This window comes from Bacillus sp. FSL W8-0640 (genome assembly GCF_038007725.1).
Taxonomy (GTDB): Bacteria; Bacillota; Bacilli; order Bacillales; family Bacillaceae_G; genus Bacillus_A; species Bacillus_A cereus.
Map to the genome: position 1 here is coordinate 3,263,084 of NZ_JBBOXT010000001.1, position 115,343 is coordinate 3,378,426.

Sequence of the window (115,343 nt, forward strand, 5' to 3'; positions counted from 1 at the left end):
TAAAGCTAACAGTGATTTGCGTAAGGCCCAAAACTGCACCTTGAAAAAGCAACGATCCCTTCTTTGGATCTTCAAATTGAGGTAAAAGTGATACATACAAAATAGCAATCTTTGGATTCAGAAGATTAGTCATGAGTCCCATTAAAAATAATTTCCGTGGCGGTTCATTAGAAATCGTACGAGGTTCCATAATAGATATAGCACCCGGTTTAATCGAATTCCAAGCTAGCCAGAGTAAGTAAGCAGCACCTGCCCACTTTACTGCTTCATATACAGCGGGAACCGCAAGGAATAGAACTGTAAGTCCAAACATAGTTGCGATTATATAGATTACAAATCCGAGCATGATGCCCAATAAAGAAATAAATCCCGCCATACGTCCCTGCGTAATGGAACGGGAAATGAGATAAATCATATTAGGCCCAGGTGAACAAACCATGCTAAGCGAAACAATTGCAAAAGCTATCAAGGTACTCAAGCTGACCATAAACCTTCCCCCTTTATGTTACATAAAATTTCCTATTATACATTTTATCATGATTGGGGAGAGAAAAAATTAATATAAACCGATGCAGCTAAGTAATATTATCGGATCGAATATAGTGTAATCACATATTTCTCATTCTCTTAAGTAAGGACTAAAAATAACCTATCCATAGAGCTACTAAAACCACTACGAATAAAGCAAAGCAACATGTAATATTTCGAATCCACTTTTGTATATTACCAAAATACCTTTCTATAAATATAGCGTTGATAGTAAGCATAAGAAATAAAACAATGTAAGTAAAAGCACCCAATTTATCGTTAAACTTCTCATTTGTAAATGTACTTACATGAAGGAATAGAAGAACAAACGTTACTATGAATAGCTCAAATAGCCTTTTTTTATTCACCCCACCACCACCTTACAGTAATTCCCTTTCATTCCATTTTATCAGAACATACTGTGTAGCAGCACATGAATATTATATTCATGTTAAAAAGGCCAACAATCCAAGATTGTTAGCCTCTACTTCCCATATTCGTATCTTTTATCACTTTACTTCCTTACAACTGGAATCCACATTTCACCAAACACTAAGCCGTTTCTTTTCCCCATCTCAACCGTCGTATTTGGTCCACCAACATAAGCAAACTCATTTGCATCTGGTAAAGCTTGACCGAAGGCGATGCCAGTCAACTTATTACTTAACTCTTCAGCTGTTTTGTCTTCCCCTTTTACTACTAAGTATTCTCCCCTCGGAAACTGAATCACTCTAGATTCTTCTTCTATTTGTGCTTCTGTCATGACACCCGCATAATACATCATTTTGTTATTCACCGCTTCGCTCACAGAAAAAATGTATTCATTTGTCGCTAAAGCTTTTAAAGTGTCCAGCCTTCCATCTTCTTTAACAGCCGACCAAAAGTCTTCCTTTTCTTTATTTATTCCAGCAAAGTCTGTGTACTCACTCTTAATTTCAGTTCCAATACCTAACACAATAAAGCTATCTTTTTCTTCTATAGTATAATTTTTCATATACAAAACCTGCCTCTTTTTTTATTAATCAAACGATTTATCTTTTCATCTGATACGTTTATAATATCTTTAAACCATGTCAAAAAATGATACTGTTTAGGAGACCAAAATGAAAAAAGTTGAACGGATCAATACAATTATGCGATATATTAACAACCGCTCTCACTTTACAATTTCTGAAATCATACGAGAATTTAACATATCACGATCGACAGCTATTAGAGACATTAGAGAAATTGAAGCTATGGGAATGCCACTTGTCGCTGAAGTTGGGAGAACGGGTGGATATTTTGTTATGCATAATTCTATCCTGCCCGTTGTTCGCTTTACTGATAATGAAGTGAAAGCTCTTTTTATTGCCTTTATGGCTACGAGGAATCAACAACTTCCCTACCTAAAGAGTCGTCAATCTTTAGCCGAAAAACTACTAGGACTCATCTCAGAAACCCAGCAGGATGACCTTGTTCTTTTAAATCAACTCTTGCTGTTCCAAGGAACTAATCCTCATAATCCCGATCTACTTGAGCTTTCTGATCTCCCCCATCCTATGTTAGAAAAACTCATTCAAATCCTTCTTTTGGATAACCATTTATTGATTACCATTAAAAAAGATGAAGAAATTAAGTCTTATCCAATTTATCTATTACACCTTTATCAAGAAAAAAGCCATTGGATTATTGAAGGATTTGACTTAAAAGAAGAAAAGAAGTTAATGTTTCCTGTCGATGATCTCATCAATATCGAACCATACACGACGAATAAAAGGCTCAATAAGAAAAAGATTTTAGAAAAACTAAGTAAGATGGCTGAAGCAATTAACCTTGTACTTGAACTTGGTCCGACAGCAATTGCCCAGTTCAAAAAATACCATCCTTTAAAAATTTCAATATCTTATACTAATCCTTACCAATCCACAGCCATTTTAAAAACTTTTATCAATGTTAACAATCCCGATGAAGTGACGGAAATAATAAATTGGCTGCTTTTTCTAGGGAAGGATATTACAATTAGGGAAATGCCTGAAGAAATATTAAAAGATTTACAAGAGCGATTATGTTTATATTCCCCATAAGCAGTGATCAGTTAAACCTCAAAATATTGAGTTTAAGCGCTCGCTACTGAACGAGGCTTCTATGAATAATACAATATAAAAGGTATGAACTAACTTTTAGTTCATACCTTTTATATTAGAGTTTTCTATAAACACATTAAATTGCTTGTTTAAGATTTGAATGTGGATTTGGTCCATACTTATTCTCACCTTCATCACTTTCAATGATACAAAACACAAGTAGAACCGCTCCTCCAAATGGCACCAAATTTAATAGCTGCCACCATCCTGTTTTTCCACTATCATGTAATCGACGAGCTTCCACTGCCAGAGTAGGAACGATAAAAATTGTTATATATAGCACGGTAATATTGGCTCTTAAGTAAAAGGCAGACGAAGAATAAGAGGCCAAATATATTAATGACCAAAACGTAACCTTATTAAATAAAGTAAAAATCCAGTACTCTTTTCTCGTAGCTCTCCCACTAAATTTCGCATAGTTTTTGAGAGTATATAAATACCATTTCATTTGAACCTCTCCCTTTTTCATCCCCTAAACGATTAATTTATACATTATATACCTTATAAGTATAAATATAACACATCACTACGATAACCTCTATATTTACACGGAATATTCTGTTTATTAACAAGTCATTTTAGTTAAGTGTTAACATACCATACAGGCATGTGTATTCAATTTATTATTCTCCTATTTACTTTAAAACTACTACAATTAAGCGAAGTATGAATGAATTATTAAAGCACGGAAAATCTTCCCGTGCTTTTTCAAAAAAATATATTATTCCGGATGATTTCATTCACTTACCCTAGCTGACGTTTAAATGCTTTACTAGCAAAGAAGCAAGCAATAACCATAATTCCGACGCACCAAGCGAGCGCAATCCAAATATCGTTTCCAACAGTTCCTTCATATAAAAGAGCACGAATCGCATTCACGATTGAAGTTACAGGCTGATTCTCCGCAAACACACGAACAATTTTTGGCATCGTTTCGGTAGGTACGAAGGCTGAACTAATAAATGGAAGAAAAACTAGTGGGTACGAGTAGGCTGTCGCCCCTTCCATAGACTTTGCCGTCAGCCCTGGAATGATAGCCAACCATGTTAGCGCTAACGTAAACATTCCTAGTATCCCAGCTACTGCAAGCCAATCTAGAATATTCGCACTGGAACGGAAACCCATTAAGAGCGCAACAAGAATAACTACAACGATAGTAAGTACATTAGCAACAAGAGAGGTTAAAACATGAGCCCACAATAACGATGAACGCTTAATAGGCATCGTAATGAAACGTGCCATCAGCCCACTCTTTACATCCGTAAAGAGTCGCACAGAAGTGTAAGCTACACCGGATGCGATAGCCATTAGCAAAATTCCCGGCAATAAATAATTGACGTAGTTATCTGTTCCTGTCTGTATAGCCCCACCAAATACGTATACAAACAATAGCATCATCATAATCGGTGTAATCGCTACCGTAATAATTGTATCTGGACTACGCATAATATTGCGCATTAAGCGCCCAAGTAATACCCTTGTTTTGCTTTTCATTTATATCCCCTCCTTTTTGCCAATGATCGCAAGGAATATTTCTTCCAATGTAGGCTGCTTCTCGATATACTCCACTTTTGCCGGTGGGAACATCTCTTTCAGTTCAGAAAGAGTACCTGTCGTAATAATTTTTCCACCATGCAAAATTGCGATACGATCAGCCAGTTGTTCTGCTTCCTCCAAGTACTGAGTCGTAAGCAAAATAGTTGTACCACTATCAGCAAGTTCCTTGACTGTATCCCACACTTCAATCCGCGCTTCAGGATCGAGTCCAGTCGTTGGTTCGTCAAGAAAAATAACTGCTGGCGCCCCAATCAAACTCATCGCGATATCAAGCCGGCGCTTCATCCCACCTGAATACTGATCTGCCCTTTGGTTTGCCGCATCAGTCAGGCTAAATCTTGCAAGTAGATTGTCAGCAACTTGAGCGGGATTGGAAACACCACGTAATTTGGCGATCATTATCAAGTTTTCCCTCCCTGTCAGCATACCGTCTAAAGCTGCGAACTGCCCTGTCAAACTGATACTTTGACGAACATGGTCTGGTTGACGCTGTACATCAAATCCGCAAATACTTACTTCACCGCTATCTTGCTTCATTAGCGTCGAAAGGATGTTAACCGTTGTCGTCTTTCCCGCTCCATTTGAGCCTAGCAGCGCGAAAATTTCTCCACGCTGCACCTCAAAATCTACCCCTTTTAAAACTTCCTTGTCTTTAAAGGATTTTTTCAAGCCTTTTATAGAAATCGCTGCATTACTCATACTTTTTTCCTCCCTATAAAAATGTTTTGCGGAGATAATTTATTTACCTCTATCTATTTAGTACCACTGATATTCTGTATCACTTATTACCAAGCTAAAAATATAACTGAATAGCTATGGTGGCAATTCATATGTGTAACCAGCTAATCAGTCGGTATTACTTATTCCATTTATTTTTTTCTCAATTTCTTCATAATACTTTCATTCAAATCTTCACGATACTTGGAGACGTAAGTTTTAGCATTTGCCACTAGTTCGTCAGCAAAGGAAGCCACGTCATCCCCAGTAATGTCAAGCACTTGTCTTCCTTCTGCTGCACCAGCTTCAAACAAATCGATTAATTCATACTGTATGTGTAACATATCCATCCCGTTACCCGCTGAGAAATTCCACATGTAGTTTTGAATTTTCTTAAATACAAATTGGTAGTCCTCTGGCAGAGCCTCAACTCGTGCCATCATCATTTTGTACTCTTTTTTATCACCAATTAACTTTTTAAACATTTCTAACATCTTATTTTCCTCCTTTTTTATAAAACCGAACAAGAAATTCCCAAAGTATCGGCCGGAACATTTTATCTTATGAACCTATTTTGACTTCAAGACGTTAATTTTTGACGATACAAAATCCCATTTTTTCCAAAACAATTCAAGCTCTTGGCGGCCCTCTTCATTTAATGAATAAAACTTACGAGGCGGTCCCATATCTGATGGTTTCTTTTCAATATTCACAAGCTTTTTCTTCTCTAATCGTACAAGGATGGTATACACCGTACCTTCCACAACTTCGGTAAACCCAAGATCATTCAGATGGCGGGTAATCTCATAGCCATACGTTTCACGGCGACTGATGATTTCCAGTACACACCCTTCCAGTGAACCTTTTAGCATTTCAGTTAAATTTTCCATGTCCTGATCCTCCTTTACCCCCTATTCTGTCTGACTTATATTCAGTATCACAGAGTACTAAGGCGAATTTTTTACTGAATAGCTTTTGAGTAAAGCCACACTATTCAGTATTACTTATTACAACTACATTGTATGACTAAGTAGTTGTGGATGTCAACTTTATTTTCAAAAAAATTAAAAATCCGCTTTACCCTAACCGGATACAGCCTCCTTTTTTGTTGTAAGGGCCATCAAACTAGTAAAACAGAGCTGATTCAAAGTGTAATTTAAATCAGCTCTGCTTTATTGTTTTCATACCGTTATATCTTGTTTTTTCACGATACAAATTGTTTCTCCCTACCATTCCCATTGCATATAAAGCATAAAGGCAAGTGCGGTCAGAGAAAATTTCCAGAGATTATCCGTACATGATACGAGCCCCAAAAATACAATTCTATTAGAAATCTGTTCTCTATATTCTCTTTTATTTTATTTCTGATAGTTGATTAGCAACACTATCTAAAAATTTTTCTACCTTTTCTTTTGATGTATCCGGCGCATGATAACCGATCGTAAATGTAAGCCTTCCATTATAAGAGCTTGCTCCCATTGAAAAGAATGGTGCATACATAATAGGTGATGTCATATACCCGTCCTCAGCTTGAATTTCACCAAACTGAATAGGTTCCTCAGCGATTACTCCCAAATTTGTCAGTAATGGCAACGCCATCCCCATCTGTACAGCCTGTTCATATTGCTGATTATACATTTCCTTCACTGTAGATAGCTTCATTTCTGCCAGTAACTCCATTCCTGCTGCTGAAGAAAGACCTGGATTTTGAGACTTTATTTTATCCATTGATTGTTTAACTCGAACAAGAGTCTGCTTAAATGTTTCATCGTCTTCCATTTTAATCACTGGCATTTCCATACCGGATAAGTTGCAAATAGCACCAGTTGTATTATTAGGCAGATATCGACGTAAATCAATTGTCAAGCCAATCATTTTTTCTGCAGTGCGAGGTTCTGCATACACAGTGAAATGTGATAAAGCTCGGAAGTATGCAGTCATGATTACATCATTCAAGGTAGCCTGTTGAGCTTTTGTCCATTGGGTTAAACGTAGAGTTTGCTCATGGCTCAATCGCCGTACGGACATTTGGGGAAATTTATTTTTGTTAGGTTGAGATGGAAAAGACCATAACGATGCCTGTTGTTCTTGGTTAGGACGATACGCACTTTTTATGTCCGATATTCCAGCGTATTTGAATACATGTGATTGATCTCGACAACTCTCATTTCCCTCATCAAATTCCTTTATAATTTGCTTCTTAGACCGTCCCAATGAAAGGTGAGTATATATCATTCCAAGCAATTTAATATATTCCTTGACTCCTGCACCATCTGAACATAGATGAGACAATTTCACAACTAACATATCTGTTGTAGTGCCCCGTAATAATTTCGTTTGAACCATAGGCCCCTGAATACGATCACCAGGTTCCTTAATAAAATCTATTGCCATTATTTCAAGTTCTTGATTATTTCCTTCTGCAAAAAAGCAAATAGATGAGTTAGTGTCAGATGAATGTTCCTCCCAGTAAGGAATATCATTTTCTACAAACCGGCTGTTCAAAACTGGTTGCAATTGCAACGTTATCCTTACTGATTCTTCAAGTATATCCTTTGATATACCTACAGGAAAATAAAGAACTGCATTAATTTGTTGATCTGCAGAATAAAGACCTAATACATAATTCATTCGATCTTGTGGTGTTACTGAATACTTTCTTTTCTCCATAATTCCGTCCCCCTTTAGGACTTTTTGTATAACCCTATTTTCCATATGCTTATAATTTTTCTAGTCATTTTTCTTCAAGAGCTAATAACGCTTATTTTTCGAATTTTTAACGAAATCATCTTCTCCGTATTGGTTTCATTCTTTTTGCAGGTGATATATTCATTATTTTATTGTTATTAACACTGCCTAACCTCACAATAAAACCAAACAAGAATAAATTAAGTTTACATATACGTAAACATTTTATTATAACGTCTATAAATTATCAATATAGCAAATAAATCATTTTTATGTCTGTCAATAAAAAATAATATATTCAAGGGCCACTTCATCATAAAAGATTGATGTGCATGTAAATGTACCCATATCACTTTCAAAATAAGAATGAGAATTTTTTCAACAAAATAAGCTGCAGTTATTGATTTTACAGTAAGAAAAGCCCCTCCATTTTGAAAATGCGCAATCAAAATGAGTAGGGCTATTTCCAATTTAAATTTTATAAAAGAATGATTATCATAAATAATATTTTACTTTTTAGTCTACCTTATTATTTTCAATCCATTTTCCTAATAAATGAATGGATTTTATTCATATAATTTGAGGTGGTATCGTTGGTTTTTAAAAATAGAAAGCTTATTTTCAAATCAAATGAAAAAGAGGTAAAATTATAGATATTCATGTAGAAATTTCGTTTTGGGGATACTTAAAATCTTAAGGTGATGGGCATGTGGTGTTACACTTTAAAAGCTTTATAAAATTTATAGATATAGCGATTTTCTTTATTAATAATCATTTGTATGTACGTTTACTCACACACATACAAATGATTTATAAAGCTACAATTAAGTGAAAACATCTTTTCCGTTACGATAACATCATAGCCATGTCTTCTGCTGCATTTGTAATTAGTTTTAAACCAAATGTTTCTTGTAATACATCAAGCACGCCAGGTGAAATAAATTCAGGAGCCTTTGGACCGATGCGAATATCTTGAATCCCAAGACTAAATAGCCCGAGTAAAATGGCAACCGCTTTTTGTTCAAACCATGATAGCACAATACTTACTGGCAATTCATTCACTTCACATTGGAAAGCATCAGCTAAAGCAGCCGCTATTTTCACTGTAGAAATTGAATTATTGCACTGTCCTAAATCAATGTAACGCGGAATTTCCGTACCAGGTACAACACCGTAATCCACATCATTAAAGCGGAATTTCCCGCAAGAAGTTGTTAAAATAACCGTTTCTGGCGGAAGTGACGTTGCTAATTCACGATAATATTCTCCGCCTTTTCCCGGTGCATCACAACCGGCGATAACAAAGAAACGCTTTATTTTCCCCTCTTTTACTGCATCAATAATTTCTGGAGCTAATGATAATACTGTATTATGATGAAACCCTGTCACTAACTGTTCATCCGACTCCATATGTACTTCTGGAAGTTCTAGTGCTTTTTGAATTAATGGTGTAAAATCATCATTTTCAATTTTTTGTACACCTTCTAAACCTGCAATGTCATATGAAAAGAATCGATCAGAGTACGAGCCTTTAATTGGCATAACACAGTTCGTTGTAGCTAATATGGCACCAGTAAATTTTTCAAAAAGGCGTCTTTGATCATACCATGCCTTACCGATGTTTCCTTTTAAATGTTTATATTTTTTCAGCTGCGGATATCCGTGTGCTGGTAGCATTTCAGAATGCGTATAAATATTAATGTCTTTTCCTTCTGTTTGCTTTAATAGTTCTTCTAGTGCAAATAAATTATGACCCGTAACTACAATTGCTTTACCTTCTACACGATTTTGTGTAATTTGTACAGGCTCTGGCACACCAAAATGATTCGTATGTGCCTCATCTAATAATTCCATCACCCGTAAAGCTGATTTCCCCACTTTCATAGCCATATCAATATGCTCTTGTTCGTTAAAGTTAGAATTTGTTAATGTCATATATAAAGCTTCTTGTGTTGTAGCATCTACAAATGCATCCGTATATCCTAGCTGAGCAGCATGTGTGCGATAAGCTGCAATTCCTTTTAGCCCAAACACAATCGTATCTTGTAAACTCGCAATCGTTTCATTCTTGCCGCACACACCCATTACTTTACATCCGCCTGCTGGCGTTTGTTCACATTGATAACAAAACATATCATCCCACCCTCTCCCAATCATTCATTACACCTTAAGCATAATACCCATTGAAAAAAAGTGATGTGATATCAATCACAATAATATATAAAGATTTGTGACAGTTCATATTGTTGACATAATATTTTTATTGACACTAAAAAATATGCATTAGTGTACACACATCTTTCGATACTTTTAAATAGCTAATTAATTTGGAGAAATATATACAACGAAAAAAATTTTTGAATCAAATGTACAAATAGTTGCAATTCATCACATATGAAAATAGACATAAAAATACGCTCTTCTTTCTATCATTCAATAGAAAGAAGAGCGTATTTGTCATTTTAAGGAACTATCATTTTTTATTAAAGTCTTTATTGTAAACCTTTTTATTTACAATACATTTACATTATCTTAACATTACTTACATTATTTATATGATATATTTATATAGAAGCTACTTAAGAAATTTCATATACATTTTATCTTTATGATCTCTTATCTAATCAATAAAAAGATCATGTTATATTTTTATAACAGGGGTGAATTACGATGACTGAAACTTTAAAAACACTTATAATGCTTGATGCTACTTATGTTGTTATAGCAATTATGACAGTACTAGTATTTGTATACTTGGAATTAAAATCTCAGTAATATATGCTGACGTAATCAACAGATTCAGCATTTAAATATAGTTAGAAGAAAGAGAGGAGAAAATTATTTCTCCTCTCTTTTGTATTTCTACAATTTCTTATTTTAATAAATCCAATGTATGTAAAAGTAATCCTTTGTTCCCTACTTCTCCATGACCAGGCACTACTACATTTATATTTCTATATCGCTTCAGCACATTCTCAATCGATGTAGACCATTCATTTACATAAGCATCCGCAACGTTTCCTAAATCTTTCGCGGACGTAGATTTCACTAAACAGCCTCCAACTAAAATATTGTATTGCGGTAACCATACGACAATATTATCTTCTGTATGCCCTTTCCCTGGATAAAATGTTTCTACTTTCATATTTCCAAACTTCAAATTTGTAACGGTTTGTAAATCTCCAAGCGGTTCTTCATATCCATTTTTCTTTGCTAGTTCTGCAGTTAATGCTGTACTATGCGCTTTAATGCCTCTTTCTTTCAACGTTTTTATTCCGCCAATTCGATCAGCGTGCGCATGTGTAATAATGACATCCGTTACGCGCTTCTGAAATTTCTTTTCTACCATTTCTATTAGTTCCTTCGTTAATTTGTCATCCCAAGAAGAATCCACAAGTACTAACCCTTTAGAAGTATTAAGAACTAGACCGTTCGAAGGAACTGCTTCTCCATTAAAAGAACCTAACTCCGTATGAACCCATACATTCTTGTTTAACTGAGATATTGAAATGGTTCCCGTCTCATTTTTTATTACTGTTTTCTCTACCTTTTGTGATGCTTGTACAGAAGAAATTGTGCTAACAAATTGAATTGTTCCTAGTAAACCTACACATAATCCTACTTTTAACAACGTATTCTTTTTCATGTTATCAACCCTTTCTTTCAAGCTAAATAGTTATTACCTATATTAGACAATTCATCTCAAATGTTTGTTCCATATAATTGGACACTTTATTATCGCCCCTTATGTAAATACACGCATGGCGCAGTGAAAAAGATCACCCAAATGGATGATCTTTTTTATAATTTATCAACATATTGCTTCGCTTCTAGTAAGGAAAAACCAAAAGCTTCTCTTACTCTCTTAACTGCTGTAACTTTTTTGCCTTCTTCTACAAGCTGGCGTAGTTCTTTATTAATTTCAGGTTCTCTTTCTACAATTCTCATTTCTTTCGTAATTAATTGTAATCTATCTTCAATTCTCTTTAAACGCGCATCATTTTTCTTTTCAATTGTAGCTAATTTTTCAGCGATATAAATGAAACCAAAGGCTAATATCAGTATAACCATCCAGAATTCCATGAATGTTCCCCCTTACTAACTTTCATTTATTTTATTTCACTAACTTATGTAAATTTTACCACAGGACACATTTACTGTATAATACCACTATATCAAACTGTTAATACAACCTATTATTTTAGGGGGACGCTTTATGAAAAGATTTTTAAATACGTTACTTCAATTTGTAGTTCTTTCAATCGTGCTACATTTATTATTTGATATAGTTGGTTGGCTTGTTCTCAATGCAACAATTAAAAACAAACAAATCATCATTTCTTTAATAACAATCTCATGGGTTATGTACATGTACCGAGACAAATTTTTTCAAAAGTTCACTTCAAACTAACTAAAAAAGAAAACACTTCATTGGTGAATTACGAAGTGTTTTCTTTTTTTTACTACTGTATAATAAAAATAATATTCTGTCTTTAAAGAAAGGAGTCACCATGAACTTAAAAATTAGCAATATATACGAGAAAATGAACCAATATTCCGTTGCAGGTTTAAGCCTCGCTGTTATACGTAATGGCAAACTAGATGAAGCGACTGCCTTTGGAACACTTGAAGCTGGAACAACTAGAGCTGTTACTACAAATTCTCTCTTTAATTCTTGCTCTATCAGCAAATTCATCACTACAATGCTCGTACTAACATTATCAGAGCAAGGTATCGTATATTTAGATGAAGACGTAAATGATAAACTCACATCTTGGAACATTCCTACCAATCTATTTACTTCACAAAAAAGTATCACTTTGAGAAACTTATTAAGCCATCAATCTGGACTCATTGATCCACCTAATAGTTTTGAACATTATACACCTGCAAAAGGATTACCTAATATGTCTGAACTCCTTTCCGGTAAAACACTATATTGCCCCGTACCTATAGAAGTAGCTTATAAACCAGAAAGTGAATTTCATTACTCGGACGCAAACTTTTGTATAATCGAGCTACTACTAGAAGATATTACAGGAAAATCATTTAATCAGTTATTAGAAGAACATATCTTCCAGCCACTACAAATGAAAAATAGTACACTTTTCTCTCCAAAAGACATAGATAAAACCGATGTTTTTGCTTGCGGACATAATAAAGATAGAACTGTAACAAATGAGAGATTTCCATTTTATCCATTCGCAGCTGCTTCAGGCATTTGGACAACACCAACTGACTTATCAGCTTTAGTCATTGAAATCATTCATTCCTTACAAGGAAAGGGCAAACTAAAACTTTCTCAAAAATTTGTACTAGACATGATTTCTCCTCAAGGTTGCTCAAAATGGACTGGATTAGGTGTTTTTCTAGATGATTCTAATGAAGAATTACAGATTTATTCACTCGGATGGGGCGTCGGATTTCAATGTATGATGGTTTGTTATCCATACTGCGGGAATGGTGCTGTTATTATGACCAATTCCGATTTAGGTGTTCATCAAATGGAAGGGATCATTGGTGAGGTTGTAAAAACGTTATCCTAATAATGAAAATAAAGAAGCTGTTCCTTCCAGCTTCTTTATCTATATAACATTTTTCGCAACAATTTTTATATGTTCTGGTGCGATAATCTCCGTTATACTTTCTTGGAAATCTTCCCGCAACATTTCTTCCAAATGTTCTAACTGCACTTCAACATGTGTGCATTCTAAATTATGTATATTTAACAGTGCATAATGATCTTTTTTCTTAATTACTAAATATTGATTTTCCTCTGTCACAAGTACAGAACCTAATCGGACTCCTAATAAGCGTTGATCATCAAACTTCATAATTACTTCTCCTTCCCTCATATAAACAAAACTAAAATGAAAATAATTACATTTATGGAAAAACACACTTATTTAGACTATATCATAATTTACTAAAATAGAAATATCTTTTTCTGTTTCAATAAAAATCCCTATTCTTTCATATATTTCGATACAAAAAACTTTCTCAACATTAAATTTGAATTTTCAGTTTTTAATTCCGTAAAAATCTATTATAATAAAGTTAATAAATGTTTGACCTCTCCTAATTCATGTACATATGGATGATCAGTAGTTATCGCTACTGATCTATTTTTTTGATTTCAGAAAGTACATACGCTGCATCCTTTCCTACACCACAAATAAGTGCGGAACCCCTTTGAGATTGCCATGGTAAACCGATATAATACAATCCTTTTACTGGACTGATTCCCTTTATATGATTAGGAAATCCTTTCTCATTCACTGCCTGTTCAATTTCAATCCAATTATAATTTTGAACAAAACCAGTTGACCATAAAGTAAACGCTCCTTCATTCTACCTCCCCAGTCTTTAGCGCCTGTGCCCAGTCATATCTTTCTTGTTGAACAGCCAATCTAGCAGCTTCTTCCCAATTATAAGGAACTGAAATTTGTTCAATTGTCCATTCTCCCAAAACCTTTTCTATCACTACATATTTTGCATGCGGAGTTCCTGATTCCATTTTATGCATAACAGGTAACTCATCTTTGTATGCTGGAAGTCCTACACTTCCTGGATTTATAATGATCTTTCCGTTCGCTAAATAAACAACTCTAGGAATATGTGTATGACCACATACTATTATTTTTTGTTCTATATTTTGGAGTTGATCCATTATATTTTTTTCATTCTTTAATATTGCACCATTCTCATTCATCTCTTCTAACAAATACACTTCATCTGAAGTTGGCGTACCGTGACAACATAACATATCGTCTACAATAAATTGTGAAGGATGTTGTTTTAACCAACCTATATGATAATTTGTTAATTGATTTTGAACAAAAGTTAGTGTAGCAGATTGCTCTTGTATAGGTTCCCAAAGCATGCGATCACAATTACCTTTAATATGTATCATCTCGCTACTCATTAATATTTCAATTGTCTCTAAAGGCTCTAACGGCCCATACACACTATCTCCTAGATTTATTATCATTTCGACCTTGCGACGTGTAATATCTTTTAATACCGATTTTAAAGCGTGACTATTTCCGTGGATATCTGAAATTATAGCTATTTTCATCTTAATCCCTACTTTAATATATTATTTATAAACATCTGCAGCCAATTCCCTCAAAACTTCTACATTCACTACTTCAAAACAACCATTGTTTTTCTTGATTATATTTTTATCACAAAAGAGATTCAAAGTACGTAATAAATGCCGATAACTCGTTCCTAACAACTCCGCTATTTCCGTTAAATTCCCACTAAACACAATTCTATTTTCATGCTGAACTGCTCGTTCTCCTGCTGCTAACATGTAACTCGCAAGTCTATTTTCAAGCGGATACAATAAATTAATTGTACTGTTTTTGGAAAGTCGGTTTAATTTATGTGCCAATGATCCGCAAATACATCTTAAAAATTTCGCATCATGAAATAGCTTATTTCTCACCTTTCCTAAAGGTAAACCCACACAATACGAATCTGCCATCACTTGTACGTTTGAAGTGATTCTTTGAGAATGAATTAACTCCACATCTCCAAGTAACTGCAAACTATCGTAAAAACATAATAATACCGATTTCCCGTTACTTAATGTGTTAAACGCTTTCGCTTTTCCTTCAACAAAGAAATATAAATAATCTATCTCTTCATTTTCTCTACAAATAAACTCATTCTTTTTAAAAAATATAAGTTCCATATATGGCTTCATATCATGACTAAAAAATGAATCAATATTATTTTGCTTTATATACTCTGCTAATTTAATAGAATTACATACTTTCTTCATAGTTCCCCACCTTTACAACTCATCCCCATTGTAATCAAAATTTTCTTCTTCCACTATGACATATGTCATAACAATACACAATTTCAGCATGATACAGTCATTACAAATATGAAATATAAAGGGGATATTACATTGTATAACTTTCTTTCTGTCTTTATTGGTGTGCTCATCGCCGTTATGCTTCCATTAAACGGAATTTTATCCGAGTTAATTGGAAAGTATACAGCAAGCGTTGTCATTCACCTTGTCGGTTTAATTGCAGTTATTTTCGTTTTAATCTTAAACAAACATAAAATTCATTTCGATAAAGGTATTCCGCTTTTTTTATATAGCGCTGGAGCGATTGGAGTATTCACTGTTCTTTTTAATAATATAAGTTTCTCCGTCCTTGGTGCCTCTATTACGATCGCATTAAGTTTACTCGGCCAATCCATTGCTTCCATCATTATCGATCATTTCGGCTTATTAGGAATGAAAGTTGCAAAGTTTGAAAAGAAAAAACTAATTGGATTATGTTTCATCTCTTCTGGAATTATAATCATGACAATTTATTAATGGGGGCAAGAAAATGTTATATATTACGATCGCTATTTTAGCTGGTGTTTCTATCGTTGTTGCTAGAATTATTAACGCGAATTTAGCAAAGGAAATTGGAAACTGGGAAGGCACGTTTTTCAATTATATTACTGGATTATTTTTCTCTATGTTATTTTTAATTTTCAGTTCAGATTCATTGTATATCCCTATTCATACGTTGCAATCTATTCCTATCGCCGTGTACTTAGGCGGATTAGTAGGCGTTATCGTTATTTCATTATCCAACTATATTACTCCTAAAATATCAGCCTTTTATTTAACATTACTCATCTTTATCGGACAATTATTTGCGGGGACTATTATTGATTTCTTCCTGACAAATGAACTCTCGATCGGGAAAGTTATCGGTGGCATTTTCGTATTAATTGGGCTCACTTACAATTTACTCATAGATCGCCCGATAAAAACTGTGAAGCATAACCAAGTTCAACTATAATACTTTACGCTTACCTATCATATATTAATAGAAAAGCTCTTCACACGAAGTAATAGAGAGGAGAAAATCCTATTAAAAAAATTATTTTATTGCTAGGCAGCGTATTGATTATTTGTGGAATTGTATGGTTTATAAACTCGGGAAAATCTATTCAAGATCTCTATACTGCAAACAAACCGAAAAAGAAAGCTACTATTATTTCAAGCTCGCGAGATCCAAATGAGCCCCCTGTTTTTTTAGGAAAGCAGGAAATAAAAGATATACATGTAGAATCAATTAAAACAAAAAAGGATATCTTTCTCACAAAAACAGATGAATTAAAAACATTTATTAACAGTATGAATACCGCAAAAAAAGGCAAATTAACATTGGATGAAGAAGGATCAGATTTAATAGATTGTGATATGTGGATTACTTTCGAGGATGGAACTTATAAAAAATATTTCATATGGATAGTTGATCATCACAGCAGCGAAGTGATGATTGCGCAGCAAGATACTCCTGATGATGTAAACCTTACGTACTATCAGTTAAACGAAGATAGTTCACAAAAAGTTTATAATTTATTTAAAAAAATTATTTAAACGAAAAAGTCATGAGCACGCGAACTCATGACTTTTTTGCACTATATATATTCCGGGAACACTCTACAACCCTTTTCCTGCTCTATATCATGACCAAAGAAAATAATTGGTTTCTCTTTTTTCACAACTTCTTTTAAACGTTTAATTGAAGATAAAGCTAATTCTGGATCAAATCCTGCGAACGGCACTTCATCTTCAAAATTATCTTTCGTGTATGATGCATCAATCGTTAATAAAACTGAACCAGATTGCTCCGTCTCAATGAATAGCGACTGATGGCCTGGAGAATGACCTGGCGTATACAATAATTGAACACCTGGTACCACTTCATAATCCCCTTCAATAATTTTGTAGTTCAAATGCGGTAATATACATTCTTTCATATATTCTTCTCTATGAAGTGCTGCCTCATATTCCGTTCGCTGCACAATAATCGGTGTATTTGTAAAAGCACCGTTTCCTCCTGCATGATCAAAATGTAAGTGAGAGCTAATAATATATAAAAGGTCGTCTGGCTCATACCCTACACGCTTTAATATAGTCACGATTCTATCTTCTTCAGTCATTTTCGGTAAAATCTGTCCTTCAACAAATGTACCGTTAAAAAGCCCTTCATTATTAACTGCACTTTCTGGCATACCTGTGTCTACTAAAATAGGACCTTCTTCCGTCTCCAAAAGATAACACCACACCGGCAAGTTTAATAGTTTTCCCGGTGTTAACGTACTGTTAACAGACGAATGATCCAACATGCAACGACCTGCTGGGATGAAATAAAGTTTCTTTACTGTCATTATGTATCCACCTTTACATTTAGTTTTGGATAAAGTAATACAGTAAAAAATTCTTCTTTTTAGAAATAAACTCCTTCTAGACTATCAGTACAGCTTGCATAAAAAAGAGGGTATTTTTTTACATAGTAGTATTTCACCATCTATAATATAGAAGTAAAGAATTCTTACTTTAAATGAAACATTAACACCGATTAACGCTGAAAACTTAAAAAAAGCACATGCACTACTTGAAAGCGGGCACACCATTGGGAAAATCGTATTAGAGAAATTTTAATCATGATAGTGATAGGTAGTATGTGAAATTATATTAACGATTTTTCGAATATATCTATCACAAATCAAATTATATCAACGATTCGACAAGGTATATCGATTTATCGACAAATAACAACAATAAGAAAAGGCTGTTCCAGATGAACAGCCTCTTCTTTATTTACTTGAAATCTCTTTATTATTTTGAACGTCTAACGGAGCTCGCTTTCCTATTCCGAAAGCATAGAAACTAATTGTAACGATAGCTAAGAAAATAATACCTACAACTAATGAAATGCGTGTATCATCGTTAAACCACATTCCGATTAATACCATAATTAAAAAGGCAATTGTTAAATAGTTTGTTACAGGAGCAAATGGCATTTTGAACGGATGATCTTTCATCTCTGCTCCCTTTTCTTTCCTAAAACGAATTTGACTAATTAAAATGACGAACCATGGTACCATACCAGGAAGTACACTCGCACTATATACATATACGAATAAGTTTTTCGGTGCGATATAACTTAAAACAACACCAACCGCTAAACCGATAATTACACCAACTGTACCGAATAAAGGTACACCATTTCCAGAAAGTTTCGTGAAATATTTCGGTGCTTGTCCATTTACACCTAACGTATACAGCATACGTCCAGCACTATAAATACCACTATTACAACCAGACATTGCTGCTGTAATAACAACGAAGTTAATAAGGCCAGCTGCTGCCGTAATACCAACCTTCGCAAAAGTTGCTACGAACGGGCTACCAATTGTACTTAATTGATCCCACGGATACACAGTTACAATAACGAAAATAGCACCGATGTAGAAAATTAAAATACGCCAAATTGTACTTTGAATCGCTCTTGTAAGTGTCTTCTTTGGATCCTTCGCTTCACCAGCAGTAATACCGATTAATTCCACACCTTGATACGCTCCAACTACAAGTGATAATGCAAAGAAGAATCCTGAAAAACCACCTGTAAAGAAACCGCCATTTGACCAAAGATTAGATATGCCAATCGCTTCTCCGCCGTTACCAATTCCGAAGAAAATAAGGCCAAATCCTGCAATAATCATTAATAGAATCGTAACGATTTTAATCATCGCAAACCAAAATTCAAATTCACCAAATGACTTAACAGAAATTAAGTTAGCTGCACCAAGAATAACCATTGCAATTATACCTGGTATCCAAGCTGGTAAATCCGGGAACCAATATTGCATATACGCTCCAACCGCGATAATTTCTGACATCCCAACGATAACCCACTGGAACCAGTTACTCCACGCTGTCATATAACCAGCTAGTGGATGAATATACTTATGACCGAATGTCGCAAATGAGCCTGTACTTGGCTCCATATACAACATTTCTCCCATGGCACGCATGATGAAGAAGATGAAAATACCTGCAATTGCATAAGCAAGCATTACTGACGGACCTGTCCATTTAATTGTGCTGGCTGATCCCATAAACAAACCAACACCAATCGTTCCGCCTAAAGCAATCATTTGAATATGACGTGCTTCTAAACCTCTTTTCAATTCTTTGTTTGCCACTTCACTTCCCCCTCTTAGATGATTCATAGCCGTATTTTAACACAAGATGCTTTCCCCTAATTCCTTTCGGCCCTGAAAATGATGAAGCAAACGTCATTTTACACTAGCTTTAAAGCTATCCTAAAATCGTTTTGTGCTCCTAATAAAATTCTCAAAACCTTTCATCTTCCAATATTCTATAAATCTTAAAATTACTTACCTTATATTAATTCATTAATCTGAAAAATTCAATTATTTTTTCAATAAATTATTATACATAAGTCTGATTAATTTTTAACTAAATTAACAATAAAATACATCTATTCAATATGATTCCGGCATGTATATTATTACAATATAAATAACCGAGGAGATGCTATCTTCCTCGGTTTCATATCTCAAATACTTCAACCTTTATAGTTGATAACGTAATTTCCCACACATTCGATTCATATACCAATAAGAAATTTAATATATTAATAAACTACTAACTTCTTTACCCCAGCCAAATTTTGAGGCAGAAACCTTTCTGCCTCAAAACAACGGGATAAAATATAAAAGAGTCTCATTAAAAAATGAGACTCTTTTACAATTTCATATTTAAATCGATTTCGAAGTTTGCTTACCAAAGATAAATACCCTAGTAAACACTGCCATTATAACTACAATAACTAGAAAATAAAGTGGCATCACCAGTAACGAGCCCGTATGCAATTGACTCATTCCCCAAATTGTCATCGTTACAATTACATAGTATCCTAAGCTAAACAACGCTCCAGCTGTACCAATGACATCTTGAAAATCTACTAACGCTAAACTTAAACAATTAGGTAACGCTACTCCAATTCCTAATAGCAATATAAACATCGCTATTAAAAATACAATCATATATATTATATTTGCATTTAATCCAACTGAAGTAATAATAGATAAAGCGACTGCTCCCCCTGTCATTACGAGACAACCGATATATATAATTTTCTCTGGTTTATAAGTAGCAAGTAAACGTTTTGAAATTTTCGCTCCAACAATAGAAGCAGACGCTACAACAATTCCTAGAAAGCCATACATACTAGGCGATAACTGAAAGTATTCAATAAAGATAAACGGCGCTTCTGCATAATAGCTAAATAAAACACCATTTGCTCCTCCAATTAACAGCCCATACGTTACCACTTTTGGATTTGTAATTAACCTCTTCAAGACTGAAAATACATTTATTTTATTCGTTACTGAGCCCGTTTTTGTTTCAGGAAGAGAAACAAACGTATACAGAAAAATACCGATACTCATAACTACTAAACTTAAAAATACTATTTTAAATCCAAACATTTGATCAAGAAAGCCACCAATTAACGGTCCTATCGCTGGTGTAAAAGCAATGACTGCCGAGATTTGAGCAAACATAACATGCCTCTTATGCCCTTCTACACTTTCACGAAGAATCGTTTGCGTCACAACTGATCCTGCACTTGCTCCAAACGCTTGAATAAAACGACTTACCAATAAAACTTCAATGGAATTTGCAATAAAGCACAAGAAACTCCCAGCGCCATATACGACAATTCCAAATAACATTGCTGGGCGACGGCCAATTATATCTGATAGCCATCCAATAAAAAATACACCTAAAGCAAATCCAGCAAAATACACACTAAGCGTTAACTGCACCTCATTATTACTTACATGTAACGCCTTTGAAATGTCAGGTAACGACGGTGTGTAAATCGTTTCACTAATTTGCGGAAATGCGACAAGAACAATCATTAACAAAAGTGATGGTACTGAGACTTTTTTCATTTTTCATACCCTCCTATAACTTTGAAAATCTCAGAAGTAAAAAGACTTTCCTAAGCTACGGAACAGGAGGGGCCATTATAGAAATCCGGTCATAAAACAACAAAGAAAACACCTCAATTACGTATGTTAATACTTATAGGAGGGTAATATTAACATCGATTTTTAAATATACTTTTTCAATTATATTACATATTGCGTTTCTTTTACTAGTGCTCAACCTTGGAGGATTGTTAAAAAGATAACTTGATGCATTCACCTTTTTATGGCATAATTAGAAATATTTTGAATTCATAAACTTAATTATTAAACGATAGACTAGCATATTTTAATGTCACAAGCTTACAAACAGGAGGACTTTCGTAATGATTGAAATTTTAAGGACAGTATTAAACTTTCTAATTTCTCTATTCTCAGGAGAATTACCAATTGTATATTATGTATGGATTATTAGCCTATTCCTAATTCAAATAACCCAATCTACTCTAAACTATAAACTCTTTAACAAGAAAGACAATTTGAGCACTTATATATCGGAAGGATTACTTGCTTTTATTATTTTATTGTTTGGAGGAATATTAGTATCTAAGTTACTTGCTTACATAATAGACGATCCTACTATTAGTATGACGAATTTAACACATTATTTTGTTTCTCTTATCATATTAACTATATTTGTTGTAATAACCTGTGTTAAAGACTTTATAGAAACATCTATAAAGAATAAAAATATCTCTCTTTTTAGCTTTTTGGTAATTTCCTTCATAACAAGTATACTTTCATTCAAGTTTTTATCACCTTTAATTGAAGGTTCTTTTTCTCTTTCTAAATCTTTTATAACTACTTTAATCATTCTAGTAACTATATCAATCCCTCTATTAATTTCCTTAGAGGATAAGTATGCAGACGAAAAGGAAACGGAAAATTTATAGTTTCTCATTTACATAAAGAAAGAGGGAGTTCCCCTCTTTCTTTTATATCGTCCTATTTCACAAGACTAAATCATTCCTTTTAATATTAATCCTAAAACTGACATTATTATCGCGCTAATAATAATTCGCAAAATCCAAGTAGTGTTTGTACTTATTTTTTCTAATTGCTTATTGATTGTTGCTATGTCTTTCTCATTAATAGTGGTACGCGTTTCTAAATTTCGAATGTCTCTCATAATTTCTTTTTGCTCCGCCTTGAGATTGTCAATTTTAGCGTAAACATCTTCCATATATTCACACCCTCTGTTCATCTTAATAGAAAAATCTATATATATTATGAGACAACCCTCTTACCTGTGAATACATTGCGTATATCCGCGTACCAAATTTTTTGTACAATCTAATTGAATTACTCACATGTTTCCATTCTTCTATTTATAAATTAGCGTTGAGATACATTAAAATTAGAAAAGGAATCCCTTGTTTATTTAACAACAAACAAGGTGCAATCCAACATTCGGGAGCACCTACGATAATTTCTATTGTTTTCATATTTACAACTCCATATAATCAGTATGATTTTCTGAAGAAGCCAATTTTTGAACTGCTTAAAGTATACTAATATGAATACGAAATAGCTGTATTGATAAACTCTCTAGAACAATAAATATACTGGCTGAAACGGATCTATATCCAATATTTTTTCCAGTAACATGAATGGTTATTTCTGATAAATGCGTTTGTACATCATTGTTTTCAAAAATTTCATCCTCAACCTTTACAATATCTGCTTCACAATCTACTTCTTTAAAAGTTTTCAATAATTTTGTTTCCAATAAACTACAATCAAAGCTCTCATCTTTTATTACGGCAAATTTAACCTTCATATCGATTTCCCCATTTTTAACAAACTAAAATCACTAAATCAATATAAATATATATTATTCTATTAAATAATTCAAAATATACGCTTCTTATATACATTATTAAAAATAGGTTCTAAAGAATTAAATGAAAAAAGAAATTACATATACAAATCCCCTCTTTCAACCAATCAATATAGAATTCCCTTATGCCCAATGATTAAAATCTTTTCATATTAAAGCCGTAGATTCTAAGGACTTTTTGTTTTTATATTGATAAGTCATTTCTTGAATTTTGTATCATCGGAATTAATAATATAGTAAAACAAATTAAATATTAGGCGTTCAACTAATCTTTCATATAATTCGTCTCTTAATTATTTTGCTCATTGCGCTTTTTTATTTTCCTCACTATTTCAACTAAACTTTGTGTAATAATACATATTTCAAATACATTATTTCCTTTCACTCATACTTTTATCATTGAGTTTTTATTCACAAATTCGTAACACATACATATGAGTTATCATGCTAAAATTAGTTTATTCACAAGAAGAAGTTCTTCTTAATAAATCAATCATTTTTAATACCCTGTTTAAAGCCTTGCCCCCCTGCAAGGTTTTTTCCTATTTAAATAGAGTAGTAGTTTTCGTTATGCTTCTCTCCCCCTTGTTCCTTACCCTACAAATAATACTTCATATTTATTTTAATTTTTCAGCATCCGTACTCGCTCTGTTCGAGAGCTCTTTACCAAATATTCAATCTAATGATAAGATTGACCAAATTAATATTTTCGTCCATAACTGTATCAAAAAGTACACTAAAGAAAAAATAGCACTCTCACAATTAAGTAAACGCGAGCTTTTTCTTCTATCTACTTACTATTTAAGGTTAATAGTGATATAACCAGATTTAAAAATTCGACTTAAATTCATTGATGAATGGAGAGGTTTATATGAAATTGAAAGACAAAGTAGCAATCATAACTGGTGGTGCAAGTGGAATTGGCGAATCTACTGTTCGTCTTTTTATCGAAGAAGGTGCAAAAGTAGTTATTGCTGACTTTTCTGAACGTGGAAAAGAACTATCAGATGAATTGAATGCACATGGATATAATACGTTATTTATTAAAACTGATGTAACAAAAGAGGCAGATATTAAACAGCTAATTCATGAGACAGTAAGTACATACGGTAAATTAGATATTATGTATGCCAATGCCGGCGTTGCTGATGATGCACCAGCAAACGAATTATCCTATGAAAAGTGGAAAAGAACTATTGATATTAATTTGTCTGGGGTATTCCTTTCTGATAAATATTCGATTGAACAATTCCTTAAACAAGGTACAGGTGGTGTCATCGTTAACGCTGGTTCAATTCATAGTTTTGTTTCATTACCTACCCCAACAGCATACTCCTCTGCAAAAGGTGGTGTGAAACTATTAACTCAAAATTTATGTACTGCCTACGCTAAATATGGAATACGTATTAATGCGGTGTGCCCCGGTTATATTGACACCCCTTTACTTGGTAGTGTTAATCCTGAACAGAAAGAATATTTAGCTTCACTTCATCCACAAGGCAGACTTGGAACACCAGAAGAAGTCGCTAAAGCTGTCTTATTTTTAGCAAGTGATGATGCTAGTTTTGTTAACGGTACAACACTTCTTGTTGATGGAGGCTATACTGCACGTTAATTTAAAAATTTTGAAGCACCCTAAGAAATATATAGTCTTCAACAAGAAAAAGCGCCATCACAAGTGACGGCGCTTTTTCTATGTAAGAGCAACTAGAAGGTATCCTTCTAGCCTACTCCCATTTATAAGTCCAAAACTGTTCAAGTTGCAGCCATTTTAATGTTGCTGCATCTTTGTTTTTTATTTTTGCATGCGTGTCTTCAAGCATTGCTTCTGTTTGTGAACGGTGCGCACCTAATGCAGTTAATTTATGATCAAATACTTCACTAATGTTATTTACAACATCCGGTTCTCCTAATACTGCTTCACGATTTTTCGTAATCGCAACAGCATGGATAACTGGGCGCTCTTCTTTTGGCATACGTGATACAGCGCGAACGACAGCGCGGCCAAATGCATTATGATCTGGATGTACACCGTGCTCTGGATAAAATGTAATAATTCGAGATGGATTTACTTCTTGAATAATTGCTTCAATTTTGTCAGCAACGAAATCAACATCTTCAAATTCTAACGTTTTATCATGGAAGCCAAGCATTCTTAAATCTTTAATACCCATCGCTTCACAAGCATCTTTCAATTCTTTCTTACGGATATGTGGAATCGTTTCACGGTTAGCGAATACGTTCTTACCCATGTTACGTCCCATTTGTCCTAGAGTACCACATGCATACGTTACAGGTACTCCTTGATCTGTTAATAAGCGAATTGTTCCTCCCGCAGCATATGCTTCATCATCTGGATGCGGAAATACAACAAGTACATGTCTCTCCATAAGTTTCCCTCCTTCTTACTTAAATGGTGTTAAGCTTAACTCAAGTGCAACTGCTAGACGACCTAAATTATCATGTCCAGCTAATAATAAACGCTCTTGATCGTCTACTTCCCAGTGCGTAATACCTTCAGCATATACCCAACCGTGATCCATTTTCAAACCAACTCGGTATGGATTTGTTCCAGTTATCTTCCCGCGTTCAAAACGGATAATCGCATTTCGAATGAAAGCACCAACTGTCATCATCTTTTCATTTATGTGTGATGCATACGCTCCGTTTGTCGTTTCTAAATGAATATATACATCTTTATTTACAAAACGTTCAATTTCATTTTGAATAAGAGAACTATCTTTTACTATTTCCATCGGAATTCACCTCTTTAAACCATTTTACGCAAAAATAATGTAAATTGCTATCTCTATATTAGAGGACAACGCTCACTTTTCCTAATAATTTGCACTGTGTTTTTTATATTTTTTATATGATATGTAAAAAATACATTTTTTCCTTCACTTTGTTAAATAGTTTTCTTTCTTTTTTGAATTTGCTACAATATATTTTATCCCGTATTATTGCAGCGAGATACATTTCGACAATTGAATACATAATTTAAAGAAGGTGACATGATTGGAACAGTCAGCACATGAAGTAGCAAATTGGCAATATTATTTTGCAATTGCCGTATTTTTAATCACGTACGGATTTATTATTTCTGAGAAATTGAATCGTGCTGTAATCGCACTATTCGGTGCTGCTATTATGATTATTTTTGGAGTTGTAGATTTACATACTGCTTTCACATCACATATTCAATGGGAAACGATTACCCTTTTAATTGGGATGATGATTCTCGTACATATTACGAGTCAATCAGGCGTCTTTGAATTTGTGGCCATTAAAGCGGCAAAAGCAGCTGGTGGAAAACCGATTCGCATTTTATTATTACTATCCCTATTAACTGCTTTCGGATCAGCATTTTTGGACAATGTAACGACTGTTTTATTAATCGTTCCTGTTACATTATCCATTACACGTATTTTAAAAGTAAATCCTGTGCCTTATTTGATTTCAGAAGTGCTGTTTTCAAATATAGGCGGAACAGCAACATTAATCGGTGATCCACCTAATATTATGATTGGATCAGCAAACAAGCATTTAGACTTTAACGCCTTTTTACTTAACTTAGCTCCAATCGTAATTATTATTTCTATCGTGACACTTGGCATCATTTACTTCATGTATCGTAACAAACTAAAAACAACACCTGAACAAATCGAAAAACTAATGGCATTAAACGAAAAAGATTACATTAAAGATCAAAGCCTCCTTTTAAAATCTATTTCGATTTTAGGACTAACTATTTTAGGCTTCGTACTTCATTCGATTATTCATGTAGACGCTGCTGTTATCGCGATGACAGGCGCTACACTTCTTATGTTAATCGGCGTGAAAGAACATGATATTGAAGATGTATTTGCCCATGTTGAATGGGTAACCATTTTCTTCTTCGCCGGATTATTTGTTCTCGTTGGCGGGTTAATTGATATCGGACTTATCTCTTCACTTGCAAGAGAAGTAATCGACGTAACAAACGGTGACATCGGATTCGCAGCTATACTTATTTTATGGGTATCTGGCATCGCATCTGCGACAATCGACAACATCCCATTTGTCGCAACGATGATTCCTCTTATTCAAGACTTAGCTACAGGACTCGGACTATCTGTCGATTCTCCGCAAATCGAAGTACTATGGTGGGCGTTATCTCTTGGAGCTTGCTTAGGAGGAAATGGAACACTAATCGGTGCATCTGCAAACGTAGTCGTTGCTGGTATTGCAAAACGTGAAGGACATGGCTTCTCTTATATGGACTTCTTAAAAATTGGTTTACCATTAACTATTGTTGCACTCTTGTTATCACATGCTTATATATATTTACGTTATTTAATGTAAAAGTTGTATTGCATGAAATTATATCGTCAAATACAAAAGGTTTGCAGCATCCGTGCTGCAAACCTTTTTTCATCACCAAAATATACCGATAATTGCTAAACCACCTAAAATCATACCACCAATTTGTCCGACAATTGTTGGTGATAATTGAACACCTTTTCTCACTTCAACAACTGGTCTTTCGTGCCTTAGTTGCTGCACTTCACTTTGAAGTTGGTGCACACTTCCGTGTAACTCTTTAATAAGTTCTTTTAATTCGGCGACCTCTTCATTTACTGGTTTTGCCTTTTCTAAATTCATTTTACATGACTCCTTATAAATTCAATCAACACACTGTAAATTTTCGCCAATTACCATTATATCTCCTGCATACTACATATATAATTTCGAATGTACTTTCTAACCTTGCAGCTCTATCCATTCATCCCGCAATATCCCCATAATCATACGGTCAAAACACTTCCCATCTCTTTGAACCGCTTCTCTCATACAGCCTTCCATTTGAAAACCCATCTTTTTATACAATGCAATGGCAGGTTTATTATACGAAATAACATCGAGACCGATGCGGTGTAAATTCAATTCATAGAAAGCATACTTTAGAATAAGATGTATTGCTTCTTTCCCATATCCTCTTCCTCTATCATTCGCATCTCCTATACCAATGGCTAATAAACCTGTTTTGTTATTCCACTCTATACCATGAATCGCCACAAAACCAATTAAGCGATCTTCTTGAACTGTCCTTACCATGAAAGAAACACTATTCGATCTCCGTCCTTTTAATAACTCATCACTTGCTATTTCTTGTAACGATTGCGGAAACGCTACATCTGTATCGACATTTCTTAAATACTCACTATCCTCTTGCCACATAACCATTACTACAGCATCTGATTCTCTAATAGCGGATAATTTTACAATTTTATTTTGAAAAAGATTCATCGTCATTTCAAACTCCCCCTTTTTTAATAACGGGGATACTTATTTTAGCCTATTTATCCCCTTGTTCCATAAACTGCTTTATAAACGGGATACTTACAATAAGCGCTGACATTGGCACATCTCCTCTACACGAAATTAATTTCATTGTATAATTTTTCGTTTATTCTAACAATAATAAAAAGCCCTCCAAATTTAGAGGGCCTTTCCTAATAGCAAAACTATATTATTTCGTAAACATTTTCTCTGCTTCATCCATTGCCATTTTGTTACCTAAAGCAGAATAGTCAAGCCATGGTTGGTCATTGATAATATATACATGCTTGCCTTTAACAGCTTTTAAGTCTTTCCAAATTGGTGTTTCTTGAAGTTGTTTAAATGCAGCTTTTGCTTTATCATCTCTATTTACAACAACGAAAATCGCATCTGCATCAAAGTCAGGTAATACTTCTTGTGAAATGACTTCGAAAGGACGTTTTCCATTGATTTTCTCTACACCATTTGCAGGTTGTAATCCTAAGTCTTGGAATAAAATTGGTCCCATCGGTCTTTTCGTACTAAATACACGTAATTCTTTTGCAGTAACGCGAATTGCCATTACTTTTTCGTTATTACCTAGCTCTTTATCTATTAAACCTTTTACTCGTTTTGATTGCTCTTCGTAATCTTGAATATATTGATCCGCTTCTTTCTCACGGTTTACAAGTTTACCAACTTGTTTTAAATGGTCTCTCCATGTACCTTCATCTAAATTGAAAGTATGCGTTTTTGCAATTTTTTCGTATTTCGCTACATCTTTACCAGCATATTTTTCATCAACATAAATGTCAGTTGGCTTTAATTGAAGTAACGCTTCCATATTCGGATCTGTTACAACACCAAGCTTCTTCGTATCTTTCAACTTCTCTTTAGCGTGCGGTAAGAAATCTTTTAAATCTCCACCAATAACAGAACCTACTGGTGTAATTCCTAATGCAAGTAAATCATTCGTTAAATGAATAGACATAGAGGCGATTTTTGGGTCATTACTTTTTTTCGTTTTTTTCGTTGCCTCTTCATTAGATTTCGTTTGACCACATGCTGCTAGTACTAAAATACACATGATGCTAAATAAAATAGTAAGTTTCTTTTTCATATGTTCTCCTCTTTGAAGTATTTATTTTGTTTTTGTAAGTAAATAAAGAAAATACGGCGCTCCTAAAGCTGCCACTACTACACCAGCTGGAATAGAGTTTGGCTCAAATATAGAACGACCTATCGTATCTGCTAGCACTAAAATAATCATTCCGATAATGCCAGCTAGTGGAAGGAAATGTTGATACGTAGTACCTACTAACTTTCTTGCAATATGCGGAGCAACTAAACCAATAAAACCAATCCCTCCTGCCATCGATACACTCGCGCAAGATAATCCAACCGCTGTAGCTAAAAGGAGTAACCGTTCTTTTTGAACAGAAACACCAAGTCCCGCTGCCACACTATCACCGAGTGACAATGCATTTAACGTTTTAGATTTTAGCCATGCATACGGAGTTAGTATGAAAATCCAAGGTAATAATGCAAGGACATGAATCCAATCCCTTCCCCACACGTTACCAACTAACCATCTAGAAGCGAATGTATATGTCTCATCATTTAACTTGAGAGAGAAAAATAACGAAATTGCACTAAAGCCAGCTGAAACCGCAATACCAACGAGAATAAGTCTAATGGGAAGTAAACCTTTTGATCGATCACTCGCAAGTAAAATAATAAGAAATGCAGCTAATACTCCTCCGCCAAATGTAAATAACGGTATTAATATCGATGCATTCTCATTAATAGAATGAAAGAAAGTAACGAATATAATTAGCCCGAAAGATGCACCTGAATGCAGTCCAAGAATACCAGGATCGGCCAACGCATTCCTTGATAACCCTTGCAAAATCGCACCGGAAATCCCAAGGCCAATACCAGCTAACATTGTGATTATAATTCTTGGCATACGATAATCGTACAGCACGGTTGCACTCTCAAAATCACCATGACCGAAAAGCGTTTGAATTACTTTGAGCGGTGCAATGCTAAGTGTCCCCGTATTTAAGCTAAGCAAAATGACAGCGATACTAATACAACCAAATATTGTAGTTATAGTAACGGCTCTCGTTTTATCTGTGTTTAAAATCTTCTTCACTTACAACTCCCTCCCAACTTTACGTGCTATATAGAGGAAGAACGGAACTCCAACAAGAGCCACCATAATTCCTATCGCCAGTTCTTTAGGAGGGTTTACTGTTCTTGCCCCTAGGTCAGCTAAAACTAATAACATAGCACCTAATAATGCTGACATAGGAATAATGAGTCGATAATTCACACCAACTAATTTTCTAGCAATATGCGGGATAACTAGTCCTACAAATCCAATAGAGCCAACAGCTGAAACAGATACACCTGCAAGAATGACTACTATAATCATCCCTAGTATTCTCGTTCGGTTCGTTTTTACTCCTAAATTCGTAGCGACATCATCCCCCATTGATATGAGTGAAATAGACCGCCCTAAAATTGTCGCAAAAACAATTGTTATGAGAATAATAGGAACTAAAAATTTCAAGTGTTCCCACTTAACCCCTGCAACACCACCAGCGTACCAAAAAGCTAAATCTTGACTTAAGTCATAATAAATCGCGACACCTGAACTTAACGAATGTAAAAGCGCAGCCATAACTGCCCCAGCGATCGTTAATCTCATCGGTGTTAATCCGCCTGATGTGGCCGATCCGATAATAAAAATGAGTACTGTACTTAAGACCGCTCCAATAAAGGAGACAATCATTAAATAGGAATACGGCATATGCGGAAAAAAGGCAAAACTAAGTGCTACTACAAACATCGCACCTGCATTTATGCCAAGTACACCTGCATCAGCTAAAGGATTTCGTGTTACTCCTTGCATAACAGCCCCAGCGACCGCAAAAGCCGCTCCTACAACTGCTGCGCCAATTACCCTTTGGAGCCTTAATTCGTAAATGATTTGATGCTGCGTTAATTTCGGATTGTAATCAAAAACCGCTGTCCACACCGTTTGCAAATGAATATCCTTTGCACCAAATGCGACGGCCAAAAATATAGATCCAATTAAACATATAATTGTTAAGCTCATAAAACATATGAACTTAATATGTATCCAGCGGTTATTGCCAGCATGTATAGTAGACTTATGTAACATGTTTCATTTCATCCTTTATATGCAGTTGTTTTTTATAATTATTTTTAATTTATAATCATTACTGATAATAATTATCATTTTCATTTAGATATTATATCCTCACTTTTTTTAAATAGCAAACTATTTTTTTACTTCGTTAAATATTAAAATAATTATTACAATTCCCTTCCAAAACTTACAAATACACGCAAAATAGAATACTAGCTTATTTTTAAAAGTGTAGTATACTTAATCATTATTTTGAGTTTTCAAATAAAAACATCCAAGGTGATGCAATGTTATATATAAAACAACTACTCTATTTTACTTATGAACAAGCATTATCCTGCTTATTCCCAGTCGTTATTTTCTTAACACTAGCCCTTTCAAAAATCGTTTCGATCCCAGGGTTATACCGCTACGATTTCATACTCATCGTATGCCTTCTTATGCAGTGGGTTATGTACAAGACTGGCCTTGAGACGAAAGACGAATTAAAAGTAATTACTGTCTTCCACCTCATCGGCCTTTTACTAGAAATATATAAAGTTCATTTCGGTTCATGGAGTTATCCGGAAGAGGCATATTCAAAGGTTTTTGGAGTTCCACTTTACAGCGGCTTTATGTATGCAAGTGTTGCCAGTTACATATGCCAAGCGTGGAGAAGATTGCATTTACAAATGCATCATTGGCCGAAAGCTATTTTTGTAATACCTCTAGGAGCACTGATTTACTTCAATTTTTTCACACATCATTTTCTATACGATTTTAGATGGTTCTTAACGTTACTTCTATTCATCGTTTTCTTTCGAACATTTGTGGAATTTTCATTACGAGGCGTTACATATAAAATGCCGCTCGTTCTCTCCTTTTTTCTTATCGGATTCTTTATTTGGATTGCAGAAAACATCGCAACATTTTTCGGTGCATGGCAATATCCAAACCAACGGGAAGCTTGGAATCTCGTTCACTTAAGTAAAATCAGCTCATGGTTTTTACTCGTTGTTATTAGCATTATGATTGTTACACAACTCAAACATTTGAAGCAGTTGAAAAGATAATACTGATTATATAAAAATAGTTAGCCCATCACTCATTAGAGGGTGATGGGCTTTTTTTAGTAATATTTTTTAAACCGTCCTTATCAAAGGAGTTATAATTTACAATAGCATAAGCAGTTGCACATTATGAACTACTACTAGCTGAAGATGTTGCTACAGATGAAGCGGCAATCGTTGCCATCATAGCTGCCTGTTGTGCTTGGATGAGGACTTCTATCATTGTTTGTAAACCTGTGTTGGTAGCTTTACTTTCCTCACCTTTCTGACTTACGAACAGTTGAATAGCAATAAGAATACTCGTATCTGTATGCCAACGGAACAATTTCTCCCCTTGCAATTTTTCAATCAACGCTTTAATAGAATGAATCTCTTTTTCACCATCCTCAAGTAACGCTAATAGTCCGATAGCTGGGTAATGCATCTGTTTCGCTTTTACCTTTTCTTGCTTTAACAAATTCCATATGTTTGTGCATGTTGCAACTAACATTTCTTCATGGACATCCTTCTTTAGTGAAAGAATATGACTTAGGAATTGAAGATCATTCCCTTTACGAAAACCAGCTTTCGCTAGTTTCTCATAAAGACGTTCCACTCGGTCCATAAGCGTTTCTACATTCTCTGATTGTCCTGCTAATAAAACCGCGAGCGGATAATCATTTGTACCTGTAAGAAAAAGATGATCCTCTTTCATACGTTTATATACTTGCATCGAACGCTGAATGTGCGTGCCATGTTGTTCATTATCTTCTGTTAAAAGCACAGCTGCTGCAAGATAAGTAAATATACTGCGGCTAAAGCCACCAGCGACCAATTGTTCATATAAATATAAAAACTCCCGAAAAGCTTTCTGGTAATCTGTAAAGTGAATATCTAATGTTGCGGCCACTACAAAACGATGATAAGACTTTAAGTATGAAAACATCCCTACCTGATTCTTAATATAACTACTAATTTCTAAAAAACGTCCGAGATCAAACAGTTTATCACTACCTGCATACATAGCAGCAATCATCATTCCTGTTCGAGAATCGCTCGTTTTCCATTTTAGTTCTCCCTTTAACTGTACATATGTATGTTTATATTGCTCCAACTTTTGCTCTAATGTAATCATAGTATTCACCCCTATTTCTAGTTCTTCTCTATCATTATACTTATATTCCATATTTAGGAATACTACAATTAATAATCACACCATAAAAATTATAAAATCCTCTTATCCTTCTTCATCAGCATCACGATGATAATCCCTAATCCTTCAAGAAGTTAAACAAAAAAGGTAGATAATAATTTATCTACCTTTTTTGTTTATATCATTTAACATTACACCTGTATTGCTTGTTATATGCAATTAAGACTAAAGAGCTTTAATAATACGTTCCATCGCCTTCATTTGTCCAATATGATCAGCTTCATGATAAAGCATCATACCGTAAAGCTCACCAACTGTTTCTAGTCCTAGGAACGGCTCTGGCAGTTTATTTTCAAATGCTTCTGCTGGAATTTCTTTAATACGTTTTGCTTGTTCTTTTAATTGGACCGTTAACACTTCTAATGATGGTCCTTCTGTTGTCCATTTAGATGGTCTTGATCCATATCCAAACATACCTGGATATTCAGTTGGTAATTGTTTGAATTCTTTTCCAAACATGAAAACTTCTGCTGCCGTTAATACATGACCGATATGCCAACGAATTGTATTGTTAAAACCCTCTGGCTGCGTATCCACAGTTTTATCATCTAGCGTCTCCATAAATTTAAGTAATGCCCCGCGCGTTATTTCAAATTGTTTTAGACCAATTATTCTATTCATTTTATCGTTCTCCTTCTTCATGTACATTTTATTATGAACTAAGAATGTTCAATTCATTAAAGTTTCACTTTGTTTAATCTATCAGAAACAATGAAGAAATACATCTAATATGCTTAGTAAAAATAATAAAAAGGTTCACCTCTCGTACATATAGAATTACTTATTACACAAATAGTTTAGTAAATAAAAGAGGAGTGTTAATTTCATGTTACATGTTTTAAAACAGCAATATAATCTTATTAGCTCTACAAGAGAAACTCTATTTTCGTTTTTGGAAGAAATCCCAGTAGAAAAATTACATAGCACAGTTCCTAATTTCGGGAGCGGTAGCATTATAAAGACTCATATTCATGTAGCCGATTGCTACCGATACTGGCTTGGATCATTCGCATTTAAACAAAAGCGAGTAGACTTTTCATTTGCTAGCGATTACGAAATTGAGCATGCAGATGTGAAAAAAGTTCGCGCTAGATTTAAGTTAGTAGACGAGACTGTACAACGGTTTTTAGATGAATACAATGACCGTTGGCTCGAAAATATTGCAAATGAAGTAAAGTGGCAAAAAGAGCCTTGGAGTACAACTCCGCTATGGCTTTTAACTCATACGGAAACGCATGAGTTTCATCATAAAGGACAAATTGTATCAATGGCTAGGCACCTTGGATATACTCCTCCTGATACAGACCTTAGTTAATACATTCATGTTCATTTCAAAGCGGAATGAGCAGCAAGAATAATAGTATGATCAAAAAACTCGTTGATACATTTTGTTGTGTATAAAACTTTTATTATTTGTTTTAGGTATACCATACCATTATAAAATTCATGTAACATCGAATTAAGGTTCATATTTTTTATGTAACTCATTGAAGAAAGTTTAAGTATTTATACATTCAATTACTAACTAAAGGAGAAAATTATAATGAGATTAGAGAGCGAAAGAATTTATTTAAGGCCTCTTTGCCAGCTAGATGCTCCTATTATATTAGAAAGTACAATGGATGATGAAATAAGATATATGACTGGAACTAAGTCCACTTTTTCATTGGAGCAAATTACGAAACATATAGATCATATAAATAATGATTCAAGTCGCTATGATTTCGCTATTTGTTTACAAAGTACTGAAGAGATGATTGGAGAGTTGTCGATTTTAGATATCGATGAGGAGAACAAAAGAGCAGGATTCAGAATATCAATGCTTTCAATAGCATTAACAGGACAAGGTTATGGAACTGAAGCTATTAAAATAGTTTTAAGATTTGTTTTTGAACAACTATCATTAAATCGTTTACAGTTAGAAGTATTTAGCCATAATTTACGCGGAATTAAAGCTTATGAAAAAGTTGGTTTTGCAAAAGAAGGAACCTTACGTCAATCTTTATTTTATAACGATACATACTCAGATGAAATTATTATGGCCATACTTAAAAGCGATTATATAGAGAGACCTTTGTAAATGAATGTACTTAATCTATTAAACAATTTTAAAGAACCTTACCACAATAAAATGCAGTAAGGCTCTTTCATTTTTATATCAAATAACAGCTCTTAAAACATGTATAATCGTATCAATACCAAATAGTCTCCGCATAATTATATGCATCACTATTCGGAATTGCATGTTTCCCCTGCGCTTGTGCTTTTCTTGGATCTAAATCATATACCATTGGCGTATAGCATGATGTTTGCCCTTTATTTACAACACCATTTCCTCCAGCACTTCCGCAAGTGTATGCCTTTCCATCTGTTTTTCTAACAATCCTTGCATCAGCTTCATTATTATAAACTGCCAGGCGAGTTACAGTAACTTTTGCCCACGCTGTTTTACACGTCGTGCTAAATTTTAATTCCACATAAGAATTTGAATCAATCCACTTCTTTTCTTTCGTTACTGCTGATTGATCACAACTATTGTAATACGGACTTTTCCCATCATACGAATGGTCTTCTGCAAATGCTTTATCATTATTGGTCGTACTAAACACACTAGTTACGACGAGCAATGCCAGACAAAGACATGCGCTTACCTTTTTAATAAGTTTCACAGGATTCCACTCCTTTATTAATAACGTCCAGTTTTCCCGTAACCATTATTAATCGTCACTGCTTCGGCATCAGCTGTATAACCAAAATCAGCAGTTAAATCAAACACCATTCCTGTATAAGTGCTCGTTTGCCCCGTTTTAATTGCTCCATTACCACTATTAGAATCTACTGATTTTTGGAATACACCATTTTTATATTTATTAATAACAGCGTAAGCATATACTCCTCCAGAAACAGAAGGTGCTGGTTGATCTAAAACAAGCTTAGACCATGCCGCATGACATGTATTACTGTAACGTAAATACACTGTTCCTACTTTTTTACTACCTTCATAAACTGCTGTAGACTTTGCATTAAATCCATCTGCATCACATGTTGTACTTCCCCCATATACTTTCGTTGTTGCTGGATTTTTTCCGTCATAATAGCTACTCAGATCAGTAGCTGCAAATGTACTTTCTTGAAAACTAAATAATACCCCTACACTCGCTACACTTAACACACATACTTTCATTAACTTTTTAAACATTTTTAATTCCCCCTCAAAATGATTATGTATACTAAACACAACCTATACTGCTGTGTCAGCCCTCCTTCCATGCTTCCTAGAGGCATCTTACAAAAACGAATTAACGTTGTAAATTCCCTTATGATTATTGGAATATACGAAGAACTTTACTTATCCTTGTAAGAAAAAAAGTTGAGAAATACACATTTTATAGCATCCTTTATTTAAAACATAAAAGAACCGATACTTGTTATATTCAAGCATCGGTTCTTTATACAAAATTGCCATTTTTTCTTTTATATAAAATAAATATTTCTCCACTTAATTTGTTGTAAAAAACTCCCTCGTTACATCAATAAATTGCTGCAGTGGTGCTGTCATCCATTTATCTTTATGCCAAGCAATTTGTGTATAAATTGGAGGTATTGTTTCGTTTAACATTAACTCCTTTAACGTCCCTTCCCGTATATCTTTTTCTACTACTATCGCTGGTAAAACGGCTATACCTAAATCTGCAATAACACATTGTTTAATTGCTTCCACACTAACAAACTCAATTTTATTTGCTGGATATAGATCTTCCCCGCGAAATAGCTCTTCAAATAAAGTTCTATATGAGCAGCCTAATTCTGTTAATAAAAGTGTTTCACTCTCTAAATCTTTTATAGAAACAGTAGTCTGTTCAAGTAAAATATGCCCTGGAGCAGCTACTACTTTTAATTCTTCTTTCATAAGTGGTTCCACATGTAAAACATCTTCTGTTTTACATTCGTCCAAAATAAATGCAAGATCTACTTTTCCCTCCATCAATTGTTCCTTCGCATCTTTATTGGAATGTGCTGGTTTAAATATAAGCTTTATTTTGGGGAATTGTATTTTAAACCTCTTTAATATAGAAGGCAGTCTGTATGTACATTGACTTTCTTGTGCACCAATTATTAACGTACCTGCTATTTCCTCATCATCTTTCACGGCCGTCTTTGCTTCGTTACTAAGTGCGATTATCTTGTCTGCATATAGTTGAAACTTTCTTCCTGCTTCAGTTAAGAAAAGACGTTTCCCTAATCTCTCAAATAGTGGTGTATCGAGCTCAGCCTCTAACGTTTTAATTTGTGCTGTAACGCTCGATTGAGCAAAGTTTAATTTCTTCGCAGTTTGTGTAAAGTTCAAAGTATCTGCTGCTACTTTAAATGTAATTAATTGTTTTATCTCCATTTATCATCCCTCTTTTTCAATCGATATTTCCGATTGATTTCATCGAAATAATCCTCTTTGTCTATTGATATTTATATTGTATGATAAAGAGCATCGACAAACAATAAAATGGAGGTATTCCATATGAAAGCACTTTGTTTCGAAACATTCGGAGATGCTGATGTACTTCAATATAAAGAAATCCCTGATCCAATCATTAATCCAAATGAAATTCTTATCCGCACGAAAGCAATCGGTCTAAATTTCGCAGATATTTATAGACGCCGTGGTGATTATCACCTCGCTGGTAACCCTCCTTATATATTAGGTTATGAAGGCGCTGGTATCGTTGAAGAAGTAGGTGCTAACGTTACTACTATCAATCCTGGAGACCGTATTGCATTTGCTGACGTTCCATTCGCAAATGCAGAATTAGTTGCCGTTCCAGCAGAAAAAGCAATCCCGCTTCCAGATTCAATTTCTTTTGAAACAGCCGCTTCTATCTTATTGCAAGGTCTAACGGCACATTATTTAACGAAAGATAGCTATCAAATAAAACAAGGTGATACAGCTTTAGTCCATGCTGCGGCTGGTGGCGTTGGTCAACTTCTTATTCAAATGATTAAACTACAGGGTGGAACAGTAATCGGTCTTACGTCATCAACCGAAAAAACCAAAGTAGCCACGTTAGTTGGGGCTGATCACGTATTTTTATATACTGAAAAATGGCATTCAAAAGTACTTGAAATAACAAATGGTACTGGAGTAAATGTTGTATATGAATCAGTAGGCTCTACACTAGAGAAAAGTTTTAACGCTACTAAAATCGGTGGTACTGTCGTATTTTACGGAATGGCCGGTGGTAATCCTGCGCCCATTGATCCACGTATGCTTATGGATACTTCGAAAACTTTAACTGGCGGAGACCTTTGGAACGTACTTACTACTTTTGAAGAACGTAAGCAGCGCTCTACTCAATTATTTGATTGGATCGCTACTGGAAAATTGAACATTGCAAGTCCTACTACATTCTCTTTACAAGACGGTGCCCGTGCACATGAATTATTAGAGAGCAGAAAAAGTACTGGGAAGATTTTATTGATCCCATAATTCATAAAATGAAAAGAAAGCTAGATTAAAATTTTGTGAAGACCTATAGTGAAAAAAATTGATAAATGAAAGGACATAACATATTTTATATAACTAATATGTTATGTCCTTACTTCTTCAAATAACGATCCCATGTATCACTCGAATAATTTTTGAGCTCTTTTCTCAATTAAAACTCCCTTTAATTGCATATGTTCTTTTATTTGTATATTGCTAGAAAATTATCATTTTTATTTATGAATAAGGCTACGTACCGATTTAAGCTAAAAACTAGATTTTGATCCTATAACAACAGTGGCATCTAATTCCTCATCTCTAGTCACTTTCGTGGTAAGCCCAGCACCAGCAAAGATTTCAAAAGTCTGAGTTGCCTGCATTTCACTCGTCTCTATTAAAAGATGCCCTCCCGATGCGAGCCAGAGAAATGCTTCTTTTGCTACTCTTCGCTGAATGTCGAGTCCATCCTCTCCTCCGTCTAGCGCCATTTTCGGTTCATGTAGACGGGCCTCCTGTGGAAGCAGCTTTATTGTCTCGGTAGGAACATAAGGTACGTTTGCAACTAGGGTATTCACATGGCCTTTAAGTGCGTGAGGCAAAGCTTTATACAAGTCACCTTCAAAAACATGGCCACCGAAATTTGTTACGTTGCGGCTAGCACATCGTACTGCGACAGGATCAATGTCAACAGAATACAATTCAATTCGTCCTAAAGCTGCCGCCAGAGCTACACCCACAGCACCTGAACCGCAACATAGATCAACGACGATATCACCAAAGCATAACAGAGCTTCTGCTTGGCGAACAAGAAACTCGGTACGTTGACGAGGTACGAAAACACCTCGGTCCACTTCTATCCGCAACCCACAAAATTCTGCGTATCCAACAACATATTCAAGTGGCAAACCATTGGCTCGCATTTCCACCATTCTCTTGAGCTCCTCTGGAGTTCGGGCTGCTGAAATAAGTAACCGGGTCTCTTCTTCTGCGAAAACACAACCCGCGCTCTGAAGTCTGTTAATTATACATTTTTCCGTTTTATTGTCCAAGAAGGAATTACATTCTTTTCCTATTTATCTCACCACTTTTTCTTATTTATAACCCTGTATTCGCTAAAAATTGGATGTATCCTTTTTAACAAAGTGGTCCTATTCAAAAAAATACGCCCTTATTCAATTAAATGACCCGATTGTTGAACAAAGAAACGTTCTACACAATAGAAAGTTTCATTATAATATCCCAATATAACCTTATAAATGATGCACTAAAAAATAAAAAGGAAGCTAGATTTTACTAACTTCCTTTTCTTATATCTATTTAAGATAGTATTATATTTCCACACTTTCTTTCCCTTTTGCAACATAACTCATATCTCCAACCGACTCCACTGTGTATGTTCCATCTTGATATACAATCTTCGTCACGCTAGCATTTTCCACTCCAAGTTTTGTTTTGCTACTGTCTAACATTTCTATTAAGGTAGTAATCAAAAGCCCATGAACGACAACTAAGACGTTACCGCCACCATTTCCAGCAGCTTCTTCACTAATTTTATCTATCTCTGTTTTTATACGAGTAGAAAACAATTCCCAATCTTCCGCCTGTTTTGTCGGATCTGCTACTCTAATAAGATTAATCACTTCTTGAATAGAAAGCTTCAAGAGTTCTTCTGGTGATGCAACGCCTGCAGCTTTTCCAACCACATCCCACATATTCTCAAGTTTTTCACCTTCAAAAATACCGAAATTTAATTCTCGCAAATCTTTTCTTTGCTCAAGTTTTAATTTTGATTGCTCACTATATTTTAATACTAAATTAGCAGTTTCAATTGCGCGGCCGCTATCACTACTATACGCATTCATAAAATGAATATCTTTTAATCCTGTTCCTAAATTTGTGGCAACTTCAACACCTCTTTCTACTAAAGGAGAATCTGCCCAACCTTGCGCGCGATGATTCGTATTTAATATTGTTTTACCGTGTCTTGTAACATATAACGTCACTACATTCTCATTGCTATGTGTTTCTCGCTTATTCATTTCATTCTCTCCCTTTACGTTTCTATATCAATTTTACCACCTCAATTATTCATTGAGCAAAATATACGTCAGTAGATCCGCTTAATAAAAAAAGCTATCTTTCTGTATATCCATACAAAAAGATAGCATCTTTTATGATTACATTTCTTAACCGGTACTCCTATTCAGCAAAAGCACTCGAATATTGTACAATTCCTTCTACACCTCGAAGAGAATTTTCTGTTAATTCCATTATCATAAATACCTCTTCAGGCACTTCAAACGGTGCTTTTACATTCCACTCACTTGCTTTCTTAAAACCAAATTTCGGGTAGTACTCTGGATGTCCTAATACTACAACTGATCCGTATCCAAGTTGTTTCGCTTTTTCTAAAGCAGCCGTAATCAGTTTTCCACCAATTCCTTTCTTCTGATGGCCCCTAGCAACTGAAACTGGTGCAAGTGCTAACGATTCTACAGAAGTTCCATCTTGTTCTATCGCAATTTTAGATAACATAATGTGACCGACTATTTCCTCATCTACTGCAACGATTGATAACTCTGGAATAAATGCGTCACACTCTCTAATACGTTTTACAAGTTCATGTTCCTTTTTATCACTAAACTCTTCATGTAAAAATGCTTCTTTTACAACTTCTTCTGTTTTTCTATAATCATTTTTTTGTTCTTGTCTAATCGTTACCATTTTAACTTATCCTCTATTCTTTCTTATTTCTTTTTGAATTTTACGAAGTGCTTTTTTCGATCCGCGCTCAATATCGTGTTGCATTTTCCTCTCTTTATAATCGACAAATAGTGTATTTAAATCGTATCCCTCTGGATATAACTCCTTCGCTGCTACCTCTAAAGTAATACGTTTTACATTTACTTCAACGAATTCACCGTTATAATATACAACGACGTTATAAAAATTATCTTTTTCCTTATAGATGATACCAAAATCATCATAATCTAATAAATTCACACGATCGCCGATTTTGTACTCATAATGAAATTCTCTTTTTTCTTGTACAAATTTCGGTTTTCTAATTTTACTTTCATTCACTTTTTCTAAAGCGTACTCTTTATTTCCCATGTACTCTTTCGCTCTTTTCAGCACATGTTCTTTTACGCTCATTTTATTCGCAATCCAAAGTGCATTACTTTCTCCTGATTTTCCGATAACTAATTTATAAAGCGGCTCTAGCGTTTCACTATTAAACTGCATCGCTGCATTCATAAAGTCATCGTGCATTTCTGAGAATCGTTTAATTTCTCCGTAATGCGTACTCGCAACGGTAATACATCCCGTAAGGTACAACTCTTCTAAAATAGATATTGCAAGTGCTGCACCTTCATTCGGTTCTGTACCGCTTCCTATTTCATCAAATAAAAGTAACGTATTATTATTTGACATCCTCATAATCTCAGAAAGATTTTTCATATGAGATGAAAATGTACTTAATGCGTTTTCGATACTTTGATTATCACCAATATCTACAAATACCTTTTCAAAAATAGCGATTTCTGTACCTTTATCTCCTGCAATATGAAGACCTGACATTGTAGCTAATGTTAACAATCCAATCGTTTTTAACACAATTGTCTTTCCGCCCGCATTCGGCCCTGTAATAATTAAACTACGATACTCTTGACCAATTTTAAAATTTAAGGGTACAACTTGCCCTGTTAAAAGCGGATGCTTACAATTCACTAAATGAATGTAGCCATGATCATTTAACTTCGGTTCTATTCCATCAATCGATTTACTAAACTTCGCTTTTGCAAATACCATATCATACTGACTAATTAGCTCCATATTAATCTTTATACTATAAATGTTTTCTAACACCATTCCTGATAAAGTCGCTAAAATTTGATATTCTTCAACCGCTTCTTCTGCTTTCAAACCCGCTAGTTCCGCATTCAATTTCGTAACCGTATGCGGTTCTATAAATACAGTAGAACCTTTTGCCGAGGCTTCAATAATACTTCCAGCAACTTGGTTTTTATAGGAAGATTTAATTGGAATCGTATAACGGTCATCCTTTTTACTAATAAAGAATTCCTGAATGAATTTCTTATTTGCACTACTATTTAAAAACTTCGTTAAACGTTCTTTTATTTTCCCATCTACAGAATCGATATTATTTCGAATTCGTTTTAACTCTTTACTTGCAGCTGCATCAATACTATTTCCTTTAATTGAAAAGTTAATTTCCTCTTCAATACTTTTATATTCAGTCATTGAATTTGCATAAGAAGCTAATACTGGTGCAAAAAATTCTTTATCTAACATAAACTTTTTAATCTTTCTACATCCGCGTAAAAAGTCTGAAACACTGACTAATTCTTCTGGATCTAAAATCATCCCTTTTTCTAATTTTTGAATTGTACTAGCAATATTAGAAATGCCGAAGAAAGGAACATGCCCTTCTGCATCTAATATAGCTCGTGCTTCTGTCGTTTCATTCAACCGATTTCTCACTACTTTTATACTCGTACTCGGCTCTAATTTGTTTAATAATTCCTTACCTAATCCACTTACACAATAAGATTTCACTATATCCTTTAATTCGTTATATTGTAGCTTTTCAAAAGTCATCGTATTCATTTTGTTTCTCCTCACTATGATTGATTTTTATCATAAATGAAGATACCTACTCATTAGATTCCAATGAGTCATATATAAAATTCCATAATTATACAATAAAAATATATACAAAAAAGCTGCGGGGATACCGCAGCTTTTACATTTACAAGGCATTTGTAATAACATATGAGGAAATAAGCCATAAAAAATAGATGGCAGTCCCTTATTACACGCTTTATAAAGTATTGTAGGTATCTTCATAGGTTTTGAAATAAATGCATGACAAAATTAGGGGTATGATGTACATAAAAATCCCCTGGTCTTATCCGATTTATTTCATTAAATTTTTCCTATTTAATACCTACCGCACTCACAAAAAGCACCTCTCATTAATTTATATTATAGTCATTGAAATCTAATTTATTGAAATCATCATACTATATGTTACGTGAGAAGTAAAGGTGTCATACTTTTATAACTATACAGAATGTAAAAAGGAAGAGGAAAACTTATATTTCAGTCTACCTCTTCTTTTTCATCACCAAATTACTGCTGAACATATATGGAAACTGATCCTCCACTTACTTGGAATTGTCCCCAACCATCCTTATTAATTGTTACAGTATTTGTTTGATTACCCGTAATATCGTACCATACTTCACCTGCGTTATTCTTCCCAACATCCATCCACTTTGACCCTCCTGGTCCATCAGAGATTAATGTTGCTAAACCAGAATTAGCATGTACACTATCACCTTCTCTTGTCCAGCCAATCACATCTGGATGATCAAAATAATCACGCTGCGTACCATATGCAAAGTTTTTTCGTGCCGTCAAAATCGGATCAATTTTATCCTTTAACGCTGGAATTTCATAGTTACTATTTCCTTTTGTACCATAGTAATCACCATAGAAAACAGAAGGATACCCCTCTGCACGCGTTAAAATAAATGCATATGCCAGCGGCTTGAACCAAGGGCTCACTACAGATTCCAATGACTGACCAGGCTGTGAATCATGATTTTCAACTAGAGTAACCGCAAGTGTAGGATGATTCGCAACTACCGTTCCTTTTAAAATGTTTCTCATATCATAATTTCCATTTCCTGTTGAAGCATAATGAAAATTATAATGAAGTGGTGCATCGAACACAGATTGATTATAATTAACCTTCGCTAAATAATTATTTAAAGTCTGGATATCATTTTGCCAATATTCAGCTACTGTAAACATTTCTTTCCCTGTTTGCTGTCTAACGTGATTTACCCAATCGCGCAAGTATTCATGATCAATATGTTTAACAGCATCTAAACGAAAACCATCTAAATTTAATTCATTCGCATACCACGTTCCCCATTTTTTCATTTCATTCGCAACATCTGGATGATCAAAATCAAGATCCGCATACATCAAATAATCATAATTCCCATTCTCGCTAGACACTTCCCAGTCCCATGCTTTACCTATGCCCCTAAATTTATAAATTCGGTTTAATTTCCTTCCTTCATCCCAATCCGTTCCATCAAAATGATACCATTTCCATTTGAAATTAGAATAAGAATCTCCACGCCCTGGAAAGTTAAATCCCGTCCACGCACTAATTTCATAATCACCTGATACTTCAATATTCCGATTGCTCGGGTCTACCTCAACTGCTGTGACAGTTTCTGTATAATCAGCCCCACCTTTATGATTCATAACTACATCACCGTATACATTGATGTTTTTCTTATGTAAAGCGTCAATTGCAGACTTCAATTGTGCTTTCGTCCCATATTTCGTCCGCACTGTTCCCTTTTGATTGAATTCCCCCAAATCATATAAATCATATGCTCCATATCCTACGTCATTTTGCGTAGTTCCTTTATATGCAGGTGGTATCCAAACAGATGTAATTCCTTTTTGCGCTAAATTTTCAGCATCAGTACGCAAACGATTCCAATGATCTCCATCATTCGGAGCATACCACTCAAAATACTGCATTAACGTTCCATTGTTAACTGTATCTGCATATGCTTTACTCCCCTCATATATACTAGGTAAAAACATAACAACTGACAATCCGACTATTGTTATTCTTTTAAACATCTGTACACCATCCCCTTCCAAGAAAGCGTTTGCATAGTTTATCAGAATTATTATAATATTCGTCCCACCGTTAGTAAAGTAGCAATCTCTCACTCTCTCATATTATTTTTAATCTAATTTCAAATATTCAACGTAGTTTTAATTTCACATCCTATTCAAGATTGTTTACAATTTACCTATAAAAGCATAACGGAGGGATTTCGATGACAGACTTTCAAAAACAATTTTTCGCACGATTACATATAGAAGAAAAAGACACAGTTTCATTTGAAGATTTATCTAACATTATGTACGCAATGGCACAAACTGTTCCTTTTGAAAACTTAAATATTCTCGAAAAGAATTTTAAAGAAATATCAAAAGAAAATTTGAAAGAGAAAATTTTAGTAAATAACCGTGGCGGTCTTTGTTATGAACTCAACCCTACTATGTATTACTTCCTGAAAGATTCTGGATTCGATGTTCATCTCGTTTCAGGAACAGTTTATAACGCTGCAAACTCCATATGGGCTGTTGATTCTGGCCATATCGCAACCGTTTTAACACATCATAATGAACTTTATTTAATTGAAGTAGGATTCGGATCATACTTACCTCTTGCCCCTGTCCCTTTCTCAGGTGAAGTCATTCACTCTATTACAGGAGATTATCGTATTCGTAAAGAAATGACCGAAAAGGGAAACTACATTTTAGAGATGCGGAAAAACAATGAGTTCTTGGATCAATCTTCTGCTGATGATTGGACGTTAGGCTATGCATTTTATATAGAAGAAGTGGATGAAGAAAAAGCAAATACAGCACAAAAAATTATCGTTGAACATGAAGGATCACCCTTTAATAAAGTACCTCTTATTGTAAAACTAACTGAAGATGGGCATGCCTCTTTAACGAAAGATAGCCTTACAGTGGCAAAAAATGGTAAAAAAACGAAAGAAACCGTTACAGACATGCAATATACAAACCTTTTACATTCAAAATTCGGAATTACACTATAAGTAAGTAAGCCTTGTTATTTTAGCAGGGCTTTTCAATTTTCAGCAGGGATTTTTTGCAATTTGTTGTATTTCATAGTTATATAGAAATATAACTACATGTTTAGAAAGGAAATGATTATGACAGAACTTAAAGATCGATTACAAGTAGCTGATATAGAAAAATGGGATTTAACAGACATTTACCATACAATTGAAGATTGGGAAAGTGATTTTCATAAAATTGAAGTATTAACGAAGGAATTACACGAGTTTAATGGAAATATTCACGATGGCAATAGTTTATTAGCTTATTTAACGAAGAGTGAAGAAGTTTCTAGCATAATATCTTTAATGTTCGCTTATGCACGATTACAATCTGACCTTGATACACGCGATACTGACGCGCAATCTCTTGTCGATAAAGTATCACAATTACACGTGAAAGTAAGTGCAGCGAAATCTTTCTTTTCCCCCTTCTTACTTAGCATAGACGAAAACACATTACATTCTTACATAGAAGAAACAGAAGGCTTACAATATTATAAAGAAGACTTATTTGAATTATACCGTTATAAAAAACACGTATTAAATAAGGACCAAGAAGAAATTTTATCACAAATGGGTGAAGCTCTTTCTTCTCCACAGCACACATTTGGTATGTTAAATAATGCAGATATATTATTTGGTGAAGTGACGACTGACGATGGAGAGAAAGTGAACTTAACACGCAGAATGTATGCAAAGTTAATAGAAGATACGAATCGTGAAAAGCGTAAAGAAGCTTATAAAGCATATTACAAACCATATGTTCAGTTAAAGAATTCCATCGCATCTACTTTATCCGCTGCTATTAAAAATAATGTTACTGTTTCGAAATTAAGAAACTATCCATCAGCGCTAGAGAAATCATTATTTGGCGATATGGTTCCGAAAGAAGTATATGAAAACCTAATTGATACAACGAAAAAAAACATTCAAACATTACATACATACAATGAAATTCGAAAAGAAAAATTAAACGTAGATGAACTAAGACAATACGACTTAGGCGTCGATTTAGTAGAAGGTGCAAAACAAGACATCCCATATAGTGAAGCATTTGACATTATGATTGCATCACTAGCTCCTTTAGGAGAAGAATATATTGAGACATTAAAAAGTTTTAAAGATAAAAGATATATAGACGTAAGAGAAACACCAGGGAAACGTTCTGGTGCTTATAACTTTGGTGTATACGGCGTTCATCCTTTCATTCTTTTAAATCATCACGATGATTTAAACAGCCTGTTCACTCTTACTCATGAATGCGGTCACGGTATGCATACGCACTATTCACATGGATACCAACCAAGAATTTCTGCACATTATTCTATCTTTGTCGCAGAAGTCGCTTCTACAGTAAATGAAGTGTTATTAATTCACTATTTATTAAAAGAAGCAAAAGATACGAACGTGCGTAACCATTTAGTTAACCATTTTATTGAGAAATTTAAAGGTACTTTCTTTACACAAATTATGTTTGCAGAATTTGAAAAAATCACACATGAAATGGCTGAACAAGGTAAACCATTACATGCACAAGTCTTCAGTGAAATTTATGAAAAGCTATTTAAAGAATATAACGGTGATTCACTTGTATTTGATGAAGAAGTAAAATACGGATGGGCTAGAATCCCTCATTTCTATCGCCCGTTTTACGTATACAAATATGCAACTGGATTCGCATCTGCCATTCAAATCGCTGATAAACTATTAAGCGGTGAGCCGAATGCTCAGAAAAATTATATTGAATTCCTTAAAGGCGGAAGTTCAGACTACCCATTAAACTTATTGAAAAAAGCTGGCGTCGATTTAACAACGCCAGAACCGATTGAAAGTGCATTGAAACAATTCACTCAACTTGTTGAGGAGTTTTCAGCTCTATAAAAAAGAGCCTCTCGCTAGAGGCTCTTTTTTATATTCCCTTTCCTTCTATTAAATCATTCGCCATTTTCCTAAATTCTTGATTAAATGCATCATTCATACCATTTTGGACGTTAGAAAATAATATGACAAACGTTCGTTTATCCCAGTTAAAATTATTAAAAGTGTTCCAGCCAGCTAATACACCGTGGTTATGATAATAATCTGGGTAAATATAGAAACTAAATCCATATTTTCTTGCAGGTGATGCAGAAAACATATCTGATACACTTTGTTTAGAAAGTAGTTTACCATCCATAATAGCTTCATCTAACTTTTTCATATCTTCAACAGTCGTATACATTTCACCACAACCATACAGCCAGTTCATTTTTAAGCGAGGTGTGGCTATTAACTTATTATCTTTTTTCGTATACCCTTCTGCTAAGAAAATATCTTCTGGGAGTGTTGCGCCCATTCCAGATTCATGCATTTCAACAGGATTCAAAATATTTTCTTTCACATATTCAGCAAGTGGTTTATTTGATATTTTTTCTACAATATATGCAAGCACCATATAATTATAATCTGTATATTTCCATCCTGTCCCTGCTGGAAATTGTAACGTTTGTGCCCCAATCCACGTTACTAATTTTAACCGTGATGCTGCGTCAACACTACCTTGTCCCTGTTCTGGTAATCCAGACGTATGTGTTAACAAGTTTCGTAACGTAATGTTTTTATCTGCTGGAAACGATGGGATATATTTATTTACATTGTCTTCAATGTTCAACTTCCCTTTTTCTTTTAGTTGCATAATAGATATTGCAACAACTGTTTTCGTAATAGAGCCAATGCGATATTTCGTTCTTGGCGTTGTTAGTACTTGATCTTTCACATTCGCATAACCGTAGCCTTTTCGTAAAATGACATGACCTTTACTTGCTACAAGAACACTCCCATTAAATCCTTTATCTTTTAAGTACTGATCTAGTTTTCCAGCTGCAATTTCATAACGCTTTTTCTCATTCGCATCAATTTCCTGCTTAACATCTTTTTGCTTACTATTTACATTAGAAAATGCCTTTGCATCATATTTTTTTCCTTTATTTGCATGTATTAGTGTAACAACACTTCCACAAAAAACAGCAAAAATAAAGAAAATGATTAACCATTTCTTTAACATACTAGGAGCCCTCTTTTATCTAGTTTCACTTAACGTACATCCATTCTATTTTATATCTTTTAATTATCAAGTATATTATAATATTATTTAATATTCACTCTGTTAAAACTAGATTCCTTTTTCTCACTTTCAATTTTGACTACTCTCTATTGTATTTCTTTCTTGCAAAATTTCCAACATACAATCGGATGCATTACAATATAATTTCAAATTCTTTTGTAACATTTGTTACATACTAAAAAGAATGGAGATGTAATATGAAAAACACCGATAAACGCAATCGTTTAGATGATAAGATGTTTCATTATCGGATAACAATTAATAACATGTTATTAATTGAATATTACGGAAAACAGATTATGGCATTAAAAGGAAATGATGCTGAAAAATTTTTAAATAAAATAAATCATGCAAATAACAATAAAGAAAAACAGCTAATTATGGCTAAAATTACAGGTAATTTCAAAAGAGGTAATGAACGAAAGTGAAAACGAATCTCATTTACATTTTGATTATACAACAAATAAAAAAAGAAATGTCGCTCATTCAACATTTCTTTAGACTTTCTTCATAAAAAATTTACATTGCTAACATTCCTTCATTTTCTATACTTCCTATATAAGCTAACCGCTGAAATAGTTAGTAATACAACTATGCATAACCACGCATACGTATATCCCTTCTTATCTACAATATAACCAAATAAAGCAGGCGCAGCAATAATAGCAATTTGATTTAATGTAAGTGCAAAACTCACTGTCATCCCTACCGATTCTTCACTTGCTGATTCCGCAACTTCAGTTATAAAAAGACTAAACCATCCAATTGAAAAGAACCCTAACAATGCACTTACACCATACAATACATTCGTTATTGTATGTATGCTCATTACTAATATTAGAATGAAGAAAATAGAAATACAAACAGTTATAAATAAGAGGGTACGCCGATTTCCCTTATAAAACAAATCACTAGTAGCTGCTAATATAACCCTACCAACCATTCCAGAAAAGAACATAACGGAAAATACTTTTCCAGCTAAAATTGGCGTGATTGATTGTTCCAATACTAAAAATTTTATAAAGTGTGCAACTAACACCATTTGCAATGAAATCATACAAATGCCAGTTATATAAATTGCATACAATTCTTTTTTACACATCACTTCTTTTAACTGCATCCAAAAAGAAAGTTTACTACGCTCTTGTTTAACTTTCTCTTGAATATATGGTTCCTTATAAAATATAAAAAATAAAAACCCTCCAATTATACAAATACATGCAATGCTATTTACCGCATAGGCCATATTATATTTTATTGTAAGAAACGGGATCAATACTCCCGCTAATGTACCACCAATCGGTATACCGGCTTGTCTAATCCCCATCGCTAACCCGCGATTTTCTTTTGAGAACCACTTCATTATCACCTTACTTCCTCCTGGCTGCGAAACACTATAAAACGTTCCTACTAATAAAAGTACAAAGAGTAACCCATTAAATCCATTGACCATATTAGTCAGTAAAAACGAACTTCCTAGTAAAAATGAACTTATCGAAATTAACAACTTTTCATTGTATTGATCAAGTAGCCGCCCGACAAAAAGCATACAAAATAGCGGTCCTATATTTACAACACTTACTAACAATCCAATCTCCGTATTCGTAAGTGCATATTCTTCTTTCCAAAATAAAGCAAACGCTCCAACACCATACGTTATAAGTGTCGCTGTTGTTTGAGCAACCGTCGCAAAAATTAACATAACCCACTTATAAGTACTATTCACCCTTTCTTCCATTAACACAATAATCCCTCCATCCCCTTCCATTGTATGAAAGTTCTGATATCATATAAAATAAAGATTTATCATGTAATCCATCAAAAAAAATGATACCTTTTCTGGAGGGATGATACTTGGATATAAAAGATTTAACTGTATTTTACGAAGTTGCGAAAGAAAAAAACATATCTCATGCAGCTAAAAATTTAAACTATGTACAGTCTGGCGTAACAATGCGTATGAAACAACTAGAAAACGAATTAGGTGTGCCTTTATTTTATCGAAACGGAAAAGGTGTAACTTTAACTTCTAACGGTGAGATTTTATTAACATACGCCAAACAAATTATCCACTTAATGGATCAATCTGTTAAAGCAGTTCAAAGTAATGGGATCGAACCAAGAGGCACTTTAAAAATTGGATGTACAGAATCTACAACCGCTGTAAGACTTCCATCTATATTAATGGCCTATTATGAGAAATACCCAAAAGTCGAATTAATTTTAGAATCAAATACGACGGAACAATTAATTAGGCTTGTACTAGAACGAAAACTGGACGGAGCGTTTATAGCTGGCTCTACTCAGCATGCCGAACTTCATACAAATATATTTCGTGAAGAAGAATTAGTTCTCATTAGCAAAAAGCCTTTATCTTCCTTTAAAGACATAGGAGACATGAATTTACTTGCATTTAGTCACGGGTGCTATTATAGAAATTTATTAGAAGATTGGCTTCAAGAAGAAGGAATTTCACCTAAGCGAGTATTTGAGTTTGGAACAATTGAAGCGATACTCGCATGTGTAAAATCAGGTATGGGCATAGCAATTATGATGAAGTCTATTTTAAATGGTCATAAACATGACATATCATTCAATCCTTTACCAAATAGCTTCCAAAAAGTTCCTACTACTTTTATTACTAGAAAAGATATATATCACTCTGCTGCATTACAAAAATTTATGGAGATGACTCACAATGCGTGAAAAGAAAATACGTGGTATGAAACGAAAAACAAACACTATGATAAAGCGAATTGAGGAACATACAAAAATGTTCCCTTCTACTTTCTATAACGATGAATACTGGAATATGCCTTTACCAGTTTCTCAAGCTTTTATCGATTCTTGTAAAACGCCTAGAAAAGTAAAACGATTATGTATTCAAACCTTATTAAATCAAGCAAATCATTTAATAAATATAAAACCTAGGGATACACATACATATCGAGTTGTTGTTTTGATTTCTATAAATAATTTATGGGATTCGCAAATCATTATATTTAAAAATGAGGACTACTTTCATAATTTCTTTAATAGAGATAGTGAATTTCAAAAATGGATTCTTCTTTCAAATGAAATTGATTTTTGGGAGACATGGGAAATTTCAGTTTGTCATTCCTTCAAAACGCTTCACTTTCAAGAAATTATTTATGATGCAGATGAATGCTATGAAAAAGAGATTACGTTTATCGGGGAGTTAAATTAAAAAGGGTATACCTAAAACACTGGTATACCCTTTTCCACTTATTTTTCCTTTAATACACTATGTAATCGATCCGGATAATTTGTAAACATTCCTGTAGCACCCCATTTGATTAACAGTCTCATATCGGGTTTCTCATTAATTGTATAAGGGTGAATTAACAGTCCATTTTTCCTAGCCATTTTCATATATGACTCATCAATAATTAGTTCTCCGTTATCATTACGTAAGTTTGGTCCAATACCAGCTGCATACTTTTTAATTTCTTGAAAATCATCATTTGTTACACTTTTCGGTTCATGTGTAATACCAGACCATTCAACAATTTCATTGTTTTCATTTGGATAATACCAAAGCAATTGAACTAACGGAATATTTTCATTCATACTATGAATCTTTTTCAAACTATCTTTACTAAATGATTGAATCATAACACGGCTAGAAGACATGTTTTGGCCTACTAAATTATATTTTTGTAACAACGCCAACAATTTCTCTTCCATTCCTGGATACACATCTGGTGATTTTGTTTCAATATAATACTTCATACTTCTTCCATACTTTTGGAAGATTTCTTCAAGAGTTGGAACCTTTTGCCCAACATACTCTTGCTTAGCCTTTTCTGGATACGCTTTATTAAACCATGATCCAGCATCTAAACTCTTTATTTCGCTTAACGTTTTATCTCGTACTTCGCCTGTTCCATTTGTAGTGCGATCAACTGCTGTATCATGCATTGCAATTAATTGGCCATCCTTTGTTAATTGAATATCTAACTCTAAATAATCCGCTTTCATTTTTTTCACTAGATCATAAGAAGCAAAAGTATGCTCAGGTGCATGTCCACTTGCTCCGCGATGTGCAATATTTAAAAACTTATTCGTATTCCATTCATGCTTTCCTTCTGCTTTCGCATGAACAGCTCCCCCAGCAAAGATGCTTCCTGTCATAAAGAAAATAACTAAAACGCTAATAATCTTTCTCATCCTTCAAACCCTTCCTACGTTGCAAATTTCAACAAGCTAATGAGATTTACACGAAATAGAAGACACACTTTCATTATTTTTATAAACCTATATTAAAATTCCAATCTTACAAATGTTTTCTATATTATTAATATAGAAAACTAGTATTATCCTATTTAATTTCTATAGCCCTCCTTTTCACATGTAACTCCCTATTTTGTACGGTTCATTCAATAAAAAAAGCCATAAATTATTTAGAATACACTCCTGTATCCCTAAATAAATTTATGGCTTTTCTCAAATATCTCCGGCCTCTATTAACTTGTCGAATTTAATCATATCAAACCTATTGAAATTTGTGAATATTTTTTTCAGTACAGTGAAGTACATAAAACAATATTTCTGTAGTTACTTAAAAATCACATAATAAATTTCTCATTACCTCTTCCAATACTATATCTGGATTTACTACCGTTTTTTCCGAACGCCATCCGATAAAGCCATCTGGTCTAATTAATACAGCACCTCCATTCTCTATACCATATAATTTGCTAAAAATATCTTCTGGAACAATAAAGTCTCCACTTAAGCCAACACGATACCCTTTTAGATGTATTCCTAATTTAGCTGAAACAGCATGTGCTGCCTCAGCCCAAGAACTATTTTCTACTCCTGTAAGTAATACAAAACTGTTACCGAATAAGTCTAATGTAGAAACTTTCTTCCCCTCATACGTTCCCCATAAATGTGGCGCTCGCGTTCCAGGTCTTCCGTTCAACTCTATGCTATCCATTCTATGCGGAGTGACTGAATCATCTATAATCGCCTCTGAACAATACTGATATCCAACTGTAACAGCTAAACCATCCATATTATTCAAACTGCCTTCCTCTCTATTCGCAGCACGAAACAGTAAACTACTTGCATAAGCTGTCGTTAATTTTGCAACAGAGTGTCTCTCCTCATGATATGTTTCTAACAATTTTGGTTTTGCCTTCCCTTTTATAACAGCCGCTAATTTCCAAGCTAGATTGTGCGCATCTTGTATTCCTGTATTTGAACCAAATCCTCCTGTTGGCGGCATAATATGTGCAGAATCGCCAACTAAAAAGGTTCGATTTCCTTGAAATTTCACCGCTGTACTTTCAGCGGCTTCCCACGGTAAAACACTTAATATTTTTGATTCAACATTTGTACTTCCAATTGCTATTTGAATAATTTGTTTACAACGTTCTATAGTGAAGTCCTCTAGCCCCTCTCCTTTTAATGGATCGTAGGCTACATGATAAATCCATTTTTTTACGTTATCAACCGGGATAAGTGCACCAAGAACCTCCGGATGAAGTACCATCGAAAAACCGAATGCATCTCCTTGTATAAACTCACTTAAATCAGCTTCAAAATAAATATTCATATAATAGCCACCAATGGTTCCACGACCCTCAGTTTTAATCCCTAACTGCTCACGTATTTTACTTTTCGCTCCATCCGCTGCAATTACATAGTCACAATGTATGACACTTTCTTTTTCTGTTTCACGATTTCGAATCGTTGCTTTTACCCCGTTTTCATTTTGTTCAAATGAAACTAATTCATGATAAAAAGATAGTTGCTCGCCTAATGTTTTCGCTTCTTGTAACATCATCTCTTCTAAAATAATTTGATAACACGCAGTTTGTTTTGATGGACTAATCTTTTCTATTTTTTGAAGTAACTCTTCATCGTTTCCGTATTGCGTCGCTCTCATTTGTTCCAATTCTTCTTTATTCGCCTCAGCTATTGTATGAACCGCTATTCTTCCTCTGCAGTTCTCTAATGCTTTACCTGCCAATTTAATTCTTTGTTCCAAGCCTAATTCTCGAAATAACTCCATTGTACGTAAAGTAAGACCGCCTGCTTTCGGATGAATGGCAGTAGACGGATGCCTTTCAATAAGTAAGTACTCAATGTTATGTTTTGCAAGAAATAACGCAGACGCTAACCCAGATAATCCCCCTCCAACAATTAAAACTGGTACATAATTCGATTTCATATATTTACCCTCCACATCATTGTTCTGAGCTCAGTGACATAAATATAATCCAAAAAAACATTAAAATATAGACTTATATTTCATTTTGAATTATCATATAGATAGATTACGCCCCAAAATTCCTTTTACCTTTTCATACATCTATAATCCACCTGAATTGTGTCTGTATGAAAGTGTAAAACAAAAGAATGTACTTTACGTTGAACCATGTTCTATCGTAAAAATCAAAAATAATACAAACATTATAAGCGGTCGTAACCTTATGGATTATACAAGGTTACGACCGCTTATTTTATTGTTACATCATTTTTTGTTTTTAAAACTTCATCTATTGTGTTATGTAATCCTTCCAATCCCTTTTCTATCTCCCTATAATTTTCAACAATAAAAAATTCATTCGTCTCGATTTTCTTTCCCAATATTGCAGCTTATACAACAATCATGTAGCATTACCGTATCGAAGTAATGGTTCATCATCTTAAACCTTTCGACTAATTACCTGGAGGCAAAGTGATTGAAATGAATAAACAAGAACAATTAAATATTATAAAAAAAGATTTTATTGATTCTCAAAAAGTATTATTGGCAATTGGTGATGAAACACGTCAAGCTATTTTATTAGTGCTAATGGAAACGGAATGTCAAACAGGATTACGTGTAGGAGAAATCACGAAGCAAACACACCTGTCCCGTCCAGCCGTATCACATCACCTTAAGATTTTACGAGAAGCTGGCATTATTTTAATGAGAAAAGAAGGTACAAAGAATTTTTATTATATTGATATACGTACAAAATTAGGTTTATTAAAAAATCTTGTATTAGATATTGAGAAGCTATTGCAAAACTTTTATTAAAACTTGGAGGTATAAGAAATGAAAGCAATGATAATTGATAGATATGGAAAAGTCCTAATGTGTATGGCAGAGGTACCTACTCCTGAAATTAATGAGTATGAAGTGCTCGCAGAAATTCATGCAGCTAGTATTAACCCAATTGATTTTAAAATACGCGACGGAAAAGTTAAAATGTTACTGAAATATGAAATGCCTCTAATCCTTGGGAATGACTTTTCCGGTGTCATCACGAAGGTTGGATCAAAAGTGACTCGTTTTAAAGTCGGTGATGAAATATATGCTCGTCCAAGAAAAAATAAGATTGGTACTTTCGCGGAGTATATAGCCATTCATGAAGATGATATTGCTTTAAAACCAAAAAATTTAAGTTTTGAGGAAGCGGCTTCGATTCCACTTGTTGGCTTAACATCATATCAAGCATTACATGACATCATGCAATTACAAAAAGGACAAAAGATTTTAATTCACGCTGGATCCGGTGGTGTTGGTACTTTCGCAATTCAGTTAGCAAAAATAATGGGTGCTACTGTTACAACGACTGCTAGTGAAGCTGGTGCAAATTTAGTAACGTCTCTTGGCGCAGATGAAATTATTAATTACAAAACAGAAAAATTTGAAGATATACTAAAAAATTATGATGCGGTATTTGATACAATCGGCGGTGCAACACTTGAAAAATCATTCAATATTATAAAAAGCGGAGGAAACATTGTTTCAGTTTCAGGTATGCCGAATGCTCGCTTCGGTAAAGAATTTGGTTCAGGATTCTTTAAAACTCTCTTATTTTCATTAGCCAGCAAAAAACTTACTGCACTTGAAAAAAAGCATAATGCTCAATATTCATTTTTATTTATGAAGCCAAGCGGGGATCAATTACGTACTATTGCAAACTATATTGAAGCCGGAAAAATCAAACCGGTAATTGATCGAGTCTTCCCTTTTGAAGATGCGCAAAAAGCAATGGAATATTCAGAGTCTGGAAGAGCAAAAGGAAAAATAATTGTAAAAATTAAATAATAATAAAACCTCCATTTTCTTAAAATGGAGGTTTTAAATTTGCTGTTAAATAGACATAGTGCAATGAAGTCCTTACAATAGATTGCAAGGGGAAATATTATATTATACTTTTAGTTAACTTTACAAAGAATACATACGTACAAATACATAACTTAAAATACAAAAAGGAGGAGATACAATGACTAAAAATAATGAAACAGGTTGGAATTTAGATAATAGTTATACGACTTTACCACAATCATTTTATACAGAAATCCCCCCTACTCCCGTAAGTTCACCGGAGTTAGTTAAACTAAACCATTCATTAGCGATATCTCTTGGCTTGACCCCTGAAGAACTGAAAAAGGAAGCTGAAATTGCTATTTTCGCTGGTAATGCACTCCCAGAAGGAGCTCATCCATTAGCTCAAGCATATGCTGGCCATCAATTCGGACATTTTAATATGTTAGGCGACGGTCGTGCTCTTTTAATTGGCGAACAAATTACTCCTTCAGGTGAGCGTTTCGATATTCAACTGAAAGGTTCTGGCCCTACTCCCTATTCACGCCGAGGAGATGGTCGTGCTGCACTCGGTCCGATGCTACGTGAATATATTATTAGCGAAGCAATGTATGCACTCGATATTCCAACTACCCGCAGTTTAGCAGTTGTCACAACCGGTGAACCAACCTATCGTGAAACAAAGTTACCTGGAGCAATTTTAACTAGAGTAGCTAGTAGCCATATTCGCGTCGGTACATTTCAATATGCTGCAGCTCGTGGCTCAATCGAGGATCTTCAATCGCTAGCTGACTATACGATAAAAAGGCATTATCCAGAAATTGAAGCTCATGAAAACCGATATACTGCATTACTACAAGAAGTCATTAAAAGACAAGCCAGTCTTATCGCAAAATGGCAACTTGTTGGATTTATTCACGGCGTAATGAACACTGACAATATAACGATCAGTGGCGAAACAATTGATTACGGTCCTTGTGCATTTATGGACAATTACGACCAAGGAACCGTATTTAGCTCTATTGACACACAAGGTCGTTATGCATATGGAAATCAACCATATATGGCCGCATGGGATCTCGCACGACTAGCTGAATCTTTAATACCAATTCTGCACGAAGATGAAGAAGAAGCATTAAAAATCGCTCAAGACGAAATTTCGAAATTTAGCGTACAGTATGAAAAACAGTGGTTCCTTGGAATGAAAAAGAAATTAGGACTATTTAGCAACGAAGAACAAGATCACTCACTTATTGAGCAACTTTTAAAAATGATGGAGAAATATAAAGCGGATTACACAAATACATTCCGTTCATTAACTCTTGATGCTATCGAAAATACAGCTCTATTTGAAAGTCCTGAATTTAAAGAATGGTACAAACTGTGGCAATCTCGATTAGAAAGACAAGAACAATCGAAAGAAAACGCCTACGAGATGATGAAAAATAATAACCCATCCATCATCCCGAGGAACCATCGTGTAGAAGAAGCACTAGAAGCAGCTGTTACAAATGGAGACTATAGCGTAATGGAGAAACTTCTTGAAGCTTTATCAAACCCTTATGCGTATTCGACAGATCAAGAAGAATACTGCATTCCGCCTGCACCGACGAATCGCCCTTATCGTACTTTTTGTGGGACTTGATTAAAAATTTGTTTTTATTTTAACCCAAAATTTATTAAGTTAACTATTAATCACAAACTTAAAAGTTGCTTTCAATATTGAAAGCAACACATTTAGTATCCAACCTTAAACAAGTCACAAATTATAATTTGTGACTTGTTTAATTACCCACGTTCAATAGAAGGTTTGTTTTGCAGGCATCGTTGTATCTTCAGAGACAGCATATGGATTTTCATTAGGTTTTATAATTATAAACGTTCCACCATATCCACTGTGAGCTAATTTATTGCAAAGACCTTCTACCATAAAACCCCATAACTCCAGCTGCTATTCCCATTATAGATAATCCAAGTTTTTTCTTTATTTTAATGCTTCTTTTTCAAATATTCTCTTTTTTATTTCATAACTCATAAAAAAATACTTTTCTGCTTTTTCTATATTACCTACTTTATGAAACTCTAATGCCAGACTTTCAGTATATTCGTGAATATACTCCGATAAATTTTTTCTTTCAAAGTAAGAAAAACCTTCAAGAATAATTTTTTCTATTTTTTCTACCTCTAAATGCTGACAAAATCCCTTTAGAATTAAAAAGTGATATCTATATTCATCATTTTTTAATTCCTCACAAACCTTCAATCCACTTTCAATTAATTCCTTCGCTTTTTCTATTTCACCTAATTTATAATATTCTCTTGCCTCTAAAAAGATTGCCTTATAATGAGTAGGCATTTTTTTAGAAACCTCAGATAAGTGTCTAATTGCTAAAACTGAAAGATTTTGACTCGCATACAATAAACCTAAATTATGTCTGATTCTTAATACTAACATTTCTGCATCATTTTTTTGTAAAATGTTTATTGCTGACGCAATATATTCCTCACCTTTATCATGCTGCTTTAATTCCGAAAAAGATAATCCTAATATATTTTCGCACAGCGCTATGTTCACTTCATACCCTGCTTGTTTAACAAAGATATCTCTTGCCTTTGAAGCGTATTCAATAGCTGAATATGCGTAATGCAAGTGGTATTTTAATATAGCAACTCTATAATTAAACTCTGCATATTCAATTTCATCTGAAATATGCTCTAATAACCCTTCAGCTTTTTCAAAATAGTTGCTAGCTTCACTATAATTAGTAAGAATTGTATAATGAATGGCTTTGAATAAATAATAATAATAATTAGAATATTCATCATTTGGTTTAGGCAATGCATCTATTTTATCAAAAGCTTTTTTCAAATTACCTAAACCATCTATTAGCACTTTATATCGAAATTCTAACAGATAATAGTGAAATGAAACCTTTATATCTGATTCGATAATATAAAGCTTTTTATCGATCTCTTCTTTTAATTTTTTTGCTTCACTTATACGTTGAGCTCTAATATCTCGATACCAATCATTCAGCATCTTATTAATTAATTCATTGCCAGTGATTTGTATATTCATCAAATCCACTCTCCTTCTTTTAATTATCATAAAAATAACATAATTCGATTATTTATATCTATCTATATATATATTTCTCAACAATTGAACGAAATTCATTCACTGAATTTTGCTCAATATTTTAATAGACCCGCTATAAATATGAATACTTTTTCTTATAACCTCTGAATATGAGTATCCTTAAAATCCGTCTCATATTTCAATCCATATCCAAACATTCGATCCATTCCAATATGTGCTGTCCATATTAAGCCAATCATTATAACGGTATCTATCTTAAAATAGACACCTATTAGAACAATTAATATGGATATGATATATGTGTGACATACATTATATATTTTCGCACCAACGTGATTATTAATCCCATATGCTAACATTGATAGATCCGGCGCTAAAAGGAATACAAAAAATATAATCCAACTAAACTCATATATTGAATACATATAAATCGTGGCTAAAAATACAACCATTCCTTCAAAATGTACAATACGTTTTTGCATTATTTATCATTCCTATTTTTCTATATTTATTGATACATTTTCATCGCTGAAAGTATTCTTTGTATTTTTTGACCAGATGGTTGCTAATATTGGCCCTGCAATGTTATGCCATACTGCCGCTAATACACTTGGGAGTGCAGCAGCCGGTCCACAATGCAATATACTTTCCAGCTATATTACTTATCGCTTCTAGTACTTTCATCCACTCAGCCCCTATCTTTTAATTGAAACACCTTTTTCGGATTCAAAATATTTTGCGGATCAAGAACTTTCTTTATTTTCTCCATTACAAATAATGCCGCCCCATGTTCTTCTTCTTGATACTTTCGTTTCCCGATTCCAACGCCATGTTCTCCTGTACACGTTCCTCCTCGTTTAAGAGCATACTGAACGATACTTTCATTTATTTCGTCTGCCTTCTTCACTTCCTCCTTATCATTTGTGTCAATCATTAAGAGTACATGGAAATTCCCATCCCCAACATGACCGAGAATACCGCCAATAAGCCCTACTTTATGTAATACCTCTTTCGCATGTTGAATCGCTCCAGCTAATTCCGAAATTGGTACACATACGTCTGTACTCATTAGCTTTTTACCAGGATAACTATGCACGTAAGAGTACGCTAAGTTATGTCTTGCATCCCACAGCTTATTTCTCGCTGCTGTTTCCGTCTCAAACGCAATTTCTATACATTTATGATCAAGAACGATTTCTTTCGTAAATTCAATATCTTGCTTTAACCCTGCTTCATTGCCGTGAAACTCTAAAAACAGTGTCGGTTCTTCTCTGTAACTTGTTTCATTGTAATAATTTACTTGTTTCATAGATAATTCATCAACGAGTTCAATTCTCGCGATTGGAATACCTGCTTGTAATATGTTAATTACAGCTTCTACTGCATCATTTATAGTTGGAAACGATGCCCTCGCAGCCATAACATGTTCTGGTATACCGTATACTTTTAAAGTTAACTCCGTGAAACATCCAAGTGTTCCTTCTGAGCCTACGAAAATACCATTTAAATGATAACCTGATGATGACTTCGCCGCTAAATTCCCGGTATGTATTACTCCTCCATCAGCAAGAACGACTTCTAAATCTCGAACTTGATCACGCATTACCCCATACTTTACCGCTGTCGTTCCGCTCGCATTTGTAGCAGCCATTCCTCCTAACGTTGCATCAGCTCCTGGGTCTACACTAAAAAATAATCCATACTTTTTCAATTCTTTATTAAGCTGAGAGCGCGTCACCCCTGGCTGTACTCTCACAAGAAAATCCTTTTCTCTTATTTCAAGTATTTTGTTCATAAGAGAAAAGTCCATTGTAATTCCTTTTTCGTAAGGAATTACATGTCCCTCTAAACTGGACCCTACTCCAAATGGAACGACAGCTGTTCCGTGCTGAATCGCTATTTTCATTATCGCGCTAACTTCTTCGGTCGTTTTTGGAAAAACAACTACATCAGGTAAACTACTACTATGGTAAGATTCATCTTTACTATGTAACTCTCGTACTGTCATATTTATTACTACTCGATCTTCAGGAAGTATGCCTTTTAATTCATTTACTACATGTTCAATTGTTATTTCCATAATCAACTCTCCTTTTTAATTTTAAAACAAGTATACCATCTTTATACAAAATAATTAGAAAAATAAGATTATTAAACCTGAACATACAAAAAAGAACCTGCAGCACACGCTACAAGTTCTTTTTCACTACATTTTAAACGATTTCTTTATTAACAACATAAACCAAATTAAAGTAACTGCCATCAACGAATGAGAAAATCCTACAATATAAGTTAACCCTTTAAAGTCAGCTCCATTTAACTGAAGAAGCCCTCTCGCTGCTAGCGAACCTAACATTAATGTTAATGCAATATTATGTAAAACAAACCACTTATTAAACCCTTGCACTTCATGAAACGCGAATACTTTTGCTAATCCTAAAGCAATTAAAAAGAAGAAAAAGCCAAGTACAAGTGTATGCGTATGCAAAAGATTTAACAAAGTAGACCCTAAAATCCCTTTATACTTACCATACTCCCTAGCGAAAATCCCTGATAATAAACCGATAATCAAATACGTAAACGATGCATTATATAATTTCTTCATTATGTACCTCCTTGAGTAGAATGTATAGTGTGTCATATTTAGTAATAATGATAGTTATATAGTAAAAACTCCTAGTCACCTAGGAGTCATTGTATAAGCATCTCACTCTTTACAATCAATCCTAATTATAAGATATCTCTCTATACAAAACAAACGAACTTTATGTGAACAAACACCCCCATTAAAATATGTTGCACTTTTGTTTTACACAATCCATACTAATTGTTATAACTTTTTAAAGGTGGTGTAATTATTGATAGTTCTTGAAACTGAACGTCTTAATCTTCGCTGGTTTGATATAAAAGACGCTCCTTTTATTCTTGAGTTAGTAAACGATCCTGCATGGATTCAGTTTATCGGTGACAAAGGAGTTAGTAACTTAGAAGATGCAAAAAATTATATTGTAAACGGTCCCATCGATATGTATAACAAACTTGGATTCGGCCTTTACTTAGTAGAACGAAAAAAAGATCTCACTCCACTTGGTATGTGTGGCCTTATTAAAAGAGATTCATTAGAAGACGTTGATATCGGGTTTGCCTTTTTAGAGACATTCCGTTCAAAAGGATATGGCTACGAGTCAGCTTCTGCGATAATCGAATACGGTGTACAAAAGCTCGGCATGAAACGAATTGTAGCAATTACTTCTGTAGATAACATCGCCTCAGGAAAGCTTTTAGAAAAAGTAGGATTACGATTTGAGAAAATCATTTCAGATTCAGGAGAAGATTTAAAATTATTTGGGTATAACGCATAGTAAAGAAGGTCGCCGTGAATGGTGACCTTTCTTTACTATTTTACTGATCTCGTCATAATACTTTTAGTTCCATTTATAGTTTTGCAGTAATTCTTGTGATTACTACTATGCCTTTCATATCACATTTTTTGGAAATTCATAGAAATAAAACTTTCACATTTAAATAAATTATATTAATATATCAAATAAAGGAAGTGAGAATAAATGGAACAACCGCTATTTTTATTAGTTCTTCAATTCATTGCATTCATATTAATCATTTGTATCGTATATGGAATGTTGTACAATACCGTATTAAATTTAAATATGCCTAAATGGACTGCACATATAGTAGCTACGGTCTTTTCCCTTGGTATTACCTATCAAGCTTTTATAAATTTTATTTGAAAAACTTTTGTAGCAATTACTTCTATTGTTGATGCAGTAAAGCTTTTAGAAAAAGCAGGATTGCAATTTGAGAGGGTTATTTCAAGATCAGAAAACGTAACCATTTTTTATAAAGTCTTTCCAGCGCAAAATAGTGAAGAAGTTAGTTCCGCTGAAAGTGTGTTTGCATAAAAAGAAATGAATTTAATTGATGCTACAAAAACTTTATTTTAATTCTGGTTCTATTGTTTGGAATCGTTCTAGGGTACCATTTGTGTGGACTTTAAAAATTTTCATTTGCGCACCAAAATGTTGCGTTAAGTAAAATGTATCACCAGTTATTAAATTTCCAATCTTCCAATCAGGTTGATATGTACTTTCCATGGAACTTTCTAAATCCCCAATCATTATTAAATTGATATATAATGAAGATGAACTACTCAACATTTTCGTTAAAGATAGTCTATCAACCTCTAACTACCTAATGAACTCAAGTAAACACATCTTCAGTCATTTTAAGAGGTACAAAAGGCACCCTTTCGGGTGATTTTTGTATAAAAATTCTATTTTTTTATATTCGATACCAACCACGAACCTTTTTAAAATAATAGTATCATTATGTCTCCTTTTTAGAGATTATTTTTAATTACCTTTAATTTTTTGCACCAGAACCGGAAAATCCCTGACTACTCGAAATATCAACTATCAGGTGCTAATATTCAATAACGCGTACTGAAAATGATTAAACATTTTTATAAACCCGTGGAACATTTAAGAAATCAATTTTTCTCTTATCGAAATTTAATTAGCTTACAGTAATACAGTGGTCATATATTTTTAAGAATAACGGAAGAATATATAGAAATTGCTACAGAAATGTGAAGTTTAATTAATTTAGGAGGAACAAACTTGTTTAATCAGCTTGTAAAAGTTATACCGAATTTATTTACGATTGGAAATTTATTGTGCGGTGTTTTCTCAATCACCTTGAATATGAGTGAATATTTAGGAGCAGCCTCCATTCTCATTTTCTTTTCAGCTGTTTTAGATTTTCTTGATGGAAGAATTGCAAGAAAATTAAAAGTGAACAGTGAGTTTGGCATAGAATTGGATTCCTTAGCTGATATTGTTAGTTTCGGCGTCGCTCCTGCGCTTTTATTTCATACGATAGCAACACCTTCTATTTTAACTTCTTTGGCATTTATCCTATTCCCAACAATGGGTGCTTTAAGATTAGCTAAATTTAGTATTAAACCAACTATTGGATATTTTAAGGGATTACCTATTCCAGCTGCAGGATTATCATTGGCTGGTATGGCATTGTTTTCATATAGTAATGCATGGATTACTTTAATCCTCGCCCTCTTAATGGTAAGTCCCATTAGGTTTAAAAAATTTTAATGAAGGTCACGCCCAACGCCATTAAGGAGCATTTTAAATGGATTTAACGCGTCAATAAGTATAAAAAAGCGGGACAATAATATTAAATTAGGTGCCCTTTGAAAAATTAAAACCTTGTATTTATGGCTATTGGGTTAATCCATCGATATGTTATTCTGAAACGTCAGTCCACTTTTAACAGGAGCTCCCTTTATCAAGAGAGCTCCTGTTCTTATTTCTTCTTCTTTTCTGTCGGTTGGCTTTGTTTAGCAAAATTAGATGAATCATCAAAATTCGGTTGCTTTTTACCAGCATTATTACTTCTACCTTTTCCCATATGTAATGCACCTCCCCTCCCCCTTACTATTCCCAATAAAAAAATTCTCTTGCATCCAAGAGAATTTTAAATTGGGTTCTTATTGATAATACCTAAGTACTTCCAACACTGCCATTCCATAAAAGATGGATCCAATGTTAAATTATTTAATGCTAAAACAAATATTACATTTTCATATTTAACTGGATAATCAATTAATAATCCTAATGTATTTCCTGAATCTGCGACAATTATGATTCCCTTTTCTAACACGTCATCTATAACTTCTTTTAATTATTCTTACCTAGTATATAATATTTTCCTACACATTGAGATTGCATGTTGTATAAGGAAGCCCTTCTTCTTTCCATGCAAGAAATCCTCCCTTTAAATTCACTACTTCCTTTATACCAGCTCTTTGTAAAATACTAGCTGCTATAGCGGAACGTAATCCGGTTCGACATTGCAAAACTATTGGAAAATCTTTCGGTATATAATCTAGTTGTTCAAATAGATTACCTAAAGTGATATGTATTGCATCATGAAGGTGTCCTTCCTCCCACTCTTTTTTACTACGCACATCGATAACCTTAACGCTTCCACCTTTTATATGCGGATATAATTCAATCGATGTTTTTTCTTTGTAACTTTCAAATCTATCAAGTCTTTGTATTACTTTTAAGGGTGCAAAAGCAATAATATTATCTAACCCAATAGATTCAAATTCTCTAATAACTGCCTCTACTTTAACTTTTTCCTCATCTAGAATTATTAAAGTTTCTTTTTTATAATCTAATAACCATCCACACCAAGTTGTGAAAGAATTGTTATAAGGTATGTTAATTGACTTCTCGATATGACCTGCAGCAAAACTCTCTACATCCCTTATATCAACTATTTGATAAACGCTCTTCAAAATTTCTTGAAGTTCTTCTACTGTATTAATAGCAGTACTTTTTCTCTTCTTACGAATTGGCGGACCATACTTATTTAAATTCTTCATTAATGAAAAATACTTTGGAGGCTCTGGCTGTCCCGTCAATAAAGTCGATATAAAATCACTTTCTTCATTACACCGAAATGCCCAATTGAACATCTTTTCATAACCTAATGTAGAAGTTGGAATTGCTCCTAATGCTTTTCCACATGCGCTTCCCGCACCATGTGATGGCCATATTTGTAAATAATCAGGAAGTATTTTTATTTTTTGTATAGAATTAAATAATTGTTTCGCTCCTATTTTTGCAGTATCCTTAATACCGACTGCAGTTTCTAATAAATCCGGTCTTCCTATATCTCCTACAAATATAAAATCACCTGTGAATATTCCTATCGGTTTATCATTCGTATAATTATTTTGACTTGTATCAGTTACTAAAAAAGAAATACTTTCAGGCGTATGCCCTGGGGTGTGTATTACATTAAATTTTATATGACCTACTTTAAACTCCGTGCCCTCTCTAACCAATTTGTATCGACCTTCGTTAAGATATTGATATTTCCAATCACAATCTCCTTCATCAGATACATATAAATTTGCATGGTAAAGAGTAGAAAGTTCTCTAGACCCAGAAAGAAAATCAGCATGAATATGAGTCTCAGCCGCAGCAATTACTTCCATCCCCTCTTTCTTAGCAAACTCTATATATTGTTCTATATAGCGACTGGGATCAATAACGATTGCTACGCCTTCTTTCTGACAACCGACTAAATAGGAAGCATGTGCTAATTTTTCATCATAAAAATATTTTAAAAGCATAGCTATTCCCTCCAATTAGTTATTTCAAATTGATTTTCAATTTTTGTAACCATTTTTTATCTTCTCCTATAGAATCCCTTTCAACATTAAATTCCAATACATATATGGCAACATATATCTTTTAAGTAAAAACATACTATACCTTTCTTTCGCTTGATTAAATGGAAACGTTTCTTGTGGCTCATGTTCATAGTTAAATTCAGCGAGTATAAGACTTTTATATCCTGTAACAATCGGACATGATGTATATCCATCATATTTAGCCTGTAAATCTCTTCCGCTAAGTACATCCATAATATTTTGTTTTAAGACGGGTATTTGTTTTCGAATTGCTGCTCCAGTTTTAGAGGTAGGTAAATTGGTACAATCTCCAAGTCCAAAAATATTTTTATATTGCACATGCTGCAAAGTATAAGGGCTTATATCTACCCATCCCTGATGATCACTTATCTCACTCTCTTTAATAAAATTAGGTGGCCCCATTGGTGGAACAACATGTATCATACTATATGGTACGGTTTCTCTTTTTAGTGTTTGCGTATCTTCAAAAATTGCCTCTCTCTTTTCGGCGATAATTTCCACTAAATTTTTATTATAATTCGTTATAATTTGCTTTCTTTCTAGTACTTGTTCTAAAGTATTTGCATATCGTGGAACCTGAAATATGTTATTGTTTGCAGAATAAAACATTACTTCACTTCTGTTTCTTACACCACTATTACAAAAATACTCCTCTGCTAAGTACATAATTTTTTGTGGAGCACCACCGCATTTAATAGGAGTATTAGGGTGGGTAAAAAGCGCATTTCCTCCTTTAAATTTTTCGATTTCTCTCCAAGTAGAATCAACAGATGTATAAGAATAATTGCTACATACCCCATTAGTGCCAATAGACTCTTTTAAGCCTTTAATACTGTCCCAATTTATTTGTATACCAGCTGCTACAATAAGAATTTCATACTCAAGTAGCAGTCCGTCATCTAAAAGTATCTTATTTTCAGATGGAAATAACTTAACAACACTTTTAGGGATCCACGTTGCCCCTTTTGGAATAAGCGATTCCTGATTACGCATCGTACTTTCCTTTGAAACAATTCCTCCCCCCACTAAACTCCATAGTGGCTGAAAGTAATGTTTTTTTGATGGATCAATAATTGCTATACTTTCTTTAAATAGGGGTACATTTCGTAATAAATGTGCAGTAGAAGATAGTCCTGCTGTCCCAGCACCAATTACAATAATTTTATAACTATCTCTGGTCTTCATTATCCTCTTCCTATCTAAAATTGATTTTTAAATTAACTAATTAGTAGCCATTTTTTCATCGTAGTAACATTATTATAAGTTAAAAACACCATAGTTTTATCTGATTTAAATGAAAATTTTGTTAATTTTACCATCAACATTACTATATGCGTAAATCCACTATGTTACTTCCATATTTTAGTTTTAATATCAAAACTATATATTGTTATATAAGATAATATATTAAAATACTTTTCATGAATCCGGATAAGTAATGTTTTAAAAACAACATCTGACATCTTAGATGTTACAATAAACAAATTCACATACTTCACAAATATGAAACGTATTAAATATCACTTAAATTTCGTTACCTTTTCTTCTGTATATATTGATAAAAAATTGTGAAATTTTATCGCATTATGCAAGACATTTAATATCAAATATATTACTGTCACTATGAACTAAATGGTTTATAGGAAATTTATAGATAAATAAAGTGCTAAATTGACTCTTATGCAGTAATTATCGTTTAATTTATCGAAAAATTAAAAAAATACGTGTAGATAGATATCATTTAAAATACATATATAATTAATTTTAATTTTCCGACACGTTTTTTCACATAGTTCTTAAACTAGTTTTTTGCGTGCATTATGAAAAAAATTGTACCGTGTCAATCTTAAAAAATTATATATCATAACTTTAAGAGAGGAAGGAAAACTATGAAGATGAAACGAAAAATCATTATGACAACAGCACTTGCAGCTACGTTAGCTACAGGTGCACTACCTACTACCTCGGTGTTTGCTGCAGAAAAGGAGGCTCCTATTCAACCAAAAGAGGCACAATTGAGTATTCAACCTTTTGCACAAAACAATTTGGAAACAGCCGTTCAAGCTGCCTTAAATGGTCCAGAAGTCAAAAAAATCAAAGTATTTGAACATGAATTTAATGTAAAAGAAATAGAAGTAGTAAATCTAGGTGCAGGAAAAAAATATGTTAAGGGGCAAATCTCTCACCATTTAAGTTTTCGTCCAGATGATCAATTTTATTATGAGTTTACAGTACAAGATGGAAAGGTACTAGATAAACCTGTATTTAATATTGATAGAGGTGGTTGGACACCATTTGCTGCTCCACTTTTATCAATTCTTGCTGCGTATAATGGAATTCCAGTTAATCCAAATGATTTAAATGCACTTGGTCAGCAGATTGGTAAAGTTATAGATGGAAGCTGGGAACATGCAGCCCAATCAATTGCAACTGTAGTTAGTCTAAGTTTTAATGAGTAGAATTTTTCAATTTTTATTAGCAGTGTAGAGATCCGCTTTTTGTAATCAGCCTTGTTATAAGAGATTCTAAAACAGCTATTAATAAATTTTTACCACTCAATCACATTATCTTGATTTGTTTACCACCTTATCATTCATTATATGTCACAAAATAGAAGTCTTTTTTAGGACTTCTGTTTTGTTTGTATTCAATACGATAAACAGTTGTTTTTTGGAGGCTATACTTCGAGTTTTCAAGAATCCGTTTGACTATTAGGGACAATTTATAATAAAAAATTATTAAAGTCTCAAATAACTTGCTCCCCCCTATTGTTAATTATTTTTAAATACAAAAATTTATTATCTTAAGAATGAAAAACAATAAATATAGTAAAAAATCATCTAACAATTGTTTAAAGGTCAGGAGAGAAAAAATGAACAAAATAAAAATGAGAAATTTCTTTAAAATTAGCATCCTTACTTGTATTACACTAGCAAGTTTAAGTAGACCATCTACTATTTTAGCTGATAGTCATCCAGGTTACTCCTATGAATCCAATATAGGGTATCAAAATCCATCGTGGATGTCCAAAATAGAAGATTCAACAAAAATAAGTGAAATATCTATTCCAGGGACTCACGGTACGATGGCTTTACATGGAGCGAGTTTTCTTGATGAAAATTTGACAAGAAATCAAACTATGAGTTTATCCCAACAATTAAATTCCGGAATTCGATATGTAGATATGCGTGTTAAACGTGTAAAAGATTCTTTTGCAATGTATCATGGCGTTGTAAATCAAAAAGCTGTGTTTGAAGATGTGTTAAAAGAGACCATTCAATTTTTAAAAGATCATCCAACAGAAACAATATTAATGCGCTTAAAAGAAGAAACTACTCCTGAAAGTGGATCTCTATCATTTGAGGAGATATTTTTAAAATATAAAAACGTTAATGCTTCATATTTTTGGGATCCTAATTCCGTACCAACTTCAGATAGAAATAACCCTACTTTAGGAGATACCCGCGGGAAAATTGTAATCTTACAAAACTTTACATCCGCTCAATTGTACGGGATTGATTACGAAGGTTTGAATATACAAGATAAATTTGAAATTGGAAGCGGACCAGACGAAATATATACAAAATGGATTGCGATAAAAAACCATCTACAAAATACAAATACTAATTTTAATAATGAAAAAATTTATCTCAACCATTTTAGTGGTACGGGAGGCGCAGCCGCATTTTTAAATAATGTATATCCTTGGTTTGTTGCAAGCGGAAAAGAGAGCAGAAATACTGACAGTAGTCCTAAATTGATTCAAACGAATTCCACTAATGCGTGGAGTGATTTCCCTCGCGATAGAAACGGACAAGTATACTATGGGGGGATGAATACACTTGGGACCGAACTCTTACAACAAGGCGCAATTAAACATTCTGGTATCATCGCAGCTGATTTTCCCGGTCCAGGTTTAATTGATAGTATCATTAAATTAAATGGTATACATTCAAATGAAAAAGAGATATTAATTTCACAAATATCATCTGAATCTAGTCCTTTATCAGGGCAACAAAATCGATCCAGCCAAAACTTTAAAATTGATAGTTTACCTGTAGGTACCAAAGAATTAAAATGGGTTATTGAGCCTTCAGAAAAAGATTATCCTTCTACTATTTCTTTCAATGTAATGATTGATGTTTCCCTAGGAATAGATTCTACTCGTTGGAAAAATATTTCACATGAATCTAGGACTGAAGCTTACACAAATACTAAATATTATATTGCAAGTCCAATTGGTGCCACTAGCAAATTCACAGTGAAAATATATGCTATTACAAATTAGAAAATAAAGAATCCAAATGGAATTCCTTTTTGATGGAATACCATTCGGATTCTTTTTTGATTTTAATTCGTTAACATTAGGATGATGATTAAATTTATTAATATACCATTTAAACCATTAGATAATTCATGCTTGGAACGACCCTTACTTTTTAAAGAGCAATCCAAAATTGTTAACTACCTTTTTCAGCTTATCATTTATTCAAAACTGGCTTCCAAAGCGATAAAGCAAAAATCCAATTTGAGTCGCCATTTCCTTGATGATTTTGAACCGCTTCGTACACTTTCCCCTCATGTACTACTCTATCACCTTTAGTATATGCTTTTCTTGCATCCCATTTTTCATATGCGGAATCCTCTAACTTTGTTGTTACATTCAAAACATCACTTCTACTAGATTCATTTCCAGCTAAATCAACCGCCGTCACTACATATTTATACGATGTATTAGCCTTCAAATCTTTATCCATAAAAGATGTATTAGCCGCCGTCCCAATTTTATTCATAACCCCAGCGCTTTCTCTATATACAATATAATGGTCAACACCTACATTATCTTCTGACGGACTCCACATTAAATCAACAGTTGTCGCTGTTGTACACATACTATGTAATCCTTTTGGTTGAGTTGGAGCCTCTATATCTGGGATTGTATGTGTTGTCTTAACCTTCAGTTTTTCACTTTCTTTTGATATGTTTCCAGCAGAGTCTAATGCCTTTATTGTATAAGTATATTCCGTATCTGCTTTTAATTTTTTATCAATAAAAGTTGTACCTGATACCGTATCAATTACTTCTCCATTACGTAACACTTGATATTCTTTTACACCTATATTATCAGTGGAGGCCTTCCATGTTATTTCAACACTATTGGCAGAAACTTTAGAGGCATTTAATTCAGTTGGTTGACTTGGAGCTACTGTATCAGGAGTTTCATTATTTACTAAATTTACATCAACTACATTATAAAAAGCGTTTGACGTATCTGCTACATCCCATACAGCTAAAATAACATGATAACCATTACGATCAGTTGGTACATTAATTGTATGTGTTAAATTATTTGATGCGGCCGAACCGTCATGTTTCACAGTTCCGATTGGTTCTAATTCAGCACGTGTTAATGGTTTGTTAGGATCCCATCCTTTTTTGGTAATGTAATAATGCCATTTACTTGTAGAATGTGGCGCTGTATATTTCCATGTAAATGTATTTACTCCACCTTTAATTGTGTTTTTGAACCAACGATTTGATGTTTGTTGGTCCAGAATACCTCCAAACAATCCTCCTGCCGAAGCAATTTCCCCATCAATCGGTCCATTATCTGGAAATCCTTTAGGTGCTTCTAGACTTTGAGGTTCGTACATTACATTTCCACAATTTAAATTTAATGCCCCATAATTCTGACTACATAAAGCAGCACGACTACTCGGCTTTTCAACAAACCCATGTGCATACGCACTTTGAGGAGTCATTGTGATTGCCGTCATGCCTGCAGCCAAAACACAAGCACCAATCCCCTTTTTACTTGTTCTTAATCTTTCCAATTTAGATGTTAATTTCAATTTCATTTTTGTCCCCCCAATATATTGCTTTCGCTAATATAATAGCAATATAGGGATAAACGAACAAATCGTCAATTAATATATTAATATCTCTCATAAATTGGTACATTTATTATTATTTTTAATCTCCTATAGAAATAAAGTAAATACAATTAAGTAATTTTGTAACATTATGTATTAAAAGAAGAATAAAAACTCCATTTAATTTCACAAAAAATTCAAATATTAAAACAAAAAAATCCTCATGTAGGAAAAATAAATTTTTTATATTACAAAAAGCAAAAAAGTCTGGAAGAAACCGATTATATCCGTTTCTTCCAGACTTCCGCTACTTTTATACCACTCACAAATCCTTTAACCTTAAACATATACACTTGAAGTTAAAACACATATAATACCCCTACTAATTCAAACTAACGCTTAATTACTTATAAAATAACTTAAGGTATCTAGCTTAACTGTATTTTCTTTATTAATAGCTATTTTCTATTCTGTATTTCCTTACTTTAAACAGATTATCAAGAAATTATTAACGTTTAAGAAAAGAGAAAATATTTAAAAATCCAATTTTAACTATCAAATTTTAATAATTTATTGTGTTATTTTTATCTAATAAGGCACAGAAATAAAGGATGAACTTCAGTGTGCTTGAGAAAAGTTTCTTAGGGTGAAACGTTTAAAGGGTATTTTAGTACTGGGTTTTTATTAAATGTTCCTGTATCTAATATTTAAATTAACGGATGTCAAAATATTTTACAATACGAGTATTAAACGTTACATATTTTTATATAAAATGATACATTTCATCAACACGCCTCTTCTAATCTTTATGATAAATATAGAAAATTCGGCTCTTTAGGATTTTATTTTAGAATTCTCATAAAAGTATATAATAGATTAGACACATAGTTGTCACAAATTAATGGTTTATCTACTTTATGATTACCTATGAAAACTTTATTACCACTTCAATATTTATCGATAAACTAAAGCACTCTATACTTACAATTTCTTAAAACCCTTTTAAATAATCTTTCAAAAGAGTCGCTAGTTTTATATTTTTTATTTTTTTATTGTACATTTGTACATTTGATGTTAGGATTATGCCTATTAAAATTGAATCCTAACGATTCTTCTTTATAATTTCCATGTTTTAATTGTTAAATAAAAATATAGATTCTGATATATATTTAAAATCAGAACGAAAATGTCGTTATTTTACAATGATTTCGTGGAATACCTTTAGAATGGAAAGATATATGCAACAACGTGTTAAGGGGTTACAGGGGGAACAAAAATGAGAGACTTTTTTGATGATAAGTATAAAAATATTGAATTAAAAAGGAGGTTAATAAATTTAATAAGTGAAATTAGCGAATTCAAAGGAAAATTAGCTGCTTATCAGGAACAAAACCCAGACATATTTAATAGCTTAGAAAAAACTATACCACTACATTACATAAAAAATTTCACAACTATTTATGAGGATATAAAAGTTCCTAATAAAAGATTAAAAGAACTTATTTTAGACGATATCGTACCTCAAAATATTTCGGAAGATGCTATTTTTTGCTATTATCAAACACTTTCTTTTGTACATAAAAACTCCTGTACTTTATTAATCAATCCAGCAACTATACAGGAATTACATTTTCAACTAATACATTACATTACCTCTGACAGTGCCAAATGGCGTGAAAAACCTTTTATCATTCCAGGAATTCCAAAACATGGAATGCACTTGAATAGTTACCGCATTCTTCCGCATGAACTTATTCCACAGTTTATGGAGCAATTATGTGATCAATACAACTCATTAAATACTAGTAAGAGGCTACATTCACTTTTATTAATAGCTCGTTTTATATTAAATTTTTATTGCATAGTCCCTTTCAATCAAGGTAATAACAGGCTGGCATTTATGTTAATGCAATTGCTGTTAATTAAGAGTGGACATACATTTGTAAAATATGTATGTTTGGATAAATATATTAAGAAACATGAATCTGATTATTACAATTCGCTTTATAAATCTTCGGTGAATTGGTACTGCGAGGAACATAATAATAGCTTTTGGTTAAAAACGTTTTTAACCATTATATTAGAGGCTTACAAAGATCTTCATAACACAGTTCTAGATTCTATATGTAAACATACTAAAGTTGAGAGAATTCAGGATTTTATACTTAAACAAAAACAACCCTTTACTAAGGAAAGTATTCGTAACACTTATCCAGACATTGCAGAGAGTACAATCAGTAAGGCTTTAAATTCCTTGCAACTGTTTGGCCATATTAAGCTAGTTACAAAAGGAAGAAACGCAAAGTGGATTAAAATTTGACCATACTTTCAAGATATCTGAGCTTCAAAAATTCAATAATAACTTTATCATTGAATTTCATTTTAATTTTAAGCTATTATTACTTTTTTAGTTATTTCTAATTCCAACAAAACAGTTTATAAGAAAAGGTCCGCTTCCCTCCGCCTTTTCCTATAATAAAATTAAATATAGACATAGAATAATTGTCGAAAAAAGTCGCATTTTAATATTTTTTCTTTATTTTCTAGTTGTAAACGTTTCACTTTCCCTTAGAAACATATAAACGTACGGTAATATCAAGAAAATAAGGCCAAAGAAATATTTGATACCTACCAAAATAATTAATAGGAATTTTGCGCATATTTTTTTCTGTTAATTCAGAAAAAACATTTTGTCCCTAAACAAAATTTGTTAGCGCGCAAACTTTAATTACACTAGAACACCCCAATAAATGTACTGTCTTTTTAATTGAGCATTAAGATATGAAAAAAAATTCTTCCTACAAAATTCAGCTGATGAACTTAAAGATATCTAAATTACTACCTTAAACGCCATCTATTGTTGACAATATATTTATCAACTATGAAAAAGAGCCTATCAAGGGTTCTTTTTTGTTATGATCATTCAAATTTCAATTCTATCTTGATACTTAGATTCCCCCACAAATCACCTCTACTTTTTTGCTCTCAATTATTAATTTCCGTTCCCAATTTAATTGAATTTGTGAATAAAATTCCATCTTATAAAAATAATAAATACAACTAATCGTTATATATTAAAGAGGTGTCAATTTTGTCTTTAAATGAAGAGATTTTAGAAACTAAAACAGATAAAAACATTGAAAAGATCCAAACAAATAACTTAAAACAACTTAAAAATAAACTAGATAATATCTTTGATATTAGTGCAGATTTAATTGAACATCCTTTGCAATTAAAAACAAACACAAATATTTTACTATATTATTTTGAAGGACTTACAGATAGTGTCGCATTAAAAAGCAATGTTGTTACACCATTATTACAAAAAGTGAATGAAGACAGTCAAATATTTAATTCTAATATTATTGCTACTCATACCAAAATAGTATATACATGGAATGAAATTAAAGAAGGATTACTTGAGGGGCAATGTGTACTATTTATGGAAGGAGAAAATCGGTCACTTCTAATAAATACAAAAGGCTGGGCAGAGAGAGCAATTCAAGAGCCAATTTCAGAAGTTACTATTAAAGGATCACATGATGGTTTCATTGAAAATGCCACAAAAAATATAGGCTTAATTCGTCGATATCTTCCTTCTGCAGAGTTAAAAATCAAAAAGTTGACGATTGGAGAACGGGCCACTTCTTTCGTATACTTAATTTACTTAGGTGATGTAGCAAACGCAGATGTAGTCCAAGAAATAGAAACCAGAATCTGTAAAATTAAAACAGATGCAATATTGAGCATTGGTGAACTATCTAATTTTACAAAGGATCAAAATTGGTCTCCTTTTCCACAGGCTTATTTAAGCGAACGCCCAGATGCTATTTCAAATCATATACTTGATGGAAAAGTAGCGGTGTTAATGGATAGATCCCCTGGCGCAATGATTGTTCCAATGAATTTAATTGGATTCTTTCAAACTCCAGATGATTATAATATTCATTGGCTCGTTGCATCATTTTTTCGCTTATTACGATTTGCAGGATTTATTATAGCTATTTTTTTACCAGCATTTTATATAGCTATAGTCTCTTTTCACTTTGAAATCATTCCTATAGATTTATACACTTCTATTGCAACGTCAAGAGTCAAAGTCCCTTTCTCTCCCTTATTGGAAGCTTTTATAATGGAAATCACACTAGAAATGCTACGTGAAGCTGGTATTCGCTTACCACAACCAATTGGACAAACCATTGGAATAGTTGGAGGAATTGTAATTGGACAAGCGGCTGTTCAAGCTGGTCTTGTGAGTAACGTTATGGTTATTATCGTATCTATTACAGCTATTGCTTCATTTATTGTTTCTAATTATGATTTATCAAGTTCTATACGCCTTATTCGTTTTCCAATGATGTTATTGGCTTACTTTTACGGCATTGTAGGTATTGTTAGTGGATTAATGCTCTTATTTGCTCATTTTGTTTCACTAACTTCATATGGTTCACCATATGGATTGCCAATCGCGCCATTTCGTCTCCAAGAGTTAAAAGATTCTTTTATAAGATTTCCTATTTCTATGCTTACCAGCCGTTCGAGTACAGGGCAGCCGAAACAAAGAAAGAAAAAAGAAGGTGGTTAACATGGGGAATCTTAAATTCAAAAATATAACTTTATTCGAATTTATTATTTTCATCCATTCGCTGCAACTTGCATCTGGTATGTTAATTATGCCAAGCCCACTTGCAACTACTGCTGGCACAGATGGCTGGATTTCAATCATTCTTGGATGGATGGTTACTTCTATAATCGGTGTATTTATTATATTAATGTTACAAAAAAATCCTAACAAAAATTTCTCACAAATCTTAAAAACATACTTTGGTAAATGGATAGGGACAATTCTTTTTCTTACATATGCCTTTTATCTATTTTTTGCTGGATTTAATACTTTATTAAAGGCAACTGATATTGTAAAAGTGTGGATATTCCCTTCCACTCCTGCTTATCAAATCACCATATTATTACTATTACCTTTTATTATTTTAGCCTTGAGTGGGTTAAGGGCTCTTACTAGTTATTCTATGCTTGTTTTCTTCTTCACTACTTGGATGCCACTATTTCTTCTTTTTTCACTAAAGAGTAACTACAATCCTTTACACCTACTACCTATTTTTAAAGAGGGATTATACCCTATTTTAAAGGCAACAAAAGAAACTATTACTCCTTATGCTGGCTTAGAAATTGCATATTATATATATCCGTTCTTACAAAAAAAACAAAAGGCCATAAAAGGACTACTAATAGCGAATACTGGAACCATGTTTTTCTATCTATATGTTACTATTCTTTCTTATATATACTTTAGTCCAGAGGGGATAAAAGACGTAATTTGGCCCGTATTTCATTTGTTACAAGGGGTTCGTTTTTCTTTCATGGAACGATTAGAAATTATTTATATCGCTTACTATTTAATTGTATTCTCCACTACTTTATATCCGTATTTATTTTTCAGTTTTGAATCTATGACCATATCACTTCAAAAAAACGCCCGAAATTGGGCGCTGCTTGGTTTTATGTTATTTATAGTTGGGCTATTTATTTTCCTAAATCCCGATGTGGATCAATATTTGTTTATATATTCTCTTATGGATATCTTAAACGTCATTTTCTTTATTCTATTACCAATCTTATTTTTCGCTTACAGTATTCTTTTTACTTGGATTACTAGGAGGAAACAACTTTGATTCGAAAATGGATATGGATTGTAATTTGTTGTGTGTATATAATTGGTTGTAGTCAGAGAATTCCTCTTGAGAAGGTTTCATTAATCCTTTTAATTGCCTTGGATAGAACCTCTAATGGAGACATAAAAGTTGGAACAAGCATACCACTCTTTCATCATAAGCAGCAAAAAAGTACTATAGAGCATTGGACACAAGCATCAACTGTATATAATGGATTCAGTAAGATAGATACGAAGTTAACGGGATATCTGACAGCTTCCAAAGCTGAAATCATTTTAATTGGGAAAAAATTAGCGCAAGAAGCAAATTGGTTGCAGGAGCTTGATTCTTCTTACCGTGATCCTTACGCTACCATTAATGCTAAAGTAGTACTTGTAGATGGGCCTGCAGAAGAAATTTTAAAAATTTATAAGCCTAGTAAACCATCACTATCATCTTATATAAATGGTGTAATCGAATCCTCAATTCAAAATAACCAATCCGTCTCTTCTACAATTCAGCAATTAATGAGAGAACAAAATGAAGATGGAATGACGCAAACTGTTCCAATTATCAAAAAAACAAAGAATGAAATCGACACAGTAGGAATTGCATTTTTAAATCGAAAAGGGAAATATTTAACTTATATCCCTAAAAAAGATGTTAAATTTTTCAATCTTATAAATAAGCCAAAAAGTAACGGGCGAATGATACTACACCTTGCACTTCCTCCTAAAAATTCCAACAAAAAAACCAATACTTCTATCTTCGTACAGAACGCGACAAGGAAGGTAGATGTTACTTTTCAAAACGGAAAGTTTGTATTTAATCTCGATATATATGCTAATGTAGCTTTAATAGAAAAAACCAATCCTAATTTAATTAAGGGGTACTATGATAATAAAAAAAATATAAATAATTTAAAAAGTGCTATTCAAAAAGAAATTAATAATAATTTACAAAATATGTTGTATGAAATACAGCAGAATAAAATTGATCCAATCGGATTATCCCTATATGCTAAAGCATTTCAATATAAAGAGTGGAAAAAAGTAAAAGGAGATTGGTCGCAAGCGTTAGCAGAGGCTAAAATAAATGTAAAGACACACGTCAAAATAAAAGATACTGGGACCATTAGAAATTAGTCTAATATTTAATAGCATTTCTTAATAGAATTTTCCCTCTTCAATAATTATTATGTAAAAGATACTAATTCAAAGAAAGATCTAATGGTTAAATGCTAACTACTAGATCTTTCTTTTTATCTAAGTATTTTTTTAAGGATTACAATTTTCCTATAGTAAACAAGCACAGGTTTCTAAATTAAGTTACTGGAGAATATATAACTCTGGCGCAATATCCCTACCAGCTTTCATTCCAATAATAACTCCATGATATAACGTCAAAGATGAAATCCCTCAACTTAGGTATTTGACTTTTTAAATTTATACAAATGTCTTAGCTCTATGTACTTTGATATATAGGTCCACATCAATATGTTATTGCATCATATACTGAACAGATAATTTAAATTACTTTTATAAAGGATGATGAGGATGAACCTAGAAGATATACAAAAATCCTATGGCGTAATTGTAAGTTTAGGAGGATTGTGTCAAGTCACCAACCAAATCAAAAGACACAATTTAAGAACATTTTCTGGACCTTTAGATTGGTTTTATTATCCATCACTTTCAGATGTAAACAGATTACTTCAAAATCGATTTAAAAAATTCATGAAGTTGGAAAATATGGTTATAGAAGGTTCCGAAAGTTACGGTCTTATTGAATCAGAATTTGATAATCAAATTAAATGGGCAGAACGAATTACCTACTGTATAAAGGACACTTATTATAATTGTTTTTCAATGCATGATTTTCCTATTAATTCAGAAAAGGATTTGAAATCAACCTATCCTTCTTTTAAAGCTAAATTAGACACTAGAATTAATCGATTCCTTGAAAAAATAAATAGTAGTGAATCCATTTTATTCATTAGAATTTGGGGAAATCGAGATGAAGCGGTTGAATTGCAAAACGTATTATCTAAAATTACAAATAAGGATTTTAATATCCTTATTGTTAATTTCAAGGAGGGTATATCTAATATTGTTGAACAAAATTGGGGAATATCGAGGGTTTGTTCAATTGAACTCCCACGTTATCAGGATAGATGGGAAGGTGATGATTCCGATTGGGATGTTATTTTAAACAAAATAACATTAACTTAATAATTTTTTTCTTACTTTTAACATGATTTGGCCCGTAAAATCAAATAGGTGTAGAGAAATAAAATTCCTGTCTAATTGATACACACTTAATTAACAAAACGTTCATATAATAATTCGTAAGTCCTTCTTTATTGAATAAATAGTTCTTTACAAAATTAGTTCCATCACTAGAGCACCTTTATGCGGTGCTCTTTTTTGAATTTATAAAATGTAAAAATAGTTGTTCCATTTTCCTTCAAATGACTAATTCCCTTTGTTATTCTTCTGTTGATTTCTGTATAATCATTTATGCGATCAGCATATTCTGCTTATGTAGTGCATTCACGACTACTTACTTCCATACTTTATCTTATATTTTGTCTTCTTGGATATTTCATTATAAGCTTCTTCAATTCCCTTGATTTCCTTCCCCTTCTTTTATCTTAAGAACAAGCAATTTCTTTCATTAATATTAAATAAACTAAAGCATAGATTTTAAAAGAACCTAATTTACATACAATTAATGATAAACTACAATGTGTATTCTCCACGTTTAATCAGCATCTGAATTATAAATCTAACATATTTTTTTTAGTTGATTGTCATTATGGTACAACCGTGTATACATTTACCAAACAAACTACATAGTTTAAATTAGTAAAATATATAGAGAGGAAGGAAATAAATCTATGAAAGTCATAATTTTGTGTGGCGGAAAAGGGCTTCGGATGCAAGGAATTTTAGAGGACATTCCCAAACCATTAGTTCGAGTTCAAGGAAAGCCTCTCCTCTTGCATATAATGAATTGGTATAGAAAATATGGACATTCTGATTTCATTTTGCCCTTAGGATATAAAGGTGAGAAAATTAAGGAATATTTTATGGACTTTAGCTGGAAAGAGAATGACTTTAGTTTGAATTTTAAAACCAGTCAATATACGCTACTTCAGAAATTAGAAAATTGGAATATACACTTTATAGATACAGGAATTGATACAATGACCGGGGCAAGACTAAAAAAACTTGAATCCTTTGTACAGGGTGAAACCTTTTTATTAACTTATGGTGACGGATTAGCCAATATAGATATTGATCAACTAATAGCATTCCATAAAGAAAAAGGAAAAATTGCTACATTAACTGGAATTAAAAAAATAGTCAATACGGCCTATTGGCGGTCGAAGATGGAATTGCTATTGATTTTAAAGAAAAACCATTACTTGATGAAGTAATTAATGGCGGTTTTTTTGTATTTAACAAAGAAATATTCGATTATTTAAGTAATAATGATGATTGTGTTCTAGAAGAAGATCCTCTTCGAAATTTAATAAAAGACAATGAGCTCGCAGTCTATGAACACAATGACTTTTGGGCTAGTGTCGATACACCTAAAGATTTAAAAACTGTAAATGAAAGTTGGAATCCAAATAAATTTTAGTGGAGAGGACTGAATAAGCATTGAACTCTAATGATAAAAAAATAAGTTTACCTCGATTGTATATCCCCTCTAATGAGAAAATAGTTAACCCACTTTCAACAGGAATTAAAGCTTCAAATCTCTCCAAAAAAAATACTCAAAAAAGAATTGATCCCCAATTCTATAATCAACAACATGATCTAAATAATCATTTCTGCGTCATTGTAGGTAGTGAGTATGTCTTGAAAATTATTGCTTTACAGCAATCATTAATGCAGTACTCAGAAAAATTCACATTGTGGATTTGTTGTATAGATCCTTTTGCATATTCACTATTAAAAGAAATGAGTTTAATTAATGTAAACCTTTTACAAGTTGAAGAATTGGAAGATCGTGAATTAAAAGCAATTAAGAGAAAAAGAAAAGTAAATGAATATTGTTGGACTTTAAAATCTGTCTTGATAGAATATTTATTGGTCAATTATGATTTACCATCTATTCTATATTGTGATGGTGATTTATGCTTTTTCTCTGACCCTAATATTATTTTTGAGGAATGGGGTGACCATTCTATTTTCCTAACCCCCAAAGAGATCGTGATTGGGTAGAAAAAATGTATGGAAAATATCAGGCTGGTCTAATTGGATTTAAGAATGATCTCTATGGACTAAAAAGTGTAAGATGGTGGAAAAATAAATGTATAGATTGGTGCAGTGCCGAGGCTGAGGAGGGAAAATTTGGCGACCAAAAGTATTTAGATTATATCCCTATATATTTTCCAAAAGTAAAAATTTCAAATAACTTAGGTATAAATGCTGCGCCTTGGAACTGTATATATAATAACGATTACAAAATTGACAAGACTAAAAACGATATATTTATTGAAAACGACAAACTAGTTGTTTACCATTTTGCATGTATTACTATCTTTACTGAAAATGATTTTGATCTTTGGTCTTTGGGAGAAATTTCAATACCCAATAATATATTAAACCATATTTACACTCCGTATTTAGAGAGAATTCAATTTGTTTTAAAGCAATTAAAGGATAAATTCAATAAAGATACTAAACAATTTTTAAGTAAAAAAGATATAAATAAAGCTCAAACTTTATATAAAGATTCACAATTAAGAAGAAAAATGAATCAATCCAATCATTTTATGAACTTTTCCATGATTATAAGTAAAGAGCGATTAATCCAAGGATTGACCTCTTATTATTCCTTAGAAAATTTCAACGCTAAATTTACTGTATGGATTTGTTGTATGGATGATTTAACGTATCAAATATTAGAAAAATTAAAATTAAAGCACGCCATACTAATTCCGGTAAAGGATATTGAAAATCATGAACTCCTCAGTATAAAAAATGATAGAAGTTTACAAGAATATTGTTGGACATTAAAAGCACCCCTATGTCTACATGTCCTTAGTCTTTATCCGGAAGTTGATCACATTATATATTGTGATGCTGATATGTATTTCTTTACAGCACCTAATATCATTCTTGATGAATGGTGGAAATACTCTGTATTCCTTTGCCCTCAAAGAAGCTCTACTGAAATTGAAAGCATACACGGTATATACCAAGCTGGTTTAGTAGGCTTCAAAAACGATCAAAATAGTAAAGAAATTTTAACATGGTGGAAAGATAAATGCCTAGAATATTGCAATAATCAATATGATGTTGAAATGAATAGATGGGGTGACCAAAAATATTTAAATCACATTCCTAACATCTTTTCTAATATAAAAATCATGACTCATAAAGGTATTGATGCAGCACCTTGGAATGTCATTTTAAATAGCAGTTCTATATCCAAAACAGATAATAAAGTTTTTATTGATCAAGATGAATTAATAGCTTTTCATTTTGGAAGTATGCAAATTATTAATCCAAATGAGTTCGATTTATGGAAACAAGAAGCTTTAGAATTACCTCCAGCAGTTTTAGATTATATATACATTCCTTATATTGAACAATTGAACAAGACATGTCATACCCTTCATAATACTTTTCAAAAATCTCCCTCCTCTTTATTTGCTGACCAAATTGATACAACAACAATAAAAAATTATTTTAAATACCCCTCCCCTCATCACAATTAAGACTGATACTTTCCTTATTTAAAAATAAATCTATTTATTTCAGCAACTAAAAATACATCTTAATAAAGGATAGATTATCACTATGATTGCTTCATTTAAAAATAAAACTTTCCTTATTACTGGTGGATACGGTTTTATTGGTTCTCACTTGGCACGAAGACTTTTAAATTTACAAGCAAAAATTGTTCTTTTCATAAGAACACCATCAAACTCTTGGAGACTAAAGGATATTCTAAAATATATTGAAACCTATGAAATAGATATACGAGATAAAAAACAAGTACAAGATGCAATTAAGAAAATTAATCCCGATTATATCTTTCACCTGGCAGCCTATGGTGTAAATTCTGCCCATACAGATTACATCCATGCTATAGAAACAAATGTTATAGGGACTTGTAACATTATTCAAGCAGCAAAATTGGTGAATTGTAAAAAAATCATCAATTTTGGGAGTAGTTCTGAATACGGTAACAAGATGGAACCTATTCATGAAAATATGTTACTAACTCCTGTGGACATCTATGGAAGTACCAAAGCTGCTGCTACTATACTCGCCCATCAAATTGCTAGCGAAAACAATATTAATCTTATAACATTAAGACCTTTTGGCATATTCGGAGAAGGCGAAGAGCCGCATAAAATTTTTAGCTATATAATCTTGCGAGTATTACAAAACAAAGATGTAAATTTAACTTTATGTAATCAATTAAGAGATTATTGTTATATAGAAAATGTAATAGATGCCTGTATCCTAGCAGTAGAAAATACTACTGTACAAAATGAAATCTTTAATATTGGGAGCGGCACTATTCACCCCTTGAAACATTATGTAGAATTATTATTCAAACATTTGAAAACCAATTCCAGACCAAATTACGGTGCAATTTCCTCTAGAACAAATGAAAGATGGGTTCCTGAAGCGGATGTGCAAAAAATAAAAAACTCTCTTTCCTGGGAACCTAGAATTAATATTGAAGAAGGAATTATAAAAACTGTTAATTGGTATAAAAATAATAAACATTTATACCTAACTCCCTAAAAATAGGGTACTAAAGGAGGTGGACTAATTGTTAAACCAAAACTTTAATAATGCTTTTTACGGAAAAAGAATTTTAATTACTGGACATACTGGTTTTAAAGGTTCTTGGTTATCCCTATGGTTGAATGAATTAGGTGCTGCTGTAATCGGATATTCATTAGATCCTAAAAATAAAAATGATAACTTTAACATTACTAACCTTCAAAATAATATAATTGATATTCGTGGAGACATTAGAGATTTTAATAAATTAAATAAGGTTTTTACAGATTATAAACCTGAAATTGTATTCCATTTAGCTGCCCAACCTCTAGTTAAGTATTCATATGAATATCCTAGAGAAACATACGAGGTAAACGTTGTAGGAACTATGAATGTACTAGAGGCAATTCGATTACATGAATCAGCTAAAATAGGAATTATGGTGACAAGTGACAAGTGCTATGAAAATAAAGAATGGCCTTGGGGTTATCGTGAAATTGACCCTATGGGCGGCCATGACATATATAGCTCAAGCAAAGGATGCTGCGAACTTTTAATTTCTTCCTATCGTAATTCTTACTTTTCAGAAGAAAAATTTTCTCAACACAAGAAAATAATTGCAAGTGTTCGAGCTGGTAATGTAATTGGTGGTGGTGATTGGTCAATAGATAGAATTATTCCCGATTGTATACGAGCATTAGAATCAAACAAAAAGATTATTATTAGAAATCCTACTGCTATTAGACCCTGGCAACATGTACTAGAACCTTTAAGCGGGTATTTACTCCTTACAGAAAAAATTATAAATAATGGTATCCTTTTTTCAGGAGCATGGAACTTCGGGCCATCCCTAAGCAATATTGTTTCAGTAGAAAAATTAGTGACCAGTTTACTAGATATTTGGGGCTGCGGGGATTGGACAGCAGAAAATATAGATCCAATAAATTTTCATGAAGCAAATTTACTAAACCTTGACATTAGCAAAGCAAAATTCAATCTTAATTGGCAGCCAAAATGGTCCCTACAACAGACTTTAGAAAATACAATAGAATGGTATAAACATTATAATTCTTACACCAGTTCTGAGATGAGAAATCTATGTATTAGCCAAATCAAACAATATTGCATGCTTTGAACTACTCCCACTTACCCATACTTGCTGTGAGTTCCTTATGGAGGGAGTCTTCTTGGTTAAAATAATAAAAGATACATTAATTTTTATAGTCTAAATTATAAACCTACTATACCTAAAATTATGTGATTGTCCATTAACAAAAATTTTATTTCTTCGGTTATTTCAAATCAACTATTGACATTATATTGAAGAATAAAGGAATCACGTATTTTTCTAGTGATTCCCTTGTTCTGAGAAAATAATGTCTTGCTTTAACGACAATACAGTATATGTGATTATTAATTTATTTGTTCTAGTTATGAAAAAATCTATTCCTGTCAAAAGAGCTTTCTTCAAAGAAAAACTTCCTTTTTTTCTACTTATCCTACTCGAAAAGTAAATAATGTTATTTTTCAGATGATTACATCTACTATTTATAGAATTACACTGAGCTTTAACAAGTTTATGCTTATATATTGATTCTCTTATTTATTATCACCAATGTTGATGAATTTATGCATAGCTTATTCTATACACAAATAGCTTTTTGAATTATCTTTTCAGAATAAATAAAGGAGACTTTCTCTTTTATGCACTTTCCCCTTACCATTCTTAAATTTCCCTTTAATCAACAATAAGAACAAATCTTCAATATAGTACATCTTCTATAAAATAAAACAAAACCATACGTAAGATAATTTTACTATTACAAATAATGACATAGTCTGTTTCACCTTTTACATTATCTAAAAAAGAACTTGTAGGAATTCTTACAAGTTCTTTTTTATTTCCTTTATTCTCTTCTTATTTACATACGCAAGATTTATACATTTGGTGGTGATACATACTATATTTATCCGATAAAATAATCTAAAAATTAACACATAATTGATCGTTTTAAGAAAAAGAAATTTCATAAATCTTCAATCACAGTTTCTTAGTTCACCTAATAGAACGTATAAAGACTCATATCATCTTTTGATTATTTTTGGATGTTTTATTCTACGTATATTCGACACGAATTGATTGTTTTTTATGAATTTTCTTGAAAAATATTGTAATATCACTCCATTTTTTCTTCTATTTTGTTATGATGTTTATAATTAAATTGGATTAGGATTTTTTTAGAAAATGGGGGCGTATATTATGAGTGTCTCAGTAAAAGGAAATGAGCAATTAACCTCTCTATTGAACGACTGGTATCGATCTATGCTATCTCAGCAAGTTATAAAAGCTACTAATCTAAAAAAGAAAATTGATGAAAAAATTAATAAGTTAAGCATTGAACCGAATCAAGAGCATCAGGATCAAAATTTGTTACTATACTATTCACTACTCGAATTTCGTTACAAGGTCTTAACAGATAGCCTTGGTATTCAACAAAATAGTTTTGATACTATTAGCGATTATGATATGCCTACAGATCAATTTCTACAATTCTATTATCATTTTTTCAAATCCATTCATTCCACTTTTATATCAAATTATACTGAGGCAGAGGAACATTATAAACTAGCAGAAAAAATATTGGTAGCTATACCAGATGAAATTGAACACGCCGAATTTTACTATAGAATTGCTACTTTCTATCACCATACCTATAACAATCTCGCTTCTATCGAATACGCAAATAAATCGAGAGCAATCTTTTCAAAGTACGAAGGTTATGAAGTAAAAACAGCCTTTTGTAATAGTTTGCTAGGTGGTTGCTGCATCTATTTAAAACAGTACGAACAAGCAGAAGAATATCTACATTGTGCAATTGATTTACTACAAAAAAATAGGGAAGAAGATTCCTTGTTATACGTAAAAAATACTATGGGGTGGCTGTATTCTGATCAAAGTATGTCTACTTTAGCTATTCGTCACCTTTCAGAAGTAACAGAGAAAATCCCTACACACTTCAAGGCCATCTTCCTACAAGCTAAGGAACATTATAAGTTAGGAGAACAATCAACGGCCAGCCAACTCATTGATAAGGGACTACAGATTTGCAGAGAGATTCATAACGAAGAATATACACACCACTTCTCTATTTTAAAAAAATCAAACGAAAATATTCCATTGGAAGAATTAGAAAAAATCATTCAAGAAGGAATCTTATACTTTGAGGAAGAAGAATTATGGGAATATGTTGTCGAATACGCCGAATTATTTGCCACAAAATGTAGACAATTAGAGAACCACCAAAAAGTAAGTGACTATTTCCATATTTGTTATCAAGCAAGACAAAAATCAATCGCAAAAGGAGTGTTAAAATAATGAAAAAAATTAGCTTATTATTATCAAGCATTGCTTTTATTGGGGTATTAACGGTGGGAATTTTTCAGTTTTCTAAAACAGATCAGCTTGCTACTCATGGGCATTATCCTGCTCCTTCATATAGTGTTGGCGATTATGGTGGTGCACCACCACAAATTTAATGTAAATGTATTTAAAAACCCTCCAAATGGAGGGTTTTTAAATGGCTTATCTGCCTGTTCAATACGCATAGAGAGTACATATTATACTTATTTACTATGTTATAAGATTTTTCATTTCCACTCTGTAACAAGATTCTAGCATTCTCTCCTAGAATCTCAACTTAAATCTTAAATCCACCAATTAACTCTTGAAGTTCTTCCGCCATCTGTGCTAATTGTATTGCTGAAGAATTTATCTCTTCCATAGAAGCATGTTGTTCCTCAGATGAACCAGCTATCGTTTGCATACTTGAAGAATTTTCTTTTACAGCCATAGCTATTTGATCAATCGATGTATCGACTTTCATTGCATCAGTAGTCATTGTATTAGATAGTTCCACCATACCATGCACTTTTGACACAATATCATTTGCAGATTTTGAAATCTCATAAAAACTTTGTTTTGTATCGTTAGCAACTTTAATTCCCGACTGTACTTCTACGCCTACTTCATTCATAGCTTTTACAGTCTCATGTACGTCTGCTTGTATTTCCTTAATTAAACTTCCAATTTCCATTGAAGATTCGGATGATTGCTCCGCCAACTTTCTAACTTCATCGGCAACAATTGCAAATCCTCTCCCCTGTTCCCCAGCTCTAGCTGCTTCAATCGCTGCATTTAATGCTAATAAATTTGTTTGTTCCGCAATATTTTGAATCGCTTCTAATATACTGCCAATTTGCTGTGATTTCTTATCTAATAATTTTATGACATTATCGGATTGAGAAACAGAGTGATGGATAGACTGCATTTGTGTTACAGTTTGTTCTACTAATTGTTCACCTTCATTGGCTTTTTGTTTAGTGTATATGGATGAAGCCGATACTTCAGAAGCATTCTCAGCTACGTATTGAATATTTCGTGTTACCTCACCAATTAATTCAGCTCCAGACTCAACTTCATTATTTTGAACCTCTGCACTGTTCGAGATTTCTTCCATCTCTTTTGTAATTTGTTCTGTCGCAACACTTGCTTGCTCTACACTAGCAGTTAGTTCCTCAGAAGATGCAGCTACATGTCCTGCAGATGTGTTAATTTGAGAAATAATATTACGTAACGACTCTGCCATTGTATTGAAACTACCACCTAATTGACCAAGTTCATCCTTTGAACCAATATCTATTTTCTCGGTTAAATCTCCTTGACTAATTCTTTGAGCTGAAATGACTAATTGTCTTAGTGGAGTAATTATAGATTTGAGTATGAATAGAATTACAATTCCACCTAACAATAATGAAGCACCTATTATAGTGAGCGTTTTATAAAAAATAGGATTGGTAGCTTCTTCAATTTCTTTCGTAGGCATTACGCCAGCTATTTTCCAACCTGTTTTTTTATTTGTCTTAAAGCTTATGTTTCGATCTTCACCATTGAGGCTATAAGTAATTACTCCATCTTCTGTCTTGTACAATTCATCCACTAAAGTTTTATCTAATTTCTCTCCAGGTTTTAGTGATGGATGAACAACTATAGTTTTATCTTGACTAACTATAGATACAAATCCTTGCTTCCCAATTTTTATCATTTTGGATGTTTTTACGATATCTTTAATATTCAAATCTACGCCAATGACACCACTTTTATCTGCATTCTGCTTTGCAATTGCAATTACCATATTTCCTGTAGACTTTGATTTATATGGAGATGAAACAATAATCTCTCCATCTGCTTTTACTGCATCCTTATACCAACTGCTTTCTAGCGGATTAAACCCTTCTGGTATTTTTCCAACAGGTGCATGAATAAATTGATTGTTACTGGATGCCGTATAAATCGTTTCTATCTCTGGATGTAACTGTATATATTGATCAAATTTATTCTGTACATTTTGCGATTGTTCAGGATTATAATCCCCTTGTGTGAGTACCTTTGCAAAATGAGTGATATCTGTATGCTTATTTTCTAATTCATCATCAACAATCTTATCTAAAATACTTATATTATCTTTTGCTGATTGTAGAATTGTTTCATTAAGATCTGTTTTTGCTTTATTATAAGATGATACTCCTACGATAAGGCTTGGTATAATTAATATTGCTATAAATGCCATAGACAACTTCGTTTTAAGCTTTATTTTCCCCAATCTTTCTTTTATATTAAACACTAGCTACTTCTCCTTTTCATTTTTACTACTTATATAGTTTATTTAAATTTTTCTCCTTTACTTTTCCACATTCATTTATGGTACCATTCGAAATGAAACCACAATTACATCCTATTATCCGTACTTTATAATTTAGAGATTTAATTTTCACAGACAGAGTTTTATCTGCCCTCCTTTCGAATATGTTATTTTTCTAGATTCAGCAATTATTAGACTACGAATTATTCCAAATAAACTTGATGCAACATATACTTCATTTAAAAAATAATTATTGGATTTGTTTGGATAAAAATCTAGTTTAGCGCTAATCCAATCGGATGAAATTCTTACCATAATACATTCACTAAACATAAATAAGTAAATTTATTTCTTTTAATACTTATATTTAACTGCCTTTTAACCATTCTAACTGTATTATTTCATCGTTTTATCTATTTATTACAACCACTTTTGTATTATTGAATCACTAAACTATAAATTCTAAATAGGAGAATAAAATAAATTAGAGAATTACATTGTAACACATATATATAAGTTGTTAATATTAAAATTTAAAACTTTACTATTTTTCATATGCAATATTACATGCGAAAAGCCATAATTTTTTTGTTATACTATGCATGTGGATTTTTCATCCAAAATCCACCCAAACGCATATTTATGTATATGCCACCCTAATTGATGAAAGTGAGAAGAGTGTTTATCATTTTTCTCACTTTTTTATTTAGGCTCTGTTAATATTGATTATTGATAAAAAGTATTAAATAAGGGAAGACACCTTAGAGTTGGTGCTTCCCTTATTTGTTGATTATTCAAATCTAAAATAGGTATTTTCTAAACCTATTCTTTGCTTTAATGTTCTGCCCAAAGCATAATTATTTGGTAATTCTTTTTCAATGACACAAATAATATAACCTGCTTTTCCTGTTGTTAAATTAGTTAGTTGTAAGTAGTTAGTGTTGTCGTAGATATAAGAAATAATATATTCATAGAAATTATTTTCTTTATCTTCTCTATTCATACCAACATTGTACACCCTAACTCTTGCTCCTACCCAAATTTCCTCATCATCATCAACATTACTTAAAGGCATCCATTTCGAGTTATCCAATATTTCACCCTTTTCTTAATTCATTCGTTTATACACGAATGTTGCTAGACACAAACTATCATAAGCATCCGTCATTTCATTGATTAGACGACCACCGACAGAGAAAAAAGACTCAACATAGCTTTTTACCCATTGAAACACTTGCTCTTTTAGTTATTTTTACATTTTGAATCTACGAAAATGAATTCCCTTATAAAAACTCTAACAGAGAATCTTCCTTCCAAATTTCACCTAGGGAATTATTTGTTTTCCAAAAAACCTACCAACATCTTTATCAACTCATTTTAGAATATTTAAACAATAATTCCATATACATTACCTGCATAAATTATTCATTTTCTTTTATATAAGACCTACCTTTTTACTTTTGATAGATTATTAGACATTGGATTATTATACATAAATCCCAAAAACATGCGGTATTTTGTAGAATTTTGTCTATCAATATGTATGTACACCCTTTTGTAGTGGATATAGACTGTGAGGTGTAAGGAGATACCTTACAAAATAATAAAAAGGAGATTATAGAATGAGTAGATTAACAAAATTCTCAAAGTTAGTATTTGCAACTTTAATCGCGGGAAGTAGTCTAAGCACCTTTGTTTCGTCACACAGTGTACAAGCTGACACCTTAGATCCTAATTACCAAGACAATATAAAATTCATACCACCTTCTAGTGCTAGGCCAAAATTGGAACAAAAAAACACTATTGTTCCAGAAGCAAAAGTTGTTAAAAACCATTATGTAAAGTACTCTAAAGCACATTTCCAAACTAAAGAAAGTATACCAAAAGAGATTTATTATTCTTCAGAAGGCTTTAAGGGCTATATACAGGCAAGTACCGTTTGGGATATGGGAGATCATTTCGCAACACTATATTCCGGAACCGTTATTCGATGTTAGACTTTTAATCCATTCTCCCCTAATGCTTAAAATGGTTAATAACTCACTGCCAATACTGTAATATCTATTGTTCATAAAATAAACCACAAAATCTTTCGATTTCATGGTTTATCAAATATAAAGATAATGCTAAACGAATACTCTAACATTACCTTCCCCAAAGTTAATTATAGAGTATTTTCAAAAAAAAGACACTCTTGTAGTGTCTTTTTTATAGTATTTTAAAAAGAATTCCACCTACTAACACCTTTTTGTTGCGCCTATTCGTTTATTTCAATATAATACTTTTCCATCTCGTATATGCAATAGACAATGATAGCTAAACTCCAACTGACACTATAATAATTATGTGTGTAGAAGTCATAGCCCGCTTTAATACCTTTCTCTATTACAACTAATGTAAATCCTAAAGCCACCCATCTGTTAATTTTCATCTTTATAAACGTTAAAGAGATAATTATTAAAAATAAAATATTTGTAAGATGATTTATCATTAGCTCATATTTTTGAATGTATACTGCCATTATACAAGCAACGATATTAGTCGCAATGCCAAAGGCAATCACCGCTCCCCAAACCCTGTCCGAAAGTCCCACTCCTGAGTCAGTCCCTTCCTAAACAAATATCCCTTTCTTTAATTCGTTCCTACACCCTATTCAAGATATGCTAAATTATCCTTGTCTGATGAATATCTATTTATCTTTTCATATAGAGCAAACAAAATCTTTACTCATAATTTTTTCTTTATTCTTGATATTAAGACTGCTTTTATGAGCATTTCGTATAAGTATGATGTAACTGATTAAAGCCATTTTCAAAGACGACATACCGGCGATAATTTATGTCTATTTTACATTGGTGTTAGCAAGTTCGTTTGCAAACTTGTTAGCACTTTTTTATTTAGATAATACACACACCTTCTTACATACTGATTATTTTCCCATTGAAGTACTTACGTTCTAAGGATATACCTTTATTTCATGTAATTACATTGGAGAAGTATAGTAAAGTGGAGGTCATTCGTTTCAATTCCGTAACAGTTCATTGGAAATAACGAGATTCTTAACTAATTAAATAAAGTTCCGAAATCACTAGTTACAGATGATACACAAGAACAACTTGAGCAAGAACTAATAGATTCAATGCAAATTTAAAAAGAAATATTGGTTTCACATTACCGTAATAACTGTATATCAATACGAATACATAAATACTATCCATATTGATATACAAATTTATCTTAGCTAGAGAGAGAAGCTCCTACATCACCAATCCCTTGAATCATTTCAATTTTTACGTTAATTTTGTTTGGTGATCCTATAAGATTATCTGTTGAATTGCTTTCTACTTTTATATTTGGTCCAATAATAGTAACTAGATCTTTGCTAATGTGTAGTATAAAACCTTTGATATGAATATCTTCTAAAAATAATATAATGTATAAATTGGTTAGTTGATAATCACATAGTAATTTTTTAATTTCAGTTGTTTTTATTTCAATATTATTAGATGTATCTATTTGGTAATGAGATTCTTTTTGACTATATAATAATTGTGAATTATCTTGCGATAGTATGAATTTTTTAGGGGTTGGTGGATTGTTAAAAATATCACTTAATCTTAATAAAACACGAGAGGATTTTGGGGTTTTTAATGGTTTTGCAGAAGCACCAGTGGATTCTTGAGGCCTTATTTGTTTTACAGAAGCATCAGTGGATTCTTGAGGTCTTATTGGTTTTACAGAAGTATCAGGTGATTCTTGAGGCCTTATTAGTTTTGCAGAAACACTAGCGGATTCTTGAGGCCTTATTGGTTCTGTTGAAGTATCAGGTGATTCTTGAGACCTTATTGGTTTTGTTGAAGTATCAGGTGATTCTTGAGACCTTATTGGTTTTGTTGAAGTATCAGGTGATTCTTGAGACCTTATTGGTTTTGTTGAAGTATCAGGTGATTCTTGAGACCTTATTGGTTTTGTTGAAGTATCAGGTGATTCTTGAGACCTTATTGGTTTTGTTGAAGTATCGGGTGATTCCTGCAGCTCCGATGAATATGCAAAAGTTTTTGGTGGAATAAAAAACGGGATAGGTTTTATATCAAATAATTTAAATTTAGTATTTTTTTGATTTGAACAGAACTTACACATATAATCCCCTCCTATAAAAGTTTGTATTATATTGTAAACATGACTTGTATAAAAGTGATAGTACAATTACCTAAAATATTGATATTACTTATATTTTAGGTAATTGTACTATCACTAGGCTTGTATGTAATTAAATTTTAATTCCTCATTTGATAAATCGTTTATTTTAATTTTATATAATATTAAAAAAATGCACTAGGATTACAAATACCTAGTGCATTTTTAAGCTTGCTAATTACGCTCCTTGATCATCACTAACTGATAAAATATCACTAATTTTCACACTAATTTGGTTAGGATTTTCAAGTGTATTTCCAGCATTATTACTTTCTACTTCTACGCCTTCTCCATTACCACGACGAAGCGTAACAAAAGTTTCTCCGATTCGAGTAATAAGACCTTCTACGTGGAATGAAGGTAAAAATAATACAACTCTTGCTCCTACTAATTGAAATGCGCGTAACAAAGTACGGATTTCATCTTCATGATGTTCTGCCATTTTCATCAACCTTTCCTTTGAAATTTATAAAGTAGTGAAGAAGTCTTTTTGAATCAAACCTACTTACTATATGAAATGAAAACTAGTAAAGTAAATCTCATCTTATTTTAGAACTGCCTCACTGCTTTATAAGATAGACTATGTTTTTGATTACAATTTGCTTAGACTTGATCACTATTGATATAAAAACAAACGTCCTCACTATTTATTCTGAAAATTCAGATAATAGTTTTAGAGGAATTTTCTATGAAAAATCTTGATAAATTCCTTACCAAAAATTACGATAATTTTCTATTTATTAAGTCAGATAAATTAGAATAGCAAACAAGAATATTCCTCCTTATAAAAGTGAATTTCTCTTTACTACACAGCAATTAACTTTGAATTTGCTATGATATAAAACATTTAGCCTTTAGAGTGTGTCGCACCATTGACATTTACTATTGCATTGATTTTGAATCCCAGTCCCACATCATATAAACTTTGTACAATACAGATACCTTTGGATTAAATACAGAATTTAAATTTAATGAATTGTTGTATAATAAACAATCCACTCTTTTAGATTCAATTAGAAAAACAATCTTACGATTACACTCTAAAATTATTATTATTTACCTAATCCAAGAGAGATGATGCGATGAAGTTTTTCCAGTCGATATTTAGAGGATTTCGCTTAATCAGTAGGATTGTTAATCCAATACTAAAGGCATTATCTAAAAGTAAATTTTAATTACATAGAACTAAAAAAAGGCCGCCCAACAGGACGGCTCTTACTTTTGTTAATCAAACTATTCTTTTGTAAAAAATCATTTTACATATACATAGGTCTCATTTTAAGTTACATAGAATGCTTTGTTTTTATTATTTTGTACTTTTTAAGAATTAAAAAATGACATACACACTTACAGTAAATGTATTTGCTCTGAATCACGTATTAGCTGAACAAAATTCATTATTCATTACCTCCAGTTTCTTCAGTCTCATAAACTTCTAATCTAAGAGCAAAAGCAAGTTTATAAAATACTCTAGCCTTAACACGTCGATAAGTACGCTCGCTCATGCCAATTTCGTTGTATACCATATAATTACATATATCTTCATCTTCTAAGTAACGCTTAATGATGATGTTTCTTTGATCCTTTCCTGCACGCCCATTACCCAAACAACTAAGAAACTGGTCAATACGAAATGATGTTTGCTTAATCCACGCTTCTCGTTTGCTTTGTTGTATATTAGCCATTGCAACATCTTCTAATGGCTTTCCTACATCATTTGTAGGTCCGTGATATCTAATTCCATAAGAAGGAGTGACTTTCATTTCTTCACGCATCATTCCAAACTGCCTATATAAACGTACACATTCCATGAACCGAGCAGTTCTGCTTTTTTTATTAAACGGATAAAATTCGATATTCTAACAATACTACTCATAATACAACTTGAGCAGTTAACTTTTGTTAGCTGCTCTTTATTTGTACAAGGTACTCAATTGACTAGCGCACATATAATATCCTGAGTTCCTTTCTTTATGAAATAGTCGTTATAAAATGAGACTCGTCACGAGAGCACTTTACTAAGTGCTCTTTTTATATTTCAACTTAATACAAAATGAAAGTTTGATTAAGCTTATTTTTACTACCGCATAACATGTTTAATTCTGCTTATAATATAGTTGTAACTTAAAGTTACATATCATTTACTTGTAGGGCCTAATTTTCTTTTGTACAACAAGCAGTTAGCTAATTAAGCTAACTGCTTTGTTGTGCAAAAAGAAGTTTTTATACGATTTTAAACACATTTAAAAATAAATTCATATGATATTACGTATTCCTCTCTTTTACAAAATGGATTTTGGTCAAAAGAGCACTTTTATGAAGTGCTCTTTTCTCATGGAATTAAAACTCTACAAAATAGCTTTTTTGTTTAGTTTCACTCTAAAAGTAAAATTTTCATTTTTTCATTCCACCGAGTTCATAACATATTCTTTTCCCCCGATAAAATAATGATTAGGTGTCCCATGCGCATTTTATCCACTGGAAATAATACTTTTCACGTACTTACGTATTAGAAATTTCATTTCTGCTTCTTCTGCAATAGCAATTTTGTTCACTTTTTTGATACATTTATGAAACATTCACATGTTATCTTCAATATGTTCTATTCTTTTTGAAAAACCATGTGGGAATACCAAAACAAGAAGCCCTAGAGCCCTAACTCTAAGGCTTCTTGTTTTCAAATAAGGATTTTGTATTAAATCTGCACAAAGATTAAGAAGCATACATACCATATCTTGTGCACCTTTTTTATATAAATCTTGTTCATTGGGCGCCTTTAAAAGCGCTCTTTTTTGTTGAAAAACTACACAAAGAACAAAAAACGCATACAATGTCACGTATTCTTTTTCATTGTAAGTTTGGGTGGAAGAGCGTCTTCCAGGACGCTCTTTATATTTGTTTATAAACAAATAATTTACTTAAAAATACTCACAGTTTGTATAAACCAAACATATATTTACATAGACAAGACATAGCTTTTTATTAAACATGCACAATTTTTGTGCATGTTTTTTATTTAACAAAAATTACATATTTTTTCAGTTCAGATTATGTTAAGATTTACTTCTTAGTCGAATTATGGTTTCGTATCTAATTCAGCAATATGTGAACTGTTTACCTAAAGAAAAGACACCCAAAAGGTGTCTTTTCTTCTTTTAATCTAAAAAACATTTCTCCTATTTAGTAAGATCCAATTAGCCCTCTAACCTAAGCCTCATAATTAAAGGCAATTTAATCATGGTACTCAAGAGTTTTCATCCATTTCAATATACCTATAGCTTAATTTAAAATCACATTTCCAGCACTATATTTGCTTTCCTACAGATTTTCTGTCTTGTTCTTAATTCTGTCAAAATCCTCATGTAGCTATACAAAGAATATATGCTACTATGATATTAAGAAACTATGCGTTCCCTTAACCCTGTATCCGGCCCTGTATTTATTACAGGGTCTTTGTTTATTTTATTTACTTTTATTGGCTTATAAAGGTTAATACACAACCAATTTCAATTAAAACCGTTTAAATGTTAGTTAGAATTTGAAAAAATATATCTATTAACTTTTTTAACAAATGTAATCTAATATTAAATTTCTAAATTTATACTGTACTATACACCAGTTAACACTATATAAATAGTATTAACTATCTTAATTGAATATTAGTAATAGTAAGTATAAACATTATCAATTTACTACATCTTACATTTATGTAAAAATAAATACATGTTAAGCTTTTTCAAAATCTTTCCCCTAATAAAGATTTGAAGTAGCATTTCATGATTCTCCTTACTGTTAATATGCCTTGAAAAAGAACCCTATAGGGTTCTTTTTCTTCTCATTATAACCTCAGTAAGTTCATGCAAAAAGGACTGCTAATTATTTGCAGCCCTTTTACACGTTAATATACACTTGTATTACATGCTTAAAACTTTATTGTATTAGGTATTTATACCAACTAAACATGCCATTATCATTTAGATATATAACACTTCAAAGTTTAGAAGTATACAATAACAAATCTTTCCCAGCTTCCAGCTACATAACTAGTAGCTGTTAATTCTCTACCACCATTTGCTGATATATATCTACCATTACTTAGTGCTTGTAATACATATATCCTATTGTCTCCACCATTATATAAGATAAACTTTTCCCATGCACCAATTGATGTACGATCTGCTACTACTCTACCATTTGGCTCAAACAAAACATACTTCCCATTACTTTTAGTTTTTAAAGCGTACGTATATAATTCCCCAGTCGGAATTAATTCGAATTTCTCCCATTCATTAACTGCATTACGATTTGCTATTATATTTCCCGAAGGCTCAGCCGAAACATATTGTAAATTTGCTGCCTGTATAGCAACTGTCCAACTTCCATTTTACTTTAAAGGTTTAAACAATTGTGACCACATTTGTTTAAACCTCCACAATTTTTTCTAAGCTATTCTCTAAAAATCTTATTTTTCGTTGTAAATAAACCTGATTGGTACCCTTTATGCAAAAGAAAAGATGGAACCTTTAATTCAACTCCACCTTTTTTCGAAATAAAAAGCATCTAATTCTATTTGAATTAGATGCTTATATTTAGTCCTTAAACCTAATATTCTAAACTATTTACACGTTTGTAAATCTTTTTTTATTACATCCCAGAGTGAATTATCTTGACGCATCGGTTTACCCTCTTCATCCCATTTTATTTTTTCTGTTCCCAATTCATAATTCATCCCTGTCCATGTGTCTTCACGGAATGCATAGAATGATTTATGCCATCCTTTTTGGTTAAAGATAGAAATAAGATCTTGCATGTATTGGGTAGCACCTGGAACAGTACGGTTAATTCCAAACTCCTCTGCAATAATTCGATTAGATGGTACATGATTTTTCTTAGACCATTGTTGAATTGGCTTCAAAAACTTCTCTAATCCCTGTCTATTCCACATTACAGGTTTCTCTAAATCCCCTACTTTTACTAATCCTGGATATTGATATTCCTTGTTTTGTTTTTCACCTTGGCTCGTTAATTCATATGGTTCATACATATGAAATGCGTATAGTGTTTTTTTATCCTCTACTGGTTTTAAATATTTAAAGGCCCATGGAGTAGCATATAAACCTGAATCTAAAATAATCGGTGTTTCTTTGTCCACTTCACGAATGGAGTTAATCACCTTTTCATAAAATCTGTTTAAATCAGCTGTCGTTCCTTTTACTTTTGCATACCATTTCTCGTAATCTTCCGTCCAAAAATCATTATATCTATTATTTTTAGCTGTTTCTGGATGTGGTTCATTTATAATATTATAACCAACCACCGCGGGGTGATCTTTTAGTTCCAGAGCGAGGTCCTTCCAAAATTGACTTGCTTGTTCTTGATACTTCTCTTCTTCCCATATTCTGTCGTCATTCTTATTATTATTAAATTGGCGCCATCGATCACCAGGTAAGGATAACATTGTAAGAACGACTTTCATTCCTTGTGATTGTGCGGCATCTAAATCCGCCTTTAATTTTTCTAGATCTTCCTTTACTAATCCCCGATAGTTATCTGCATTACCTATCAGAAAATCCTTTCCAGAAGTATCTGGTTTATCCTCAAATAGAAAATCTTTATCTTTTGCCCATTTATCAGGTGCTAAACGTACATATTCAATATTAGCTTCTTTTGCACTTTTATAGTTTTCAGGTAATGACGTACTATTCATGAAATTAGTACCCTTTCTTTTCGAATCCCAAAAACTAATTTTTGAATCGCCCTTGTGGTATGTATCAGCTCTTACATTCATTTCCTGTGCTCCAAAACTCATCATGCCTAATAACGCAACAATTGGCAAAACTTTTTTCACAACTTTTCCTTCTTTCTCTTTATATTTAACACACATAACATACCTTTGTTTTGTTACAGGAATATGGCAATTTTCCAAAAATACCTTTTAAATTTATACATTGGTAGTTCATTCATAAAAAAAGAAAGAGATAATTAGAACGTTGCTTCATTTTAAAAGAAACAAAAAAGGAATCCTTTACGGATTCCTTTTTGCAATGCACTCTTTTTCAAATGGTACATTTTGCACCTACTTTTAGTATAACTTATAATTCCCATAAAATAAATAAGATTAACTGAAATTTACTTCAAATTGTGATAAAAAACATAATTAAGAAGCGCAGATAACTAAATATCATCCCTTTATTAAATAAAAAAGATTAAATAATTCCCCCTCCAAACTAGGACCCCTTTACACTTTTTACAAATATTGTTATAATTAGATAAACTAAAGCATTATCCCATTAACAAAGGGACTCCATAATTGGAGTCCTTTTGTTAATTAGCTATTAAAAATGATAGCATGTGATTATTGTATAATTTCTTCCTTTTTTAGATCTGCATATTCTTCTACGAAATCCCATAAACCTTGCTTTTCGAAGTAAGAAATACTTTTTTCACTTCTTCTAAGAGTTTAATTGCTTCATCTTCATTAAGAGAACGTAAAATATTGAAATGATATACATACTCTTCATTTCCTAATTCCATACAAACTGCTAATCCTTTTTCAATAAGTTCTTTTACAATATTTGTTTTTCTTAGCTTATAGTGTTCACGCGCTTGTAAGAACACTGCTTTAAAATGGGCAATATTCTTCTCTGTGACTTCTGATAAATGACGAATTGCTAATTTAGATAAATTTTGAGTTGCATATAATAGTCCTAGATTATGCCTTACTATTAAAATCAATTTTTCTTCATTATGTTTTTGCAAGAGGTCAATGGAACGATTGAAATGTTCTTCCGCTTTTTCAAATTGCTTTAAGAATATACGAGCTGTCCCTAATGCGGTTTCACAAGAAGCAACTTTCACCTCATATCCCATTAGCCCTAAATACAAGGAATATAGATACTTATTTTACTTTCAAAGGCTGAAACCTTGCTGCATAACTACTGAAAATAAAGTGAAAAGACGTTCAAATCCATATGGATAGATCGTCTTTTCACTTTATTTCATACATATACTGATTTTTCACTTATTCATTTTGTATTGTACTTAAAAAACCAATAAATTCATCTTCATTTACAGGTTTACTGTAGTAATAGCCCTGAATTAGATAACATGCATTACGTTGTAACACTGTTAATTGTTCCTTCGTTTCTACCCCTTCTGCTATCACTTTCATGTTTAAAGTATGAGCAAGTGAAATAATGGTTTGTATAATTTCATCTCCATCAGTAGAAGTTCCAATCCTATTAACAAATTCTCTTGGAATTTTCAAAGTATCAATTGGATAAAGAGGCAGATACGCTAATGAAGAATAACCTGTACCAAAATCGTCAATTGATAAATGTACACCATATGATTTTAATGCTTTTAACTTCGATAAGGTTTCCTTTTCATCTACCATTGCTATTCGCTCTGTTAATTCCAAATCAATCGAATTAGCAGGTACTCCTATCTCTTCTATGGTAGATATAATGGTTTGAACAAAATCTTTCTGTTCAAACTCTATAGCTGATAAATTTATCCCCATCTTTAGATTTGAAAAGCCCGCAGAATGCCATTCTTTCAGTTGTTGACACGCTTTCTGTAACGTCCACTTCCCAATTGAAATAATCTGCGCCGTTTCTTCTGCGATAGGTATAAACTCAAAAGGAGAAATCAGTCCAAGCTCTGGATGTTGCCAACGTATTAAAGCCTCTGCACCAATAACCTTACCTGCCTTACTATCAATTTGTGGTTGATACAATAAAAACAACTCATTATTTTCAATTGCATTTGGTAAATCCTGTTCTAATCGTAATCGACGAGTTACTTTTTGAGATAATGTCTCGTCATACATACAAACAGCATTGTTACCTTTTTCCTTTGCGCTATACATAGCGATATCAGCGTGTTGTAAAAGTGTAGTAGTATTTATTCCTCCAAATGGATACACTGCTATTCCTATACTAAGAGATAAGTAAAAACTATGCTGATTTACTACAAATGGTTCTTCAGTTATACGAAATAGCGTTTTACACAAATCCAATAGCTGTTGCTCTGTTTGGTTATGGACAATGATCGCAAACTCATCACCACCTATTCTTGCTAGAGGAATAGTCGGTGACAGACATGTCCTAAAACGTTTGGCAACTTCTTTTAAAACCTTGTCACCAATCGAATGACCCAATGTATCATTAATAGTCTTAAAGCGATTTAAATCAATATACAGGAGCCCAAACTTATCCTGTGTTTTTTGTGCACGCTTAATAGATCTATCTAATTCTTGTTGGAAGAATATACGATTTCCAATCTCCGTCACCGTATCATGGAATGCAAGGTAATTTATCTCTTCCTGTTGTTGTTTCATCCTTGTTATGTCTTTTACCATTACATAGCTCCCAAAGGTTTGTCTTTCTATCATAATAGGAACTATAGTGACATACCAAAAGAGTATATCTTTCTCATTGTTATTTTTCACACGTAACTGTAGTGAAGATGAACTACATCGTTTCCCTTTCTTTATAGCTGCTTCCAATTCAGATTTATCTTCATCTAAAAAAATAGAGAAGCACTCTTTCCCTATCAATGCAGCACTTTCTTTTCCTAATAACATACTTCCAGCCTGGTTTATATTTAATACGATACCGTTTGAATCAATCGTTAAAATAGGATCCGGATGATACTCATATAATGACTTAAATCTCTCTTGATTTTTTACTAAATCATTAGATTTATTTATTAAATCCCTTGTTCTTTGAGATACTGTTTGTTCTAATTGATTATTAAACACTTTTAATGTTTTAGTTAACTCTTTGTTTTGCATTCGTACGATTGTATGACGAATCAGTACAAATACAAAAGCAATACAATTTCCCGTAATTAATGTAGCTGAAGAAGTTTGCTCTTTCAAAGTAAAGCCAATTAAGACTGCAACTGCAAGATAAGGGAATATACCAAGAAGTTTCTCTCCAAATGTCGGATTAATAATAAAATAATTTCTTTTAGAAGAAGTATTCTTTGGGATTGTAGCAGCAATAGCGATAAATAATAGGAAAACTCTATACAAACACCTTAAAAATATAACTGAACGCTCTGACAAATCACCTTGTAAGTAAAAATACAAATAGTCCGTAATAGCCAATCCAGTTAATACTAGGATAAAAATAAACAATTTACTTTTTGCATTGAAAATAGCAGGTCGAAAGATCAGTGTAACTCCAAGTAATAGAAGCAATAAATCTATAATCGGAAAAATAAATGAGAGAAAAACATCTCCAATTGATAAGAATAAAATATTTGCAGATGGTTTATTAAATAGGTACCACTCTAATGTAAAAATAGCAGTAACAACAATGCATAAATCACAAAGTAAATACGCTTTCTCCCATTTGTTACATTCCATCATAATTTTATAAAAGAACGCAAAAAGAAAGAAGAATAAGAAAAACAGTAGAAATACATCAGAAATATTAAAATTTTGTATTGGTAATTCTACATTAAGTACTTGAAAAGCGGATATGAAATTTCCTATCAAAAAACACCCTATTGCAATAGTAATGCAAACCCAGAATACTCCTAACTTAATTTTTTGGGATAATATAGAATACAGTAATGAGATAAATACAGTAGTTTCAACGACTAAAGATGATAGTCGGATATTAAAATCTGATACGAAATAATGATTCGGAAAAACAAATAAAAATATAAAGCAAAAGCTTATATAAGTTATTAAAGCCAATATCAATACATAAAATTGCACATATACATGTTTACGCAATGGATTCACCTTCTTGATTTTTCTATACTTTTATTAAAAAATGGCTTGATGGTGGCACAAGTCCTACTAATTAAAATGTGTGCTACCTATTATCCATATTATGACCTTTTTAAAAGATTTCTTTCTACACACAACAATCTTATTAACTTTTTGTAGATGTTTACAATTATCAATACTGAGGATTCTAAAAAGGATAAGCTGAAAAATGTAATTTTTTAAGTATTTGAGCATCGTAAATTTGGCGGGTACAACTTATCTACTCTTTACATATGAGATAGAATCTACTCCTCTATTGGATTATAGTTGCTATCTGTCACACTTAAAAAGGAATGAAAATATACTATCATTAAAATAGAAATTCAAATTAGTTTACGAAACCAACTGTAACTATTATAGTTACACAAAAAGTTGATGTCAATTTCATATCCTCCCTTTTTAACGGACAAAAGACATGACCTATTGAACAAAAATGTGATGTTTATAAAAAGGGCGGTAAAGTTTTATCTCCTTACTCAAAGAATTATAAATGATTTAGAATTAGATGAAATTGAAGCTAATATTGCATCTCCCTAAAAAGAATGTTACTCTAAAAATAGAATTATGAAAGGAATGATGGATGAATAATGATTAACTAATTTATATTTTAAGTTGAATTTTATAACTTCAAACTACAAAATATAGGGTTAGTCTATCCATTTTTAAAATTCAGTTCATACTTTATTTGTCATGATTCAAATGATTAATAAGTACTTATTAAGTATAGACGAAAGACTAATCCTTCCGATTACAAATTGGGGGATTTTTTTATTCCCGTTTGTCTTAGTTGAAACTTACTAATTGTTAAATGTACTTCACAAATAAAGGAGCGAGAAAAATGAGTACTTCAGATACTATTGTTACACATGTAATGCTCTATATAAGTCGTTAATATCCATCAAACTTATATAGAGGAATTAAAAAATGGATGGATGTTCCGACTTTATATGAAACGTTTCGATATATAAAGGAGGAATTATTATGTCAATGATAAAGGTCCAAGACTTAACTTTTTCATACCCAGGTAGCTTTGATAATATTTTTGAAAGTGTAAACTTCCAAATAGATACGGATTGGAAGCTAGGATTTATTGGTAGAAACGGACGAGGTAAAACGACATTCTTTAATTTATTGTTAGGGAAATATGAGTATAGCGGGAAAATCCTTGCTTCAGTAGAATTCAATTACTTCCCCTACTCTGTTTCAGATAAGAACAAATTCACTCATGAAATCCTTGAAGAAATTTGTCCCCAAGCCGCAGATTGGGAACTTCTACGTGAGATATCCTATTTAAATGTTGATGCTGAGGTCATGTACAGACCATTTAAAACATTATCAAATGGGGAACAAACAAAAGTGTTGCTTGCTGCACTGTTTTTAAATGCGGGTCAATTTCTATTAATTGATGAACCAACAAATCACTTAGATACCGATGCACGAAAGATAGTCTCCGATTATCTAAGGAAGAAAAAAGGATTTATTTTAATTTCACATGACAGAATCTTTTTAGATGGGTGCGTTGACCATATCCTATCTATTAATAGAGCAAATATTGAAGTTCAAAGTGGTAACTATTCTTCTTGGAAGTTAAATTTTGATAGACAGCAAGAACACGAGAAGGCTACAAATGAGCGTCTACAAAAAGACATAGGGCGATTAAAACAGTCTTCCAAACGTTCAGCAAGTTGGTCTAATGACGTAGAAGCTTCAAAAAATGGAACGAGGAATTCAGGCTCTAAGTTGGATAAGGGGTTTGTAGGACATAAAGCAGCCAAGATGATGAAAAGAGCAAAAAACCTTGAATCAAGGCAACAAAAAGCTATTGAGGAAAAATCAAAATTACTAAAAAATGCGGAAAAAACTGAGTCATTAAAATTGGAACAATTGCAATTTAAATCAAATGAATTGGTTACTTTAGTTGACGTGTCCGTTAAGTACAATGATCAAATTGTGAATGAGCCGATTAGCTTCATAGTTGAACAAGGTGACCGAATTGTACTTGATGGAACGAATGGGAGCGGAAAAAGTAGTATCCTAAAACTAATTCTAGGACATCCGATACAGCATACAGGCTTAGTTACTTTAGGTACAGGACTCATCATTTCCTATGTCCAACAAGATACTTCTCATTTGAAGGGATCACTATCAGGCTTTATTGAAGAGCACAAGATTGATGAAACCTTATTTAAGTCCATCCTAAGTAAGATGGACTTTGACCGAATTCAATTTGAAAAAGATATATCTCATTATTCTGGTGGACAAAAGAAAAAACTGCTTATCGCTAAAAGTTTATGTGAAAAAGCTCATATATATATATGGGACGAACCACTAAATTTTATAGATATCTATTCCCGCATGCAGATTGAAGAACTTATTCAACAATTTAATCCCACAATGGTTATTGTTGAGCATGATAAAATATTTCAACAAACAGTTGCAACGAAAACTATATCTATGTAGCTCAAAACGAATACTTGAAAATATAATCATTAACTTGAGTCTTTGAATTATAAAAACTTTAATGAATTGATAAAAAAAGCCTAATTTCTCTACAATACATTGAGAAATTAGGCTTTAAATAGTAATAATAGAATTCATAAACACTGAATAATTTACACATTAGGTTTATCTGTTAATGCAGTAACAATCCTGTCCACTAAGTTTTCTGGCATCCATTCATGATTTGTATCATTCGTTTCATTTGGTCCTAAAAAATCAATAAACTTTTTAAACTTTGGAAATAAAACAATAGAAGTGATCCAATGTATTGTATGATTTATGGAGAAGAAATGAAAAACTCCTTGCTTTTCACCCTCCTGTAATATTTCTTTTAACTGTTCAAAATTACCTATAAAATATGGTTGCTATTTTAAATGCCATTCACGCTTAAATATAGGAGTCTTCTTGGCTAAAATGATAAAAATAAGCACATCTTGTTATAAAAACAGATGTGCTTATTTTTTAATTTCTATGCATTTTTACGTTTTAAGAAAATCACTCCACCAACAATTAACAGTAATGCTCCTGCAGCCATAGAGATCCAACTTGTAAGATTAGTACCTGTTTGCGGTAACCATCCAATTTTAGATTGAATTTCTTTCTTAAGTTGTGGTTGTTCTTTTACTTGCTCGTTAGGTTGCTCTGGTGTTGGCGTATTTTTACCTGAATTTGGCTGTTCTGGTTTTGGTTGTTCCGATTTTCCCTCTTTAAATTTCACTGTTTGTCCCTTATCTTCAATTTCAGCGTGAATAGCTACTAATATATTATCTTGATACAGTTCTTCAAATACTACTACTTCTTTACCTTGTAATGCAGAAGCATTGAAAGTGAAGTCTAATGTGATAGAACCATTCTTCTCTTTAGCAGTAAACTTAGATTCTACTGTTACTTCTTTACCATCAACTAATAATGGCTTGTTTGTTGCTTTATCCATTAGTTTGCCTTTTACAACGTACTCTTTACCCACAATTAAGTCTTTGTATTCCACTTTATCTTGGATTGTTACAGTTTTAGAAGCATCTAACTCTTTAGAACCATCAGCTTTGTTTGTTGCTGTCGTTTTTACTGATGGCTTAACGAACTTAACTGTTTGACCTTTATCATTGATATCAGCATGTGTCGTAACAACTTTTCCGTCTTTCAGTAACTCTTCAAATACTACTACTTCTTTTTCTTCTAAACCAGTTGCATCAAATGTGAAGTCTAATGTAATAGAACCATTTGCTTCTTTTGGTGTAAACTTCGTTTCAGCTGTTACTTCTTTACCATTTACAACGAATGGTTTATTAGTCTTTTTATCCATTAATTTACCTTTTAAAGTGTACTCTTTACCTACTTGTAGGTCTTTGAATTCCACTTTATCTTGGATTGTTACAGACTTAGACGTGTGCATTTCTTTTGTACCATCTGTTTTATCAGTAGCTGTTGTTTTTATTGAAGGAATCTTTTCATCTTTGACAATGTGTTTAATGATTTGACCATTCTCTTTAATTTCAAAAGAGAACGTTTCTTCATTTAATACATAACCTTTTGGTGCAACAGTTTCTTTATATGTGTATTTTCCAAATGGTAACTTTTCAAATTTAGCGATTCCTTTATCGTCTGTTTTTCCTTTTACTACTTCTTTTCCTGCTTCGTTATAAATCGTAAATTCTGCATTTGGAAGCTTGTTATTTCCATCAGCTACATCTACCTTTGTAATTTCTAGATCACCTTTGATAAGATGATTAACTGCCAATAACTCAATAACCTTTCCATGTTCCTTTATTTCGAACATAATCGGTTCTTTAACAAGAACGTAACCATTTGGAGAAGCCTTTTCTACAAATGAATATTTACCATACGCTAAATCTTTGACGTTAATCTCACCATTTTTATCTGTCTTATATTCCCCAACTACTTTTCCACTTGCATCTTTTAGCTCGAATGCTGCACCTTCTAATTTTTTACTAATATCTTCATTATCTACTTTTAGTAATTTTACACTACCTTTCACTTCGGTATTTTCCACTGTAAAATTAAGTGTTTTATTGTGCTCTTTAATTTCAAAAGGATACTTTGTTTTATTTCCAATATATCCATTAGGTGTTTTTGTCTCTAAGAAATAATATTTACCATACGTAAGATCTTCAACGTTTGCAATTCCATTTTCTTTTGTTACTACTTTTTTCACTTCTTTTCCATCTTCAGTGAAGACTGTGAATTCAACATTTGGTAAAATCTTTCCTGAATCACTAAGCTTTTTAATTTCGATGTTACCTTTTACTTTGTTATTTACTATTTGGACAGCTCCTGTTTCCCCTGTCTTAACTTCAATAGTTTGTGGTTTATCATCTGAAACATAGCCTGTTGGTGCTTTAATTTCTTTTAATGTGTAAGTACCAATTGGTAAGTTGTTTAATTCTGCCATACCATCAGCACCAGTCGTGATTTTTCCGACTGATTCATTATTTGCATTAAAGACCTCAAATACTGCACCAGCTAAAACTTCTCCATTTTCTCCAACCTTTTTAATTTTTAAAGAACCAGCTGCTTCCCAATTTACTGCAAGATCACTACTAAGCTTTTCTTCATCTCTCTCTAATAGTACTGTAGCATTCTGAACAGTATCCGTACCACGATAAGCAATTGCTTGAACTTTAGTTAAATTAGCAGCAACACTTAAATTAAATTCACCCGTTTTTGTATTCTTAGGAATTTGGATACGAAATTTTTCTCCAACTGAAAGCTGATCTTTCACTTCTCCATTTTCACTAACAATTCTAACTCCATTAGGTGCATTTTTCGCTACTACCTTATAAGAACCACTCTTAGCATTTGTTTGTACTGAATATAGATTTGTTTCGAAGAATTCACCCTTTAATTCTGCTTTTTGCTTTTCAGCAGGAATCACATTCATAAAAACATCTTGAGTCTCTTCACTATTGTTAGCATTACTAATAATAGCCTTAGCTGCTTTTTCAACATTTTTATTCTCATGTTTTAATTCATTTACATCGAGTTGACCTAATGCATTCCAAACCGCAAGTTGCGTTGCATAATGCGCTTCATTTTTATTAGCTACTCCCAGCTGTTCAGCACTTTTTTGCGGGAAACCATTTAATAAGACTCTATATACTACATTATCTGTTTTCCCCATTTCAGGAAGATCTTCACCATTTGGTGATTTTAATCCAAGGGTTAAGCAATAAGCAATTTGACCACTTGAATTTTTAATCATTTCAGTGCGAATGTACTTACCCAGACTATTACTATAACTCCAGTCCATTGAATATTTCTCATGCGTCATAACCTCTGCACTAGCCCTAGGTAAAAATACATTAAGGAATAATGCCAGTACTGATAATAATGTAAAAACTCTTATAATGACTCTCTTACCCAATTTTGTAACCTCCCTAGAATAAATTAATCCGAGTATATATCGCAATATCTAAAACATTCACGATCGACCCAATTATCATTATAAAACAATAAATTACAAATATTAAATAATTTTAATAAAATAGTCAAAAAATTTACACATTTTATTATTTATCAAGTTTTTTAACGAATTTACTATATACAAATTCTAAAACACGCCTACAATTTAAAAGACAAATATGTATGTTAAATATATAAATAGCAATTCCTTTACTCCAGTTATTAAGCTTTCCCCTATTAAAAATAGCCTTTTCATTTTCTTGTTAACCTGAGTAATTTATACACCTCTTTTAATCTATTACACTCCTCCATTTAAATATAAAGGTGACTTCTCGTTCAAATAATAAAGCGAAACTTTAATCCGCCCGATTCCCACCTAACTTCTTTGCTTTCATTGAATTTTTGGGCGGGAGTCTTACTGCCCAAAAATAACGGGATATATTATGCAATATTGCATTTGATAATCTTTTTCATTGTAACTATAATGATTACAGGATTACTATTAATCTAATATTCTACATGGAGGTTTTATTATGTTTAAAAAAATTATTGTATCTTCTATGGCGCTTACTATGTTCGGTGGAGCTGCAACTATGCTAGAGGCACCTACTGCTCAAGCAGCTTCTTATAACTCAACGTCATCCTCTTACTTTGATGTCACTCCTGAAGAGGCCGTGGCTTTCTATCAATCTCAAGACTATAAAAAATTAAAAGTATTTTTGGATGACTTTGAAGCTAGAAACCCTTATACTCCAGGTGGAGGCTACGCTCAAGGGAGTGTACGTATGCAAAAATTTAACGATGCTCTTAGAGATGCCAAATTAACAAATGTCTACCAAGAATTTATTAGAATCTCATACTACAATCATTATCCAAAACCAAAATAATAACAACGGATTAAATGTTTATTATTTCTATAACTTAGCCTAATTTTAAATGTATAACCTAAAAATAATTACTAAAAACCACTCATACAAGGGTGGTTTTTCTATTTCCCCATATAATTTAGCGGAATGTTACATCATCTTTATTTTAATATCTTTTATAGTAGACATTCTCTCGTTGACACAATCTAGTAGGTTAGCAATGGGGATATCAAAATATATTTATAATTATTTTCTGTTTAATAGCAAAAAACGAACACCCTCTCACAACTAGATAAGGTGCTCGTTTTCATTTTTATCGGTAATTCTCAATTCATTTTAGCTTCTTTCCAATAAGCAAAGATTAAATTAACTTAAAAACAAAGCGTTTTAAATTTAATTCATAGATCTTACTGAAACTTGGAATTGCCCCTTAGAACCATCATCATTTGAAACGTAAATTTTATATGTTCCATTCGGTAATGGAGATAAAGCATTCCGTACATTTGTAACATTAATTTGTTGTTCTCCAGGTTTTATATAACCACCAACAATTAGCTCTGTATTTGGACCTTTTACACTATATCCCATTGTATTTTGACCATTATTTTTCATAGAGAAGCTTAAGTCAGTACTCCCATCATATACGAAAGAAGTTACAGCCTCGCCACTATAATTCATTGTTTGGGTTAATAATAAGTCTGCAGAAACATGTTCAACTACATGAATTGGATCATTCGTTTTGTGTACTTCTTCAGCATAAGTATTATTCCCTAACACACCAAGTGTTAATGCTGAAACTACTCCACAACTAAGCACTAGTTTATTTAACTTCATTTTAAGTTCCCCCTTGATGTTTGTATTCTATTACCATCATACATCCTTTTTTAAGTGCGTTTTTATGTAATAATTCATATCTATAAACCTATATATTTTAACTTTTCGCCTTAATAGTTATTGAGAAAGCCACATAGATAAAGCTACAATATTACACTTCATAAAAAACATGTAAATTTTAAAGTCTTTTTCTAACAAAGTTTTATACGAGTAAGTACCAAAATACTCAAATAAATAGCATTTCTATTTCAGATAAAATGTACTAATAAAATTTTTCTAAAATTTCACTTTGTAATTTGATATATTCCATGTTAATATAACGAAGGCTACAAAACAGGAGTCACCACGCATATCATTTTCACAGAATATTCATACTTAAAAAGACTTATTTTATCAGTAACTCAATCCAAATTTCACCTATACAAAAGTTAGTTTATGATTTCATATGTACATAAATTTAAATAGATTTTTTATCTATTATTTTTTTCTATTTTCCTTATCAATTTTAATACGAGTAATATAACAGCACTTTTCAAGTACCCTTCCTTTTTTAGATAAAAAGTCTACTAATACTAAACATCTATGTCCAACTCATACATAATTCTACTTACAAACTATCGGAGATGCAAAACTATGGGAATTTCTACTCTTTTATTAAATACCTTTATTATAATAATTTGTATCCTTAGCTATCACGTATTTTGGCTAGAGTTTAAAGAAAAAATAACATGTAATAATATGTTATTTTCTATCCTTTCCTCCATTGCTATTATTTTTTGTATGACTTTTCCTTTTCATTTACATGTGGGATTTATTTATGATTTACGTTTTATTCCTATAATATTAGTTTTTCTATATGGAAATACAAAAAACATTGTTTTTATAGGAATTTTATATCTTTCTTACCGGTTTTACTTAGGCGGAAATGGCGTTCTTCCATCATTTATTATCTTTACTATCATTTCTGTTATAACAATGCTCT

At 32.7% G+C, this 115,343-nt stretch carries 100 protein-coding genes and 8 pseudogenes (2 of these 108 running past the window's edge); 42 read left to right on the top strand and 66 right to left on the bottom strand.

Annotated elements, in window-relative coordinates; all coding sequences use genetic code 11:
* The 3 genes from N2V80_RS16855 to N2V80_RS16865 all read right to left on the bottom strand — a co-directional run.
* Nucleotides 1–487, bottom strand: partial view of a LysE family translocator gene (locus N2V80_RS16855; protein WP_000254105.1) — the 5' portion only. The gene continues 146 nt to the left of window position 1, outside the view; 487 of the gene's 633 nt are visible here — the first part of the coding sequence; it begins with the start codon at nt 485–487; its stop codon lies off the left edge, out of view.
* Between the two features lie 151 nt (nt 488–638).
* A complete protein-coding gene (locus N2V80_RS16860) occupies nt 639–896 on the bottom strand; it encodes a DUF3963 domain-containing protein (RefSeq protein WP_061655485.1) in 258 nt (85 codons plus the stop codon).
* Nucleotides 897–1,042: 146 nt separating this feature from the next.
* Nucleotides 1,043–1,522, bottom strand: coding sequence for a GyrI-like domain-containing protein (locus N2V80_RS16865; protein WP_000801038.1), 480 nt, complete (start codon nt 1,520–1,522; stop codon nt 1,043–1,045).
* A gap of 109 nt (nt 1,523–1,631) precedes the next feature.
* Here N2V80_RS16865 and N2V80_RS16870 point away from each other — a divergent pair, with 109 nt between their 5' ends.
* On the top strand, nt 1,632–2,594 hold the full coding sequence (locus N2V80_RS16870) for a helix-turn-helix transcriptional regulator (protein WP_000755060.1): 963 nt from the start codon (nt 1,632–1,634) through the stop codon (nt 2,592–2,594).
* A gap of 136 nt (nt 2,595–2,730) precedes the next feature.
* Here N2V80_RS16870 and N2V80_RS16875 read toward each other — a convergent pair whose 3' ends face one another.
* The 9 genes from N2V80_RS16875 to N2V80_RS16915 all read right to left on the bottom strand — a co-directional run bounded on the left by N2V80_RS16875 (nt 2,731) and on the right by N2V80_RS16915 (nt 11,699).
* Entirely contained in the window at nt 2,731–3,102 is a 372-nt protein-coding gene (locus N2V80_RS16875) for a DUF805 domain-containing protein (protein WP_000872435.1), read from the bottom strand.
* A gap of 296 nt (nt 3,103–3,398) precedes the next feature.
* On the bottom strand, nt 3,399–4,148 hold the full coding sequence (locus N2V80_RS16880; protein WP_061655484.1) for an ABC transporter permease: 750 nt from the start codon (nt 4,146–4,148) through the stop codon (nt 3,399–3,401).
* Nucleotides 4,149–4,910 carry an ABC transporter ATP-binding protein gene (locus N2V80_RS16885; protein ID WP_061655483.1) on the bottom strand — a complete coding sequence of 254 codons (762 nt, stop codon included), beginning with the start codon at nt 4,908–4,910 and terminating at the stop codon, nt 4,149–4,151.
* Between the two features lie 170 nt (nt 4,911–5,080).
* Nucleotides 5,081–5,422, bottom strand: a complete 342-nt coding sequence (locus N2V80_RS16890; RefSeq protein WP_000891986.1) for a DUF1048 domain-containing protein — start codon at nt 5,420–5,422, stop codon at nt 5,081–5,083.
* Nucleotides 5,423–5,497: 75 nt separating this feature from the next.
* Nucleotides 5,498–5,818: a PadR family transcriptional regulator gene (locus N2V80_RS16895; protein ID WP_000429488.1), complete on the bottom strand. Its 321-nt coding sequence runs from the start codon at nt 5,816–5,818 to the stop codon at nt 5,498–5,500.
* A gap of 463 nt (nt 5,819–6,281) precedes the next feature.
* Entirely contained in the window at nt 6,282–7,598 is a 1,317-nt protein-coding gene (locus N2V80_RS16900; protein ID WP_069604675.1) for a condensation domain-containing protein, read from the bottom strand.
* Nucleotides 7,599–8,462: 864 nt separating this feature from the next.
* Entirely contained in the window at nt 8,463–9,749 is a 1,287-nt protein-coding gene (gene hcp / locus N2V80_RS16905) for a hydroxylamine reductase (protein WP_016512509.1), read from the bottom strand.
* A 739-nt stretch (nt 9,750–10,488) separates the two neighbouring features.
* Entirely contained in the window at nt 10,489–11,262 is a 774-nt protein-coding gene (gene bla2, locus N2V80_RS16910; RefSeq protein ID WP_044584721.1) for a BcII family subclass B1 metallo-beta-lactamase, read from the bottom strand.
* 155 nt (nt 11,263–11,417) lie between these two features.
* Nucleotides 11,418–11,699 (bottom strand): hypothetical protein, encoded by a 282-nt coding sequence (locus N2V80_RS16915; protein ID WP_061654639.1) that lies wholly within the window; start codon nt 11,697–11,699, stop codon nt 11,418–11,420.
* 133 nt (nt 11,700–11,832) lie between these two features.
* Here N2V80_RS16915 and N2V80_RS16920 point away from each other — a divergent pair, with 133 nt between their 5' ends.
* Both N2V80_RS16920 and N2V80_RS16925 read left to right on the top strand, forming a co-directional pair.
* Complete coding sequence (locus N2V80_RS16920) at nt 11,833–12,027, top strand: hypothetical protein (RefSeq protein WP_025117965.1); 195 nt, start codon at nt 11,833–11,835, stop codon at nt 12,025–12,027.
* Between the two features lie 100 nt (nt 12,028–12,127).
* On the top strand, nt 12,128–13,162 hold the full coding sequence (locus tag N2V80_RS16925; RefSeq protein WP_061654640.1) for a serine hydrolase domain-containing protein: 1,035 nt from the start codon (nt 12,128–12,130) through the stop codon (nt 13,160–13,162).
* Between the two features lie 39 nt (nt 13,163–13,201).
* Here the strand turns inward: N2V80_RS16925 and N2V80_RS16930 are convergent, their stop codons facing one another.
* The 4 genes and pseudogenes from N2V80_RS16930 to yeiL form a co-directional block, all read right to left on the bottom strand.
* Nucleotides 13,202–13,450 (bottom strand): hypothetical protein, encoded by a 249-nt coding sequence (locus tag N2V80_RS16930; protein WP_000666948.1) that lies wholly within the window; start codon nt 13,448–13,450, stop codon nt 13,202–13,204.
* Between the two features lie 280 nt (nt 13,451–13,730).
* Nucleotides 13,731–13,949, bottom strand: a pseudogene (locus N2V80_RS16935) (oxidoreductase); the annotation flags it as partial.
* Nucleotides 13,950–13,962: 13 nt separating this feature from the next.
* Complete coding sequence (locus tag N2V80_RS16940) at nt 13,963–14,694, bottom strand: metallophosphoesterase family protein (protein WP_061655006.1); 732 nt, start codon at nt 14,692–14,694, stop codon at nt 13,963–13,965.
* Nucleotides 14,695–14,715: 21 nt separating this feature from the next.
* On the bottom strand, nt 14,716–15,408 hold the full coding sequence (yeiL, locus tag N2V80_RS16945) for a transcriptional regulator YeiL (protein WP_000754824.1): 693 nt from the start codon (nt 15,406–15,408) through the stop codon (nt 14,716–14,718).
* A 108-nt stretch (nt 15,409–15,516) separates the two neighbouring features.
* Between yeiL and N2V80_RS16950 the strand changes: the two genes are divergently transcribed.
* From N2V80_RS16950 to N2V80_RS16960, 3 genes are all read left to right on the top strand, one after another.
* On the top strand, nt 15,517–15,963 hold the full coding sequence (locus N2V80_RS16950; protein WP_002103413.1) for a DMT family transporter: 447 nt from the start codon (nt 15,517–15,519) through the stop codon (nt 15,961–15,963).
* A gap of 13 nt (nt 15,964–15,976) precedes the next feature.
* Nucleotides 15,977–16,441 carry a DMT family transporter gene (locus N2V80_RS16955; protein WP_000965812.1) on the top strand — a complete coding sequence of 155 codons (465 nt, stop codon included), beginning with the start codon at nt 15,977–15,979 and terminating at the stop codon, nt 16,439–16,441.
* Between the two features lie 89 nt (nt 16,442–16,530).
* A complete protein-coding gene (locus N2V80_RS16960) occupies nt 16,531–17,025 on the top strand; it encodes a hypothetical protein (RefSeq protein ID WP_061655007.1) in 495 nt (164 codons plus the stop codon).
* Between the two features lie 41 nt (nt 17,026–17,066).
* On the opposite strand, the gene aiiA is transcribed toward N2V80_RS16960, so the two are convergent.
* Complete coding sequence (aiiA, locus tag N2V80_RS16965) at nt 17,067–17,819, bottom strand: quorum-quenching N-acyl homoserine lactonase AiiA (RefSeq protein ID WP_000216595.1); 753 nt, start codon at nt 17,817–17,819, stop codon at nt 17,067–17,069.
* A gap of 166 nt (nt 17,820–17,985) precedes the next feature.
* Between aiiA and N2V80_RS16970 the strand changes: the two are divergent.
* Nucleotides 17,986–18,093 (top strand): annotated as a pseudogene (locus tag N2V80_RS16970) (zinc-binding alcohol dehydrogenase family protein); the annotation flags it as partial.
* Nucleotides 18,094–18,248: 155 nt separating this feature from the next.
* On the opposite strand, the gene N2V80_RS16975 reads toward N2V80_RS16970, so the two are convergent.
* Together N2V80_RS16975 and N2V80_RS16980 are read right to left on the bottom strand one after the other, a co-directional pair.
* Entirely contained in the window at nt 18,249–19,640 is a 1,392-nt protein-coding gene (locus N2V80_RS16975) for an amino acid permease (protein WP_001284405.1), read from the bottom strand.
* A 579-nt stretch (nt 19,641–20,219) separates the two neighbouring features.
* Nucleotides 20,220–21,419, bottom strand: coding sequence for a multidrug effflux MFS transporter (locus N2V80_RS16980; protein WP_061655008.1), 1,200 nt, complete (start codon nt 21,417–21,419; stop codon nt 20,220–20,222).
* A gap of 362 nt (nt 21,420–21,781) precedes the next feature.
* Here N2V80_RS16980 and N2V80_RS16985 point away from each other — a divergent pair, with 362 nt between their 5' ends.
* On the top strand, nt 21,782–22,348 hold the full coding sequence (locus N2V80_RS16985; RefSeq protein WP_061655009.1) for a DUF5823 family protein: 567 nt from the start codon (nt 21,782–21,784) through the stop codon (nt 22,346–22,348).
* Nucleotides 22,349–22,413: 65 nt separating this feature from the next.
* On the opposite strand, the gene N2V80_RS16990 is transcribed toward N2V80_RS16985, so the two are convergent.
* Nucleotides 22,414–22,638: a hemolysin XhlA family protein gene (locus tag N2V80_RS16990; protein WP_000390458.1), complete on the bottom strand. Its 225-nt coding sequence runs from the start codon at nt 22,636–22,638 to the stop codon at nt 22,414–22,416.
* A gap of 318 nt (nt 22,639–22,956) precedes the next feature.
* Nucleotides 22,957–23,235, bottom strand: a complete 279-nt coding sequence (locus N2V80_RS16995) for a hypothetical protein (RefSeq protein WP_000865018.1) — start codon at nt 23,233–23,235, stop codon at nt 22,957–22,959.
* Between the two features lie 931 nt (nt 23,236–24,166).
* Between N2V80_RS16995 and N2V80_RS17000 the strand changes: the two genes are divergently transcribed.
* Nucleotides 24,167–24,910: an SDR family NAD(P)-dependent oxidoreductase gene (locus N2V80_RS17000; RefSeq protein WP_000768017.1), complete on the top strand. Its 744-nt coding sequence runs from the start codon at nt 24,167–24,169 to the stop codon at nt 24,908–24,910.
* Between the two features lie 112 nt (nt 24,911–25,022).
* Here the strand turns inward: N2V80_RS17000 and bshB2 are convergent, their stop codons facing one another.
* Both bshB2 and N2V80_RS17010 read right to left on the bottom strand, forming a co-directional pair.
* Nucleotides 25,023–25,685, bottom strand: a complete 663-nt coding sequence (bshB2, locus tag N2V80_RS17005; protein WP_000439483.1) for a bacillithiol biosynthesis deacetylase BshB2 — start codon at nt 25,683–25,685, stop codon at nt 25,023–25,025.
* Nucleotides 25,686–25,700: 15 nt separating this feature from the next.
* Complete coding sequence (locus tag N2V80_RS17010; protein ID WP_000407045.1) at nt 25,701–26,051, bottom strand: YojF family protein; 351 nt, start codon at nt 26,049–26,051, stop codon at nt 25,701–25,703.
* 262 nt (nt 26,052–26,313) lie between these two features.
* On the opposite strand from N2V80_RS17010, the gene N2V80_RS17015 reads away from it, so the two are divergent.
* Entirely contained in the window at nt 26,314–27,639 is a 1,326-nt protein-coding gene (locus N2V80_RS17015; RefSeq protein ID WP_061655010.1) for an ArsB/NhaD family transporter, read from the top strand.
* A gap of 72 nt (nt 27,640–27,711) precedes the next feature.
* Here the strand turns inward: N2V80_RS17015 and N2V80_RS17020 are convergent, their stop codons facing one another.
* The 5 genes from N2V80_RS17020 to N2V80_RS17040 form a co-directional block, all read right to left on the bottom strand.
* Nucleotides 27,712–27,939, bottom strand: a complete 228-nt coding sequence (locus N2V80_RS17020; RefSeq protein WP_001047304.1) for a hypothetical protein — start codon at nt 27,937–27,939, stop codon at nt 27,712–27,714.
* Between the two features lie 99 nt (nt 27,940–28,038).
* Nucleotides 28,039–28,590, bottom strand: coding sequence for a GNAT family N-acetyltransferase (locus N2V80_RS17025; protein ID WP_000178468.1), 552 nt, complete (start codon nt 28,588–28,590; stop codon nt 28,039–28,041).
* Nucleotides 28,591–28,807: 217 nt separating this feature from the next.
* On the bottom strand, nt 28,808–29,716 hold the full coding sequence (locus N2V80_RS17030; RefSeq protein ID WP_000728198.1) for an iron-hydroxamate ABC transporter substrate-binding protein: 909 nt from the start codon (nt 29,714–29,716) through the stop codon (nt 28,808–28,810).
* Between the two features lie 21 nt (nt 29,717–29,737).
* The gene (locus N2V80_RS17035) at nt 29,738–30,754 is read right to left on the bottom strand and encodes a FecCD family ABC transporter permease (RefSeq protein WP_061655011.1); all 1,017 of its coding nucleotides are present in this window, start codon (nt 30,752–30,754) and stop codon (nt 29,738–29,740) included.
* On the bottom strand, nt 30,755–31,789 hold the full coding sequence (locus N2V80_RS17040) for a FecCD family ABC transporter permease (RefSeq protein ID WP_061655012.1): 1,035 nt from the start codon (nt 31,787–31,789) through the stop codon (nt 30,755–30,757).
* 275 nt (nt 31,790–32,064) lie between these two features.
* On the opposite strand from N2V80_RS17040, the gene N2V80_RS17045 reads away from it, so the two are divergent.
* Nucleotides 32,065–32,829: a DUF817 domain-containing protein gene (locus N2V80_RS17045; protein WP_061655013.1), complete on the top strand. Its 765-nt coding sequence runs from the start codon at nt 32,065–32,067 to the stop codon at nt 32,827–32,829.
* A 124-nt stretch (nt 32,830–32,953) separates the two neighbouring features.
* Here the strand turns inward: N2V80_RS17045 and N2V80_RS17050 are convergent, their stop codons facing one another.
* Both N2V80_RS17050 and N2V80_RS17055 read right to left on the bottom strand, forming a co-directional pair.
* Nucleotides 32,954–33,991, bottom strand: a complete 1,038-nt coding sequence (locus N2V80_RS17050) for a DUF4003 domain-containing protein (RefSeq protein ID WP_142307792.1) — start codon at nt 33,989–33,991, stop codon at nt 32,954–32,956.
* 192 nt (nt 33,992–34,183) lie between these two features.
* Nucleotides 34,184–34,660 (bottom strand): DinB family protein, encoded by a 477-nt coding sequence (locus tag N2V80_RS17055; protein WP_113623480.1) that lies wholly within the window; start codon nt 34,658–34,660, stop codon nt 34,184–34,186.
* Between the two features lie 184 nt (nt 34,661–34,844).
* Between N2V80_RS17055 and N2V80_RS17060 the strand changes: the two genes are divergently transcribed.
* Together N2V80_RS17060 and N2V80_RS17065 are read left to right on the top strand one after the other, a co-directional pair.
* Nucleotides 34,845–35,333, top strand: coding sequence for a DinB family protein (locus tag N2V80_RS17060; protein ID WP_000903460.1), 489 nt, complete (start codon nt 34,845–34,847; stop codon nt 35,331–35,333).
* Between the two features lie 228 nt (nt 35,334–35,561).
* Nucleotides 35,562–36,098, top strand: a complete 537-nt coding sequence (locus N2V80_RS17065) for a GNAT family N-acetyltransferase (protein WP_001235431.1) — start codon at nt 35,562–35,564, stop codon at nt 36,096–36,098.
* A 112-nt stretch (nt 36,099–36,210) separates the two neighbouring features.
* Here N2V80_RS17065 and N2V80_RS17070 read toward each other — a convergent pair whose 3' ends face one another.
* From N2V80_RS17070 to N2V80_RS17080, 3 genes are all read right to left on the bottom strand, one after another.
* A complete protein-coding gene (locus N2V80_RS17070) occupies nt 36,211–36,687 on the bottom strand; it encodes a DUF2690 domain-containing protein (protein WP_000767004.1) in 477 nt (158 codons plus the stop codon).
* 17 nt (nt 36,688–36,704) lie between these two features.
* Complete coding sequence (locus N2V80_RS17075; protein ID WP_000473748.1) at nt 36,705–37,217, bottom strand: DUF2690 domain-containing protein; 513 nt, start codon at nt 37,215–37,217, stop codon at nt 36,705–36,707.
* Between the two features lie 300 nt (nt 37,218–37,517).
* Nucleotides 37,518–38,411, bottom strand: coding sequence for a LysR family transcriptional regulator (locus tag N2V80_RS17080; RefSeq protein WP_048568285.1), 894 nt, complete (start codon nt 38,409–38,411; stop codon nt 37,518–37,520).
* 123 nt (nt 38,412–38,534) lie between these two features.
* Here N2V80_RS17080 and N2V80_RS17085 point away from each other — a divergent pair, with 123 nt between their 5' ends.
* Nucleotides 38,535–39,500 carry a quinone oxidoreductase family protein gene (locus N2V80_RS17085; RefSeq protein ID WP_000645263.1) on the top strand — a complete coding sequence of 322 codons (966 nt, stop codon included), beginning with the start codon at nt 38,535–38,537 and terminating at the stop codon, nt 39,498–39,500.
* 263 nt (nt 39,501–39,763) lie between these two features.
* Here N2V80_RS17085 and N2V80_RS17090 read toward each other — a convergent pair whose 3' ends face one another.
* The 5 genes from N2V80_RS17090 to amyS form a co-directional block, all read right to left on the bottom strand.
* The gene (locus tag N2V80_RS17090) at nt 39,764–40,546 is read right to left on the bottom strand and encodes a putative protein N(5)-glutamine methyltransferase (protein WP_002196763.1); all 783 of its coding nucleotides are present in this window, start codon (nt 40,544–40,546) and stop codon (nt 39,764–39,766) included.
* A 279-nt stretch (nt 40,547–40,825) separates the two neighbouring features.
* Entirely contained in the window at nt 40,826–41,536 is a 711-nt protein-coding gene (locus N2V80_RS17095) for a histidine phosphatase family protein (RefSeq protein ID WP_001042057.1), read from the bottom strand.
* A gap of 160 nt (nt 41,537–41,696) precedes the next feature.
* The gene (locus tag N2V80_RS17100) at nt 41,697–42,221 is read right to left on the bottom strand and encodes a GNAT family N-acetyltransferase (RefSeq protein WP_061655015.1); all 525 of its coding nucleotides are present in this window, start codon (nt 42,219–42,221) and stop codon (nt 41,697–41,699) included.
* A 6-nt stretch (nt 42,222–42,227) separates the two neighbouring features.
* Nucleotides 42,228–44,129, bottom strand: coding sequence for an endonuclease MutS2 (locus N2V80_RS17105; protein WP_061655016.1), 1,902 nt, complete (start codon nt 44,127–44,129; stop codon nt 42,228–42,230).
* A 525-nt stretch (nt 44,130–44,654) separates the two neighbouring features.
* Nucleotides 44,655–46,196, bottom strand: coding sequence for an alpha-amylase (gene amyS, locus N2V80_RS17110; RefSeq protein WP_000476404.1), 1,542 nt, complete (start codon nt 46,194–46,196; stop codon nt 44,655–44,657).
* A 203-nt stretch (nt 46,197–46,399) separates the two neighbouring features.
* On the opposite strand from amyS, the gene N2V80_RS17115 reads away from it, so the two are divergent.
* A complete protein-coding gene (locus N2V80_RS17115; RefSeq protein ID WP_000129195.1) occupies nt 46,400–47,191 on the top strand; it encodes an arylamine N-acetyltransferase family protein in 792 nt (263 codons plus the stop codon).
* Nucleotides 47,192–47,308: 117 nt separating this feature from the next.
* Nucleotides 47,309–49,096 carry an oligoendopeptidase F gene (pepF, locus tag N2V80_RS17120; protein WP_061655017.1) on the top strand — a complete coding sequence of 596 codons (1,788 nt, stop codon included), beginning with the start codon at nt 47,309–47,311 and terminating at the stop codon, nt 49,094–49,096.
* A gap of 28 nt (nt 49,097–49,124) precedes the next feature.
* Here pepF and N2V80_RS17125 read toward each other — a convergent pair whose 3' ends face one another.
* Entirely contained in the window at nt 49,125–50,258 is a 1,134-nt protein-coding gene (locus N2V80_RS17125) for a serine hydrolase domain-containing protein (RefSeq protein WP_000915166.1), read from the bottom strand.
* A 257-nt stretch (nt 50,259–50,515) separates the two neighbouring features.
* Between N2V80_RS17125 and N2V80_RS17130 the strand changes: the two genes are divergently transcribed.
* Nucleotides 50,516–50,746: a hypothetical protein gene (locus N2V80_RS17130; RefSeq protein WP_061655018.1), complete on the top strand. Its 231-nt coding sequence runs from the start codon at nt 50,516–50,518 to the stop codon at nt 50,744–50,746.
* A 110-nt stretch (nt 50,747–50,856) separates the two neighbouring features.
* Here N2V80_RS17130 and N2V80_RS17135 read toward each other — a convergent pair whose 3' ends face one another.
* On the bottom strand, nt 50,857–52,086 hold the full coding sequence (locus N2V80_RS17135; RefSeq protein ID WP_002000388.1) for an MFS transporter: 1,230 nt from the start codon (nt 52,084–52,086) through the stop codon (nt 50,857–50,859).
* 86 nt (nt 52,087–52,172) lie between these two features.
* On the opposite strand from N2V80_RS17135, the gene N2V80_RS17140 reads away from it, so the two are divergent.
* Both N2V80_RS17140 and N2V80_RS17145 read left to right on the top strand, forming a co-directional pair.
* Nucleotides 52,173–53,024 (top strand): LysR family transcriptional regulator, encoded by an 852-nt coding sequence (locus tag N2V80_RS17140; protein WP_000351684.1) that lies wholly within the window; start codon nt 52,173–52,175, stop codon nt 53,022–53,024.
* Nucleotides 53,017–53,526: a DUF3916 domain-containing protein gene (locus N2V80_RS17145; RefSeq protein ID WP_016111438.1), complete on the top strand. Its 510-nt coding sequence runs from the start codon at nt 53,017–53,019 to the stop codon at nt 53,524–53,526. Before N2V80_RS17140 ends, N2V80_RS17145 begins: the two co-directional genes overlap by 8 nt.
* Nucleotides 53,527–53,564: 38 nt before the next feature.
* On the opposite strand, the gene N2V80_RS17150 is transcribed toward N2V80_RS17145, so the two are convergent.
* Entirely contained in the window at nt 53,565–54,509 is a 945-nt protein-coding gene (locus N2V80_RS17150) for a glycerophosphodiester phosphodiesterase (RefSeq protein ID WP_001226340.1), read from the bottom strand.
* Between the two features lie 391 nt (nt 54,510–54,900).
* Nucleotides 54,901–56,520: an FAD-dependent oxidoreductase gene (locus N2V80_RS17155; protein ID WP_061655020.1), complete on the bottom strand. Its 1,620-nt coding sequence runs from the start codon at nt 56,518–56,520 to the stop codon at nt 54,901–54,903.
* Nucleotides 56,521–57,030: 510 nt separating this feature from the next.
* Between N2V80_RS17155 and N2V80_RS17160 the strand changes: the two genes are divergently transcribed.
* The 3 genes from N2V80_RS17160 (at nt 57,031) to N2V80_RS17170 (ending at nt 60,037) form a co-directional block, all read left to right on the top strand.
* Nucleotides 57,031–57,375, top strand: a complete 345-nt coding sequence (locus tag N2V80_RS17160) for an ArsR/SmtB family transcription factor (protein ID WP_000571870.1) — start codon at nt 57,031–57,033, stop codon at nt 57,373–57,375.
* Between the two features lie 18 nt (nt 57,376–57,393).
* Nucleotides 57,394–58,392: an NADP-dependent oxidoreductase gene (locus N2V80_RS17165; protein WP_061655022.1), complete on the top strand. Its 999-nt coding sequence runs from the start codon at nt 57,394–57,396 to the stop codon at nt 58,390–58,392.
* Between the two features lie 178 nt (nt 58,393–58,570).
* Nucleotides 58,571–60,037, top strand: a complete 1,467-nt coding sequence (locus N2V80_RS17170) for a protein adenylyltransferase SelO (RefSeq protein WP_061655024.1) — start codon at nt 58,571–58,573, stop codon at nt 60,035–60,037.
* Nucleotides 60,038–60,190: 153 nt separating this feature from the next.
* Here the strand turns inward: N2V80_RS17170 and N2V80_RS17175 are convergent, their stop codons facing one another.
* The 6 genes and pseudogenes from N2V80_RS17175 to N2V80_RS17200 all read right to left on the bottom strand — a co-directional run bounded on the left by N2V80_RS17175 (nt 60,191) and on the right by N2V80_RS17200 (nt 64,097).
* On the bottom strand, nt 60,191–60,322 hold the full coding sequence (locus N2V80_RS17175) for a hypothetical protein (protein ID WP_000229164.1): 132 nt from the start codon (nt 60,320–60,322) through the stop codon (nt 60,191–60,193).
* Between the two features lie 54 nt (nt 60,323–60,376).
* Nucleotides 60,377–61,471, bottom strand: coding sequence for a response regulator aspartate phosphatase (locus N2V80_RS17180; protein ID WP_001025499.1), 1,095 nt, complete (start codon nt 61,469–61,471; stop codon nt 60,377–60,379).
* 155 nt (nt 61,472–61,626) lie between these two features.
* Nucleotides 61,627–61,974 carry a DUF4260 domain-containing protein gene (locus N2V80_RS17185; RefSeq protein WP_001172063.1) on the bottom strand — a complete coding sequence of 116 codons (348 nt, stop codon included), beginning with the start codon at nt 61,972–61,974 and terminating at the stop codon, nt 61,627–61,629.
* 12 nt (nt 61,975–61,986) lie between these two features.
* A pseudogene (locus N2V80_RS17190) lies at nt 61,987–62,130 on the bottom strand (bile acid:sodium symporter family protein); the annotation flags it as partial.
* Nucleotides 62,131–62,180: 50 nt separating this feature from the next.
* A complete protein-coding gene (locus tag N2V80_RS17195; RefSeq protein ID WP_000406571.1) occupies nt 62,181–63,572 on the bottom strand; it encodes an FAD-binding oxidoreductase in 1,392 nt (463 codons plus the stop codon).
* 126 nt (nt 63,573–63,698) lie between these two features.
* The gene (locus N2V80_RS17200) at nt 63,699–64,097 is read right to left on the bottom strand and encodes a DUF2871 family protein (protein WP_000737896.1); all 399 of its coding nucleotides are present in this window, start codon (nt 64,095–64,097) and stop codon (nt 63,699–63,701) included.
* 253 nt (nt 64,098–64,350) lie between these two features.
* On the opposite strand from N2V80_RS17200, the gene N2V80_RS17205 reads away from it, so the two are divergent.
* The gene (locus tag N2V80_RS17205; protein WP_000636208.1) at nt 64,351–64,854 is read left to right on the top strand and encodes a GNAT family N-acetyltransferase; all 504 of its coding nucleotides are present in this window, start codon (nt 64,351–64,353) and stop codon (nt 64,852–64,854) included.
* A gap of 204 nt (nt 64,855–65,058) precedes the next feature.
* Complete coding sequence (locus N2V80_RS17210; RefSeq protein WP_000437513.1) at nt 65,059–65,241, top strand: hypothetical protein; 183 nt, start codon at nt 65,059–65,061, stop codon at nt 65,239–65,241.
* A gap of 204 nt (nt 65,242–65,445) precedes the next feature.
* On the opposite strand, the gene N2V80_RS17215 is transcribed toward N2V80_RS17210, so the two are convergent.
* The gene (locus tag N2V80_RS17215) at nt 65,446–65,628 is read right to left on the bottom strand and encodes a DUF5065 family protein (RefSeq protein ID WP_002000399.1); all 183 of its coding nucleotides are present in this window, start codon (nt 65,626–65,628) and stop codon (nt 65,446–65,448) included.
* Nucleotides 65,629–66,129: 501 nt separating this feature from the next.
* Here N2V80_RS17215 and pssA point away from each other — a divergent pair.
* Nucleotides 66,130–66,621 carry a CDP-diacylglycerol--serine O-phosphatidyltransferase gene (pssA, locus tag N2V80_RS17220; protein ID WP_061655026.1) on the top strand — a complete coding sequence of 164 codons (492 nt, stop codon included), beginning with the start codon at nt 66,130–66,132 and terminating at the stop codon, nt 66,619–66,621.
* Between the two features lie 617 nt (nt 66,622–67,238).
* On the opposite strand, the gene N2V80_RS17225 is transcribed toward pssA, so the two are convergent.
* Together N2V80_RS17225 and N2V80_RS17230 are read right to left on the bottom strand one after the other, a co-directional pair.
* A complete protein-coding gene (locus tag N2V80_RS17225; RefSeq protein WP_061655028.1) occupies nt 67,239–68,675 on the bottom strand; it encodes an MBL fold metallo-hydrolase in 1,437 nt (478 codons plus the stop codon).
* 66 nt (nt 68,676–68,741) lie between these two features.
* Entirely contained in the window at nt 68,742–69,941 is a 1,200-nt protein-coding gene (locus N2V80_RS17230) for an FAD/NAD(P)-binding oxidoreductase (RefSeq protein WP_000857304.1), read from the bottom strand.
* A gap of 704 nt (nt 69,942–70,645) precedes the next feature.
* On the opposite strand from N2V80_RS17230, the gene N2V80_RS17235 reads away from it, so the two are divergent.
* On the top strand, nt 70,646–71,215 hold the full coding sequence (locus N2V80_RS17235) for a hypothetical protein (RefSeq protein WP_000782792.1): 570 nt from the start codon (nt 70,646–70,648) through the stop codon (nt 71,213–71,215).
* A 413-nt stretch (nt 71,216–71,628) separates the two neighbouring features.
* On the top strand, nt 71,629–73,044 hold the full coding sequence (locus N2V80_RS17240) for a phosphatidylinositol-specific phospholipase C (protein ID WP_061655029.1): 1,416 nt from the start codon (nt 71,629–71,631) through the stop codon (nt 73,042–73,044).
* 193 nt (nt 73,045–73,237) lie between these two features.
* On the opposite strand, the gene N2V80_RS17245 is transcribed toward N2V80_RS17240, so the two are convergent.
* Nucleotides 73,238–74,614 (bottom strand): lytic polysaccharide monooxygenase, encoded by a 1,377-nt coding sequence (locus N2V80_RS17245; RefSeq protein ID WP_061655031.1) that lies wholly within the window; start codon nt 74,612–74,614, stop codon nt 73,238–73,240.
* Between the two features lie 1,291 nt (nt 74,615–75,905).
* Here N2V80_RS17245 and N2V80_RS17250 point away from each other — a divergent pair.
* From N2V80_RS17250 to N2V80_RS17300, 11 genes and pseudogenes are all read left to right on the top strand, one after another.
* Nucleotides 75,906–76,949, top strand: coding sequence for a Fic family protein (locus N2V80_RS17250; protein WP_098559654.1), 1,044 nt, complete (start codon nt 75,906–75,908; stop codon nt 76,947–76,949).
* Nucleotides 76,950–77,720: 771 nt separating this feature from the next.
* Nucleotides 77,721–79,214 carry a spore germination protein gene (locus N2V80_RS17255; protein ID WP_061654621.1) on the top strand — a complete coding sequence of 498 codons (1,494 nt, stop codon included), beginning with the start codon at nt 77,721–77,723 and terminating at the stop codon, nt 79,212–79,214.
* Between the two features lies 1 nt (nt 79,215).
* Nucleotides 79,216–80,319: a GerAB/ArcD/ProY family transporter gene (locus N2V80_RS17260; protein ID WP_061654622.1), complete on the top strand. Its 1,104-nt coding sequence runs from the start codon at nt 79,216–79,218 to the stop codon at nt 80,317–80,319.
* On the top strand, nt 80,316–81,443 hold the full coding sequence (locus tag N2V80_RS17265) for a Ger(x)C family spore germination protein (protein ID WP_061654623.1): 1,128 nt from the start codon (nt 80,316–80,318) through the stop codon (nt 81,441–81,443). The genes N2V80_RS17260 and N2V80_RS17265 overlap by 4 nt, the downstream gene beginning before the upstream one ends.
* Nucleotides 81,444–81,854: 411 nt before the next feature.
* Entirely contained in the window at nt 81,855–82,529 is a 675-nt protein-coding gene (locus tag N2V80_RS17270; RefSeq protein WP_001047153.1) for a papain-like cysteine peptidase, read from the top strand.
* A 668-nt stretch (nt 82,530–83,197) separates the two neighbouring features.
* Nucleotides 83,198–83,946, top strand: a pseudogene (locus tag N2V80_RS17275) (sugar phosphate nucleotidyltransferase).
* A gap of 20 nt (nt 83,947–83,966) precedes the next feature.
* Nucleotides 83,967–86,035, top strand: a pseudogene (locus N2V80_RS17280) (glycosyl transferase).
* An 82-nt stretch (nt 86,036–86,117) separates the two neighbouring features.
* Entirely contained in the window at nt 86,118–87,077 is a 960-nt protein-coding gene (locus N2V80_RS17285; RefSeq protein ID WP_000561952.1) for an NAD-dependent epimerase/dehydratase family protein, read from the top strand.
* A gap of 28 nt (nt 87,078–87,105) precedes the next feature.
* The gene (gene rfbG, locus N2V80_RS17290; protein WP_061654646.1) at nt 87,106–88,194 is read left to right on the top strand and encodes a CDP-glucose 4,6-dehydratase; all 1,089 of its coding nucleotides are present in this window, start codon (nt 87,106–87,108) and stop codon (nt 88,192–88,194) included.
* Between the two features lie 1,125 nt (nt 88,195–89,319).
* Nucleotides 89,320–90,435, top strand: coding sequence for a Rap family tetratricopeptide repeat protein (locus N2V80_RS17295; protein ID WP_061654683.1), 1,116 nt, complete (start codon nt 89,320–89,322; stop codon nt 90,433–90,435).
* The gene (locus N2V80_RS17300) at nt 90,435–90,596 is read left to right on the top strand and encodes a hypothetical protein (RefSeq protein ID WP_000724116.1); all 162 of its coding nucleotides are present in this window, start codon (nt 90,435–90,437) and stop codon (nt 90,594–90,596) included. The genes N2V80_RS17295 and N2V80_RS17300 overlap by 1 nt, the downstream gene beginning before the upstream one ends.
* A gap of 161 nt (nt 90,597–90,757) precedes the next feature.
* Here N2V80_RS17300 and N2V80_RS17305 read toward each other — a convergent pair whose 3' ends face one another.
* Nucleotides 90,758–92,740 (bottom strand): methyl-accepting chemotaxis protein, encoded by a 1,983-nt coding sequence (locus N2V80_RS17305; RefSeq protein WP_061654684.1) that lies wholly within the window; start codon nt 92,738–92,740, stop codon nt 90,758–90,760.
* Nucleotides 92,741–93,548: 808 nt separating this feature from the next.
* Nucleotides 93,549–93,833, bottom strand: a complete 285-nt coding sequence (locus tag N2V80_RS17310; protein WP_002062883.1) for a hypothetical protein — start codon at nt 93,831–93,833, stop codon at nt 93,549–93,551.
* A 547-nt stretch (nt 93,834–94,380) separates the two neighbouring features.
* Between N2V80_RS17310 and N2V80_RS17315 the strand changes: the two genes are divergently transcribed.
* Nucleotides 94,381–94,755, top strand: coding sequence for a hypothetical protein (locus N2V80_RS17315; protein ID WP_000088957.1), 375 nt, complete (start codon nt 94,381–94,383; stop codon nt 94,753–94,755).
* Nucleotides 94,756–95,015: 260 nt separating this feature from the next.
* On the opposite strand, the gene N2V80_RS17320 is transcribed toward N2V80_RS17315, so the two are convergent.
* The 9 genes and pseudogenes from N2V80_RS17320 to N2V80_RS17360 all read right to left on the bottom strand — a co-directional run bounded on the left by N2V80_RS17320 (nt 95,016) and on the right by N2V80_RS17360 (nt 106,706).
* On the bottom strand, nt 95,016–95,351 hold the full coding sequence (locus tag N2V80_RS17320; RefSeq protein WP_000524433.1) for a hypothetical protein: 336 nt from the start codon (nt 95,349–95,351) through the stop codon (nt 95,016–95,018).
* Between the two features lie 644 nt (nt 95,352–95,995).
* A complete protein-coding gene (locus N2V80_RS17325) occupies nt 95,996–96,898 on the bottom strand; it encodes a hypothetical protein (RefSeq protein WP_270173435.1) in 903 nt (300 codons plus the stop codon).
* Between the two features lie 235 nt (nt 96,899–97,133).
* Nucleotides 97,134–97,403 carry a hypothetical protein gene (locus N2V80_RS17330; RefSeq protein ID WP_000781353.1) on the bottom strand — a complete coding sequence of 90 codons (270 nt, stop codon included), beginning with the start codon at nt 97,401–97,403 and terminating at the stop codon, nt 97,134–97,136.
* 949 nt (nt 97,404–98,352) lie between these two features.
* Nucleotides 98,353–98,766: pseudogene (locus tag N2V80_RS17335) on the bottom strand (ArpU family phage packaging/lysis transcriptional regulator); the annotation flags it as partial.
* 768 nt (nt 98,767–99,534) lie between these two features.
* Nucleotides 99,535–99,864, bottom strand: coding sequence for a hypothetical protein (locus N2V80_RS17340; protein WP_002197207.1), 330 nt, complete (start codon nt 99,862–99,864; stop codon nt 99,535–99,537).
* 1,088 nt (nt 99,865–100,952) lie between these two features.
* Nucleotides 100,953–101,339, bottom strand: a pseudogene (locus tag N2V80_RS17345) (fascin domain-containing protein); the annotation flags it as partial.
* Between the two features lie 231 nt (nt 101,340–101,570).
* Nucleotides 101,571–102,839: a glycoside hydrolase family 5 protein gene (locus N2V80_RS17350; RefSeq protein ID WP_061655522.1), complete on the bottom strand. Its 1,269-nt coding sequence runs from the start codon at nt 102,837–102,839 to the stop codon at nt 101,571–101,573.
* Between the two features lie 512 nt (nt 102,840–103,351).
* On the bottom strand, nt 103,352–103,825 hold the full coding sequence (locus N2V80_RS17355; protein ID WP_002026151.1) for a tetratricopeptide repeat protein: 474 nt from the start codon (nt 103,823–103,825) through the stop codon (nt 103,352–103,354).
* Between the two features lie 151 nt (nt 103,826–103,976).
* A complete protein-coding gene (locus tag N2V80_RS17360; RefSeq protein WP_002103434.1) occupies nt 103,977–106,706 on the bottom strand; it encodes a sensor domain-containing protein in 2,730 nt (909 codons plus the stop codon).
* A 1,017-nt stretch (nt 106,707–107,723) separates the two neighbouring features.
* Here N2V80_RS17360 and N2V80_RS17365 point away from each other — a divergent pair.
* Complete coding sequence (locus N2V80_RS17365; protein WP_061655514.1) at nt 107,724–109,202, top strand: Lsa family ABC-F type ribosomal protection protein; 1,479 nt, start codon at nt 107,724–107,726, stop codon at nt 109,200–109,202.
* Between the two features lie 152 nt (nt 109,203–109,354).
* On the opposite strand, the pseudogene N2V80_RS17370 reads toward N2V80_RS17365, so the two are convergent.
* Together N2V80_RS17370 and N2V80_RS17375 are read right to left on the bottom strand one after the other, a co-directional pair.
* Nucleotides 109,355–109,606 (bottom strand): annotated as a pseudogene (locus N2V80_RS17370) (TetR/AcrR family transcriptional regulator); the annotation flags it as partial.
* 104 nt (nt 109,607–109,710) lie between these two features.
* Entirely contained in the window at nt 109,711–112,623 is a 2,913-nt protein-coding gene (locus N2V80_RS17375; protein WP_061655515.1) for a SpaA isopeptide-forming pilin-related protein, read from the bottom strand.
* 571 nt (nt 112,624–113,194) lie between these two features.
* Here N2V80_RS17375 and N2V80_RS17380 point away from each other — a divergent pair.
* On the top strand, nt 113,195–113,548 hold the full coding sequence (locus N2V80_RS17380) for a hypothetical protein (RefSeq protein ID WP_061655516.1): 354 nt from the start codon (nt 113,195–113,197) through the stop codon (nt 113,546–113,548).
* Between the two features lie 372 nt (nt 113,549–113,920).
* On the opposite strand, the gene N2V80_RS17385 is transcribed toward N2V80_RS17380, so the two are convergent.
* Nucleotides 113,921–114,361: a hypothetical protein gene (locus N2V80_RS17385; protein ID WP_000773525.1), complete on the bottom strand. Its 441-nt coding sequence runs from the start codon at nt 114,359–114,361 to the stop codon at nt 113,921–113,923.
* Between the two features lie 633 nt (nt 114,362–114,994).
* Here N2V80_RS17385 and N2V80_RS17390 point away from each other — a divergent pair.
* On the top strand, nt 114,995–115,343 hold the 5' end (the start) of the coding sequence (locus N2V80_RS17390; protein ID WP_061655517.1) for a sensor histidine kinase. 905 nt of this gene lie beyond the right edge of the window; the window shows 349 of its 1,254 coding nt (coding positions 1–349); the start codon lies at nt 114,995–114,997; the stop codon falls past the right edge of the window.

Excerpts from the sequence above, each read along its gene's own strand:
- N2V80_RS17285 (WP_000561952.1), top strand. The coding sequence starts at position 86,118 with ATGATTGCTTCATTTAAAAATAAAACTTTCCTTATTACTGGTGGATAC.
- N2V80_RS16875 (WP_000872435.1), bottom strand. The coding sequence starts at position 3,102 with ATGAAATGGTATTTATATACTCTCAAAAACTATGCGAAATTTAGTGGG.
- pepF (WP_061655017.1), top strand. The coding sequence starts at position 47,309 with ATGACAGAACTTAAAGATCGATTACAAGTAGCTGATATAGAAAAATGG.
- N2V80_RS16990 (WP_000390458.1), bottom strand. The coding sequence starts at position 22,638 with ATGGAAGATGTTTACGCTAAAATTGACAATCTCAAGGCGGAGCAAAAA.
- N2V80_RS17365 (WP_061655514.1), top strand. The coding sequence starts at position 107,724 with ATGTCAATGATAAAGGTCCAAGACTTAACTTTTTCATACCCAGGTAGC.
- N2V80_RS16880 (WP_061655484.1), bottom strand. The coding sequence starts at position 4,148 with ATGAAAAGCAAAACAAGGGTATTACTTGGGCGCTTAATGCGCAATATT.
- N2V80_RS17200 (WP_000737896.1), bottom strand. The coding sequence starts at position 64,097 with ATGAAGAAATTATATAATGCATCGTTTACGTATTTGATTATCGGTTTA.
- N2V80_RS16920 (WP_025117965.1), top strand. The coding sequence starts at position 11,833 with ATGAAAAGATTTTTAAATACGTTACTTCAATTTGTAGTTCTTTCAATC.
- N2V80_RS16915 (WP_061654639.1), bottom strand. The coding sequence starts at position 11,699 with ATGGAATTCTGGATGGTTATACTGATATTAGCCTTTGGTTTCATTTAT.
- N2V80_RS17175 (WP_000229164.1), bottom strand. The coding sequence starts at position 60,322 with ATGGTAGAAGGTCTTTGCAATAAATTAGCTCACAGTGGATATGGTGGA.
- N2V80_RS17325 (WP_270173435.1), bottom strand. The coding sequence starts at position 96,898 with ATGTGTAAGTTCTGTTCAAATCAAAAAAATACTAAATTTAAATTATTT.
- N2V80_RS16885 (WP_061655483.1), bottom strand. The coding sequence starts at position 4,910 with ATGAGTAATGCAGCGATTTCTATAAAAGGCTTGAAAAAATCCTTTAAA.
- N2V80_RS17080 (WP_048568285.1), bottom strand. The coding sequence starts at position 38,411 with ATGGAGATAAAACAATTAATTACATTTAAAGTAGCAGCAGATACTTTG.
- N2V80_RS17050 (WP_142307792.1), bottom strand. The coding sequence starts at position 33,991 with ATGGAATATAAGTATAATGATAGAGAAGAACTAGAAATAGGGGTGAAT.
- N2V80_RS17135 (WP_002000388.1), bottom strand. The coding sequence starts at position 52,086 with ATGGAAGGGGATGGAGGGATTATTGTGTTAATGGAAGAAAGGGTGAAT.
- N2V80_RS17130 (WP_061655018.1), top strand. The coding sequence starts at position 50,516 with ATGAAAAACACCGATAAACGCAATCGTTTAGATGATAAGATGTTTCAT.
- N2V80_RS17350 (WP_061655522.1), bottom strand. The coding sequence starts at position 102,839 with ATGTGTGTTAAATATAAAGAGAAAGAAGGAAAAGTTGTGAAAAAAGTT.
- N2V80_RS16900 (WP_069604675.1), bottom strand. The coding sequence starts at position 7,598 with ATGGAGAAAAGAAAGTATTCAGTAACACCACAAGATCGAATGAATTAT.
- N2V80_RS16890 (WP_000891986.1), bottom strand. The coding sequence starts at position 5,422 with ATGTTAGAAATGTTTAAAAAGTTAATTGGTGATAAAAAAGAGTACAAA.
- N2V80_RS17030 (WP_000728198.1), bottom strand. The coding sequence starts at position 29,716 with ATGAAAAAGAAACTTACTATTTTATTTAGCATCATGTGTATTTTAGTA.
- N2V80_RS16980 (WP_061655008.1), bottom strand. The coding sequence starts at position 21,419 with ATGAAAAAAGTCTCAGTACCATCACTTTTGTTAATGATTGTTCTTGTC.
- N2V80_RS17215 (WP_002000399.1), bottom strand. The coding sequence starts at position 65,628 with ATGATTGGGGATTTAGAAAGTTCCATGGAAAGTACATATCAACCTGAT.
- N2V80_RS17295 (WP_061654683.1), top strand. The coding sequence starts at position 89,320 with ATGAGTGTCTCAGTAAAAGGAAATGAGCAATTAACCTCTCTATTGAAC.
- N2V80_RS17180 (WP_001025499.1), bottom strand. The coding sequence starts at position 61,471 with ATGAATATACAAATCACTGGCAATGAATTAATTAATAAGATGCTGAAT.
- N2V80_RS17210 (WP_000437513.1), top strand. The coding sequence starts at position 65,059 with ATGGAACAACCGCTATTTTTATTAGTTCTTCAATTCATTGCATTCATA.
- N2V80_RS17010 (WP_000407045.1), bottom strand. The coding sequence starts at position 26,051 with ATGGAAATAGTAAAAGATAGTTCTCTTATTCAAAATGAAATTGAACGT.
- N2V80_RS16870 (WP_000755060.1), top strand. The coding sequence starts at position 1,632 with ATGAAAAAAGTTGAACGGATCAATACAATTATGCGATATATTAACAAC.
- N2V80_RS17185 (WP_001172063.1), bottom strand. The coding sequence starts at position 61,974 with ATGCAAAAACGTATTGTACATTTTGAAGGAATGGTTGTATTTTTAGCC.
- N2V80_RS17385 (WP_000773525.1), bottom strand. The coding sequence starts at position 114,361 with ATGAAGTTAAATAAACTAGTGCTTAGTTGTGGAGTAGTTTCAGCATTA.
- N2V80_RS17250 (WP_098559654.1), top strand. The coding sequence starts at position 75,906 with ATGAGAGACTTTTTTGATGATAAGTATAAAAATATTGAATTAAAAAGG.
- N2V80_RS17150 (WP_001226340.1), bottom strand. The coding sequence starts at position 54,509 with ATGAGAAAGATTATTAGCGTTTTAGTTATTTTCTTTATGACAGGAAGC.
- N2V80_RS16865 (WP_000801038.1), bottom strand. The coding sequence starts at position 1,522 with ATGAAAAATTATACTATAGAAGAAAAAGATAGCTTTATTGTGTTAGGT.
- N2V80_RS17025 (WP_000178468.1), bottom strand. The coding sequence starts at position 28,590 with ATGACGATGAATCTTTTTCAAAATAAAATTGTAAAATTATCCGCTATT.
- N2V80_RS17300 (WP_000724116.1), top strand. The coding sequence starts at position 90,435 with ATGAAAAAAATTAGCTTATTATTATCAAGCATTGCTTTTATTGGGGTA.
- N2V80_RS17125 (WP_000915166.1), bottom strand. The coding sequence starts at position 50,258 with ATGTTAAAGAAATGGTTAATCATTTTCTTTATTTTTGCTGTTTTTTGT.
- N2V80_RS16940 (WP_061655006.1), bottom strand. The coding sequence starts at position 14,694 with ATGAAAATAGCTATAATTTCAGATATCCACGGAAATAGTCACGCTTTA.
- N2V80_RS17355 (WP_002026151.1), bottom strand. The coding sequence starts at position 103,825 with ATGGGATATGAGGTGAAAGTTGCTTCTTGTGAAACCGCATTAGGGACA.
- N2V80_RS17330 (WP_000781353.1), bottom strand. The coding sequence starts at position 97,403 with ATGAAAATGGCAGAACATCATGAAGATGAAATCCGTACTTTGTTACGC.
- N2V80_RS17310 (WP_002062883.1), bottom strand. The coding sequence starts at position 93,833 with ATGCCTTTAAGTAATGTTGATGATGATGAGGAAATTTGGGTAGGAGCA.
- N2V80_RS17000 (WP_000768017.1), top strand. The coding sequence starts at position 24,167 with ATGAAATTGAAAGACAAAGTAGCAATCATAACTGGTGGTGCAAGTGGA.
- hcp (WP_016512509.1), bottom strand. The coding sequence starts at position 9,749 with ATGTTTTGTTATCAATGTGAACAAACGCCAGCAGGCGGATGTAAAGTA.
- N2V80_RS17065 (WP_001235431.1), top strand. The coding sequence starts at position 35,562 with ATGAGATTAGAGAGCGAAAGAATTTATTTAAGGCCTCTTTGCCAGCTA.
- N2V80_RS17270 (WP_001047153.1), top strand. The coding sequence starts at position 81,855 with ATGAACCTAGAAGATATACAAAAATCCTATGGCGTAATTGTAAGTTTA.
- N2V80_RS17230 (WP_000857304.1), bottom strand. The coding sequence starts at position 69,941 with ATGAAGACCAGAGATAGTTATAAAATTATTGTAATTGGTGCTGGGACA.
- N2V80_RS17115 (WP_000129195.1), top strand. The coding sequence starts at position 46,400 with ATGACAGACTTTCAAAAACAATTTTTCGCACGATTACATATAGAAGAA.
- bla2 (WP_044584721.1), bottom strand. The coding sequence starts at position 11,262 with ATGAAAAAGAATACGTTGTTAAAAGTAGGATTATGTGTAGGTTTACTA.
- N2V80_RS17075 (WP_000473748.1), bottom strand. The coding sequence starts at position 37,217 with ATGTTTAAAAAGTTAATGAAAGTATGTGTGTTAAGTGTAGCGAGTGTA.
- N2V80_RS17145 (WP_016111438.1), top strand. The coding sequence starts at position 53,017 with ATGCGTGAAAAGAAAATACGTGGTATGAAACGAAAAACAAACACTATG.
- N2V80_RS17060 (WP_000903460.1), top strand. The coding sequence starts at position 34,845 with ATGTTACATGTTTTAAAACAGCAATATAATCTTATTAGCTCTACAAGA.
- N2V80_RS16930 (WP_000666948.1), bottom strand. The coding sequence starts at position 13,450 with ATGAAGTTTGATGATCAACGCTTATTAGGAGTCCGATTAGGTTCTGTA.
- N2V80_RS16955 (WP_000965812.1), top strand. The coding sequence starts at position 15,977 with ATGTTATATATTACGATCGCTATTTTAGCTGGTGTTTCTATCGTTGTT.
- N2V80_RS16950 (WP_002103413.1), top strand. The coding sequence starts at position 15,517 with ATGAAATATAAAGGGGATATTACATTGTATAACTTTCTTTCTGTCTTT.
- N2V80_RS17235 (WP_000782792.1), top strand. The coding sequence starts at position 70,646 with ATGAAGATGAAACGAAAAATCATTATGACAACAGCACTTGCAGCTACG.
- N2V80_RS17170 (WP_061655024.1), top strand. The coding sequence starts at position 58,571 with ATGACTAAAAATAATGAAACAGGTTGGAATTTAGATAATAGTTATACG.
- N2V80_RS17100 (WP_061655015.1), bottom strand. The coding sequence starts at position 42,221 with ATGGTAACGATTAGACAAGAACAAAAAAATGATTATAGAAAAACAGAA.
- aiiA (WP_000216595.1), bottom strand. The coding sequence starts at position 17,819 with ATGACAGTAAAGAAACTTTATTTCATCCCAGCAGGTCGTTGCATGTTG.
- N2V80_RS17260 (WP_061654622.1), top strand. The coding sequence starts at position 79,216 with ATGGGGAATCTTAAATTCAAAAATATAACTTTATTCGAATTTATTATT.
- N2V80_RS16995 (WP_000865018.1), bottom strand. The coding sequence starts at position 23,235 with ATGAAGGTTAAATTTGCCGTAATAAAAGATGAGAGCTTTGATTGTAGT.
- N2V80_RS17315 (WP_000088957.1), top strand. The coding sequence starts at position 94,381 with ATGAGTAGATTAACAAAATTCTCAAAGTTAGTATTTGCAACTTTAATC.
- bshB2 (WP_000439483.1), bottom strand. The coding sequence starts at position 25,685 with ATGGAGAGACATGTACTTGTTGTATTTCCGCATCCAGATGATGAAGCA.
- N2V80_RS17245 (WP_061655031.1), bottom strand. The coding sequence starts at position 74,614 with ATGAAATTGAAATTAACATCTAAATTGGAAAGATTAAGAACAAGTAAA.
- amyS (WP_000476404.1), bottom strand. The coding sequence starts at position 46,196 with ATGTTTAAAAGAATAACAATAGTCGGATTGTCAGTTGTTATGTTTTTA.
- N2V80_RS17095 (WP_001042057.1), bottom strand. The coding sequence starts at position 41,536 with ATGAATAAGCGAGAAACACATAGCAATGAGAATGTAGTGACGTTATAT.
- N2V80_RS17155 (WP_061655020.1), bottom strand. The coding sequence starts at position 56,520 with ATGAAATCGAATTATGTACCAGTTTTAATTGTTGGAGGGGGATTATCT.
- N2V80_RS17380 (WP_061655516.1), top strand. The coding sequence starts at position 113,195 with ATGTTTAAAAAAATTATTGTATCTTCTATGGCGCTTACTATGTTCGGT.
- N2V80_RS16895 (WP_000429488.1), bottom strand. The coding sequence starts at position 5,818 with ATGGAAAATTTAACTGAAATGCTAAAAGGTTCACTGGAAGGGTGTGTA.
- yeiL (WP_000754824.1), bottom strand. The coding sequence starts at position 15,408 with ATGAAGAAAGTATGTAATTCTATTAAATTAGCAGAGTATATAAAGCAA.
- N2V80_RS16985 (WP_061655009.1), top strand. The coding sequence starts at position 21,782 with ATGATTGAAATTTTAAGGACAGTATTAAACTTTCTAATTTCTCTATTC.
- N2V80_RS17105 (WP_061655016.1), bottom strand. The coding sequence starts at position 44,129 with ATGAATACGATGACTTTTGAAAAGCTACAATATAACGAATTAAAGGAT.
- N2V80_RS17045 (WP_061655013.1), top strand. The coding sequence starts at position 32,065 with ATGTTATATATAAAACAACTACTCTATTTTACTTATGAACAAGCATTA.
- N2V80_RS17165 (WP_061655022.1), top strand. The coding sequence starts at position 57,394 with ATGAAAGCAATGATAATTGATAGATATGGAAAAGTCCTAATGTGTATG.
- N2V80_RS17055 (WP_113623480.1), bottom strand. The coding sequence starts at position 34,660 with ATGAAGAAGGAGAACGATAAAATGAATAGAATAATTGGTCTAAAACAA.
- N2V80_RS17195 (WP_000406571.1), bottom strand. The coding sequence starts at position 63,572 with ATGGAAATAACAATTGAACATGTAGTAAATGAATTAAAAGGCATACTT.
- N2V80_RS17240 (WP_061655029.1), top strand. The coding sequence starts at position 71,629 with ATGAACAAAATAAAAATGAGAAATTTCTTTAAAATTAGCATCCTTACT.
- N2V80_RS17040 (WP_061655012.1), bottom strand. The coding sequence starts at position 31,789 with ATGTTACATAAGTCTACTATACATGCTGGCAATAACCGCTGGATACAT.
- N2V80_RS17225 (WP_061655028.1), bottom strand. The coding sequence starts at position 68,675 with ATGCTTTTAAAATATTTTTATGATGAAAAATTAGCACATGCTTCCTAT.
- N2V80_RS17085 (WP_000645263.1), top strand. The coding sequence starts at position 38,535 with ATGAAAGCACTTTGTTTCGAAACATTCGGAGATGCTGATGTACTTCAA.
- N2V80_RS16925 (WP_061654640.1), top strand. The coding sequence starts at position 12,128 with ATGAACTTAAAAATTAGCAATATATACGAGAAAATGAACCAATATTCC.
- N2V80_RS17020 (WP_001047304.1), bottom strand. The coding sequence starts at position 27,939 with ATGAATTTAGAAAAGGCAAAACCAGTAAATGAAGAGGTCGCCGAATTA.